Origin of the sequence: Mesoflavibacter zeaxanthinifaciens subsp. sabulilitoris (assembly GCF_014191595.1) — a bacterium.
Classification (GTDB): domain Bacteria; phylum Bacteroidota; class Bacteroidia; order Flavobacteriales; family Flavobacteriaceae; genus Mesoflavibacter; species Mesoflavibacter zeaxanthinifaciens.
Genome location: NZ_JACHWV010000005.1, coordinates 57,672 through 173,014, shown reverse-complemented (window position 1 = coordinate 173,014; position 115,343 = coordinate 57,672). Strand labels below are relative to the sequence as shown.

The 115,343-nt window shown below is 31.9% G+C and carries 99 protein-coding genes and 3 tRNA genes (2 of these 102 cut by a window edge); 38 read left to right on the top strand and 64 right to left on the bottom strand.

Annotated features, from left to right (window positions below; translation table 11 throughout):
* From mgtE to FHS04_RS08945, 8 genes are all read right to left on the bottom strand, one after another.
* Window positions 1-194 carry the beginning of a magnesium transporter gene (mgtE, locus tag FHS04_RS08980; protein WP_221184974.1) on the bottom strand. The gene continues 1,177 nt to the left of window position 1, outside the view, so only the first 194 of its 1,371 coding nucleotides appear in the window; its start codon is at window positions 192-194; its stop codon lies beyond the left edge, outside the window.
* 9 nt (window positions 195-203) lie between these two features.
* Window positions 204-1,001: a 16S rRNA (adenine(1518)-N(6)/adenine(1519)-N(6))-dimethyltransferase RsmA gene (gene rsmA, locus FHS04_RS08975; RefSeq protein ID WP_106677302.1), complete on the bottom strand. Its 798-nt coding sequence runs from the start codon at window positions 999-1,001 to the stop codon at window positions 204-206.
* 40 nt (window positions 1,002-1,041) lie between these two features.
* Window positions 1,042-1,365: a DUF4286 family protein gene (locus tag FHS04_RS08970; protein ID WP_106677507.1), complete on the bottom strand. Its 324-nt coding sequence runs from the start codon at window positions 1,363-1,365 to the stop codon at window positions 1,042-1,044.
* A gap of 10 nt (window positions 1,366-1,375) precedes the next feature.
* Complete coding sequence (locus FHS04_RS08965) at window positions 1,376-3,160, bottom strand: tetratricopeptide repeat protein (RefSeq protein ID WP_106677304.1); 1,785 nt, start codon at window positions 3,158-3,160, stop codon at window positions 1,376-1,378.
* Between the two features lie 443 nt (window positions 3,161-3,603).
* The gene (gene serS, locus FHS04_RS08960; protein ID WP_106677305.1) at window positions 3,604-4,875 is read right to left on the bottom strand and encodes a serine--tRNA ligase; all 1,272 of its coding nucleotides are present in this window, start codon (window positions 4,873-4,875) and stop codon (window positions 3,604-3,606) included.
* A gap of 165 nt (window positions 4,876-5,040) precedes the next feature.
* Window positions 5,041-6,360, bottom strand: coding sequence for an HTTM domain-containing protein (locus tag FHS04_RS08955; protein WP_106677306.1), 1,320 nt, complete (start codon window positions 6,358-6,360; stop codon window positions 5,041-5,043).
* Window positions 6,353-7,264 carry a bifunctional riboflavin kinase/FAD synthetase gene (locus FHS04_RS08950; protein ID WP_106677307.1) on the bottom strand — a complete coding sequence of 304 codons (912 nt, stop codon included), beginning with the start codon at window positions 7,262-7,264 and terminating at the stop codon, window positions 6,353-6,355. The genes FHS04_RS08955 and FHS04_RS08950 overlap by 8 nt, the downstream gene beginning before the upstream one ends.
* An 81-nt stretch (window positions 7,265-7,345) precedes the next feature.
* Window positions 7,346-10,174: a M43 family zinc metalloprotease gene (locus FHS04_RS08945; protein WP_106677308.1), complete on the bottom strand. Its 2,829-nt coding sequence runs from the start codon at window positions 10,172-10,174 to the stop codon at window positions 7,346-7,348.
* 117 nt (window positions 10,175-10,291) lie between these two features.
* On the opposite strand from FHS04_RS08945, the gene FHS04_RS08940 reads away from it, so the two are divergent.
* Window positions 10,292-14,260 carry a reprolysin-like metallopeptidase gene (locus tag FHS04_RS08940; protein WP_106677309.1) on the top strand — a complete coding sequence of 1,323 codons (3,969 nt, stop codon included), beginning with the start codon at window positions 10,292-10,294 and terminating at the stop codon, window positions 14,258-14,260.
* Between the two features lie 49 nt (window positions 14,261-14,309).
* On the opposite strand, the gene pth is transcribed toward FHS04_RS08940, so the two are convergent.
* The 3 genes from pth to FHS04_RS08925 form a co-directional block, all read right to left on the bottom strand.
* On the bottom strand, window positions 14,310-14,942 hold the full coding sequence (pth, locus tag FHS04_RS08935) for an aminoacyl-tRNA hydrolase (RefSeq protein WP_106677310.1): 633 nt from the start codon (window positions 14,940-14,942) through the stop codon (window positions 14,310-14,312).
* 79 nt (window positions 14,943-15,021) lie between these two features.
* Entirely contained in the window at window positions 15,022-15,654 is a 633-nt protein-coding gene (locus FHS04_RS08930; protein ID WP_106677311.1) for a 50S ribosomal protein L25/general stress protein Ctc, read from the bottom strand.
* A gap of 29 nt (window positions 15,655-15,683) precedes the next feature.
* Entirely contained in the window at window positions 15,684-16,625 is a 942-nt protein-coding gene (locus tag FHS04_RS08925) for a ribose-phosphate pyrophosphokinase (protein WP_027879550.1), read from the bottom strand.
* Between the two features lie 144 nt (window positions 16,626-16,769).
* Between FHS04_RS08925 and FHS04_RS08920 the strand changes: the two genes are divergently transcribed.
* Window positions 16,770-16,851: transfer RNA gene (locus tag FHS04_RS08920), tRNA-Leu, on the top strand.
* Window positions 16,852-16,886: 35 nt separating this feature from the next.
* Here the strand turns inward: FHS04_RS08920 and FHS04_RS08915 are convergent.
* Both FHS04_RS08915 and FHS04_RS08910 read right to left on the bottom strand, forming a co-directional pair.
* Window positions 16,887-17,891 carry a LacI family DNA-binding transcriptional regulator gene (locus tag FHS04_RS08915; protein ID WP_106677313.1) on the bottom strand — a complete coding sequence of 335 codons (1,005 nt, stop codon included), beginning with the start codon at window positions 17,889-17,891 and terminating at the stop codon, window positions 16,887-16,889.
* 73 nt (window positions 17,892-17,964) lie between these two features.
* A complete protein-coding gene (locus FHS04_RS08910; RefSeq protein WP_106677315.1) occupies window positions 17,965-18,954 on the bottom strand; it encodes an SMP-30/gluconolactonase/LRE family protein in 990 nt (329 codons plus the stop codon).
* Between the two features lie 143 nt (window positions 18,955-19,097).
* On the opposite strand from FHS04_RS08910, the gene FHS04_RS08905 reads away from it, so the two are divergent.
* The 3 genes from FHS04_RS08905 to FHS04_RS08895 all read left to right on the top strand — a co-directional run bounded on the left by FHS04_RS08905 (window position 19,098) and on the right by FHS04_RS08895 (window position 21,864).
* Window positions 19,098-19,685, top strand: coding sequence for a HupE/UreJ family protein (locus FHS04_RS08905; RefSeq protein ID WP_027879547.1), 588 nt, complete (start codon window positions 19,098-19,100; stop codon window positions 19,683-19,685).
* A 152-nt stretch (window positions 19,686-19,837) separates the two neighbouring features.
* On the top strand, window positions 19,838-20,269 hold the full coding sequence (locus FHS04_RS08900; protein WP_027879546.1) for a deoxycytidylate deaminase: 432 nt from the start codon (window positions 19,838-19,840) through the stop codon (window positions 20,267-20,269).
* Window positions 20,269-21,864, top strand: coding sequence for a S41 family peptidase (locus FHS04_RS08895; protein ID WP_106677317.1), 1,596 nt, complete (start codon window positions 20,269-20,271; stop codon window positions 21,862-21,864). The genes FHS04_RS08900 and FHS04_RS08895 overlap by 1 nt, the downstream gene beginning before the upstream one ends.
* 24 nt (window positions 21,865-21,888) lie before the next feature.
* Here the strand turns inward: FHS04_RS08895 and FHS04_RS08890 are convergent, their stop codons facing one another.
* Genes FHS04_RS08890 through FHS04_RS08880 form a run of 3 tightly spaced genes read right to left on the bottom strand, consistent with a single transcriptional unit; the run spans window position 21,889 to window position 23,327 of the window.
* Window positions 21,889-22,491 carry an FAD-dependent oxidoreductase gene (locus FHS04_RS08890; protein ID WP_106677319.1) on the bottom strand — a complete coding sequence of 201 codons (603 nt, stop codon included), beginning with the start codon at window positions 22,489-22,491 and terminating at the stop codon, window positions 21,889-21,891.
* 1 nt (window position 22,492) lies between these two features.
* Complete coding sequence (locus FHS04_RS08885) at window positions 22,493-22,693, bottom strand: hypothetical protein (protein WP_106677321.1); 201 nt, start codon at window positions 22,691-22,693, stop codon at window positions 22,493-22,495.
* A 52-nt stretch (window positions 22,694-22,745) separates the two neighbouring features.
* Window positions 22,746-23,327, bottom strand: coding sequence for a MarC family protein (locus FHS04_RS08880; protein ID WP_027879542.1), 582 nt, complete (start codon window positions 23,325-23,327; stop codon window positions 22,746-22,748).
* 129 nt (window positions 23,328-23,456) lie between these two features.
* On the opposite strand from FHS04_RS08880, the gene FHS04_RS08875 reads away from it, so the two are divergent.
* On the top strand, window positions 23,457-24,023 hold the full coding sequence (locus FHS04_RS08875; RefSeq protein ID WP_106677323.1) for a DUF3109 family protein: 567 nt from the start codon (window positions 23,457-23,459) through the stop codon (window positions 24,021-24,023).
* Between the two features lie 78 nt (window positions 24,024-24,101).
* Here FHS04_RS08875 and FHS04_RS08870 read toward each other — a convergent pair whose 3' ends face one another.
* The 3 genes from FHS04_RS08870 to FHS04_RS08860 form a co-directional block, all read right to left on the bottom strand.
* Complete coding sequence (locus tag FHS04_RS08870) at window positions 24,102-24,977, bottom strand: OmpA family protein (RefSeq protein WP_106677509.1); 876 nt, start codon at window positions 24,975-24,977, stop codon at window positions 24,102-24,104.
* A gap of 142 nt (window positions 24,978-25,119) precedes the next feature.
* A complete protein-coding gene (locus FHS04_RS08865) occupies window positions 25,120-27,423 on the bottom strand; it encodes an inorganic phosphate transporter (protein ID WP_106677325.1) in 2,304 nt (767 codons plus the stop codon).
* Between the two features lie 74 nt (window positions 27,424-27,497).
* On the bottom strand, window positions 27,498-28,700 hold the full coding sequence (locus FHS04_RS08860) for a porin (protein WP_106677327.1): 1,203 nt from the start codon (window positions 28,698-28,700) through the stop codon (window positions 27,498-27,500).
* Window positions 28,701-29,070: 370 nt separating this feature from the next.
* Between FHS04_RS08860 and FHS04_RS08855 the strand changes: the two genes are divergently transcribed.
* Window positions 29,071-29,430, top strand: a complete 360-nt coding sequence (locus FHS04_RS08855) for a toxin-antitoxin system YwqK family antitoxin (protein WP_106677329.1) — start codon at window positions 29,071-29,073, stop codon at window positions 29,428-29,430.
* A gap of 73 nt (window positions 29,431-29,503) precedes the next feature.
* Here the strand turns inward: FHS04_RS08855 and FHS04_RS08850 are convergent, their stop codons facing one another.
* Together FHS04_RS08850 and FHS04_RS08845 are read right to left on the bottom strand one after the other, a co-directional pair.
* The gene (locus tag FHS04_RS08850) at window positions 29,504-30,676 is read right to left on the bottom strand and encodes a multidrug transporter (protein ID WP_106677331.1); all 1,173 of its coding nucleotides are present in this window, start codon (window positions 30,674-30,676) and stop codon (window positions 29,504-29,506) included.
* 43 nt (window positions 30,677-30,719) lie between these two features.
* Complete coding sequence (locus FHS04_RS08845; RefSeq protein WP_106677333.1) at window positions 30,720-33,524, bottom strand: TonB-dependent receptor; 2,805 nt, start codon at window positions 33,522-33,524, stop codon at window positions 30,720-30,722.
* Window positions 33,525-33,726: 202 nt separating this feature from the next.
* On the opposite strand from FHS04_RS08845, the gene FHS04_RS08840 reads away from it, so the two are divergent.
* The 3 genes from FHS04_RS08840 to FHS04_RS08830 are packed head-to-tail and all read left to right on the top strand — an operon-like array spanning window position 33,727 to window position 39,813.
* Window positions 33,727-35,067, top strand: a complete 1,341-nt coding sequence (locus FHS04_RS08840) for a deoxyguanosinetriphosphate triphosphohydrolase (protein WP_106677335.1) — start codon at window positions 33,727-33,729, stop codon at window positions 35,065-35,067.
* A 44-nt stretch (window positions 35,068-35,111) separates the two neighbouring features.
* Window positions 35,112-39,083, top strand: coding sequence for a thrombospondin type 3 repeat-containing protein (locus FHS04_RS14410; protein ID WP_106677337.1), 3,972 nt, complete (start codon window positions 35,112-35,114; stop codon window positions 39,081-39,083).
* Window positions 39,084-39,087: 4 nt separating this feature from the next.
* Window positions 39,088-39,813 carry a fibronectin type III domain-containing protein gene (locus tag FHS04_RS08830; protein WP_106677339.1) on the top strand — a complete coding sequence of 242 codons (726 nt, stop codon included), beginning with the start codon at window positions 39,088-39,090 and terminating at the stop codon, window positions 39,811-39,813.
* 32 nt (window positions 39,814-39,845) lie between these two features.
* On the opposite strand, the gene dxs is transcribed toward FHS04_RS08830, so the two are convergent.
* Entirely contained in the window at window positions 39,846-41,624 is a 1,779-nt protein-coding gene (gene dxs, locus FHS04_RS08825; protein WP_106677341.1) for a 1-deoxy-D-xylulose-5-phosphate synthase, read from the bottom strand.
* A gap of 41 nt (window positions 41,625-41,665) precedes the next feature.
* Here dxs and FHS04_RS08820 point away from each other — a divergent pair, with 41 nt between their 5' ends.
* Complete coding sequence (locus tag FHS04_RS08820) at window positions 41,666-42,115, top strand: nucleoside deaminase (protein ID WP_106677343.1); 450 nt, start codon at window positions 41,666-41,668, stop codon at window positions 42,113-42,115.
* 111 nt (window positions 42,116-42,226) lie between these two features.
* On the opposite strand, the gene FHS04_RS08815 is transcribed toward FHS04_RS08820, so the two are convergent.
* The 7 genes from FHS04_RS08815 to FHS04_RS08785 all read right to left on the bottom strand — a co-directional run bounded on the left by FHS04_RS08815 (window position 42,227) and on the right by FHS04_RS08785 (window position 52,796).
* On the bottom strand, window positions 42,227-42,466 hold the full coding sequence (locus tag FHS04_RS08815; RefSeq protein ID WP_027879531.1) for a hypothetical protein: 240 nt from the start codon (window positions 42,464-42,466) through the stop codon (window positions 42,227-42,229).
* A 10-nt stretch (window positions 42,467-42,476) separates the two neighbouring features.
* Window positions 42,477-44,258 carry a chloride channel protein gene (locus tag FHS04_RS08810; RefSeq protein WP_106677345.1) on the bottom strand — a complete coding sequence of 594 codons (1,782 nt, stop codon included), beginning with the start codon at window positions 44,256-44,258 and terminating at the stop codon, window positions 42,477-42,479.
* A gap of 50 nt (window positions 44,259-44,308) precedes the next feature.
* Entirely contained in the window at window positions 44,309-46,063 is a 1,755-nt protein-coding gene (gene aspS / locus FHS04_RS08805; protein WP_106677347.1) for an aspartate--tRNA ligase, read from the bottom strand.
* Between the two features lie 87 nt (window positions 46,064-46,150).
* On the bottom strand, window positions 46,151-49,654 hold the full coding sequence (locus tag FHS04_RS08800) for an efflux RND transporter permease subunit (RefSeq protein WP_106677350.1): 3,504 nt from the start codon (window positions 49,652-49,654) through the stop codon (window positions 46,151-46,153).
* A gap of 11 nt (window positions 49,655-49,665) precedes the next feature.
* Window positions 49,666-50,838: an efflux RND transporter periplasmic adaptor subunit gene (locus FHS04_RS08795; RefSeq protein ID WP_106677352.1), complete on the bottom strand. Its 1,173-nt coding sequence runs from the start codon at window positions 50,836-50,838 to the stop codon at window positions 49,666-49,668.
* 12 nt (window positions 50,839-50,850) lie between these two features.
* Window positions 50,851-52,170, bottom strand: a complete 1,320-nt coding sequence (locus tag FHS04_RS08790; RefSeq protein WP_106677354.1) for a TolC family protein — start codon at window positions 52,168-52,170, stop codon at window positions 50,851-50,853.
* Between the two features lie 20 nt (window positions 52,171-52,190).
* Window positions 52,191-52,796 carry a TetR/AcrR family transcriptional regulator gene (locus tag FHS04_RS08785; RefSeq protein WP_106677356.1) on the bottom strand — a complete coding sequence of 202 codons (606 nt, stop codon included), beginning with the start codon at window positions 52,794-52,796 and terminating at the stop codon, window positions 52,191-52,193.
* Window positions 52,797-52,914: 118 nt separating this feature from the next.
* Between FHS04_RS08785 and FHS04_RS08780 the strand changes: the two genes are divergently transcribed.
* The 6 genes from FHS04_RS08780 to FHS04_RS08755 all read left to right on the top strand — a co-directional run bounded on the left by FHS04_RS08780 (window position 52,915) and on the right by FHS04_RS08755 (window position 57,339).
* Window positions 52,915-53,889: a polyprenyl synthetase family protein gene (locus tag FHS04_RS08780; RefSeq protein ID WP_106677358.1), complete on the top strand. Its 975-nt coding sequence runs from the start codon at window positions 52,915-52,917 to the stop codon at window positions 53,887-53,889.
* Window positions 53,889-54,239 (top strand): hypothetical protein, encoded by a 351-nt coding sequence (locus tag FHS04_RS08775; protein WP_106677360.1) that lies wholly within the window; start codon window positions 53,889-53,891, stop codon window positions 54,237-54,239. The genes FHS04_RS08780 and FHS04_RS08775 overlap by 1 nt, the downstream gene beginning before the upstream one ends.
* 55 nt (window positions 54,240-54,294) lie before the next feature.
* Entirely contained in the window at window positions 54,295-54,729 is a 435-nt protein-coding gene (locus tag FHS04_RS08770) for an RrF2 family transcriptional regulator (protein WP_106677362.1), read from the top strand.
* Window positions 54,730-54,845: 116 nt separating this feature from the next.
* Window positions 54,846-55,577, top strand: coding sequence for an iron-sulfur cluster repair di-iron protein (gene ric, locus FHS04_RS08765; RefSeq protein ID WP_027879521.1), 732 nt, complete (start codon window positions 54,846-54,848; stop codon window positions 55,575-55,577).
* 114 nt (window positions 55,578-55,691) lie between these two features.
* Window positions 55,692-56,903, top strand: coding sequence for a hypothetical protein (locus FHS04_RS08760; RefSeq protein ID WP_106677365.1), 1,212 nt, complete (start codon window positions 55,692-55,694; stop codon window positions 56,901-56,903).
* Window positions 56,875-57,339: a hemerythrin domain-containing protein gene (locus FHS04_RS08755; RefSeq protein ID WP_027879519.1), complete on the top strand. Its 465-nt coding sequence runs from the start codon at window positions 56,875-56,877 to the stop codon at window positions 57,337-57,339. Before FHS04_RS08760 ends, FHS04_RS08755 begins: the two co-directional genes overlap by 29 nt.
* A 303-nt stretch (window positions 57,340-57,642) precedes the next feature.
* Here the strand turns inward: FHS04_RS08755 and FHS04_RS08750 are convergent, their stop codons facing one another.
* The 13 genes from FHS04_RS08750 to FHS04_RS08690 form a co-directional block, all read right to left on the bottom strand.
* Window positions 57,643-59,643 (bottom strand): TonB-copper family protein, encoded by a 2,001-nt coding sequence (locus FHS04_RS08750; protein WP_106677367.1) that lies wholly within the window; start codon window positions 59,641-59,643, stop codon window positions 57,643-57,645.
* A gap of 122 nt (window positions 59,644-59,765) precedes the next feature.
* Window positions 59,766-60,611 carry a hypothetical protein gene (locus FHS04_RS08745; protein WP_027879517.1) on the bottom strand — a complete coding sequence of 282 codons (846 nt, stop codon included), beginning with the start codon at window positions 60,609-60,611 and terminating at the stop codon, window positions 59,766-59,768.
* A gap of 102 nt (window positions 60,612-60,713) precedes the next feature.
* Complete coding sequence (locus FHS04_RS08740; RefSeq protein ID WP_146131292.1) at window positions 60,714-61,079, bottom strand: hypothetical protein; 366 nt, start codon at window positions 61,077-61,079, stop codon at window positions 60,714-60,716.
* A gap of 88 nt (window positions 61,080-61,167) precedes the next feature.
* Window positions 61,168-61,590, bottom strand: a complete 423-nt coding sequence (locus tag FHS04_RS08735; RefSeq protein WP_027879515.1) for a hypothetical protein — start codon at window positions 61,588-61,590, stop codon at window positions 61,168-61,170.
* A gap of 30 nt (window positions 61,591-61,620) precedes the next feature.
* On the bottom strand, window positions 61,621-62,403 hold the full coding sequence (locus FHS04_RS08730) for an ABC transporter permease (protein WP_106677371.1): 783 nt from the start codon (window positions 62,401-62,403) through the stop codon (window positions 61,621-61,623).
* On the bottom strand, window positions 62,396-63,103 hold the full coding sequence (locus FHS04_RS08725; protein WP_106677373.1) for an ABC transporter ATP-binding protein: 708 nt from the start codon (window positions 63,101-63,103) through the stop codon (window positions 62,396-62,398). The genes FHS04_RS08730 and FHS04_RS08725 overlap by 8 nt, the downstream gene beginning before the upstream one ends.
* Window positions 63,097-64,332, bottom strand: a complete 1,236-nt coding sequence (locus FHS04_RS08720) for a nitrous oxide reductase family maturation protein NosD (protein WP_027879512.1) — start codon at window positions 64,330-64,332, stop codon at window positions 63,097-63,099. Before FHS04_RS08720 ends, FHS04_RS08725 begins: the two co-directional genes overlap by 7 nt.
* Before the next feature lie 4 nt (window positions 64,333-64,336).
* A complete protein-coding gene (locus FHS04_RS08715; RefSeq protein ID WP_106677377.1) occupies window positions 64,337-64,774 on the bottom strand; it encodes a nitrous oxide reductase accessory protein NosL in 438 nt (145 codons plus the stop codon).
* A 50-nt stretch (window positions 64,775-64,824) separates the two neighbouring features.
* Window positions 64,825-65,421 (bottom strand): hypothetical protein, encoded by a 597-nt coding sequence (locus tag FHS04_RS08710; protein WP_027879510.1) that lies wholly within the window; start codon window positions 65,419-65,421, stop codon window positions 64,825-64,827.
* 131 nt (window positions 65,422-65,552) lie between these two features.
* Window positions 65,553-67,523, bottom strand: coding sequence for a Sec-dependent nitrous-oxide reductase (nosZ, locus tag FHS04_RS08705; RefSeq protein WP_106677379.1), 1,971 nt, complete (start codon window positions 67,521-67,523; stop codon window positions 65,553-65,555).
* Between the two features lie 29 nt (window positions 67,524-67,552).
* Window positions 67,553-68,128 (bottom strand): fasciclin domain-containing protein, encoded by a 576-nt coding sequence (locus FHS04_RS08700; protein WP_027879508.1) that lies wholly within the window; start codon window positions 68,126-68,128, stop codon window positions 67,553-67,555.
* 6 nt (window positions 68,129-68,134) lie between these two features.
* Window positions 68,135-68,638 carry a c-type cytochrome gene (locus FHS04_RS08695; RefSeq protein ID WP_027879507.1) on the bottom strand — a complete coding sequence of 168 codons (504 nt, stop codon included), beginning with the start codon at window positions 68,636-68,638 and terminating at the stop codon, window positions 68,135-68,137.
* Between the two features lie 204 nt (window positions 68,639-68,842).
* Window positions 68,843-69,388, bottom strand: a complete 546-nt coding sequence (locus FHS04_RS08690) for an alpha-ketoglutarate decarboxylase (RefSeq protein ID WP_221184973.1) — start codon at window positions 69,386-69,388, stop codon at window positions 68,843-68,845.
* Window positions 69,389-69,504: 116 nt separating this feature from the next.
* On the opposite strand from FHS04_RS08690, the gene FHS04_RS08685 reads away from it, so the two are divergent.
* Genes FHS04_RS08685 through odhB form a run of 3 tightly spaced genes read left to right on the top strand, consistent with a single transcriptional unit; the run spans window position 69,505 to window position 73,932 of the window.
* The gene (locus tag FHS04_RS08685; protein ID WP_106677381.1) at window positions 69,505-72,261 is read left to right on the top strand and encodes a 2-oxoglutarate dehydrogenase E1 component; all 2,757 of its coding nucleotides are present in this window, start codon (window positions 69,505-69,507) and stop codon (window positions 72,259-72,261) included.
* 18 nt (window positions 72,262-72,279) lie between these two features.
* On the top strand, window positions 72,280-72,651 hold the full coding sequence (locus FHS04_RS08680; RefSeq protein WP_106677383.1) for a DUF3887 domain-containing protein: 372 nt from the start codon (window positions 72,280-72,282) through the stop codon (window positions 72,649-72,651).
* A gap of 33 nt (window positions 72,652-72,684) precedes the next feature.
* Window positions 72,685-73,932 (top strand): 2-oxoglutarate dehydrogenase complex dihydrolipoyllysine-residue succinyltransferase, encoded by a 1,248-nt coding sequence (gene odhB / locus FHS04_RS08675; protein ID WP_106677385.1) that lies wholly within the window; start codon window positions 72,685-72,687, stop codon window positions 73,930-73,932.
* A gap of 707 nt (window positions 73,933-74,639) precedes the next feature.
* Here the strand turns inward: odhB and FHS04_RS08670 are convergent.
* The 6 genes from FHS04_RS08670 to FHS04_RS08645 form a co-directional block, all read right to left on the bottom strand.
* Window positions 74,640-75,281 (bottom strand): response regulator transcription factor, encoded by a 642-nt coding sequence (locus FHS04_RS08670; RefSeq protein WP_027879502.1) that lies wholly within the window; start codon window positions 75,279-75,281, stop codon window positions 74,640-74,642.
* A 39-nt stretch (window positions 75,282-75,320) separates the two neighbouring features.
* Window positions 75,321-75,773: a retropepsin-like aspartic protease gene (locus FHS04_RS08665; protein ID WP_106677388.1), complete on the bottom strand. Its 453-nt coding sequence runs from the start codon at window positions 75,771-75,773 to the stop codon at window positions 75,321-75,323.
* Window positions 75,757-78,312, bottom strand: a complete 2,556-nt coding sequence (locus FHS04_RS08660) for a CHAT domain-containing protein (RefSeq protein WP_106677390.1) — start codon at window positions 78,310-78,312, stop codon at window positions 75,757-75,759. The genes FHS04_RS08665 and FHS04_RS08660 overlap by 17 nt, the downstream gene beginning before the upstream one ends.
* Before the next feature lie 22 nt (window positions 78,313-78,334).
* Window positions 78,335-80,293, bottom strand: coding sequence for a PKD domain-containing protein (locus tag FHS04_RS08655; RefSeq protein WP_106677392.1), 1,959 nt, complete (start codon window positions 80,291-80,293; stop codon window positions 78,335-78,337).
* 105 nt (window positions 80,294-80,398) lie between these two features.
* Window positions 80,399-81,439, bottom strand: a complete 1,041-nt coding sequence (locus FHS04_RS08650; RefSeq protein ID WP_221184972.1) for a hypothetical protein — start codon at window positions 81,437-81,439, stop codon at window positions 80,399-80,401.
* A 74-nt stretch (window positions 81,440-81,513) separates the two neighbouring features.
* On the bottom strand, window positions 81,514-81,954 hold the full coding sequence (locus tag FHS04_RS08645; protein ID WP_106677394.1) for a hypothetical protein: 441 nt from the start codon (window positions 81,952-81,954) through the stop codon (window positions 81,514-81,516).
* 137 nt (window positions 81,955-82,091) lie between these two features.
* On the opposite strand from FHS04_RS08645, the gene FHS04_RS08640 reads away from it, so the two are divergent.
* The 10 genes from FHS04_RS08640 (at window position 82,092) to FHS04_RS08595 (ending at window position 88,671) form a co-directional block, all read left to right on the top strand.
* A complete protein-coding gene (locus FHS04_RS08640) occupies window positions 82,092-82,673 on the top strand; it encodes an RNA polymerase sigma factor (protein WP_106677396.1) in 582 nt (193 codons plus the stop codon).
* A gap of 4 nt (window positions 82,674-82,677) precedes the next feature.
* Window positions 82,678-83,427 (top strand): tetratricopeptide repeat protein, encoded by a 750-nt coding sequence (locus FHS04_RS08635; protein ID WP_106677398.1) that lies wholly within the window; start codon window positions 82,678-82,680, stop codon window positions 83,425-83,427.
* 64 nt (window positions 83,428-83,491) lie between these two features.
* Window positions 83,492-84,259 (top strand): TatD family hydrolase, encoded by a 768-nt coding sequence (locus tag FHS04_RS08630; protein ID WP_106677400.1) that lies wholly within the window; start codon window positions 83,492-83,494, stop codon window positions 84,257-84,259.
* Between the two features lie 20 nt (window positions 84,260-84,279).
* Complete coding sequence (locus FHS04_RS08625) at window positions 84,280-85,311, top strand: asparaginase (protein WP_106677402.1); 1,032 nt, start codon at window positions 84,280-84,282, stop codon at window positions 85,309-85,311.
* A gap of 75 nt (window positions 85,312-85,386) precedes the next feature.
* Window positions 85,387-85,474: transfer RNA gene (locus FHS04_RS08620), tRNA-Ser, on the top strand.
* A 74-nt stretch (window positions 85,475-85,548) separates the two neighbouring features.
* The gene (locus tag FHS04_RS08615; protein ID WP_027879492.1) at window positions 85,549-86,328 is read left to right on the top strand and encodes a MotA/TolQ/ExbB proton channel family protein; all 780 of its coding nucleotides are present in this window, start codon (window positions 85,549-85,551) and stop codon (window positions 86,326-86,328) included.
* Between the two features lie 34 nt (window positions 86,329-86,362).
* A complete protein-coding gene (locus tag FHS04_RS08610) occupies window positions 86,363-86,794 on the top strand; it encodes a hypothetical protein (protein WP_027879491.1) in 432 nt (143 codons plus the stop codon).
* Window positions 86,795-86,797: 3 nt separating this feature from the next.
* Window positions 86,798-87,409, top strand: coding sequence for an ExbD/TolR family protein (locus tag FHS04_RS08605; protein WP_106677404.1), 612 nt, complete (start codon window positions 86,798-86,800; stop codon window positions 87,407-87,409).
* Between the two features lie 9 nt (window positions 87,410-87,418).
* A complete protein-coding gene (locus FHS04_RS08600) occupies window positions 87,419-87,892 on the top strand; it encodes an ExbD/TolR family protein (protein WP_027879489.1) in 474 nt (157 codons plus the stop codon).
* Between the two features lie 86 nt (window positions 87,893-87,978).
* The gene (locus FHS04_RS08595) at window positions 87,979-88,671 is read left to right on the top strand and encodes a porin family protein (protein ID WP_106677406.1); all 693 of its coding nucleotides are present in this window, start codon (window positions 87,979-87,981) and stop codon (window positions 88,669-88,671) included.
* A 2-nt stretch (window positions 88,672-88,673) separates the two neighbouring features.
* Here the strand turns inward: FHS04_RS08595 and FHS04_RS08590 are convergent, their stop codons facing one another.
* From FHS04_RS08590 to rplM, 11 genes are all read right to left on the bottom strand, one after another.
* On the bottom strand, window positions 88,674-89,279 hold the full coding sequence (locus tag FHS04_RS08590) for a hypothetical protein (protein WP_027879487.1): 606 nt from the start codon (window positions 89,277-89,279) through the stop codon (window positions 88,674-88,676).
* Window positions 89,279-90,739: an RNA polymerase factor sigma-54 gene (gene rpoN, locus FHS04_RS08585; RefSeq protein ID WP_106677408.1), complete on the bottom strand. Its 1,461-nt coding sequence runs from the start codon at window positions 90,737-90,739 to the stop codon at window positions 89,279-89,281. Before rpoN ends, FHS04_RS08590 begins: the two co-directional genes overlap by 1 nt.
* Before the next feature lie 74 nt (window positions 90,740-90,813).
* Window positions 90,814-92,244 carry an asparagine--tRNA ligase gene (asnS, locus tag FHS04_RS08580; RefSeq protein WP_106677410.1) on the bottom strand — a complete coding sequence of 477 codons (1,431 nt, stop codon included), beginning with the start codon at window positions 92,242-92,244 and terminating at the stop codon, window positions 90,814-90,816.
* A 36-nt stretch (window positions 92,245-92,280) separates the two neighbouring features.
* Window positions 92,281-94,689, bottom strand: coding sequence for an efflux RND transporter permease subunit (locus FHS04_RS08575; protein WP_106677412.1), 2,409 nt, complete (start codon window positions 94,687-94,689; stop codon window positions 92,281-92,283).
* A 142-nt stretch (window positions 94,690-94,831) separates the two neighbouring features.
* On the bottom strand, window positions 94,832-96,121 hold the full coding sequence (locus tag FHS04_RS08570; RefSeq protein ID WP_219885239.1) for a DUF5686 family protein: 1,290 nt from the start codon (window positions 96,119-96,121) through the stop codon (window positions 94,832-94,834).
* Window positions 96,122-96,200: 79 nt separating this feature from the next.
* Window positions 96,201-96,755, bottom strand: coding sequence for a ribosome recycling factor (frr, locus tag FHS04_RS08565; protein WP_106677414.1), 555 nt, complete (start codon window positions 96,753-96,755; stop codon window positions 96,201-96,203).
* Window positions 96,756-96,822: 67 nt separating this feature from the next.
* On the bottom strand, window positions 96,823-97,530 hold the full coding sequence (pyrH, locus tag FHS04_RS08560; protein WP_106677416.1) for a UMP kinase: 708 nt from the start codon (window positions 97,528-97,530) through the stop codon (window positions 96,823-96,825).
* 156 nt (window positions 97,531-97,686) lie between these two features.
* Window positions 97,687-98,658 carry a translation elongation factor Ts gene (gene tsf / locus FHS04_RS08555; protein ID WP_036227106.1) on the bottom strand — a complete coding sequence of 324 codons (972 nt, stop codon included), beginning with the start codon at window positions 98,656-98,658 and terminating at the stop codon, window positions 97,687-97,689.
* 89 nt (window positions 98,659-98,747) lie between these two features.
* Window positions 98,748-99,518 carry a 30S ribosomal protein S2 gene (gene rpsB, locus FHS04_RS08550; protein WP_106677418.1) on the bottom strand — a complete coding sequence of 257 codons (771 nt, stop codon included), beginning with the start codon at window positions 99,516-99,518 and terminating at the stop codon, window positions 98,748-98,750.
* A gap of 161 nt (window positions 99,519-99,679) precedes the next feature.
* Window positions 99,680-100,066, bottom strand: coding sequence for a 30S ribosomal protein S9 (rpsI, locus tag FHS04_RS08545; protein ID WP_027879478.1), 387 nt, complete (start codon window positions 100,064-100,066; stop codon window positions 99,680-99,682).
* The gene (rplM, locus tag FHS04_RS08540) at window positions 100,066-100,521 is read right to left on the bottom strand and encodes a 50S ribosomal protein L13 (RefSeq protein ID WP_027879477.1); all 456 of its coding nucleotides are present in this window, start codon (window positions 100,519-100,521) and stop codon (window positions 100,066-100,068) included. The genes rpsI and rplM overlap by 1 nt, the downstream gene beginning before the upstream one ends.
* A gap of 266 nt (window positions 100,522-100,787) precedes the next feature.
* Here rplM and msrB point away from each other — a divergent pair, with 266 nt between their 5' ends.
* The 3 genes from msrB to FHS04_RS08525 all read left to right on the top strand — a co-directional run bounded on the left by msrB (window position 100,788) and on the right by FHS04_RS08525 (window position 103,850).
* Entirely contained in the window at window positions 100,788-101,237 is a 450-nt protein-coding gene (gene msrB / locus FHS04_RS08535; protein ID WP_106677420.1) for a peptide-methionine (R)-S-oxide reductase MsrB, read from the top strand.
* 4 nt (window positions 101,238-101,241) lie between these two features.
* Entirely contained in the window at window positions 101,242-101,781 is a 540-nt protein-coding gene (gene msrA, locus FHS04_RS08530; RefSeq protein WP_106677422.1) for a peptide-methionine (S)-S-oxide reductase MsrA, read from the top strand.
* A gap of 119 nt (window positions 101,782-101,900) precedes the next feature.
* Window positions 101,901-103,850 carry a YgiQ family radical SAM protein gene (locus FHS04_RS08525; RefSeq protein WP_106677424.1) on the top strand — a complete coding sequence of 650 codons (1,950 nt, stop codon included), beginning with the start codon at window positions 101,901-101,903 and terminating at the stop codon, window positions 103,848-103,850.
* Between the two features lie 12 nt (window positions 103,851-103,862).
* On the opposite strand, the gene FHS04_RS08520 is transcribed toward FHS04_RS08525, so the two are convergent.
* Both FHS04_RS08520 and polA read right to left on the bottom strand, forming a co-directional pair.
* Window positions 103,863-104,819, bottom strand: a complete 957-nt coding sequence (locus tag FHS04_RS08520; RefSeq protein ID WP_106677426.1) for a bile acid:sodium symporter family protein — start codon at window positions 104,817-104,819, stop codon at window positions 103,863-103,865.
* Between the two features lie 21 nt (window positions 104,820-104,840).
* Complete coding sequence (gene polA, locus FHS04_RS08515) at window positions 104,841-107,690, bottom strand: DNA polymerase I (protein WP_106677428.1); 2,850 nt, start codon at window positions 107,688-107,690, stop codon at window positions 104,841-104,843.
* 208 nt (window positions 107,691-107,898) lie between these two features.
* Here polA and FHS04_RS08510 point away from each other — a divergent pair, with 208 nt between their 5' ends.
* A complete protein-coding gene (locus FHS04_RS08510) occupies window positions 107,899-109,125 on the top strand; it encodes a metallophosphoesterase (RefSeq protein ID WP_106677430.1) in 1,227 nt (408 codons plus the stop codon).
* 54 nt (window positions 109,126-109,179) lie between these two features.
* Window positions 109,180-109,476: a thioredoxin family protein gene (locus tag FHS04_RS08505; RefSeq protein WP_106677433.1), complete on the top strand. Its 297-nt coding sequence runs from the start codon at window positions 109,180-109,182 to the stop codon at window positions 109,474-109,476.
* On the opposite strand, the gene FHS04_RS08500 is transcribed toward FHS04_RS08505, so the two are convergent.
* Both FHS04_RS08500 and FHS04_RS08495 read right to left on the bottom strand, forming a co-directional pair.
* Window positions 109,473-110,120, bottom strand: coding sequence for a polysaccharide deacetylase family protein (locus tag FHS04_RS08500; RefSeq protein WP_106677435.1), 648 nt, complete (start codon window positions 110,118-110,120; stop codon window positions 109,473-109,475). The genes FHS04_RS08505 and FHS04_RS08500 overlap by 4 nt on opposite strands.
* Window positions 110,121-113,417, bottom strand: a complete 3,297-nt coding sequence (locus FHS04_RS08495; RefSeq protein WP_106677437.1) for a DUF2723 domain-containing protein — start codon at window positions 113,415-113,417, stop codon at window positions 110,121-110,123. It abuts the gene before it with no gap.
* A 151-nt stretch (window positions 113,418-113,568) separates the two neighbouring features.
* Here FHS04_RS08495 and FHS04_RS08490 point away from each other — a divergent pair.
* A tRNA-Gln gene (locus tag FHS04_RS08490) sits at window positions 113,569-113,641 on the top strand.
* 54 nt (window positions 113,642-113,695) lie between these two features.
* On the opposite strand, the gene FHS04_RS08485 is transcribed toward FHS04_RS08490, so the two are convergent.
* A complete protein-coding gene (locus FHS04_RS08485) occupies window positions 113,696-114,520 on the bottom strand; it encodes a universal stress protein (protein ID WP_106677439.1) in 825 nt (274 codons plus the stop codon).
* Window positions 114,521-114,679: 159 nt separating this feature from the next.
* Between FHS04_RS08485 and rimP the strand changes: the two genes are divergently transcribed.
* Window positions 114,680-115,141 carry a ribosome assembly cofactor RimP gene (gene rimP / locus FHS04_RS08480; protein WP_106677441.1) on the top strand — a complete coding sequence of 154 codons (462 nt, stop codon included), beginning with the start codon at window positions 114,680-114,682 and terminating at the stop codon, window positions 115,139-115,141.
* A 15-nt stretch (window positions 115,142-115,156) separates the two neighbouring features.
* Window positions 115,157-115,343 carry the beginning of a transcription termination factor NusA gene (nusA, locus tag FHS04_RS08475; protein WP_106677443.1) on the top strand. The gene runs 1,046 nt beyond the window's last position, so only the first 187 of its 1,233 coding nucleotides appear in the window; it begins with the start codon at window positions 115,157-115,159; the stop codon falls past the right edge of the window.

Below are 115,343 nucleotides of genomic sequence, written 5' to 3'. Positions count from 1 at the left end.
TCAGAATCTAAAAGCTTAATCACATACATTGCTTCTTCTAGATCGACTTCATCTAGTATTTCAGCAATATCAGCATAATGGTATTCGTCAAGTAGTTTTTTTAATTCTTTATCATTTTTTTGTTCGATAAGAATTTCTACTTGTTCTATAAGCTGATCTGTTAACTGAAATTGTATGTTTTCTTTTTCTTCCAAACGCAGATATTATTTGTCGTTTTCAATTAATTGGGTAAGCGTTATAAATTGATCAACGCTTAATTGTTCTGGACGCTGGTCAAAGATACTATTTGCTTTTAAATTATCAGACAAATTGAAGGTTTTTAAACTGTTACGAAGTGTTTTGCGACGTTGTTGAAAAGCTTGTTTTACAACCTTGAAAAATAAAGCTTCATCACACGGTAAACTATAATTGTCTTTTCTTATTAAGCGCAACACACCAGAATCTACTTTTGGTGGCGGATTAAAAACGTTTGGTGGCACAGTAAATAAATACTCTGCATCATAAAATGCTTGGGTTAATACAGAAAGAATGCCGTATACTTTAGAGCCTTCTTTAGAGCATATACGCTTGGCAACTTCCTTTTGGAACATTCCAGAAAATTCTGGAATTTGGTCGCGCATTTCTAAAGTTTTAAACACAATTTGTGTAGAAATATTATAAGGGAAATTACCCGATATTGCAAAAGGTTGGTCCCCAAAAGTTTCTTTTAAATTGTATTTTAAAAAGTCTTTTTCTAAAATACGTGGCGCTAAATGCAAATAGTTATTTTTTAAATAATCTACACTTTCTGTATCTATTTCAATAACATAAGTTGTTATTGGTTTTTCTAGTAAATATTTGGTTAGTACGCCCATTCCTGGACCAATTTCTAATACTTTATCGTAACCGTTTAAGGTTAAGGCATCTGCTATTTTTTGAGCTATACTTTCGTCTTCCAAAAAATGTTGACCTAAAAACTTTTTGGCTTTGACTTCGGTTTTATTTTTATGGTTTTTAGACATAATTTTTTTTGAAAGTTTTAAAATTATAATGAAATTTAGATTATTTAAAATCTACAGAATACTCGTCTATAACTTCAAGTTCTGTCCTAAAAGCAAGCATTTTATCTGCAAACTTTTGTAATCCATCTTGTCTTAGTTGTTCTGCATGATTAGCATAATAATCTTGTAATGCTTCTTTGGAATGTGCACGATATTGAATAGAGTAGGTTTGTCCGCCCATTTCTTCTTCTACTAAAACCTTGGTTAGTTTTGCTTCTGTAAATTTTCCTGTGGCTAATACTTGCGGTATATGCTCTTTTATCCAAGTTAGCCACTCGTTATGCACAGAGTCGTCTATGTTTACGGTTACGTTATATATAATCATTTTGTTTTTTTTAGTTAATATCATCACCACGAAGTTTTCTAAACTTTTTACGCGCCTCTACATAAAAAATACTATCTGGATGATCAAAAAGAATCGTTTCGTAATAGGGTTTTGCTTCTTCGGGTTGGTTATAAGTGTTGTTTAATAATTCAGCTAAATTATAAAGTGCATTGTCTAACAGAATACTGTCTTTAAAGTCTTTAATTATGCGCAGGTAATTAGCTTTGGCGCTGTCGTAATCGTGTTCTTTTTCAAATAATTCAGCTTGTTTAAGTAAAGCTTGAGGAACAATAACCTCGGTTTTATGCGCTTTTAAAATATCGTTTAAAATAGCTATTGCTGGCTTATTTTTATTTTGGAATGCTAACAAATCTGCCTTAGCGTATTTTTTTAATGCAGTTTGTGTACTGTCTTCAGCACGGTTATCACTAATTAACAGTTTTAAATCTAACGCATCATTAGCGGTTAGTTGTGATGTAGATGCTTTTAAAATTTTTAGCTGAGATTCTGCCCATTTAAAATCGCCTTTATAATAACTAGCTTTTGCAACTCTAAATCTAGCTTCTTGAGAAATTGGACTGTTTTTTAAGTTACGTTGAATTTGAGTGTAATAAATTAAAGCTTGATTAAACTTCTCTTGAAATACTAGAATATCACCAAGTTCAAGTTTGACTTCGGCTAAATAAATCTCAGGAATATTATATTTTAACGTGTTTTTTAATATTGAAATAGCTTCTTCAGGCTGCTCTAAATAAAAGGCTAAAAAATGAGCATAAGACTTTTGAATGTTTAAAGTTTGAGGTGTTTTACCGTATTGCTCTAAAATTGAAGTGTACGATTTTTCGATATCATTATAGTCTTTTGGTAAAGCTATTTCGGTCTTTAATTCTATAATTTTTAGTTGTGCTTCTAACTTAGTTGAAATCTCTTGAGATGTTTCTACAACATATTCAAAAATAGAAATAGCCATCTCGTAATCTTTATTATTTTTAGCAATAAATCCAAGTTCTATAACACGATCTAAACTTTCTTGTTGTCTTTTATAAATGGCTTTTTCTTGGGCAAATGCTTTGTTGTAGTCTTTTTGCTGAATAAATAACCAGCTTAGCATTTCGTTCCACATCAAATCTGGATTTTGCTGTATTTTTTTCAGCAAGGTTTTTCTTAAGATAATATTGCCTTCGTTGTCACTATCTTCTGTGATAAATTCGCTTATATATCGCTTTATTGTGTCTAGATACGTTGGATTTGCAGAGATAAAACTTAAATAGCTATCAAACATTTTTTCTATGTTAGATTGCTCTCCATAGATACGTGCTAATTGCAAATTAAAGTTTAAGCTAGGTTGTAATTGCATAGCTTTTGTGTATGCTTGAATTGCTTCTTCTAACAATGAATGATTTTGAAATACACGACCTATGCTGTAGGCATTTGTAGGTCTTTGCTCTAGTGTAGCTATGGCTTTTTGATAGTTTTTATTAGCGTTAATTGTATCTTTTTGTAATTGATAGTTGTAACCAAGTTCTACTAATAAATTTGGAGATTTATTTGTTTCTAAAGCTTTAATAAGTCTTTGTTCTGCTTCTTTATACAGCTCTAATTCTTGCTCAATTTCAACTATTTTAAGTAAGTAGTTAGTGTTGTTAGGCTTGTCTTTAAAAAGCCTTTTGTAGCTAGAAAGTGCTTTTTCAAATTCGCCGTTTTTAAAATATTCATTTGCAACAATTTCGTCTTGAGCGTAAGAACACAAGTAAAAAAAGAAGATTAATATTGTTAAAACGCGCTTTAAAAACATAGGGTAAATATAACAAATCCGATAGGGACATTATGTAAATATAATGCAAAAAAAATGCCTGAATTTAATCAGGCATTTGCCAATCTAATAAAAGTGCTATTAATCATATATTCACTATAAGATTCAATTACTAAGATTGGGGTATATCTTGTAATAAATTTTTAGTTTTTGGCTAAAACAATCCTATGTTTAGACTCTGAAGAGATGCTAAAATCTGTATTAAAAATTTTAGTCATTATTACAATAAAGAGAATACATAGTAAAATTCTAGCTATAGTCTTCATAATAAAGGTAGGTTTTAATTAAGAAAACAATCAAATAAAAGGTTTTTTAAAATCTTAGCAAAACGGATAGCTCAAAAATCGTTAAAAAACGTCATTTTTTAACACTTTAACGATTTTAAAGGATGTTTTGTAAGGAAATATTGACTTTTATCGATGATTTTAGTCAATCCACTCAAAACCAGTATAAGGCACTAAAACATCTGGTATTTTAATTCCTTTTTCGGTTTGGTAATTTTCTAATATACCTGCTAAAACACGAGGTAAAGCTAATGAGCTACCATTTAATGTATGAGCAAGCTCGTTTTTACCTTCTTTATTTTTAAATCTAAGTTTTAAACGATTAGCTTGATAGGTTTCAAAATTAGATACACTAGATATTTCTAACCAACGGTCTTGAGCAGTAGAAAACACTTCAAAATCAAAAGTTAAAGCAGATGTAAACCCAATATCACCACCGCATAATCGTAAAATACGATAAGGTAATTTTAACTCTTTTAAAATCTCTTTTATATGATTAACCATGCTGTCTAAAGCATTATAAGAATTATCAGGATGTTCAACTCTAATAATTTCTACTTTATCAAATTGGTGTAAGCGGTTTAAACCACGTACGTGTGCACCGTAACTTCCAGCTTCACGTCTAAAACAAGGTGTGTAACCTGTAATACCAATTGGTAAATCACTTTCGTTTAATAATACATCTCTAAAAATATTAGTACCTGGTACTTCTGCAGTAGGAATAAGGTATAAGTTGTCTCCTGTAACGTGATACATTTGTCCTTCTTTATCTGGTAATTGACCTGTGCCAAAACCAGATGTTTCGTTTACTAAATGAGGAAACTGAAACTCTGTGTATCCTGCTTCTGTATTTTTATCTAAAAAATAAGCAATTAAAGCACGTTGTAATCTTGCACCTTTACCTTTATATACAGGAAAACCTGCTCCAGTAATTTTATTACCAAGCTCAAAATCGATTATATCGTATTTTTTAGCTAATTCCCAATGTGGTAAAGCTTCGCTATGTAATTGAGGTATATCTCCTTCTTTATAAATCTCTTCGTTATCTTCATCGGTATTTCCCGAAGGGACACTGTCGTGTGGTACGTTAGGGATTTGATAAAGCAGTTGATTTAAAGCGTCTGCCTTTTGGTTTAACTGTTCTGATAAAGTTTTAGAGCTTTCTTTTAAATCGCCAGTTTTAGCTTTAAGTGCATTAGCTTCTTCAGCTTTACCAGATTTAAACAACATACCAATTTCTTTGGAGATACTGTTAGATTCAGCCAATACATTATCTAATTGTGTTTGTAGTGCACGGCGTTCTTCATCTAAAATAATTACTTGGTCAATTAAAGGTTTAGCATCAATATTTCTTACAGCTAAACGTTTTATAACCGCTTCTTTGTTCTCTCTAATAAAAGGTAGTTGTAACATTGTTTTTTTATTATTTGGGCGTTACCTAAAGGTCAGGCTTTCAGTTATATCTTTTTTTGCCATATGTGGCAGCAAAAAAAGGATGCCACTTCAATCCTTAACGCAAATAAGTAACGCTAAAATTAAGTGGTAAAAGTAGTAAGATTTTGGGTTTATAAAAACAAATTATTTATCTAATTGAGAAGGTAATAACCAATCACTGTGTTTGTACCAATACCAAGGGACAGCAGCTAAATCTACATTTTTGTCAATAAGACGTCTATAAGGTCTACCATTAACGCTAACTTTTGCCTCTACAAAGACCATAATGTCTTTACCTTTTTTAGCATATTCTTTCTTTAAATGCTGTGCAAATTGCCATATCACATCTGGTTTACAGCTAGCAGATCTAATTTGTTTTTTGGTTAGATAGTTAGACATTACAATAAACTCTGACTTATTAGTTGCTTTATCTATAATTTTATAACTAGTTCTTCCTGATTTAGATCTTAACATCATTCGCCAAGATAATCTGTGACCTTCTTCTGTCCATAACACATTGTCTGTAAAAACATGTTGTCTTAAAGGAAGTGCTATTTGAATGACAAAGTATATAACACCAATACTAACTAAAATAGGTTTGTAGCCTTTTACAATAATTTCAGCTTTTGTGTAAAGTGGTTTATTTTTTAAAAATATGTTTTTGACTTTTTCAGGTTCAAAGAAGAAAAGCGAAAATGCTAAAGCTAAATAAGGAAATATACCTACTTGAAAAACAATAGAGTTAAATAAATGAAAGAAAATAGAGGCAACAAACATATATTTTCTTGTTGGTTTATAAAGTAGTAGAGGTATTACTAATCCATCATAGAGTATTCCTCCATAAGCAATTAATTGAGCTATAAATTTATATTGAAGTAAATTTCCAATTATCATATAATTAGCCTTACTAGCCATTAATTGTTTAGGTACCGATAGGTCTAACCAATCAGGATATATTTTTGCAATAGAAGCGTAAGTGTATAGTATAAATAATTGTATAACAAACACCCATTTTACCCAACTAGGCATGCTAATTTGCTTGATATTTGGATTTATTTTTGCATCTAAAGAAGCGTATCTATTTGCAGGCAAAAACACCATTATGGCGCTTAACAGCATTAATAAATAATAATGGTTGTTATATGAAGATTTTTGCATTAAGTATGTACATGACCACATAAAAGTAAATGCTAACATACTTAATCTATATTTGTAGCCAAGCATTATTAATAAGCCAAAAACACCCATTACAGTGTAATATACATACATCCAATTACCAGGTAAAGGTTGTAAAAATTCAAAACCAATAAAATTGAAAGTAAACTTAGGTTCTACTAAAGTACGTGTAACCCATCCAGTAAAAATAGCGCCAACAGATTCTAAAAAACAAAGAGCTCCAAAAATGATACGAAACACTATTAGAGAACTATTGTCAATATGTTTAAATAAGAATTTGTTAAGCATGAGATTTTATAAATTCTAAAGCATTGTTTTTATCAATATGAAGCTGACTTTGTAATTCTTCAACAGAACTAAACTTTTGTTCATTACGAAGTCTTTGTAATAATTCTATTTTTAAATTTTGTCCGTAAAGGTCTTTATTAAAATCAAAAAAATGAGTTTCTATAGTTTGATGTTTGCCATTTACTGTTGGGTTGTGACCAATATTCATCATACCATAGACTGTAATATTATCAATTATTGACTTTACGATATAAACACCATGTTTTGGGATAAGTTTATATGTTTCTTCTATGTGTAAATTAGCTGTTGGATAATTAATAGTTTGACCTAATTTTTTCCCATCAATAACTTTACCAGTTAGCATAAAGTTGTAACCCAAATAAGTATTAGCAGTTTTTATGTTGCCTTCTTGTAAAGCGGCTCTAATTTTTGTAGAGCTTACCGCAACATCGTTGATGTCTTGTTTAGAAATTTCTTCGACTTCAAAATCAAAATCATTTCCAAATTGTTTTAAATCTTCAATGTTAGCATTTCTATTTCTACCAAAATGATGATCGTATCCAATAATGATGTGTTTTGCTTTAAGATGATCTACAAGAATGTTTTTTACAAAATCTTCGGCAGTTAGTCTAGAAAATTCTTTTGTGAATTCTTTTATGACTAGGTTAGAAATACCGAATTGATTAAGAATGTCTTTTTTCTCATCAATTGTATTGATAAGTTTAATATTGGCATCTTTTTGTAAAACCATCCTAGGATGTGGGAAGAAGGTTAATAGTGAAGGTGTAAGATTTTTAATTTCTGAAATTTCAACCAAACGTTTGATGATTTTTTGATGTCCAATGTGTACACCATCAAAGGTGCCAATGGTTAAGACTGTATGGTTTGAGCTTTTGTTTTTCACTATTTAATTTCTAGATATACAAAAATAAAAAAGCCAATTGATTTTACTCAATTGGCTTTAGTTATTTATTTCCTAAACTATTTATTTTTTGATAAATGGTAAAGTTAAGTTTCTATTTGATTTAGAAATTTTTATAAAATACATTCCGTCACTAAAAGGTGTTGTATCAATTGTTAAATCACTTGTATTATTAATTTTATTATCAATTAATAATTGACCTAACATATTGTAAACCTTATAAGAATCTGGCATGTCATTTTGGTTATCTACTTTAATGTTTAGAACAGAAACTGTTGGGTTTGGATAGATAGAGATGCTATTAGCTAATTCAAAATCGTTATTTGATAAAAATGCTAATTGACTACCAAAGTAATAAGTACCAGCAATACCCATACTAAGGTTTGCAGTAAGCTTATAATCTGATCCAAAAGTAGAGTTTGTTACAGCAACAACTTCTCCTGTAGTTTCATTTAAAACAAATAAATCATTTATAGTATTACCAGTTGCAGTTTCCCATGCTGAAATTTCTGCTTGGGTAAAGTAGAAATTAATTGTAGCAGCATCTGAAGTACTAGCATTTGCTGTAGTAATGTCAAATGTTTTAGCAGTAACATAACCAGCAGGATCAGTACCACCATTATATGCTACAGCATCTGCTCCTGCAGTTGCAACGTCTCTTGATACAGCAACAGTAGCACATCCATAATTAAATCCAGAAGTATTATCTATATCTGTCATAATATCTCCTGTTGTTACGTCTGTAGAGTAAACTAATCCAGAAGTTAATAAGTTAAATTGATCTGGAGTAGATGTATTAACGTCTGTTTGAACACTAGTATCAAAAGTAGCGCTAACTCTTACGTCATCAAGCTCTATAGAGAATTGATCTGATACGTTATGATGTCTAAATCCTACATAAATAGTTTGTCCTATAAAGCTAGATATATCTAATGTTCTTGTGGTTAACGTGTTTATTCCATCAAGAGTGCTTTCGTTAAAACTTGTTGGAGACGCTTGTAAAGCAGTTATAGTGTTAGAAGTAGCAACGTAAACTGTATAGTTTTCTACATCCCAGTCTGGATCAACAGCTGCAATTTTCCATTGTAATTGTAAAGATCCTGTAACAGAAGTTAAATCTATAGCTGGTGTAATTGCCCAGTTATCTGGTGTTAAAGCTCCAGTTGTACTTACCCAAGAAAAAGATCTTAAAACAGAAATGTCTCCCGCACCTAAACCAGAATCTGTTAAAGTAACAGGAATCCAATTGTTAGTATCTCCATCAGAGTCTATAAATGACCAATCAGAAACATCACCATCGTTAAAATCGTCAAAGAATATATCTGTAGTTGTTGTTGTTGTTACTGCTTCATCATCATTAATAATCATTGTTTCGTAAACATTTGAAGATGCAGTTACGTTTCCTGTAGTAGAAACATTTACAGATAATGAAATTGTTTCATCAGCTTCTACAAAGTTATCATTAAAGATTCTTAGTGTAACTGAGTTACTTGGAGTTGTTGAACCAGAAGCAAAAGTTACAGAGTTGTTAATAAGTTCGAAGTCTTCATTTTCTGTAGCAGTTCCTGTGTTAACTAAACTAGCAGTTGCAGAAGCGTTACCTGCTATAGACATTGTTAAGTCAATTGTTATGTCTTGGAAGTTACAATCACTTCCTTCTGTAACATTTTCAGGTAAAGCTGTAGTTACATAAACTGTTGGTGATATAGAACAAGCAGTTGAAGAGTTTAGCTCAGCGCGTCTTGGTGCACTTGCCATAATGGCTTGTATACGGTCTTTTTGATCTTGAGTAAACGTATCCATACAAGCATCGTTAGTATAATCCATGTAGTTTTGTACTTGATCAAAATCAGGATCATCGGTACAAGAGTTATTAAAAAGATTACAAGTATAGTTAGGTGCTGCAGCATTAGGTGTGTCAGCACAATAGTCATCTACACTACAATTTCCATCTCCCCAAATATGACGTAAACCTAACCAGTGACCAACTTCATGAGTCATTGTTCTTCCTAGGTTGTAAGTACCATCAAGCATAAAAGTGCCATCGTCTTCAGCAATGGTTCCCATAACATAATAACCAGCTACTACACCATCAGTACTAGCCATTCCTCCAGTAGGATTTAAACCTTGTAAATTAGGTGTGTTATCAGGGAATTGAGCGTAACCTAATAATCCTCCTAATCCAGGATTAAATAAGTCATTTAAAGGATTTCCACCTGGATTTATTGTCCACATGTTTAAATATTTGGTAGGGTCCCATTGTGTAACAGACTTCATAGACTCAACATTAGGTCTAGTTTCCCAATCAGTTGGATCTGCAGGTGTTTGACTATTACTATAAGGTGTTATGTTATGTCTAACAATACCTGTAGTAGGTGCACCATTAGGATCTACTTGAGCAATACAGAAGTTAATTTCAACATCAACAGCAAGACCTGTAGTGTTTGCTCCACCAGGTGTACCAGCAAGACGTCTGTAATCTTCATTTAAAACTTGAATTTGAGATAATGCTTGAGCATCAGTAATGTTTGGTCCTGTACCAACTGCTTCACCTGTATGTACAACATGTATTACAACAGGAATATTATAAATTACTTGCTGCGATTCAGATCTTTGACTTGCTCTGTTTGCTTTTATTTCAGCAATTTTAGGAGCTAACCAATTTTCAAAATCAGTTCTGTCAGCTCTGTTGCGATATTGTTGCTGTAAAGCCTGTTCGTTTTCGTCTGTCAAACATCTTGCAAATCCAGTTTGGTTTATAGATTCTTTAGTTTGATCTGTAAGTTGGAAGTTCTGACCGTTAGTTGCTTTTTTATTTTGATTATTTTGAGCTTTTAAGGAGAAGCTTACAAATAAAATAAATAATAAAGCACTTAGAGTAGAGTTTTTCATTTATAGAATTTTTAAAATTATAGCCCAAATTTACTTAAAAATTAATTATTAGTAAGTTAATTTAATGGGTTTGTTTTAAATATTAACTATTTTTATAAGCAATTGAAATTTTAAATTATGAAACAACAACTACTTTTAACTGTTTTCATTTTATCTTTTTTCTCTGGTTTAGCGCAAAATTCATGGAAAAAAATATCAAGTAATAGTATTGAAAATGTTAACTTAAAGAAGTTTGATTCTAATCATTCAGCTTTATTTAGTCTTGATATTGAAGCTTTTAAAGCAAAACTACAAAGCGCTCCATTAAGGTCAAGTTCTAATGGTCAGTCCAGTACAATTGTGTCGATACCTGATGAAACTGGTAAAATACTTCAATTTAGAGTTGTGGAAGCTCCTGTTTTATCTAAAGAATTATCGATACAATATCCTAATATAAAAACCTATTTAGGTTCTCTTGTAAACGATGTTACTACTAGAGTTAGGTTTAGCGTAACTCCGTTAGGTGTTAATGTTATGATTACACGAGCAAATCAAGAATTAACATTAATACAACCAGTGTCTAGATTTTCTAATGTAGAACATATAGCTTACAAAAGAAAATCTATAAATGAAGATGTTAAGAGGTTTGAATGTCTAACTGATGAAACTAAGATTAGAGATCAAAACATAGGTCAGTCTAGAATGATGGATGCAAATGACCAGTTATTAAGAGATTATAGAATTGCAGTTTCTACAAACGGAGAATATACCCAATTTTGGGATGATGGTAACGCAGCTAATGGAGACGCTCAACAAGATGCTTTAGCGCAAGTTGTATCTACATTAAACAGAGTAAATGAGGTTTATGAAGTGGATATGGCAATAACATTTACATTAGTTACAGGAACAGAAATTATTTTTCCTGATCCAGCAACAGATCCTTATACAGGTAGTTTTAATAGTCAATTACAAAACGAATTAACAAGTACCGTAGGAGAAGCAAATTATGATATTGGACATTTATTTGCTTATGGAGGTAATAATGGTAATGCAGGTTGCATTGGCTGTGTTTGTGAAGATAATCAAAAAGGAAGCGGGTTTTCTTCTCATTCTTTCTTAGATAATGATGGAGGAGCTTATATGTCAGATTTTTTTGATATTGATTACGTGCCTCATGAGATTGGTCATCAAATGGGAGCTAATCATACCTTTGCTTTTAATACAGAAGGAACTGGTGTAAATTCAGAACCAGGAAGTGGAACAACTATCATGGGCTATGCTGGTATTACTGGTGCAAATGATGTGCAAGATCATAGTGATGCTTATTTTCATTATCATAGCATTAATCAGATTTTAACAAATGTAGCATCAGCACCTAACAATTGTGCAACAACAACAGTTATTACAAATAATCCTCCAGTAGCTAATGCTGGTTTAGATTATACAATACCTAATGGTACGGCTTTTGTGCTAAAAGGAGCTGCTAATGATGCAGATTCTGGAGATGTATTAACTTATACTTGGGAACAAATAGATAGCGGATCTACAACTAGTACGTCTTTTGGGCCAGCGCATACAGGTCCTGTATGGAGATCTAGACCACCAAGTACCAATCCAGATAGATATATGCCAATAATTGAAAGAGTTATTGCAGGTGAATTAACAGAAACTAACCCTGTAGAAACTTTTGATAATAGTTCTTGGGAAACCGTATCTACCATAGGTAGAACGTTAAATTTTGCTTTAACAGTAAGAGATAGATCAGATGCTGGCGGAGTTGGTCAAACACCTCAAAGCGATTTTGATACCATGACTGTAACAGTAGATGGTAGTTCTGGACCATTTGCTGTCACTTCTCAAACTTCTGCAGTTACTTGGGACGCTGGTTCTACAGAAACAATTACATGGGATGTAGCTGGTACAAATACTGGTGCAGTTAACACACCAACAGTTAATATTAAACTGTCTACAGATGGTGGTTTTACTTACCCTTATGTATTAGCTACTGATGTGCCAAATGATGGTTCGCATGACATTACAGTTCCTGTCACAGGCGGAGATACTGCTACAGCAAGAGTAATGGTAGAAGGTAATAACAATATTTTTTATGCAATTAATTCTACTAATTTTAACATACAAGAATCAGAATTTGTTATAACAGCAAATAATACTCCTGTTGATGTTTGTAGTCCTAATGACGCAGTGTTTAATTTTACTTACAATACTTTTTTAGGTTTTTCAGGAACAACCACTTTCTCTACTTCTGGTTTACCTGCAGGTACAACTGCAACTATAACTCCTACAACAGCTACAGCAGACGGAACAGCAGTAACAGTTACAGTAACAGGTATCGGAGGTTTGTCAATAGGTAATTATCCGTTTACGCTAACAGGTACATCAGGTTCAATTACTAGTTCTGCAAATGTAGAATTCAATGTAAATGACACAAATTTTTCAACCATTAACACTTTAACACCTGCTTTAGGCGTGACAGATGTAGCGCCATCTAATGCTGTGTTTACATGGGATTTAGACCCAAATGCGACTTCTTATGAGTTAGATATTGCTACAGATTCTGGTTTTACTTCTATAATAGCTAGCCAAACATTAACAGCAAATAATTACACATCAACAAGTTTAGCAACTCAAACAATGTATTGGTGGAGAGTTAGAGCTGTAAACGATTGTGGTAGTGGCGCTTATGCTACTTCAAATTTTGAAACAGCAAACATAGCGTGTAATACATATACTTCTAATGATACACCAATTGCAATACCAGATAGTAATACAACAGGAATATCTTCTATAATTACAGTTACAGATGTTAGCTCTATAATAGATGTAAATGTTACAATTAATATTACTCACTCTTATGTTTCAGACTTAACGGTTTCATTAGTTAGTCCTGCAGGTACAGAGATAGATTTAAGTTTTGAAAATGGTGGTTCGGGTATGAATTATACAGACACGGTATTTGATGATGATGCTGCTAACCCAATTGCAAGTGGTACAGCGCCATTTACTGGTGTTTATCAACCTACCGAAGCGCTTTCTATATTAAACTCTGAGTTTTCTTCTGGAGATTGGACATTAAAAGTTATAGATAGCTACGGTTTTGATACTGGAGATTTAGTAAATTGGTCAATCGAGATTTGTGGCTCTCCGCAGAATGATACAGATGGAGATGGTATACCAGATGGATCTGATAATTGTGTAAATACTCCAAATTTTGATCAAGCAGATGTAGACGGAGATGGAATAGGAGACGTGTGTGACGATGATATTGATAATGACGGTATTTTAAATACTTCAGATAATTGCATCTATACTCCTAACGCAGACCAAGCAGATGCAGATGGAGATGGTATTGGAGATGTATGTGATGTAGAATGTACTGTTTATAGTGCAACAGATTTACCAATTACAATCGCTTCAACTGGAGCAGATGCTAATTATACTTCCGTAATTAATATTTTAGAAGATGCACCTATTGCAGATGTTAATGTTACAATAAGTATTAATCATACTTGGAATAGTGATTTAGATATTTCTTTGATAAGTCCTGCAGGAACAATTATAGAGTTAACTACAGGAAATGGAGGTAGTTCTGATAATTATACTAATACAGTTTTTGATCAAGATGCGACAGCTTCTATTACAACAGGAAGTGCTCCTTTTACAGGAGTATTTATGCCAGAAGGTGATTTGTCCTTATTAAACGGAGAAATGTCTGCAGGAAATTGGACCTTATCTGTAGATGATACTTATGGTCCTGAAGATGGAGGAACAATTTTATCTTTTGATTTAGAGTTGTGCTTGTTTAGTGCTTTATCAATTGGAAATGATGTTTTAAATAACACTGAGTTTAGTGTTTATCCTAATCCTAATAATGGAGAATTTACCATTAAAATGAAAAATACAGTTTTTAAAGAAGATGTAGAAATTTATGTTTATGATATAAGAGGCAGAAAAGTATTTTATCAAAGTTTTAAAAACTCAAATAATTTTATTCAACAAATTAGATTAAATGATGTTGAGTCAGGTATGTATATACTTAATGTAACAGATGGAGAAAATACTAAAACTAAAAAACTTATTATAGATTGATTTTTAGCATAGTAGTAAAAAAAAGGGAAGCTAATTTAGCTTCCTTTTTTTATTTACCGTTAAAGGTATTCATTGTGTTATTAACTCCAGCTGTACCAAAAGATTTAATTAGTTCTATACTTTTGTCTAAGCGTTCGGGTAGTTTTTGGTTTTCTTCTTCATCCCATTCTCCTAAAACGTAGTCTACTTGTCTACCTTTACTAAACGCGTCGCTTATGCCAAATCTAAACCTATTGTATTTAGTTGTGTTTAATTTTTCTTGAATATCTTTTAAGCCATTATGTCCTCCGTCACTACCTTTAGTTTTTAAACGTAAAGTTCCAAATGGTAAGTTTAAGTCGTCAGTGATAACTAATAAGTTTTCTAAGGGTATTTTTTCTTTAGTCAGCCAATATTGTACAGCTTTTCCGCTAAGATTCATATAGGTGCTGGGCTTTAAAAGTATAAATGTTCTTCCTTTAAATTTATAAGTTGTAATATCTCCTAGTTTAACTGTTTCAAAAGTTAATTCTTCTTTAGACGCTAATTGGTCTAAAATTTTAAAACCGATATTGTGTCTTGTATTTGTGTACTTTTCGCCAATATTTCCTAAGCCAACAATTAAAAATTTTTTCATAGGGTTTTGTTCTTTAACTAATACAGTTGGATTTTTTTTAAATAATTTTTTGAAAAAATCACACATCTTATAAAGTTTTATTTTTTCAAAAATAAAAAAGCATCCTGAATTAACAGAATGCTTTATTTATGAGTTTAAAAAGAGTTTATTCTTTTACAGCTGCAACATCGTCTGTTTCAGTTGCTGGTACATCTTCATCTTCATCCTCATCATCATCAGCAACAGCCATAGATGCTCTAGAACGTCTTACTTGACAAACTACAGTGTTGTCTGGATGCATAAATTTGAAGTCTTCACTATCTAAAGCAGTAATATAAAGTTTATTACCAATCTTTAAATCTGTAATATCTGCTTCGATGTAATCAGGTAAATTACCTGGTAACGCTTTTACACGTAAGCTACGTTTGTTTTTACGTAAAACACCACCGTTTCTTACACCTCTAGAGTTACCTGTGAATTGTACAGGAATTTCCATTGTTACTTCTTTGTTATCAAATAATTGGTAGAAGTCAATGTGTAAAATATTATCTGTTACTGGGTGAAACTGAATGTCTTGTAAAATAGCATTGTAAGTGTCTCCATTTTCCAGCTCAATCACAACTGTATGCGCATTTGGCGTGTATACTAGTTTTGAGAAGGCTAATTCTGGTGCAGAGAAATGCACTGGGTTGTCTCCTCCGTATAATACGCAAGGAACCTGACCAGCATTACGTAAGGCTTTTGTTGCTTTTTTGCCCACGCTTTCTCTTTGAGATCCGTTGATTGTAATTGATTTCATAATTGTTATTTATATTTATTTAATTATTTCTACATTATAAATTTTGAGCTTATTGATGCATTATGATGTACATTATGCATTACTTCTGCAAATAAATTTGCGCAGCTTAAAACTTTTACTTTTTTGCTTTCTTGCTTAAGAGGTATAGAATCTGTTACAATTAACTCTTCTAATCTAGAATTTTCTAATCTCTCATAAGCGGTGCCAGATAGTATTGGATGAGTACAAATCGCTCTTACGCTTTTTGCTCCTCTTTCCATCATTAAATCTGCTGCTTTGGTTAATGTTCCAGCAGTATCAACCATATCATCAACTAATACAACATTTTTACCAGTTACGTCACCAATAAGTTCCATATGAGAAATTACATTGGCTTTAGCACGTTGCTTATAGCATATTACTACATCGCTTTGCAATGCTTTAGAGTATGCGTAGGCACGTTTTGATCCTCCCATATCTGGAGAAGCTATAGTTAAATTGTCTAAATTTAACTCCTTTAAATAAGGTAAAAATATAGTAGATGCAAATAAGTGATCTACTGGTTTTTCAAAGAACCCTTGTATTTGGTCTGCATGCAAATCCATTGTTATAATGCGAGTTGCTCCTGCAGTTTCCAACATTTTTGCAACTAATTTTGCTGCAATTGGTACTCTTGGTTTGTCTTTTCTGTCTTGTCTAGCCCAACCAAAATAAGGTAGTACTGCTGTTATGTGTCTTGCAGATGCACGTTTTGCGGCATCTATCATTAATAACATTTCCATTAAATTTTCAGAACTAGGATTTGTAGATCCAATTATGAAAATTCTTGTTCCTCTTATAGATTCTTCATAAGAAGGTTGGAACTCTCCATCGCTATACGTTGAGGTAATTATTTTACCTAGATTAGTACCGTAAGCAGCCGCAATTTTTTCTGCTAAAGCTTTACTTTGCGTTATAGAAAATATTTTGGCTTCTGTTGTTGTACTAGACATAGTAATGTGTTGTTAAGCAGCACTTAAGACTACAGATTTTTATTTGAGGTGCAAATTTAGTATAATTTTTCAGCTTTAAAAGACATTAGTAGCTATTTTTAGTATAAAAGATTAAAATTATATTTAATTTTGCACTTCCTAATTGCTCAAGTGGCGGAATTGGTAGACGCGCCGGATTCAAAATCCGGTTTCTTCGGAAGTATGGGTTCGATTCCCATCTTGAGTACAAGGTCTTCTAAATGTGATGTTTAGAAGACTTTTTTATGAGGATTGTCTGTTTTGGATTTTTGAAGCAACTACAATATTTTCAAATGGTTTCTCAGGGAATTTTAATCGATCTATCAATAATTTTGTGGCTTTTCTTCCTATTTCTATACCATTTTGGCTTATAGTAGATAATTCTGGAGTTAGATGAGATGCTGTTCTTTCACTAGAATAGCCAATAATAGCAACATCTTTAGGTATTTCTAATCCTTTTTCTTTAACAGATTTTAGACCAGATAATGATGATTGAATATCTAATGCTATTATAGCATCTGTTTGATTATTACTTAAAAATAAATCTGTTTCTTTTTTTATACCTTCTTCGGATGATGATACTACATAAGACTCTAAAAACTCTATTCCGTTTTCATTAAGCGCTTGTTTGTAACCTGCTATTCTTGATTTACCAACTGTTAAGTTGCTAATAGTTGATACTAAAGCTATCTTTTTTCTTCCAGATTTTATTAAATGTGATGTAGCTTTGTAAACTGCTTCTTTATCATCTACCAAAACTTTATCACAATTAATATCTTTAACTACTCTGTCAAACATAACAATAGCTTTTTTATTATCTAGAGCAGATGTAAAATGAGTATATTCTTTTTTAATTTGAGTTTCTTCAGAAGCGGTTACTATAAAACCGTCTACAATTCCGTTTGAGAAATGGTTTAAGTTATTAGATTCTTTTTCTAAAGATTCATTTGTAAGACTAACAACTAAGTTGTAGTCTGTTTTTGCAATTTCTTGTTCAATACCATATAGAACTTGTGCAAAAAAGAAGTTTTGTACACTTGGGATAACTACAGCTATGGTTTTGGTAGTTCCAGATTTTAAATTTCTGGCTAATACATTAGGTTGATATTTATGAAGTGCAGCAAGTTCTTTTACTTTAGTTTTGGTATCATGACTAATTTCTGGGCTATCATTTAATGCTTTAGATATTGTTGATATTGAAACACCTAATATTTTTGATAACTCTTTTAATGTGATGCTTTTCTTCATTTTTTCTGAATTTCCCAAGTATTAAATTTACAAATTCCTACTATAATAGCAAGAATTAATATTGTTTTTTGTTTTATCTAATTGCTTCTTTAAAAAAGAAAGCTGGTCTGCCTTTAGCTTCTGGTTTATATTTAAAAATAGATCCTGCTAGAGGATATTTTTCTCTTTCTTCATTTGTCATATCTTTGGTAGACGTTGTGATATATAAAACATCCAAGTTTTTGCCTCCAAAAGCACAAGATGTTACATTATGTGCAGGTACTTCTATTTTTGAAATTAGCTGTCCTGTTTTTGGATTAAATTGCGCTACAGCATTACCATTCCATAAAGCAACCCATAACATATCATTTTGATCAATAGTCATTCCGTCTGGATAGCCTAAAGATTCTGGGACATTAACTGCTACTTTTTCGTTAGAAATTGTACTGGTCTTTATGTCGTAATTATAACTTTTAATGGTTTTGGTTGGTGTGTCTATATAATACATGGTTTTTGCATCTTTAGACCAAACAATTCCGTTAGAGATTGTAACGCTATCAATCATTTTTGTTGTAGTTCCGTTAGGTGCTACTTTATATAAGCTTGCTTTAGGTGAAGATTCTTTTAAATGCATAGAACCAACCCAAAAATTTCCTTGTGGGTCACACTTTCCGTCATTAAAACGGTTCTCGGTCATCGAAGCTTCAATATTAGAAATTTGATTTAATTTACCGTTGTCTAAATTTACCTGATATATACCATCTTCAAGAGCTATAACCGCTTGCTGTTTTGTATAAGGGACAACGGTCCCTATTTTTGATGGTGTTTTAATTACGTTATTATTTTTTGTTTTAGGGTTATATATATTTAGTGTTTGTCCTTCAATATCTACCCAGTATAATTCTTCAGTTTTATAATTCCATATAGCGCCTTCACCTAATTTAGAGTTAATTTTATATTCTAGGGTAGCAATATTAGTAATCTCATTTTTTTCTACTGGTGTTTTATTTTCCTTACAACTAGTTAACGTTAATATTGAAAATAGAAGTGTAAGTGCTATAAATTTAAAAATTGTTTTTACCATTAGTATTAGATGCGAATTGAGTAATTTTTTTGGCGAAGATACAACCAAAAATAAGTTTTAAGTTTTGACATAAGTAAATATTGAAATTACTTTTGCGTTTTTTTACTTTTTGTATATTTACCCAACCCTAAAAATAACACCTAATGTTTAACGACTTTTGGCAAACTGTACAATATGGAATGAATCATGTGCTAGATATTAATGCATATGACCATGTATTATTTTTAATCGTATTAGCTGTACCTTATTTATTTAGAGATTGGAAACGCGTTTTATTACTGGTTACCATGTTTACAGTAGGACATACTTTATCTTTAATTTTGTCTGTTTATGGTCATGTACGTGTACAAGCAAGTTTGATTGAGTTTTTAATACCAATTACCATTTTAATTATGGCAGTTTACAATGTGTTTACTGCTGGTAAGCAAAAAAATAGCCAGAAAATTGGTATTCTATTTGTGTCGACATTGTTTTTTGGTTTAATACACGGTTTTGGTTTTGGAAGAGAATTTAGAATGAACTTAGACTCTGGCGATAATAAATTTATAGCTTTATTAGAGTTTGCTTTAGGTATAGAAATAGCGCAAATAATAATAGTCTTTATTGTTCTATTTTTAGGATATATATTTCAAACAATATTTAGGTTTTCTAAAAGAGATTGGATGATGGTAGTCTCTTCAATAGTAATAGGACTAGTAATTCCGATGTTAATAGATAATTGGATTTTATAGTAATTAAATATTAAAAAGAGCCAATTTTATCTAAATTTTTCATAAAACTTATCCTTTTAAATTGTAATTAAAATACTAACCTTATATCTTCGTTATAGGTTTGGGTTAGGTTTTTTGTTTGTCTACCTAAACATCTGACAAAAACTAACTACATGTCCAAAAAAAAACAATTAAAATACGATAAGGCGTATTTGCGTATAGCTAAAGAATGGGGGAAATTATCTTACTGTAAACGTAAACAAGTTGGCGCAGTTATTGTAAAAGATAGAATGATAATCTCTGATGGTTATAACGGAACACCAACAGGCTTTGAAAATTTTTGCGAAGATGAAGAAGGTTACACCAAATGGTATGTTTTACATGCCGAAGCTAATGCAATATTAAAAGTAGCCTCATCAACACAATCCTGTAAAGGAGCAACATTATATATAACACTATCACCGTGTAAAGAGTGTAGCAAGCTAATACACCAAGCAGGTATAATACGCGTAGTATATAATCAAGGATATAAAGATGATTCTGGTATAAAATTTTTAACCAAAGCAGGTATACAAGTAGAACATATAGAACAATTAGAAGAATAATGTCAAAATTTAAAGTTTACATACCATTTATAATAGGACTAGCAGTAGCAGCAGGCATATTTATTGGTGGTAATTTAGACTTTGGAGACACATCAGATAAACTATTTACATCAAACAGTAAAAAAGACAAGTTAAATAGACTAATTGATTATATAGATTACGAATACGTAGAAGATGTCAATACAGATAGTATAGTAGACGTTACCGTAAACGGAATATTAGATAACTTAGATCCACATTCGGTTTATATTCCTAAAGAAAAAATGAAACGTTCTGCCGAAAACATGAAAGGAAATTTTGTGGGTATTGGTATTAATTTTTACACATTTAAAGACACAATAACAGTAATAAAAACTGTTGAAAACGGTCCAAGTGCTAAAGCAGGAATAAAAGGTGGCGACCGTATACTAGAAGCAAACGGAAAATCTCTTTTAGGCGAAACAAATGATAGTTTAGTAGAAACTTTACGAGGTAAGCGCTATTCTGAAGTCAAGTTAAAAGTCTACAGAAAAGGAGAACCCAAACTTTTAACCTTTAACGTAACAAGAGATGTTGTACCAATAAAAAGTGTAGATGCAGCATACATGTTAACCGAAGATTTAGGTTACATAAAAATTAATCGTTTTGCAGAAAGCACATACAAAGAATTTAAAAAAGCATTAAAACATTTAAAAAAAGAAGGTGCAAATAGTCTAGTTTTAGACTTAAGAGAAAATCCTGGAGGATTTTTAGAAATAGCTGTGAATATTGTTGACGAATTTTTAGAGGATAATAAACTTATTGTTTATACAAAAAACAAAAAAGGAGATATAGAAAAAAGCTACTCAACATCTAAAGGAGATTTTGAAACTGGTGAACTTTTTGTAATGATAGACGAAAATTCAGCATCAGCTTCAGAGATTATTGCAGGCGCTTTACAAGATAACGATAAAGGTACAATTGTAGGAAGACGATCTTATGGAAAAGGTTTAGTCCAACGCGAAATGCAATTAGGAGATGGTAGCGCAGTACGCTTAACAGTATCTAAATATTATACACCAACAGGACGATCTATACAAAGGTCTTACGCTAATGGTAATACAGATTACTATGATGATTATTCGTACAGAATGAAAAGTGGTGAGCTAATTGACGAATCTAAAATTGAAGTAGCAGACTCATTAAAATATACAACACCAAAAGGAAAAGTAGTGTATGGTGGTGGCGGAATTATACCAGATGTTTTTGTGCCTTTAAACAGAAAAATGGAAAACGAAACACTTAGCTTTTTAGAAAGAAAAGGTTTTTTTAATAATTTCATTTTTGAAGAAATAGAAAAAGACCGCAATTATTACTCTTCTATATCAAGACAAGATTTTTTTGATAATTATTTAGTAGAAGATAATATGATTAAAGATTTTGAAGAGTATTTGAAAATTAAAACAAGATCTAACATTGTTTTTGTAGCCTATAGAGAAGAAGTTAAACATTACCTAAAAGCTACAATAGCAGAACAGCTATATGGTTTTGGTGCTTACCATAAAATACTTAATAAACACGATGATATGATTGATAAGGTCATCCAATTACATCAGAAAGTAGAAGTTGAAGAGTAATCTTTTCTGTAAGACTAAAATCACCTACGCCTTATCATGCACTTTAGTGTGCTTGCCATTATTCCAAATTGTTAAAATATCTGTAGCAACATGTGCACCGCTTCCAGAAGCAATTGCAAATTGACTACGCCAACCAGCTAATGTACCTGCTACATATAGGTTTTTTTTAACTAAATGATCTTTATTTTCTAACCAGATTCTATCTTTTTCAATAACAGCTCTAGGATGAGGTTTTATGTAACTTTCAAGACCTTCAATGTCTAATAAATTAGTATATCCAACAGCAACTACTACACGTTTAGTGTCGTAGCTTTGTTTATTAGTGGTTACAGTAAAGCCAAAGTTAGTTTCTTCAATTTTTTTTACTTTTTCTTTTTCTATTTGCTCTACTTCTGGATATAAGTTAGCTAATTGCTCTTTTCCATCTTTAAGAATATCATCACCTAATGTGCCAGGTTGCAATCCTAATACGTTATTAAATAATGCAGTTTGTAAATGCGAAGCTTTTTGATGCATAATAATAGCAACATTTTTTCCTTCTGCAAAAGGTTTTTTTAACCCAGAACCTAATACCAATGCACAAGAAAGTCCAGCTGCGCCACCACCAATAATAATTGTATCTTTCATCTTAAAGTCCTTTACTTTTAGCTTCAATTTTTTTAGAAATACGTAAAATTTGAAGTAACATTATAGCACACAAAGAGGCAATAATTGTAATTAGAGCAATTAAACTTTGTCCTTCTAATAAAGCGTCAAGATTTAATTGTGTAGCGTTAAAAATAATTAATGCTACAGCTAATAATGTAAGAATATGTATAAAGATTTTCATTAGTTTAAAGATGTATAAATGCTTTGTAAAAGTTTATACAAAAATACAATATTTAAGCTAATAAGATTTTAATGTTATCGGTAAATAATTTTACAGCAATAGCTAATAATACTACACCAAAAACTTTTCTAATAATTTGTATACCGTTTTGACCTATAAGTCGCTCTATACGTCTTGATGTTTTTAAAACAATGTATATAACTATAACATTTAAAACTACTGCTACAATTATGTTTTGGATACTATATTCTGCACGTAACGATAATAATGTTGTTAAACTTCCTGGTCCAGCAATAAGCGGAAACGCTAACGGAAAAACAGAAGCTGTCATTGGATTAGTTTCTTCATCTTTATAAAGGGTGATGCCTAAAATCATTTCTAAAGCAATAAAAAACAAAATAAACGCACCTGCAACAGCAAAAGAGTTAACATTAATACCAATTAGATTTAATATACTTTTACCTAAAAACAAAAATGCAATCAAAATAATACCAGCAATAATAGCTGCTTTTTCACTTTGAATATGACCAGCTTTTTTACGTAAATCTATAATAATAGGAATATTACCTACAATATCAATTACAGCAAAAAGGACCATAAATACGGTAAAGATTTCTTTAAAACTTAACGACATAGTATTAGGGTTTAAATTTGGCGCAAAATTAGTTTTAATTCATTGAAATTCAAGCGAAATATTGATTTCTTTTTAAGGTCTTTTTTTTGAAACAAATAGCTCTATATTTGCAAAAAATATTAAATCAAAATGTTTCAGTTAGGAAAAACTATTGTTTCTGAAGATATTATTGAAAAGGACTTTGTGTGTAATCTATCGGCTTGTAAAGGTGCATGTTGTATAGATGGAGATGCTGGTGCACCGTTGTCTAAAGAAGAGGCAGATATTCTTGAAGAAATCTACCCGAAGGTTAAACCTTTTTTACGTAAAGAAGGTATAGAAGCTATAGAAGCACAAGGAACATCTACAACAAACGACTGGGACGAAATTGAAACACCGTTAATTGACAATGCCGATTGTGCCTATGTTATTTTTGATGACAAAAAAACTGCGCTATGTGGTATTGAAGAGGCTTTTAATAAAGGCAAAATAGATTGGAAAAAACCAATATCTTGTCATTTATATCCAATACGTGTTAAAGATTATACAGAGTTTTCTGCAGTAAACTATGAACGATGGGATATTTGTGATGACGCTTGCTCACTAGGTAAAGAGCTACAAGTGCCAATTTATAAGTTTGTAAAAGACGCTTTAATAAGAAAGTTTGGAGAAGATTGGTATAGCGAGTTAGAAAAAATAGCTAATAAAATGAAGTAATTTGTTGTAAACACTATAAAACAAAAAAGAGTAGACTTATGTCTACTCTTTTTTGTTTTCAAATTATAGTTTTATAATTTACATATCGTTAGCTTCTAACGTTTCACTAGAGGCCATTAGTGCAAAAAACTTATCAATATTTGGTAATATTACAATGCGTGTTCTACGGTTTCTTGCGCGGTTTTCTTTACTGTCGTTATCTGTTAGTGGTTGGTAACTGCTTCTTCCAGCTGCAATTAATTGCTCTGGCGGTACACCATAGTCTTTTTGTAATGCTCTAACAACAGAAGTTGCACGTAGTACACTTAAGTCCCAATTATCTTGTATTTTGTCTGTATTAATGGTTCTTGAGTCTGTATGACCTTCAATCATAACATTTAAGCTTGGCTCTGACTTAATTACATCTGCTACTTTTTTTAATACTTTATTGGCTTTGTTATTAATTCTATAGCTAGCTGTATTAAATAGCATTTTATCTGAAATTGAAATCATTACTACAGTTTCGTCAATATTTATTGAAATATCATCGCTTTCATCAATTTCACTTTCATCAACAAATTTTTTAAGATTTAAAGATAAAGCTAAGTTCATAGAATCTTCAAGAGTAGTAACATACTTCATTACTTCTGGATCTACCTTACTTAAGGTTTTACGCATGCCAATTTTTGATTGTTCTGAAATAACAGCTTTGTTACCAACTGCATCAAATTTTGTTTTGTTTTCTTCTGTAAGCTCTCCAACTTCTTCGGTAAGGTTATTAATTTTAGAGTTATAATTTTGAACTCTAGCTTCTATAATGGCAAACTTTTTTTCAAGTTCTTCTTTTTCTACTCTAGTTTTAGTTAGTTCACTTTTAATTTCGCCTTTTTCTTGTTCTAAGGCTAAATATTTCTTTTTTGAAACGCAAGCAGTTAAAAATATTGCGCTTAGTGCTACTAATGTTAGTTTTTTCATAAATAGTTTAAATTTTTGAGTTACTTTATTTACGCTCACTAACATGGTATAGATGTTTAAATTTTGTTAAAGTCAAAATTTAAACATTAAAAAAGCCTCAATATTTTGAGGCTTTTAGAAGTTATTATTTTAATAGAAGTATTTATTCTTCTTCCTTTTCTAAGACTTTAGCTGGAGGAATTTTACTATCAAAAGATGTATTATATTCTTCTAATAAATTCATCGTAGCATTTAATAGATCTTTAGTTTCTAATAATAGACTAAAGTATAAGGTTGTATTTTTAGGAGAAGATTCTTCAGTGCGAGTACGTTCTACTTGTGCAGATATTTTTTCTTTTACTAAAGCATATAACTCCGTTTTTTCATTTAAAATTTCTCCAATCTGATCAAAAGAACCAGAATCAAAAGCTTGTCTAGTGTCATTAAATAAAGCTTCTAGTTTTTCGTCAACTTGCTTTAATTCTTTTATTTGATTGAATTTAAGTTTTTTATGGTTGTTGTGTATGTGTTTATGACTGGCTTTAGAAATGTATTCTAAAGACTGTGTCATATCTTGTAAGTAGCTTAAAATATGTATGTAAAAATTACTTGCTCCTACACTAGACTCATCTAAATTCTTTATAAAATAAAAGATGTTGTCTCTTAAATCGTCAACTTCATCAGATAGTTTTTTGACTTGTTTTTTATTTTTCTTAAGCATCGATAAATCTTGTGTAGCCAGACCATTTATAGCATTGGTGTAAATTCTGTTACCACGTTTTACTACATTAGCAATATTTTTAGCGCTTTCGTGAATAACACCTTGTATTGAGCTACTTTCTGCTTTTGTTAAACTATCTTCTGCTTTAGTTACTTTTAATTTTTTGTTATGAGCCATAGAACTTCTAATTAATAAAGCAAAAGCTGTTAAAAGTAAAATTGGGAACATTACATTAACATTTAAGTTAAGTAAATATGCTACTAAAGCAGCTGCTAAAAAAGCACTAATAGCTGTGAAAAACCAACCGCCAATCACATTAATTACTCCAGCAACTCTATATACTGCACTTTCTGCGCCCCATGCACGATCAGCTAAAGATGAACCCATAGCTACCATAAACGTTACGTAAGTTGTAGATAAAGGTAGTTTATATGAAGTTGCTATAGAAATTAATACCGCAGCTACCATTAGGTTTACTGCTGCACGAACTAAATCAAATGCAGGTAATTCTACCTCTTTGTTTTTAGGTATATTAAGTTTTGGTGCTTCAAATTGCTTATCTATTTTTTGTTGCCAAGACTCTGGTAAAATATATGATGACATTTGAGACATTAGCATTGCAGATCTTACAAAGCTACGCGATAAAAAGTTAGGCTGAAAGCGCTCTTTAGTATTACTTTGACTAGATAAATCTAGTGATGTTTTAACAACGTTTTTAGCTTTTGTAGAAAACCACAAAGTTACTACCATAATCATTCCTGCAGCTAGTAATAACCAATTGTTAGTAGGTACTTTTTCTGCTAATATTTCCATAGAAAAACTAGAAGCAACATCACCAGAAGCCATCCAAGCATCGTATGCATTGTAAGCCGCCATAGGTACACCAATAAAATTAACTAAATCGTTACCGGCAAATGCAAGTGCTAAAGCAAAAGTCCCTACAATAATTATTAGCTTGTAAATGTTAGTTTTTAATGCTGAAATAAATAAGAAAGATAAAATAGACCAAAATACTAAACTAGCAGCAACAATAGATAAGACTTGCTTCTCAAGGAAATCTTTCATGGTTGCGCCACCTAAAATCTCAAAAGATTCTTTAGCATATGAAGTACCTTTTAATCCTTTCATGAAAATGAAGTAGGTAATTGCAGTTAATGCAATACCACCAAACAAAGCACCAACCCAGTTTGCTTTCTTTTCAAAATTATAAGAAAGAAGTAATCTTGAAATCCATTGTACAAATGCGCCGACCGAAAAAGCTACTACTACCGAGAGCAAAATACCAAATATGATTTGAGATGCTTTAGAAGTATTAATATATCTAATAACTTCACCAAAATCACCACTATTATGTCCAATCTTAATTAAAGCAACTGCTACAGCAGCACCAAGTAATTCAAATACAATAGAAACAGTAGTAGAGGTAGGCATACCAACAGAATTGAAAAAGTCTAGTAGTAAGATATCTGTAATCATTACCGCCATAAAGATGATCATGATTTCATCAAACATAAATTGGCTAGGGTTAAAAATTCCTTTTCTAGCTACCTCCATCATTCCGCTAGAAAAAACAGCACCAACAGCAACACCAAGACTGGCTACTATCATTATAGTTTTAAAAGAAATGGCTTTAGAACCTATAGCTGAATTTAAAAAGTTTACAGCATCATTACTAACACCAACGACAAGATCTGCAATAGCAAGAATGGCTAAAGCAATAATCATGTATAAATATATGTTTTCCATAGTTTGTTAAAATAAGTGTGCAAATATCTGAAGTGATATTGAGTATTATGTTATCTGAATGTTATATTTTTTTATTAAAAATGGATGTCAAAACCAAGTCTAAAGGTAATATTATCTTGTTTATTATCTAATGTAGAATAACTAAAATCACTTTGTACTTTTAATTTATGACCAACAATAAATTTATTAACACCTAAGGTGTATTGATTTCTAGGAAGCTTTTCAGTCACAGCTTCATAATCTAAAGTTGTATACCTTCCTACAATTTCATAATTATTTTTAAATAAATAACCTGCTTGAAGGTTTATAGCATTACCTGTAAGCACAATATCTCCTGTTGGTGTTATTCCATCTGTGTCAATTGCAATGGGTTGGTCTGCAGTTCTTTTTGCGTATTCGCCCATAAAAGAAAGTCCTTTATATTTAAACATAGCATCAGCAAAAATAGTCGTAATATCTGTTTCATAAAGAGAGCCATTACTTTTAAACATATACGATCCTAAAACGCTTCTGTCTTTTACTGCGTCTTGATTTAAATCATATGTAAAACCAACCATTAATTTAGGTTTTTGTTCTCTTTTTAAATCAGATTGAAAATAATCACCTTTTGAACTAAAAGTTCCGAAAGGTAAAAATTCTAGTCTTGCTGTATATTGTAAGCCACCTTCGTTTCCTTCTGTTACATTACGACCTTCTCCTTGCGATAATGCAAATTTTTCACGCATTAAAAAATTTCCACCTAAATTAGTTTTGTGTCGTAATTGAATACCCATATCACGATCTATATTAAATCTACTATTTAATAAAGAACGATCTATAAGCTGTAGGTTTGCAGAAGATACTACACGCTCTACATTACCTGGTAATTTTGTTTGTCCTGCCCAAAGCTCCCAATTTTTTGCAAAATTCCACATAATTACCGCATCTAGAATGTATCTAGGAGTATTTCGGTTAAATTGATTAGCGCCAGAAATATCTCTGTTAGATAATCCTAATTCGATTTTGTATTTAAGTTTTGGGCTGTAAGCAAATCCGTCAAATTTAAGTCTGGCTCTACGAACTATAAAGTTATATTCTGTATTTTCGTATTTATCACCATTATAGTCCCAAGAAGAGTTATATCTAACCTGAAAACGAGGCGCGAATTTTATACTAAATGAGCTATCTTTTGCAGTAAAATTGATTAAGCCTTTACCAAAAGATGTATCACTAATTTCTTGTGCATATATAAAAGAAAAAACACCTAAAATTAATGCTAGGGTAAGTTTTAGTTTCAAAATTATTAGTTTTTGTCGCTGCAAATAACTAACTCTAATGTTAACTAAATGTTTACAAATGATTAATTTTTAAGAAAAAAGACTGCTTTGGCCAAAAGCAGTCTCATTAGAAATCATGATAATGTAGTCGACAAAAACTAATAGATTATATGAAATACTAATTGATTTGTCTTAAGACATTACAAATGTCAGTGTTGTAGGTAATGTTATTGTAATGTGTATATTAACTTATTATTAATTTGCTGGTTATTTAATAGTTACTTGTTTTTTAGGTTGTTATAAATTTAATGTTAAATTAATGTTATGTAAATGTTGCATAAATGTTATGTCTTTATTATATTTGATGTAATAATGTAAAAATCCCATAATTATGAAGAAATCAATTTTAATGTTAATTGTCTTATTAATTACAGCGGTTTCTTTTGGACAACAAAAGAGAGATTTAAAACTTAACAAAAAAATCAATTTAATCGAGGTTACTTATTATCATGACAATGGAGTTGTTAGCCAAAAAGGTTATTATACTTTAGATGGTAAGCTTGAGGGTAAATGGTTAAGTTATGACGCTAAAGGCAATAAACAAGTTTCTGCAAATTATGATAATGGTAGAAAAGTCGGCAAGTGGTTTTTTTGGAATGAAACTACTCTAAAAGAAGTAGATTATGACAATAACGTTATTGCTAATGTTAGCTTATGGAAAGAAAAAACTTCTTTAGCAACTAGCAATTAGTTATCAAAAACAAGAGAATAAAAAAAAGCCTAGTCGTTATAGACTAGGCTTTTTTATTTTAACATGTTTTTAATTATTCAACAGTCCAACCTGCTCCCCAAGTAGCATAATCATTAGTTGCTCCGTTTCCTTCACCTACGTAGAAGTCTGCATCTGTAAAAGATACTGTTGTGTCATTTTTTACTTTAGTAGTAACATCTACAAATGTTACATTAGTAACTTGTAAATCGTCACTAATAACACCATTACCTGTGTCTTGATCATCAAGATCAAAACCTTCGATGTATCCTGTAATATGTACGTTGTTAAAGATACCTTGTGTTCCTGCTCTTAGTCTTATAGCTTCTGCATGTCCTGCAGCTGTACCTTGACCAACAATTGTTAAGTTGTTAACGGTTGGTTTAGAGAATGTACCTGTAGCGTTGCTAAAATCTGTGTTGTATCCATCAGCTTCAATAGCTTTATCGTCAGTAATTCTGTTAGATATATATACGTTTGTTAACGTACCAGAGTAACCTTCTGTCCAGTCTACAGAGTCGTCTTCTGCATTGATAACAGAAACATAATTAGCATTTACTGTACCACCAAAAAACTCGATACCATCATCTTTACCTGCGTAAGCTTGGATGTAATTAACATCTGTACCGTTACCTACACCGTAAAAAGAAATACCATTGTTTTCAGATTGTCCATCTGCAGCTCCACCAGAATACTCTACACGCACATAGTTTAAAGATCCAGAATCATCATCAGAAATATTTCCTCCGTATGGTAGACTAGCAATTTCTGAAGTTGCTGTGTTTGTTCCTGTTACAGAGTTTATTGGTGCTCTTCCTAATAAAATTAATCCTCCCCAATCTCCTGCAGCTGGGTTAGCAGCATCAGAAGTAAATACTATAGGGCAATCTTGAGTACCATTAGCTACAATTTTAGCACCTTGAGAGATTGCTACATAAACGTCTGCTCCAGAAGCTAAAGCTTCAATAGTCATACAAGCAGGAATAGTTAATGTAGTACCACTTGCCATGATTAAAGAACCATTAATTTTGTAAGTGTTATTTGCGTCTAAAGTTAAATCTTCTGTGTAAGTACCAGATAAGAAAATTGTTTGAGGATCTGTTGTACCACCGCCAGAGTTGTTATTTGTAACACTATTGTCATTAATTACAATATCTGAAGTGTCGTCTGTAGAGCATGAAAATATCATAGATACTAATGCTAAACCAAGAATTATTTGTTTTTTCATTTTTTTAGTTTTTAATTTTTATTCTTAATTGTGTTATTGATATTTAAAATTTGTATTTAAGTTGAAGTCCTAAGTTGATACCTCTTTTATAATCTGTTACACCTTTACCATTAGCAGATGTAACTAAAATGTCACCTTGATTTTGGTCTTGTCTAACGTATTGTATTGAAGGGTTTAGTAAATTTTTTGCACTAAGATTAACTTCAAAATTGTCCTTAATAGTGTTTTTCCAAACAAAATCTAAAGTAGGAACACTTTTTTCTATAATATTACCAAGATCTCCAGATCCTAATGCATCTATTCTGTCTGAAAAGTAAGAGAATACTACGTTAGCTACCGGTTTGTAGTTGTTAAAAGTAGGAGAGTAGCTTATATCTGCATTTAAGATTAAAGGAGAAGCGCCTTGTAACTCATCTTCACTTTTATTAAAAGCTAAGTCAAAAGTTCCGTCTATATTTTCGTATAAATCTTGTTTAGTGTCCATGTAAGTTGCGTTTACACCAAAAGCTAACACTGCGTCTTCGTTTTCGTCTTCGATTATGTTCTTTCTCAACTCTACTTCAACACCGTAAACTTCAGCTTTATCACCAGTTCTTACGTAACGTTGTGTTCCTGTAGCATCACCAACAACAACTAAATTAATTGGATCGTTAATTTGTTTTGCAAATACACCAACTGAGAATATTTCACCTCTTCCAAAGAAAGATTCAAATTTTAAATCGGCATTATAAATATCAGAGTATCCTAAAGCATCAGGGTTACCTCCATATCGTACAGATACATCTTCATAAACAAACGGAGCTACTTCTTTAAACTCTGGTGTAGATACTGTTTTACTTGCAGAGAAACGTAGATTTTGGTCTTCGTTTATAGCGTATTTAATGTTTAAACTAGGTAGGATAAAAGTCTCTTTAGATGTCTTAGAGTCGTTACCATTGTTACCTAAGTTAATTACATCGTAAGCTATGTTTTGTTCAAAGCTTTCTACTCTAATCCCAGGAACAAATAACCATTTTTCTCCTGCTTTTATTTCTGCATCTAAATATCCAGCATAGATGTCCAGTTTACCTGTGTACGTATTTTCAAAAAGTCCTGGTCTATTTGTGTTAGATAAAGTTGGGTAAGGTTTAATTACTTTAATTTCGTAAATACCACCACTACTTGCATTTAGATTTAAATTATCTAGGTTAAAGACAGAATTTAAGTTGTTTATATCTGTAATTTCGTAGCTACCATCAACTATATCGTAACCATATCTTATGTTATTAAATAATCTTTTCTTGTTACGACCATTATAACCGATATTGAATTTTAATTTTTCATTAGCTTCATAAGACAGATTTAAACGTCCGTTGTACTCATCATCCTCAATTTTTTGAAAATAACGTTGATTATCAAAAACAACATTACTGTAGAATGTTGGGTTAGTAGAAGGATCATTATCTAAAGCATATTGATAATTTTCTACGCTAAAACGCTTTCTGTCTGGTTGATCAGAAAATACTTTGTTGTAACCAAATCCCCAATCTAACTCAAATTTTCCTGATTTGTGATTTCCTAATAATTGATTAACAAACATTTTAGTTTGATCAAACTGAACATTTTGTTGGTAAAACCCTTGGTCTGTATTTAAAATTGCATCTCTATTTCTACCTGTTCCATCAATACCAAAATAACCGACAACATCTGAAGAACTATTAATAAATACTGAATTAAAACTTATGTTATTATCACTGTTTATTTTGTAGTTTAAGTTTGCCATAGCTGTAGTAGTTGTAGAATATTCATATTCTTCTGCAGCTTCAAATGCTTTTTTCTCAACAGTAGAAAAATCTACAGCTTTACCGTTTCTGTATTCGTAGTTATTTTCAAATCCTCCTGTAACAAAGAAACTTAATCTTGAACCGTTTTCAAATGAATGAGAGCTTCCTCCAGATGCTCCATAAGCCACATTGATAGGTGAGTTTACGCTTACAGGATCAACACCGTGAGATAATATAACGGCAAAAGGGTTGTGGTCATATCTTCCGTAGTATCCAAAATAACCAGTCCCTTCACTTCTTACAAAGTTTTTGTCTATAGCATTTGTGTTAAAACCAGAACCAGTAAATACATCTACAAAACTTCCACCTTTATGTTCTTTAGAAGTTACATCTACATTACCAGCAGAGAAATCTCCGTAAAATTGAGCTGCATATGCTTTGCTAATTGATACATTTTGAATTACATCTGAAGAGAATAAATTTAAGTCAATGTTCTTTTTATTAACATTATTTGATGGTAAAGACAAACCGTTCATAGTTGTATTAAGGTAACGATCACCTAAACCTCGAACATATACATTACTAGACCCTTCTTGTTTAGAAACACCAGATATTTTAGCGACTGCACCAGCCGCATCACTTACTCCTTTTCTAGATAACTCATCAGCACCTATTATTTGCTTGATTTCAACAGCTTTTTTCTGTTCTAATAAAACCGCTACTTCGCTTTCTCTTTTAGTGGTTGTTTGAATAACAACTTCTTCTAAAGAAGCAGCATTAGCGCCCATTGGGACATTTATTTCGGTGACTTTACCAGCTTCAACAGTTGCTTCTATTGTTTGAGTTTCGTATCCAACAAAGCTATACTCAATTACATAATCACCTGGCTTTAGATTATCTAACATGTAAAGACCAGCATCATCTGTAGTAGTACCTTTTGAAGTGCCTTTAATTAGAATATTAGCAAAAGGAAGTGGTTCGTTGTCAAATTCTTTATCTGTAAGTTTACCAGCTATAGAACCAGTGTCTTGGGCGTTTGCGTATACACTAAATAATGTAAATAATAATAGAAATATTTTTTTCATTGCGTTGTTTAAATTCTTGGTGCAAAGAAACTGGCAAACTGTAAAGTCTAAGTTAACTAGGTATTAATAGTTAATCACTAAAAAGTTAGCTTAACGTTATGAGATATGTTGTTTGTTTATTGCTAGAAAACGTTTAGTTAACATTGAAAAGGAGAACATTTTACGTGTCAAATACTTATATTGCAGCTTAAAAACTTATATAATGAATTGGGAACAATTATTATCCTTAAAGCGCTTTGGTGATACTAATAAACGACTAAGAAAAGAACAAGATGAAACTCGCTTAGGTTTTGAAGTGGATTATGATAGGGTTATATTTTCTTCAGAATTTAGAAGTCTGCAAGATAAAACTCAAGTTATCCCATTGTCTCAGACAGATTTTATACACACACGTTTAACACATAGTTTAGAAGTAAGTGTTGTAGGACGCTCTTTAGGAAGAAAGGTTGGTCAAAAGATTTTAGAAAAACATCCACATTTACAAACCACTTTAGGATATCAAGCAAATGATTTTGGTGCAATAGTTGCTGCTGCTGCTTTGGCTCATGATATAGGTAATCCGCCATTTGGACATAGCGGAGAAAAAGCTATAGGAGAGTTTTTTATAAATGGTGAAGGGAAAAAATATCAATCAAAACTATCTGATAAAGAATACCAAGATTTATGTGATTTTGAAGGCAATGCTAACGGTTTTAAAATCGCGACACAAAGTAGGTCAGGCAGAGAAGGAGGATTAAGACTTAGTTACGCTACTTTAGGTGCTTTTACAAAATACCCTAAAGAATCATTACCGAAAAAACCAACTAATCAGATATCAGATAAAAAGTATGGTTTTTTTCAAAGTGAAAAAAAAGCGTTTGTTGATGTAGCTGAAGAATTAGGTTTAATAAAAAAATCTGACGACCATTTAAGATACAATAGGCATCCCTTAGCATTTTTGGTAGAAGCAGCAGATGATATTTGTTATACAATCATAGATTTTGAAGACGGCATAAATCTAGGTTTAATCGAAGAAGAGTTTGCTTTAGAGTATTTAATTAATCTAGTTAGAGACTCTATAAATACTAAAAAGTATGCTTTATTAACTAATACCCAAGATAGAGTAAGTTACTTAAGAGCTTTAGCTATTAATAGTCTTATAAACGAAGCTGTGCAAATATTTATGACTAATGAAGAAGATATTTTAAAAGGAGATTTCAATATTAGTTTATTAGATAAGAGTAAATATGAAGCTCAAATTAATGATATTATAAAGCTGAGTGTTGAGAAAATTTATCAATCAAAAGAAGTGTTAGAAAAAGAAATAGCAGGCTATCAAATAATAAATACGCTTCTAACAACTTACACTAAATCTATTCAGAGTAATTTTGAAGAAGGACCAACATCTAATTATGATAAATTAATTTTAAAGAGTTTGCCAGAAACACTTAGTAAAGAAGGAAGTATATATCAAAGACTTTTAAATATTTGTCATTATGTAGCTTCATTATCTGATAGTCAAGCCATTCTTCAATATAAAAAGATAAAAGGATTTACATTATAGAATATTTTATATTATTTTAGCAAAAAGATTAATTATTTATTATTATGAAAAAGAAATTACTAATAATTTTATTATTAGCCTTAGGGATATTTGCATTATATCAAAATTTCTCTGAAGATAATTCTGCTTTAAAACAAAACAATCAAGTTAGAAATATCCATTCAGAAAACTTAGAAAAAAGCCCATTTAAAAACACTTTAAAACTAAGTAAGTCACAAAGAAAAGCTCAAGGTTTAACGCCAAATAAATTTTACGAGCAAGAATGGGAACTTACAATGAATCCTCTATTAGGACGACCAACACCAGAAAAATTACAACCATTAAGAGATAGCATAAATGCCGCTAGACTAAATACATTAGCTGCAGGAAGAGTGCCAGGTGATGCTATGAATAATGGATGGGTAGAAAGAGGACCAAACAATGTAGGAGGAAGAACAAGAGCTATAATGTTTGATCCAAACGATGCATCAAATGAAACTGTTTTTGCAGGAGGAGTTAGTGGTGGTTTATGGAAAAACACAAACATATCAAATCCAGAATCTTCGTGGCAAAGAGTTAATGTGCCAGAAAACTTAGCTGTATCTTGTATAACATACGATCCAAACAATAGTAATGTCTTTTACTTAGGAACGGGAGAATCTTATGTAGGAGGAGATGTTAACGGAAGTGGTGTTTGGAAATCTGATGATGCAGGAGCAACATGGACAAATGTTTTTGGAGGTATTACAGGTGATACATCATTTCAATCTGCATCTAATATTTCTGTTAATTCACCTTCAGATGTAGCAGGAGACTATTTGTCATACCCAACAACTGCTTTTGGACCAGAAATTACATCTGTAATATCAGCAAATATAGTTTTAGTAGATGATGGAACAGGATTACCAACAGAAGGATGTAGCGCATTAGTTAATGGTGCTCAAATATCGGGCAATATAGCTTTAATAAGAAGAGGTAACTGTAACTTTACTCAAAAAGTAAAAAATGCTCAAAATGCAGGAGCAGTAGGAGTTATTATGATGAATAATGTAGTAGGTCAACCTATCCCTATGGGAGGAGATGATAATACAATTACAATACCATCAGTAATGATTTCTAAAGCAGATGGAGATATACTAGAAGCTTCAATTCTTGCAGGTAGTACAATGACAGGTTCTTTAAATCCTGTGTCTAGTTCGTTTACAGGTAATTTGGTTCCTGGTATTCAGCATATTAATGATATTAAAGTAAGAGATAATAATGGTGTTTCTGAAGTTTATGTAGCTGCAGGTGACGGTTTTTACGGATCTGCTAACGCAACAACCTATCTTGGTGGACCAGAATTTGGACTATACAAATCAACAGATAACGGAAACTCGTGGTCACTAGTTTCTTTACAATCACTAGCAGGAGGCGTTCAGTATTGTCCAAATGATATAGAAATTGGAGCTGATAATAAAATTTGGGTTTCTACAATTGATAGTTATGTTTTTGGTGAAGGAGGCGGAACAATCTTATCATCTACAGACGGAAACTCTTTTAGTGTAGAAGAAGTCGTAGCAGATGCAGATAGAACTCAAATAGCAGTATCTTCATCAGACCCTAATAAAATCTATGTCCTAGCAGAAGGAACAACTGCTCCTGTTATAATGATTAAAACAGAAGATGGTTTCTCTTCAACTACTAATATGACTTTACCAAATGATGCAGATACTGGTATATCCGCAAATGATTTTACTAGAGGTCAAGCTTTTTATGACTTACTTTTAGAAGTAGATCCAGCAAATGACGATATAGTTTATGCAGGAGGTATAGATTTGTTTAAGTCGTTTAATAGTGGTACTTCTTGGTCTCAATTATCTCATTGGTATGGTGGTTTTGGCTATCAAGAAGTTCATGCAGATCAACATGCCTTAGTTTTTGGAAACAATAGTTCCAGTGTCATGTTAGTAGGAAATGATGGTGGAATTTACTATTCATCAAATGCTGGTGTAGTCTTAAGTCCAAGAGATAAGGATTTTAATACAAGTCAATTTTACACTGTTGGTGTGGCTCCAACAACAGCTTTTAACGGAGATTATTTTGCAGGAGGTTTACAAGATAATGGTACGCAATTGTTTCAAAATGCAAATTCAAATGGAGCGGATAGCTCTGTTGAAGCATATGGAGGTGATGGTGCTTACACATTTTTTGATCAAGGAGACGATAAGTATTTTATAAGAAATTACGTGTACAACTCAGGTATTAATTTATTTAATTTAGAAACTAATACTAACGTAACAATTAATAATGAAAATGCTTCTAACGGAGCTTTTATTAACCCACAAGCATTAGACTCTAATCTGGATATTTTATATTCAAATTATTCTAACAACCTTAGTACTGTAATAAGAAGATACTCAGGCATAAAATCTAGCTCAACTTTAACATCTTCAGATTTAACAAATTCTGAATTTGATAGTACACCAACTGCTTTAACAGTTTCTCCTTTTACAACAACATCTTCAACCTTATTTGTAGGAACAGTTTTAGGAGATATTTTTAAAGTAGAAAATGCAGATGGTAGTAGTCCTACTTGGACAGAATTAGAACTTAATAATTTTATAGTAGGAAGTGTGTCTGATATTGAGTTGGGTAATAACGAAGACGAAATTTTTGTTACCATTCATAACTACGGAGTAGAAAATATCTGGTACACAAATGACGGAGGAGCTAACTGGCAGACTAAAGAAGGTAATCTTCCAGATTTACCAGTAAAGTCAATATTAAGAAATCCTTTAAATAATGAAGAAGTAATTATAGGTACAGAGTTAGGTGTTTGGTATACAACCAACTTTTCTGATGCTAATCCAACTTGGAATCCTGCATTTAACGGAATGTCAAATGTTAAAGTTTTAGATTTAGATTTAAGAGACGATAATATGGTTTTTGCTGCTACTTATGGTAGAGGTATATTTTCAGGACAGTTCTCTTTTGATCCAAATGGCGATGATGACAATGATGGAGTTGTTAATGGTGTAGATAACTGCCCAAGTGTTGCAAACGCAGATCAATCTGATGTTGATAACAACGGAATTGGAGATGTTTGTCAAGATACAGATCAAGACGGAATATTAGATATAAATGATAATTGTCCAACAATAGCTAATCCAGACCAATTAGATAGTAATAATGATGGAGTAGGAGATGTTTGTCAGGATTCAGATGGAGATGGTGTCGTAGATTCTATAGATAATTGTGTTGATACACCTAATCCAAATCAAGAAGACGTTAACAATAACGGGGTAGGAGATATTTGTGATACTAGTTATGCAGCTCAAGATAACATTTCAATAGAAGTAGTTTCAGAAACATGCGAAGGACAAGATAACGGTAAGATAAATATTAATGTAAATGAAACATATGTAACTTATACGGTTACCGTTAATGGTCCAGGAACAAATATTTCAGAACAGTTAACAACAAACAACTTAACTATAGAAAACTTATCTGTAGGAGGACCATATACTGTATGTGTGTCTGTTAACGAATATGACCATGTTCAATGTTCAGAAGTAAGTGTTGAAGCTGCAGAAACAATAGAACTAGAGCTTATAGAACAAAATAATGGAGAAGATATTGAGGTTAACATGTACAGAGGTACAGCGCCTTACACAGTGACTTTAAATGGTGAAGTTATTTTAATAACTAGTCAAGACAATATAATATTAGAAAATTTAAAGTCTGGATTGTTAGAAATTAAGACAGCTCAAGCTTGTGAAGGTACTTTTACTAAACAGATTAACATTATAGAATTTAAGGCTACACCAAACCCAGTGGTAGATAATTTAAAAGTTATACTGCCAAATGGTCTAGATGTAAACGCTCTTCCTGTAAATGTTTATGATATAAATGGAAGATTAGTTTATAGTAACTCTTTTGATGTTGCGAATAATAAAGAAATTTATATTCCTTTCCAATCACTAAGAAGCGGAGTTTATTTTGTAAATATTCAGTCAGAAAAAGCACCAAAAACTATAAAAATCATAAAAAAATAATAAGATGAAAAAGAAATTATATAACATAATAACTGTATTATTTTTTAGTGTTGTAATTACTTCTTGTGGAGGAAGTGATGGAGATGGTGGTGATGGAGGAGTAGCTCCTACTCCAGATACACCAAATACAGCGCCAAGTGCAGTTAGTCAATTAATCTACCCAACATCAGATTTATTATGTATAGATAGTACTGTTAATTTTGAATGGGCAGCAGCTACAGATCCTGATGGAGATACAGTAAGTTACGAATTGAGAGTAGCGTTAGATAATAATATGACTAATTTAGTTGAACAAGTTACATCTACAACAACTACAAGAACGTTAACTTTACAGCCTGGTACAGCTTATTACTGGACAGTAACAGCAAAAGATGCAGAAGATTCAGCTAGTCCATCTCAGGTTTTTGCATTTTATACAGAAGGAGAAGGTGTTTCTAACTATGCACCGTTCTTAGCGGATTTAGTAAGTCCTAATGAAGAAGATGCAGTTGTGTCTGGAACAACTTCTTTAAATTGGTCTGGAGCAGATGTAGATATAAACGATACATTAACTTATGATGTATATTTTGGTACATCTAACCCTCCAACTACAGCAGTTAGCACAGACTTAACAGTAGAAAACTTTGATGTAAGTACAGATCCAGGAACAACATATTACTGGCAAATAGATACTAAAGACAATTCTGGCACCAAAACGATAGGTGCTGTTTGGACATTTACAACAAATTAATTGTCCGTTAACTTAAAAAAAAAGCAGACTAACTAGTCTGCTTTTTTTATGTTTTTAAATAAAATTTTTAGACTTTCAGAATCAATACCGTTGATTTTTTGTAGTTCTTCTGTAGTGCCATGTTCTATAAATTCATCCTTTATTCCTTTTGTGATAAAGTTGCTTTTATAGTTGTACTTTGCGGCAAACTCTAAAATAGCACTGCCAAATCCACCAGAAACAGTTCCGTCTTCAACAGTGATAATTGTGTGGTGTTTTTTTAATATTGAATGAAGTAAAGCCGCATCCAATGGTTTTACGAAGCGCATGTCGTAATGAGAAAAAGTTTCAGGGTTTTCAATGCTGTTAAGTGCTTCAGTAACATTTTTTGAAATCGTTCCAATAGATAGCACAGCAACTTCTTTACCTTCTTTTAATTGCTCGCCTTTACCAATTTCAATTTTAGAAAATGGTTGTTTCCAATCTATTGTAATTCCTCTACCTCTTGGATATCTTATCGCAATTGGGTGATTTAGTCCTAATTGAGCAGTGTAAAGCATATTACGTAATTCAACCTCATTTCTTGGTGCATAAATGATCAAGTTTGGGATGCAACGTAAATAGGCCAAATCAAAAACACCATGATGTGTCGCGCCATCTTGTCCCACTAATCCTGCACGATCCAAACAAAAAATAACAGGTAAGTTTTGTGTAGCAACATCATGTATAACTTGATCATATGCACGTTGCATAAATGTCGAATAAATATTACAATACGGAATTAACCCTTGTGTAGCCATTCCTGCAGCCAAAGTAACTGCATGCTGCTCGGCAATACCAACATCAAAAGCACGGTCAGGAAACGCTTCCATCATATATTTTAAAGAGCTTCCGGTTGGCATAGCTGGTGTGATGCCAACAATGTTTGGGTTCGTTTTAGCTAATTCTACTATAGTATGACCAAAAACATCTTGATATTTAAGTGGTTGAGGTTTAGTTTCGGTTTTTGCAATAAGCTCGCCAGATTTTGCATCAAATTGTCCTGGAGCGTGGTATTTTACTTGATCGGCTTCAGCTTGTTTAAGACCTTTTCCTTTGGTGGTAATAACATGAAGAAACTTTGGTCCTTTAACAGATTTTAATCGCTCAAGTTCGTTAATTAAAGCTGGTAAATCATGACCGTCAATTGGTCCAGAATAGTCAAAATTTAAAGCTTCAAAAATATTATCTTGTTTTTGAGTGCCTTTTTTAACGTTGGTTAAATACTGTTTTAAAGCGCCAACACTTGGGTCAATTCCAATTGCATTATCGTTTAAAATCACTAGTAAATTAGCTTTGCTTACTCCAGCATGATTTAAACCTTCAAACGCCATACCACTAGCTATAGAAGCATCTCCAATTACAGCAATATGTTGTGTGTTTAAATCGCCTTTTATTCTTGAAGCAATTGCCATGCCTAATGCTGCCGAAATTGATGTAGAAGAATGTCCAACACCAAACGCATCATACTCACTTTCTTTACGCTTAGGAAATCCAGAAATACCATTTAGTTGTCTGTTAGTTTCAAAAATATCACGTCTTCCGGTTAAAATTTTGTGTCCGTAAGCTTGATGACCAACATCCCAAATTAATTGGTCTTTTGGTGTGTTAAATACATAATGTAGAGCAATAGTAAGTTCTATTACGCCTAAGCTAGCACCAAGATGACCTTCTTTAGTGGCAACAATATTTATGATAAATTCACGCAATTCTTTAGCTAAAAGTAATAGCTGTTCTTGATTTAAGGTTTTTAAATCGTTTGGCGAATTTATATGTTGAAGTATTTTGCTCATTATACTACAAATGTAGTATCTTAAATTGTATTTTTACGCTTATGATACAACCTTTTGATGATACTTATTTTATGAAAAAAGCCTTGCAAGAAGCGCAAGAGGCTTTTGATAAAGATGAAATTCCTGTTGGAGCTGTAATTGTAATTAAAGACCGCATTATCGCAAGAGCACATAATCTTACCGAGCGATTAAATGATGTAACGGCACACGCCGAAATGCAAGCCATTACTGCTGCTGCTAATTTTTTAGGCGGAAAATATTTAAAAGATTGTACGTTGTATGTCACTTTAGAGCCTTGCCAAATGTGTGCTGGTGCATTGTATTGGAGTCAGATTAGTAGGATTGTTTATGCAGCTAGGGATGAACAACGCGGATGTATTAATTTAAACACCAAATTGCATCCTAAAACTAAAATGGAAGGTGGAATTTTAGCTGAAGAAGCTTCTGCTTTAATGAAACGGTTTTTTATTGAAAAACGAAATCTAAACTAATGGTCTTTATGTTGGCTGAAATGTGCGTTAGCGATAGTAGTGACATCCTTTTTGTTTATTGAAAACAAAAAGATATAACGGATAGCGCGACCCGATAGGGTAACGCCCAAATTATAATTTACGTTTGTCACCTTCTTTGTCTCTCATCTCTTGGAGTTTTTCTTTGGTAAGCATGTAGTCTTCAACTTTTTTGTTTTTCCAACGGTGATAGGAAAACAACGGAATAACCACAAAAAATAAGCCTAAAACGCCAAAGCCAATTAACTTTTGGTTGTCTACATTGTCTAATGCATAACCGCAAATTATTGATGCTAAACTGGCTATAAAAGCTAATAAAATTAAGTATTTCATTAAGGTGATTTTAAGATTTTGTAAAGTTAATTAATTGGCGTCGATATGCTGTTAATAATTTAGATTTTGAGACAAAACCAATGTATTTATGGTCTTTAACGACAGGTAAATTCCACGCATTAGAGTTTTGAAATTTAGTCATTACATCTTTCATAGAATCGTTTTTATAATCAATAATATCTGGCGCGTTGTGCATTAAATCTTCTACAAAAGTGGTGTCGTATAGGGTTTGGTTAAACATGATTTCTCTAACATCATCCAATAAAATTATTCCGACCAAAGTCTTATCTTTTTTAATAACAGGAAATAAATTTCGGGTAGATTTTGCAACGCCTTTATGAAGCATTTCGCCTAAAGTCATTTTAGGATTTAGCGCAATAAAATTAGTTTCTATTACACTATCTAAAGTCATTAAAGTTAATACGCTTTGGTCTTTATCGTGTGTTAGAAGTTCGCCTTTTAAAGCAAGTTCGCGAGTATAAATGGTGTAATCAAATGCATTTTTTTTGATTATAAACGACATGGATACAGCAATCATTAAAGGAATAAATAATTCGTAACCGCCAGTAATTTCGGCAATTAAGAAAATAGCAGTTAAAGGCGCATGTAATACACCAGCAATTAGTCCTGCCATACCAATTAAGGTAAAGTTGGTTTCTGACACGTAAAATCCTAAACCAAGATTGTTAATGACTTTTGCAACCACATTACCTAAAGCGCTTCCCATAACCATAGTTGGAATAAAAATTCCTCCTGCTCCGCCAGCCGCAAAAGTTGTTGTCATTGCAATAGCTTTAAAAATAGTAATACCAAAAAGTAAGGCAATTACAACCCAAATATTATCCTTAAAAGCATCAAAAGGCGTTGTGCCAAGCGCGCTTAAATGATCGCCAGCAAGTAGATTGTTTATAAATCCAAAACCTTCACCATAAAGTGGCGGAATTAAAAATAACATACCACCAATAGCTAATCCTCCAACTATTAATTTTAACAGTTTGGTTTTAAAACGCTCAAAAAACTGAAGGATAAAAAAATACATTTTAGTAAAGTAAATAGAAGCAAATCCAGTACCTATACCTAAAACCACATAAAATAAAGTATCTTTTATTTGAAACTTATCCGAAAAATTAAAGTTGAACAATAAATCGTCTCCTAAAAAGAAGTAAGACGTTAATACGGAAGAAACCGAAGCAATTAATAACGGTAATAATGAAGCAAAAGTTAAATCTAAACTAAACACTTCTACCGCAAAAATAATTGCTGCAATTGGTGATTTAAATATTGAAGAAATTGCTCCTGCAGCAGCACAACCAATTAATAACGTTCTTGTTTGTTGATTAACATGGAATAGTCGTCCTAAATTAGAACTTATTGCAGATCCAGAAGCTATTGCTGGTCCAAGTAATCCAACAGATCCACCAAAACCAACCGTTAAAGGTGCAGTTATTAATGGAATATAAATTTTAGACCGATCTATTAATCCGCTTCTTTTTGATAGTTTAAATAGAATTGAAGGAATAGCATGTTCTATATTTTTCTTTGAAATGTATTTGACAAACAGATACACTAAAAACAATCCTATAACCGGTAAAATAAAGTAAACTTGGTTTTTAGAAAAGACTGCAAGATTGTCTAAAGCACCTTCTATAGTAAATGTGATGTTTCTTAACGTTACTGCAGCAAGTCCTGCTAATAATCCAACCAAACCACTTAAAATATAAGTAAAAGTTTTTTCGGAGATGTGCTTTAACCTCCATATAAAAAAACGTTTTAAAAGCGATTGTTTAGGCATACTTAAAGTTAATCAAAAAATCCTGCAAAGGTTGCAGGATTTTTTTTGATTTATGAATTAAGTTTTAAACTTAAATTAAGTTCGTCTAATTGTTCATCATCAATTGGTGCAGGCGCATCTATCATGACATCTCTACCACCATTGTTTTTAGGGAATGCAATAAAATCTCTAATCGTTTCTTGTCCACCTAAAATTGCTACTAATCTATCTAATCCAAATGCAAGTCCGCCATGTGGTGGCGCACCATATTCAAAAGCATCCATCAAGAATCCAAATTGTGCTTTAGCTTCTTCTTCGCTAAAACCTAAATGTTTAAGCATAATGGCTTGAGTTTCTTTATCATGAATTCTTATTGATCCACCACCAATTTCGTTTCCGTTTAATACTAAGTCGTAAGCATTAGCTTTAACGTCTCCTGGTTTAGTATCTAATAATTCTATTTGACCAGGTTTTGGAGATGTAAATGGATGGTGCATTGCGTGGTAATGACCAGTTTCTTCATCAAGCTCTAATAATGGGAAGTCGATTACCCAAAGTGGTGCAAATTCGTTTGGTTTACGTAAACCTAAACGTTCTGCCATTTCCATACGTAAAGCACTAAGTTGTGCGCGTACTTTGTTAGTGTCTCCTGAAAGTATACAAATTAAATCGCCAGCTTTAGCGCCAGTTTTTTCTGCCCATTTTGCAAGATCGTCCTGATCGTAAAATTTATCTACCGAAGATTTGTAAGTACCGTCTTCGTTACATTTTACATAAACCATACCTAAAGCACCAACTTGGGGACGTTTTACCCAGTCTATAAGTTTGTCTATCTCTTTACGAGTATATGATGCAGCATCAGGTACTGCGATACCAACAACTAATTCGGCATTATTAAATACACCAAAATCTTTGTGTTGTGCAACATCGTTAAGCTCTCCAAACTGCATACCAAATCTAATGTCTGGTTTGTCGTTTCCGTAAAGGCGCATAGCATCGTCATAAAGCATACGTGGGAATTTTTCAACTTCAACACCATTGACTTCTTTTAACAAATGACGTGTTAAATCTTCAAAAACATTTAATATGTCTTCTTGCTCTACAAACGCCATTTCGCAATCTATTTGCGTAAATTCTGGTTGTCTATCTGCACGTAAATCTTCGTCTCTAAAACATTTTACTATCTGAAAATATTTATCCATGCCTCCAACCATAAGTAATTGCTTGAAGGTTTGTGGTGATTGTGGAAGCGCGTAAAACTGACCTTCGTTCATTCTACTTGGTACCACAAAATCACGCGCGCCTTCTGGTGTAGATTTGATTAAATAAGGTGTTTCTACCTCTATAAATCCTTGGTTTGATAAAAAGTTTCTTACCTCTTGTGTGACTTTAGATCTAAAGATTAAGTTGTTTTTTACGGGATTACGTCTAATATCAATGTAACGATATTTCATACGTAATTCTTCACCACCATCAGTTTCATCTTCTATTGTAAAAGGTGGTAATTTAGATTCGTTAAGAATGGTTAATTCTTTTACTAAAACTTCGATATCACCTGTTGGTATATTTTTGTTTTTAGATTCGCGTTCGATTACGGTTCCTTTAACTTGAATTACAAACTCACGACCTAACTTTTGTGCTTGTTCCATGATGGATTTAGGCGTACGTTCTTCATCAAAAATAAGTTGAGTAATTCCGTAACGATCACGTAGATCTACCCAAATCATAAATCCTTTATCTCTAGATTTTTGTACCCAACCAGAAAGGGTAACGTCTGTATTTATATGTGATGCTCTTAACTCACCACAGCTATGACTTCTATACATAATTATGTTTTAGTAGGTGCAAATTTAAGCAATAAAAAAACCGAAGCAAGTGCTTCGGCTTTTTTATTTAGAAGTGATTAAGGGATATTAAATGTCTTCTGCGATTACTTCTGTTTTATTAGAAGAGAATTTATTTCTAATCCACATTTTTAATTTCATTGTTAAGAAGAATAATACCGGAACAACAATTAATGTTAAGAATGTTGCAACAAATAATCCATAAATTACTGTCCAAGCTAATGGTCCCCAAAATACAACGTTGTCTCCTCCCATATAGATGTTTGGATCAAACTCGCTAAACAATGTAAAGAAGTTAATGTTTAATCCTATAGCTAGTGGTATTAATCCTAAGATTGTAGTAATAGCAGTTAATAATACAGGTCTTAAACGTGCTTTACCAGCTTTTACGATGCTTTCAAAAAGATCGTCGTTGCTTAAAAATTCGTTGTCGTCTAAGTCTAATTCGTTTTTCTTTCTATCTATTAAAAGCTGTGCGTAATCTAATAGTACAACACCATTGTTTACCACAATTCCGGCAAGCGAAATGATACCAACCATTGTCATCATAATAACGAATGCTTTACCAGTTATAACTAATCCACCAAATACACCAATAAAACTTAGGAAAATAGCTAACATTATAATAGCTGGTTTTGAAACCGAATTAAATTGGAAAATTAAGATGAAAAAGATTAATCCAAGTCCTGTAAAAAATGCACCCATTAAAAATGCCATTTGCTTGTTTTGCTCTTCAATTTGACCCGTATAATCTATTTTGATGTTTTCTGGTAAACCTTCAAAGCTTTTCATTTCATTCTGAATTTTTGTTACAATTGCGCCAGCATCTGTATAACCTGGTGCTAATGCAGAATATACCGTTACAACACGTTTAGTGTCTTTATGTTTAATGGCACTAAACCCTGAATTGTTTTCGTAAGATGCAACTGCAGAAACAGGAACGCTTACTATTTGTCCAGTAGTGTTTCTAAATGTGATATTTTGATTAAATAACGCACTTGTATTGTATCTGTTTTCTTCGTTAAAACGAACGTAAATATCATAATCATCACCACCTTCTTTATAAATCCCAGCTTTAGAACCAAAGATTGAATTACGTAATTGTTGCCCTACTTGCGCAGAGCTTATTCCTAATTCTCCAGCTTTTTCACGATCTACTATAACTTGCATTGATGGTTTATCTTTATTTACATCAATTTTAAGCTCGTCAATACCAGCAATATTTCTTGAGTTGATAAACTCACGCATTTTTTCGGCAGTAGCAATTAACTCGTTATAGTCTTCACCTTCAATTTCAATATTAATTGGCGCTCCAGCAGGCGGACCATTTTGGTCTTTTTCAACAGATATTAATACACCAGGATAAATACCAACAAGCGCTTCTTGTACTTTTTGTCTTAAAAGCTCACTATCTTCACCACGACGGTATTTATACTCGCGCATTGATGCAGTAATCTTGGCTTTATGAGGCATTTCGGCAGCAGATCCACCATCGGTTTGTGGGTTACCAGCACCTTCACCAACTTGAGAAACTGCACTTTCTACCATAAAGTTATAGTCGCCATCTTTATATTGATTGTTGTCTAAAACTTTGTAGACGCGTTGCTCAATTTCTTTAGTAATAGCGTTTGTTTTTTCTATTGCAGTTCCTTGTGGATATTCTATATAGACAATAATTTGATTAGGTTTATTGTCTGGGAAAAATTCAACTTTAGTACGTTGTGATCCTAATGAAATACCGAAAGCCACAAATGATAAAATAAGTAATGCAAATGTGCCTAAACTTAATATGTATGGTTTTTTACCTGATAAAGCCCAACGTAATTGTTTTTCGTACCAGCGCTCTAACTTAACTAATGTTTTATTTTGGAAGTTGTTTGCCCAACCACGTAACACAAGTCTGTAAACCCATAACATTATAGCAGTAAATACCATAAGTGTACCTAAACCACGATAGCTACCGCCAACTATTAAGACTAAAATTCCTATAACAGCCATGATTACTGTTGTACGAATAATTTTATTTAATGGCATGTCTTTATCTTCTGTACTCATAAATTGAGATACTAATACTGAGTTGAAAAAGATAGCTACAAATAGCGATGATCCTAATACTACTGAAAGTGTGATAGGTAAAATCATCATAAATTCTCCCATAATACCTGGCCATAAACCAAGTGGTACGAATGCTGCAACCGTAGTTAATGTAGATATAATAATAGGGAAAGCAATTTCTCCGATTCCTTTTTTTGCAGCTTGCATACGCGTCATACCTTCTTCATCCATTAAACGATAGACGTTTTCTACTACAACAATACCGTTATCTACTAGCATACCAAGTCCCATAATTAGTCCAAAAAGTACCATGGTATTAAGACTTTGTCCTAATAATTCTAAAATCATTAAAGACATAAACATAGACATTGGTATGGCAAAACCTACGAATATTGCATTTTTAAATCCTAAGAAGAACATTAAAACTGTAACCACTAAAAGTACACCAAAAATAATGTTGTTTACAAGATCGTCTACCTGACCAATAGTTACAGAAGATTGGTCGTTTGCTATGGTAACAGTTAAATCTTGAGGAAATACATTGTCTTTTGCATTTTTTACAATGACTTGAATTTGCTCTGCAGCAGCAACCATGTTTTTACCAGCACGTTTTTTAACGTCTAACATCACTACTGGATGACCAAATTCTCTAGCAAAGGTTGTTTTGTCTTCTTCTTTAAAAGATACTTCAGCGATATCTTTTAGGTAGATAGCGTTTCCGTTTTCAGATTTTACAACAAAATTTTCTAATTGAGCAGGATCTTCGATTTCTCCTAAAATACGAATGGTACGTCTTTGTCCGCTTGCTTTTAAATTACCAGCAGACATAGTAACATTACCATTATTTATAGCGCCTATAATATCGTTAAAAGTAACTTGAGCAGCCATCATTTTATAGATGTCTACAGCGACTTCAACTTCTTTTTCTTGTGCACCACGAATGTCTACTTTTTTGATTTCTAAAAGGTCTTCAATTTCATCTTGAAGATATTCGCCGTAATCTTTAAGTTTTTCAATTGGATAATCACCGGAAATGTTAATGTTAAGAATTGGCATTTCTTCAGAAAGACTTAACTCGAATACATCAGGTTCTACTTTTGCACCATTAAAGGTTGGCCAATCTTCGCCAGATGTTTTGGTGTCAACTTCATCTTTAACTTTTTGTTTGGCTTGTTCTACAGTTATGTTTTCGTCAAATTCTACCATTAACATCCCATAATCTTCTTGAGAAGTAGATGTAATTTCGACCACGTTGCTAACTGTTTTAAGCTCGTCTTCTAATGGATCTACGATAAGTTTTTCTATGTCTTCTGCTGTGTTACCAGGGAAAACAGCGCTTACGTATATTTTAGTCTCGTTAACTTCTGGAAAGTTTTCTCTTGGCATACTGAAAAACGCAGATACACCTAAGTAAAATATGACCAAAATAAGTACATACATTGTGGTTTTATTGTTAATTGCCCACGATGATAGTGCAAACTCTTTGTCTACTTTTTTATTTTTTTTCTTTTTAGTCATTGGTTGATTTTTTAGTATTTAATGACTTTAACTGTTTGTCCGTCTTTTACGCTACGAGCACCTTCTTTAATAATTTCGGTACCGTTTTTAATGCCTTCAAGCACTTCTATAACATCACCTTGTGTTTTACCAGTTTTGATGATTACTTTAGTAGCAATACCTTCTCCGTTTTTCTTTTTATCTTTAATAGTATAAAGGTATTGCTCGCCTTCTGCATTTTCAGATATAATGCTTAGTGGTACTAGTAGCGCTTCTTTGTTAGTATAATCGTTAATTTTTAATTTGGCAGTTAAGTTTGGTTTAATGTCTTTGTCTTTATTAGGAACAGGAACTTCAATTTTAAATGTTCTGTTAGCTGGGTTTATATAATCTCCGGCTTGTCTAATTTTGGTATCAACAGTTTTGTTAATTACAGGAATTGAGACTGTAACATCTTTACCTTTGGTTACATCTGTTATGTAACTTTCTGGTACATCTGTTTCTATGTACATATCATTTAGATTAACAATGCGCATAAGCGGTGTTTGTCCTGCAGCAACAACGCTTCCTTGTTCTGTAATTACATCATCTATAGTTCCAGAAAAAGGAGCTTTTACACTAGTTTTTGAGACTTGTTGTTGTAGTTGATTAACAGCTTCTTGTTGCGCTTCGTAATTTGATTTTGATTGTAAGTATTGTATCTCGCTACCAATATTTTGGTCCCAAAGACGTTTTTGACGCTCAAAAGTTGTACGCGCTAAATCTGCTTGAATTTTTAATTGTGCCAATTGTTGGCTTAATCCGCCATCATCAATTTTTGCTAATAATTGTCCTTTGCTAACTTTTTGGCCTTCTTTAACGTATACATTTGTTAGTATGCCATTAAATTCTGGTGTAATAACTAATAGGTTTTTTGTGGTTACGTTACCTTGAATTTCTAATTGGTGATTAAAAACTTCAGTTTTGGCTGTAATTGTAGTAATTAATGGTACTTTTTTTACAGTGTCTATTTTTGCAATAGCTTCATCTAACTGTTTGATTTTTGCATGTATTTCTTCTTGATTTTCTACAAGCTCTGCGCGTTTAGCTCTAATGGTTTCTAGATTATTAGTTTCTAAAACACTTTCTACGGTATTTTTCTTTTTATCACCGCCACAAGCTACTAATAATAGTGATGTAAGGATTATTAATTGTATATGTTTCATTGTTTTAAGAGTTTAGTATTTGGTTGTTGTGTTGGTTAATGTTTCTAATTCTGCTTTGGTGTTAATTACGTCTAACATAGCTTGTAAAAATTCTTGTTGTGCTGTGTATAGTTGTGTTTGTGCTTGTCTTAGTTCAAAACTAGATCCAACACCTTCAAAAAATTTAGTTTGATTTTTATTTTCGATTCTCTCGGCAAGATTAAGATTTTGCTTTTTGTTTTCGTATTCTTCTGTTGCTAGAATAAAATCGCTTTTAGCAGCTTCAATTTGTAATTTTAATTGTTGCTCGGTTTCATCTAGATTTATTTGAGCTTTTTCTAAGTTAATTTGTGCACGTTGTGTTGCTGCACTACGCATGCCAGAACTAAAAATTGGGATGTTTAATGAAGCGCCAAATGTAGCTGTGCCAATCCATTTTTGTTGATCTGATAAGAATTTAAACTCGTTATTATTCCCAATATAAGCACCGCTTAAAAAGGCGCTTAAAGTTGGTAGTGCTTTACTTTTTTCAAGTTTTAACAGTAATTCTTTAGAGGTTTTATCGTTGGCAGCTATCTTATAATCAATTGTGTTTTTTACATCTGCATCTTCTATACCGTCTTGAAGTATGTTTTTTACAGTTAAACTTTCTAAGTCGTCGGTTAAAATTATTGGAGCATTATAGTCTAGACCTATAGTTATACTTAACATTTGATAGGCTAGATTTTTTAATCTTTTAGTATTGTTCAAGTTACTTTGCACACTAGATAATGTGATTTGTAATTGTTCTACACTTTCTTCTTCTTCTAATCCATTTTCATAGATTTTAGTGGTTTCATCTAAGTTTTTCTGAAGAATTTTAATGTTATTCTCTAAAATTGAAACACTTTCTTCTGCCATTAATACGTTTCCGTAGGCATTAATTACTGCTTTTCTAACTTCTAAATCTGTTTTTTCTTTAGAGTTTTTAGAAATTTCTAAATAGACTTTTGCAGATTGTAATCCAACTAAATAAGAACCATCAAATAGTAACTGACTTAATGTAGCCGAAGCGTTTACAGAGTTTTTTGCTCCAAAATCTGGGATACCATCTTGGTTAAAATCTACAGATTCAAACTGTTGTTTGATTAGGTTTTGATAGTCAACAGCAGCGTTAATTTGAGGTAATCCTGTTGCGGTAGTTTCCCATTTTTGTTTTTTTGCTGCTTCGATATCTAAAGTAGCATTTTTAGCTTGCCTGTTATTTTCTAAAGCAAAATCTATAGCTTCTTGTAAGCTAAAATTTTGTGGTGTCTCTTGGGCAAACCCAAAGTAAGACAATGTGATTATTAGTAATTTGAATAACGATTTCATTTATATTCTTTTGGTAGTTTTTATGATTGATTTATTTCTGTTAGTTCTTTTAAAATATCTAAACCTTTTGTTGTACAAATTCCACGAACATGATATTCTAGATAATTATCCATTAACATGTTCATTGAGAAATTTTGTAAAGGAAATAATTCTCTATCCTTTAAAGACATCATGCAATTAAAGTATAGTCTAGATATAAATTGAATGTTGATGCTTTTTCTATATAATCCTAATTCTACACCGCGATTTAAATTATTTACAACACAATCTTGCATTAAGTAATATTGCTTTTGCTTTAATGATTCAAAAATTTTTGGATAATACTTTTGAAGTTGATGTTGAGGTGAAGATTTTTCGTCTTTCAAATGTTCCATTATAAAACGCTTAATTTCATAAATTTCTTCAATAGGGTTTTTCTCTAAAGAACAAATACAATTAATGCCTTTAGATATCATATCAAACATATGCAATGTTGTAGCTTCTACTAGCTTTGTTTTGTTATCAAAATGTTGATATATAGTTTTTTTTGAAATACCTAAAGCATTAGCTATATCATCCATTGTTACGCTTTTAAACCCGTAGTTTAAAAATAAATCTGCTGATTTGTTTAAAATATTCTCTCTCATAATCTGGGCAAATGTACGTCGGGAAACTTTAAAAACAAAAAAAGTTTCCTAAGTTTTAATGATTTTTTAACATGCGATTATTTTAGTTTAATATGTGTAATTGCTTTATTTTTGCAGGATGCAAAATATCTCTAATTATCAAAAAGCGTTTATAGCGTATTTACAGCAATACGCAAAGCCAAAACAGCCAGAAAACTTATATAATCCTATAAATTATATTCTAGAATTAGGCGGAAAAAGATTAAGGCCAGTACTAACTTTAATGACTGCCGAAATTTTTGATGCTAACCATAGAGATGCTTTTGATGCAGCATTAAGTGTAGAGATTTTTCATAATTTTTCATTAGTGCATGATGATATTATGGATGATGCACCATTACGTCGTGGACAACAAACTGTACATGAAAAATGGGATATTAATACAGGTATTTTGTCAGGAGATGCAATGCTAATTATGGCTTATCAACTATTTGAAAATTATGAGCCAAAAACGTTTCAAGCATTAGCCAAATTATTTAGTAAAACAGCTTTAGAGGTTTGTGAAGGACAACAATACGACGTTGATTTTGAAACAAGAGATGATGTTACTATCTCAGAATACTTAAAAATGATTGAGTATAAAACAGCTGTGCTAGTTGGTGCAGCTATGAAGATGGGAGCTATTGTTGCAAAAACGTCTGAAGAAAATAAAGAAAGCATCTATCACTTTGGAAGATTGTTAGGTATAGCTTTTCAGCTTCAAGATGATTATTTAGATGCATTTGGTGATCCAAAAACGTTTGGAAAGCAAATAGGAGGAGATATAATTGAAAATAAAAAAACATACCTGTATTTAAAAGCATTAGAGTATTTGGATGCAGATAAAAAAAGGCAATTAGAGCAATTATATTCGGTTCAATTAGAAGATAACAAAGATAAAATAGAAACTGTAAAACAGTTTTTTGTAGAAAGTGGATCTGCAAAAGCAACTCAAAATGCTATTGAAGAATATACAAATAAAGCATTTAAGATTTTAGATGACTTAACTATCTCTGAAGAAAAAAAGCAGCTACTAAAGGAGTTTGGAATGGGATTAATGACAAGAAAAGTCTAATGAAATTACCAGCAACATTTGAAAACTTAATTGAAGACGCCACAAAATTAAATTTGTATAAAAAATTAGTCTCTCAACTAAACAAAGATTTTTTATACGCTAATATAGATTTAGATTTTGATGAAGATATCTTACCGACTAGTTTGAAGTTGTTGTTACAAGACACGGTATATAGATTAATACAAGAAAAATTTACAGAATATCTTAATTTACTATATATAATTGATGTGCCAGAACATCAAATTAAAGCTCTAGATGGTAACGATGCTTTGCAGTTAAGTGAAAACGTTTCATTTTTAATCCTAAAAAGAGAATGGCAAAAAGTATGGTTTAGACATCAATATTCTTAAATTAAGATGTTTTTGTCTTGATTAATTTTTTATCTTTGTAATAAATTATAAATAAATGTTTTCAAAAGCTTGCGAATACGGTATAAGAGCCTCAATTTTTATTGCTAAAAACTCTTATGAAGGGCAACGTGTAAGTCCTAAGGAGATTTCTGAAGAAATTAATTCTCCTCAAGCATTTACTGCAAAAATACTTCAAGCTTTAGTTAGAAACCATATTATAAAGTCTGTAAGAGGCGCACATGGTGGTTTTGAAATTGATAAAGATCAAATACCATTAATTAAATTATCTCAAATTGTTAAAGCTATCGATGGAGATGCTGTCTACAGTGGATGTGGCTTAGGTTTAAGTGCCTGCGACGAAAATCATCCTTGTCCTGTGCACGATAAATTTAAAGATATTAGAAATGGTTTGAAACAGATGTTAGAAACTACTAATTTAGAAGAATTAGCTATGGATATTAAGTTAGGTTCTTCGTTTCTAAAAACTTAAAATTACAATATAAAAAAGGATCGATTTCAACTTACAATTATTAGATTGAAATCGAGTTTCAATAAAAAAAATTTAAATATAAATAAGACAAATTTATCCGAAATAAATAATAAATCATGGAAGTATTACAAAAAAACATCGAAAAAGAAATAGGACAGTACGTTGCAGACGATTTTAGAACTGCAGCTATTTTTTCTAAATACAAAATAGATTTTTGTTGCAATGGTAATAGAACAGTTGCCGAAGCTTGCAAGAAAAAAGGTATTGATGAAGCTGCAATTATAGCAGAACTTAATAACGTTTTAAATGCCAAAACAGGCGAAAGTATAGACTATAACTCTTGGCCATTAGACTTGTTGGCAGAATATATAGAGAAAAAACACCACAGATATGTAGAAGAAAAAATACCTGTGTTACTTCAGTTTTTAAACAAATTATGTCGTGTGCATGGCGAACGTCATCCAGAATTATTTAAAATAAACGAGTTGTTTACAGCATCTGCAGGCGAGTTAGCCTCACACATGAAGAAGGAAGAACTAATCCTTTTCCCTTTTGTAAAGAGAATGGTTAATGCTAAATTAAAAAATGAAGCAATCCAATCACCACAATTTGGCACTGTAGAAAACCCAATTGCTATGATGAAGGAAGAACACGATAATGAAGGACAACGTTTTAGAGACATTGCAGAATTAACGGACAATTACAATCCGCCAGCTGATGCTTGCAACACGTATAAAGTTACCTTTGCTATGTTAGAGGAATTTGAAAAAGACTTGCATTTACATATTCATTTAGAAAATAACATTCTGTTTCCTAAAGCTATAGCGTTAGAAACACAATTTGATTGATAGCGATCCCTTATCTACTTTTTTTAACCTATAGTAAAATCCTGAAATGTTTTCCTCAGACATTTCGGGATTTTTATCTTATTTCATTACTTTTCTAACCCAACTAATTGATACATGCCAAAAAAATTAGTCATAGTCTGTTTAATTAATTTCTTTATTGCTGCAGTAATGGGATTGACTTTGCGTTTTTCTTTTATAGACTCTATTGATATTAATTATCGGTTTTTAACGCATGCGCACTCGCACGTAGCCATGTTAGGTTGGGTATATTTAATGTTATATGTACTTTTTGTACATTATTTTGTTCCAGAAAAACTTAAGGTCTTCAATCGGTTGTTTTGGCTAACAGAAGTTGCTGTAATTGGCATGATGCTTACTTTTCCGTTTCAAGGATATGCTGCTATTTCTATTACGTTTTCAACCTTACACATTTTTTGTAGTTACTACTTTGTGTATCTAATTTGGAAACACTGCAAAACCTCATCAAACGTAAGTCAAAAGTTGTTAAAAACAGCATTGTTATTTATGGTTGTTTCTACCTTTGGTGTTTGGTGTTTAGGTCCAGCAGTAGCAACACTTGGTCAGTCGTCTGCGTTTTATCAAATAGCAATACAATTCTTCTTACATTATCAGTTTAATGGATGGTTTTTAATAGCAGTTTTAGTGGTCTTTTTTCATCTTTTACAGGTTGAAAATTCTAAAATATTTAAACAGTTTTTCTGGTTATTAATTGCATCAACTTTATTAACCTTTGCATTGCCAACTCAATGGTTTGCACCTCATGATAGTTTATTGTGGATTAATGGTTTTGGTGTTGTTATCCAAATTTTAGCGCTGTATAAATGTTTTCAACTTATAAAACCGAAAATAAATACGCTGACAAATCAGAAAAACAAGCTAATATTTTATATGTATTGTTTTGCGCTGATTTGTTTTGTTTTAAAAGTAGTTTTTCAGTCACTTTCTATTTTACCTGAGTTTTCTCAAGTAGTTTATGAGCATCGTAATTTTGTTATTGGTTTTATCCATTTGTTAATGCTTGGTGTTATTAGTGGATTTTTATTTGCTTTTATCTTGAAAACTGATTTGGTTACGGTTTCAAAATCACTAACTTTTGGTGTTTATAGTTTTGTGTTAGGCTTTGTATTAACCGAATTATTACTGCTCATTCAAGGCATCAAGTACTATTTTAAAGGCGGAATCCTAACAGAATATTACCTGCTATTATTTTTATTTAGCATTTTATTGCCTTTAGGCATTAGTTTTATTTTATTAAATATTATTAAATCCAAAAAGTATGCAACATCAGCCACAAAAAAGACATAAAGCCTTGCAACCCTTAAGCAGAGAACATCATTTTGGCTTGTTATTGTGTTATAAAATTAAAATGGGTTTTCGATATCAGATAGCGACAAAACGTATTAAGACGTATGCTGACTGGTTTTACAAAACCCATTTAATTCCGCATTTTGAAATGGAAGAAAATCACATTTTTCCCATTTTAGGCAATGATCACGAATTGGTAAAACGTGCTTTGACAGAACACAAAAATTTAATACACTTGTTTGAAGAGAGTAATGATGAGACTATAACGTTGCAGCATATTAAAGACCAATTAGAACAGCATATAAGATTTGAAGAACGTGTGTTGTTTCCTGAAATACAAAAGATAGCTACGGAAGCAGAATTAATTGATATTGAAAAAATTCATCAACCAGAAGTTTTTGAAGATAATACTGATGATGAATTTTGGACAAAATAGGTCCAAAGATTATGTCGTCTTTTGATTATCAAATTAAAGGTTTTATCCTGTTTTCAAAACTTTGGGATTTTACTTCCGATGATTATCAGAATTAGTTTTTATAAACCTTTAATGGTTTCTTGTCATTTCGACAAAACGAGTGACGAGAAATCTCTTTATTATAAGATTCCTCTTCGTGCCTCATTCTTAATGACAGAAATACTTTTAAAAAAAGACCTCACAGATTTTAAAACCTGTGAGGTCTAATAGGTTTATGATTTATATATTTTTTAGTTCACACATTTAACCATGTTTATATCATTTTCAAGGAAATACATAAGATAAATTCACATAAAAATTGCGTCCTTGTCTTGGTATATTATTCCAGTCTGCATAGGTAGAATAATTGGCGTCTAAAATATTTTCGATACCATATTTTAGAATTGTTTTTCCGTTTTTACCATAAAATGCATGACCTAAATTAAGGTTTAAGGAAGCATATGAAGCGGTTTCATTTTCGCCATATAAACTACTAAAATTACTTTGATTGCCATTACCTTCTAGCTGTAAAGCTGCATTAAATTTTGATGTATTGTAATTAAATTCAGCAAAATAAGAGAACGGTTTTATAAGTGGTAAATTTTTGTTATTGCTTCCTTTACCATAGTTATAACCAATAGTTCCGTTTACTGATAATCGCTCAGAAATTTTATAGCTACTGTTTAAATAGATATCAAAAATAGAAGCATGGTCTAAAGCATTATAAACGCGTACTCCATTAGCACCAATAGTCATAGAACTTACGTTTGGCGCTAAATCTCCGATTATATAATCCATAATATAAAAGTAAGATGATTGTAAGCCAATTTCAAAATCATTGAATTTTTGGTTGAAACTAAAGTTGGCTTCTAGCGCTTTTTCATCTTTTAAATTTGGATTGCCTATGTAGTCATAATTATCAAAACTATTAAATATAAAAAAACCATAACCTTCACTTACCGATGGTGCACGTTCGCCATAACCTAAACCAAAAGAAAGCTTATAATTGTTCTTATTATACTTGTAAGCAGACGCAACACTTAATAGCGTTCTGTCTTTGGTGTCTTCTACATTATCATGAAAAATACCTAAACTTTCTACGCCTTCTTCTTTGGCTATCCTGTTGTTGTGTAAACCAAAGCGCACAGAAGATTCAAGGCTAGAATTATCGTTTAAATAATATGCGTCTTTGGCAAAAATACCTGTGTAACGTGTTCTAATATCTGGCCAAGTGTACATAAACATATCTGGTTCATTTGGGTTGTTAGAAAACATGGTCATTTCAGCTAAAGATTTATTATAAAACCCATTTAAGTTAAGAGATACATGGTGTTTGTCTTTAATAACATCTGCTTTGCTGTAAAATCCATAGGTATCACTCCATCCAGGCATATCCATTCTTATAGGAACAATTGGTCGCTTGGTGTCGTCCATTATATGAGTAATAGTGTTAAAATACAATTTGGTTTCTAATGTTTTTAAGGCTTTGTTTTCTGGTGTGTAATGATGGGTTAATGAGCTAATTAAAGCTTCTGCCAAAGATACATCCATTGGTAAAGCAGGATAGCCAACATCTGTGGCTTTGTCGTAAATAATATTGGCGTCTAGGCTTTGGGTTTCAGAGAATTTATAACCTGTTTGTAAGGATAGATTATATTTTTCGAACTGAGAATATAATACTTCTTTATTGTTACCAGCATCATAATTATCAGATGTTCTAAAAATCCCATCTGCACTTATAAAAAACTTGTTGCCTGCATATTCCAGATCTAATCCTGTAGCTTTGTAATTTCCGTTAGTTTCGTAACCTAAATCGATATTTGATTTTAGACCAGAACCATTAAATTTAGAAGTAGGTAATTGCAAATCGATGCCTCCACCAACACAATGTCCGTTTTCGGTACCTTCTTGACCAGAACCAATAGTTACTTTGTCAAGATTTGATACATCTACGTAGGATGTAATGGGATCCATTTTGTCAGTACAAGCACCAAAAATCTGCATGCCATCAATGGTTACTACCAAACGCTGGCTAACCATGTTGTTAACCGTTGGTTCCCAAGCATAATTACCTCGTTTTATCATCGTAACATTATTGGATTTTTCTAAGTAATCATCAATACTAGATAATGTTTTTTCTTGTCTGTGATTACTAAATTTACGTCGCGATACGATAAGGACTTCTTCTAATTTTGTCGTGTCTTTTTTGGCTTCTTCTTGCTGGTCTTGTGTAAAACCAGTTGCAGATACTAGAAGACATAAAAAGACTAATAGTTGCATTTTCATAGCAAAAAATTTTAGTGTTTAAATAAGTGTGAAATGCTGTCAATTTGAGAACAGCCGAAAAAACGGCTATTATTATTTTTCTATAGCATTTCGACTGCGCTCAATATGGCATATAATATAAATTAGAATTCTAGGTCTAAATATAAACTGCTAGATTCATTGTTTTCAGTAACATCTTCACCTTTTAAAACAGTTCCGGACGCGTCTAAAAGCTTCAGATTAAGCTTCCAATAGCCAGTCATTGTTAAGGATAAATTTCCGTAGTAAAAATGATCTGCACTGTTATACGTTAAATCTGTATTATTTGGTGAGCTATGATTACCCATTCCTGGCATACGCGGATCTAAAGCAATGGTGTAATCTTCCACAACTGGAAACGTCATCATATTTTCCATTTTAAAAAGACCTACTTTCATGTTATTTATTGCTATACTTGGGGCTTTAGGCGCTATCAAAGCTACAATATATCTACTATCGTCGCTACCCATAAAACTTGCAGTATTCTGGTTTTCGTATTGCATAACGTTTATAGTTTCTGTTACAGAATAGTCCACATCGTTAATAGTATAATCTAAAGTTAAAGACCAACCAGAACCATCTTCAAAAGTCATCTGATAGATTATAAAACCTTGGTAAACCGTATCTTTTCCTATTGCTTTTGTGATTTCGGATTTAGGACATGAATGTTGCATCGTTGGCATTTGCATTACTGGCATCCAAGAGATTGTAGCATCTTCTACGTATGTATTTGTGTTATTGTCTTTAATTCTTAAGCTAATCATGTTGTAACCAGTTTCAAACATTCCTTTTTCGTTATAAAGTTCTATAGATTGGTCACCATTTTCTATGGTTTTAATAAGTTGTAAATTTTCAACTTCATTAATTAGCATTGTGTCGTCATTATCGTCTGTTGAACATGAAAAGAATAGCGTAAAACATACGATTGGTAATAAATATTTAAGTTTCATTATTATAGTGTTTGAGTTAATTTTTTGACATAATTATCTTGTTTTGAAACCATTTTGGCATCAAAAAAGAAAGAAATATGCTCTAAGAGCATCACGAAAAAATTAACACAAATTTGGTGGTGGTGTATCTATAGTATAAAAGCCAGTAGTTGGTGCTTTTATTTTATAATATAGATTACTGTGTAGTTGAGATATTTGAGAAAATTCCTCAACGTTTAGATGTCTAAAAGTATTAATAACAAAAAAGTCTAAGTGCGTTCTTTCATTGTCTGGCAATGGTGCATTTTGATTAGAATTGGTGTTATTTTCTGCCAGTTCTATTGTTAATTGACACTTACCGTTACATCCTTTTTGATTTTCTTTTTGGATACAAAGTGTTTTAGCTATAATCTCTTGGTTAATCACAAAATCGGTTACAATAACGACATTGTTAATGTTGTTCGCTAATAAAACGAATGTTAAAAACAAAGCAGTTAATTTATATGTAACCTTTAATATCATGTTGCTAAATTAGGATAAATTTGTCCTAAATAATATGATTTATGTCAGTTAATAATTAGTTTTTAAAATAGTTAAAATAGGTTGCTGTTAAGCGTTGCAAATGTCTTACTTTTTTGTCTATTTCTGAAGTGTTATCTAGTTCTTTTATCTCTGAAATTTCTTCTATAATAGGAACCAGTACTACATGAAGTTGGTCATGCGCTTCGCCAGTCATATCACAACTTTTAATGATATAACTGGTTTGCTTTGAAAGCGATTTGCCTAGTTTTTTAGCACTCTTAAAATCATTATGTTTTAAAATCGAATCAATGCGCTGCATTCCAATATGCGTTTCTTTATTAGCAACCCATTTTTGGTTGTTATTAAGTGTCAAACCTTCTAATTGTATAGAAGAAGTTGTCTGAGGATTAGACTGGTCGTTTTTGCAACCAAAAACGAAAGCTAAAATAAGTAATGCTATGGCAAATTTAATTTTCATAATGGTGTGGTTTTAATGTCGATTAGTAGCTTAAAAATCTTTTTTCTTAGACTTAAATATAATTCTTAAAACAGGTAAAATAACCCAAACGGTAAGCATAATAAAAGATATAATTAACCCAAAGCTAGTTCCAAAAAATTGCTTAAACACTGCTCCTGTATAGCCTAGTAAGGCTGAAATATCTAGTTTTAATAAAATTAATGTTCTTGATAAATCTATAGGATTTAGCATCGTACCGATTAAAGATACTTTGTCTAGAGGATAATCTTCAAACATAATTAGTGTCATCAAAAACAGACCATCATAAATGACTGCCAGGAATAACCAAAGCAAAATTGCATATCCAAAACCTTTAATTTTATTCTCGTTAGATAAGGCAATATTAAAAGCTAAAGCAGTAAAAATTAGGGTTAAAAATGTACCTGTAATAAGTAGTAATGAAAAGTCCCAAATGGCACTACTTTCAAACAAACCATAAAACACAAAAGGCAATCCTAAGCCTAAAATTAAACTCATAGAAAGTGATAAGGCTACACCTAAATATTGGCCTAAAAAAATAGACGAACGCTTTAAGGGTTGTGCTAATAAAAGCTCTGTAAATTCTTTGGAATTGTAATAATACATAACGCCAAAAATAGTTCCTATTAAAGGTACTAAAACAATAATAACGTTCATTAACGTTATGACTGCTTTTGATAGGTCGTTGTTTAAAAACAACAGGACAATACCAAGCAGTAAATAGAATGCAAAATAGACGTAACTCCAACGACTACGCATTAAATCGAAAAAACTATATTTTAATATTTTAAGCATGATTGTCTGTTAATATAGACGCAATCGCGTGTTCAAAATCAGGTTGATCGGTCTTGTTTTTTAATTTTTGAATAGTGCCTTTAAAATAGATTTTACCTTCGAGGATAAACACAATTTCATCCGAAATTTCTTCAACAAAACTCATAATATGAGAAGTGATTAAGATGGTTTTTCCTTTTTCTTTTTCTGCACTGATTAAATCTTTTAATCTAATAAGAGAAATTGGGTCTAAACCTGTAGTAGGTTCGTCCAAAATAATTAATGGACTATCAAACATAAAGGTTAAAACCAGGTTGACTTTTTGTTTGGTTCCACCAGAAAGATTGCCTAATTTTTTATCTAAAAAGGGTTCTAATTTGAAGAGTTCTATTAATCGTTGATCTTCATTGGTGGGTTTGCGCAAATCCTTAATCATCTTGATTAATTCTTTAACACGAAGATTACTTGGGAAATTGGCTATTTGCGGTAAATAATCAATTTTATGTCTGTAATCAGAATTCTTTTTAATGTTCTCATTTAAAACGGTAATGTTTCCCTTATCAGGAATTACCATGCCTAAAACCGATTTTATCAATGTTGTTTTACCAGACCCATTTGGTCCAAGAACGGCAAAAATACCATCTTCTGTTATAGATAAATCAACACCGCTTAATACTTGATTTTTGCCAAATTTTTTATGTAGATTTTTTATAGTTACCATGTTATTTTTTTCATTTGAGGGTTGTTGTCCATTAAATCATCTGGAGTAAATACGGGAGATACTTTTTCAGAAAAATCAATAATATCTATAAACATACTACGCAGTAAAATAATGGTTTCTGGTGTGCGATTTACAATGTAAGAGAATAGTTTTACTGGTCTGTAAGGCACATCTCCAATACCATCTTTGTTAAGATCGTAACCTGTGTAATTGCTCCAATAGTTTTTATCAAATTCGTTGTCATTAACCTTGCTATTATAGGCAATATCAAAAGAGTTATATAAAAAGTTATTTTGGGTAAATTTATTAGTGTAGCATGCTCCTTTTACTTTAATGGCCCAACCATTGTTAGAAAACGTGTTTTGCTTGTAATTAATACGATTAGAACCTTCAATATTAATGCCAATGGTATTGTTTTCAAAGGTATTGCCTTCAATTTCTGCATCGTTTATTTCTTTTAACAGCAAACCATAAGAAGCCGTTCCCCAATTTTCCTTAAAAATATTGTTGTACATCTCTATGTGTTTAGAAAACATTACGGCAACGCCTGCACCATTATTTTCGAAAATATTGTCTTGATAAATATCGTCATTAGAAAACATAAAGTGAAGTCCATAACGCACATTTAATGCGCTTACATTGTTTTTTATGACACAATCATCAGAAAATTCTAAATAAATACCATCACGTACATGTTGTACAAAATTATGTTCTATTTTTACGTTATTGCTATACCAAAGTTGGATGCCGTTACCAGAATTATATTCTTCTACAGCATCACCAATAATTTTGTTATGAAACACTTTGCCGTCTCTGGATTTTTCGATGTAGATACCAAAAAAAAGTTTTTCTAGTACTAAATTCTGAATCAAAAAATTTTTACTGTTTTTAACGCGTATTGCAGCATAATCTTCAGTGTAACTAGTCCCAACGTTTATGATAAACAATCCATCAACAGTTACGTTGTCTGAGGTGATAGTAATGATTTCGCCTTTTAATTCGCCATCAATTACAGGATAGTTTTCACCTATAATAGTTAAAGGCTTATTGACGTTAACATCAAACTCTTTATAAGTACCAGATTTAACAACTATTGTATCAAAATCTTTTGCATGTGCAATTGCTTTTTTTAAAGTTGAAATGGGACAGGTCTTGCATACGGTTATATTTTGAGCAATACTTAGCTTTGTCATAAAAATGACAGACATAACAATGAAAAATGTTTTCATGATACTAGTCTTTAAATTTGGCTAGTAATTCTTCCCAGGTATATAAATCGCCACCTTTTTCAGCTTGAAATTCTTTAGCATTTGTTTCATTTTTAAAAGCAGATAGAAATGCGCCCATTGGACTTGGAATATTTTTACTGATTAAAAATGTAGCTTCGGTAGCGTCTATTAAAGCTTCTGGTTCTGTGTAGTTGTTTGATAGATAAAGTTCAATCTCAGATGTGTCAAAATCTTTTCTGAAATTAATCATACATTCTGTTGCATCAAACATGTAAACTTTTCCTTTTTTAGTAACAATCTCTGCAGCATGTACTTTATCTACAATAGTCATTTTACAAAAATGACAGCCATCGCTTCCGTAGTCTATTGGTTTTGGTGAAACATTACAGCTAAAAACTAATAGCAGTAATGAAATAAATATATAGTGTTTTAGTGTTTTCATTTTTAGTGTTTTTTTCCGATCTTAAATCCTTCCTAAAGGGAAGGGTTTATTTAAGAAGGGAGTTTTTTATGTCTTTTTTTACCTATAAAATAAGCAACAAATCCTGCAGCAATACCTAAACCTAAAAATAATGCTCCAAATTGAGGATACGAATGTGCTCTAAAATTTAAGATGTCTTTACTTCCAAAAAGTGGTGGCTGAAATCCCATTTGGGTCCCATCCGGATTGGTAAACTTCATGATGGCTTTTGGGTCTAAATTGTGACCATAATCGTGTTCCCAGAGGTAAAAGTCATACATTCCGGCAGCACTTAAAATAATCATTAATATAAACCAGCCTAAAAACCATTTGTAATTTCCTTTCCAAGCAATTAGCAATCCTAAAATTGTTGTTATAATAATACCAGCTGGAAAAATTTTAAACTCCGGAATTGCTTCTGGAATATATTGCATCCCAACATAATGATTCATTAAGTTTATGTTTTTAATATCATGCGGATTGGCATCTACAAAGTCATTAATATGTATATACATACCTAAAGGTGTAGGATATTGTGGTGCTTCCAGCGTAATTTTCCAAAGCGGAAATAAAAATAATCCTAATGGTAAAATAGCTGCCAAGAACATTATGAGGTTAGACTTTTTCATAATACAATAATTAACTTTTATATTTTTATTTGTTGTAGTGTATTTAATAGAAAGGCGAGAGCGAAAAACAACTCTCGCCTTAGTTAGAGAAATAAACACTAAAACAAAATCTCTCTAATTTTATAGATTTGTTATTCTATGTCTTCTCCCATTGACCATTTTAATGGTACATCAGAATTTTTAGGTGATACTCTTATATAACCTTGCATTTCTTGGTGTAGTGCAGAACAGAAATCTGTACAATAAAATGGCCATACACCAACTTTAGTAGGTTCCCAAACAGATGTTTTTGTTTGTCCAGGCATAACTAACAACTCAGATGTGTTTTGTCCTAGTACCGCAAATCCATGAGGTACATCAAAATCTTGCTCTAAATTAGTGACATGGAAAAATACTTTGTCACCTAATTTGATACCTTCAATATTATCTGGTGTAAAGTGACTTCTAATAGTAGTCATATAAATATGAACTTCATTACCTTTTCTTACCACTTTAGCATCTGAATCTGAAAAAGCAGCGTAAGGATGTTTATTTTCTTCTAAGTTGTAGATTTTTTGAGAACGTTCTTTTACTAAGTCTGCTTCCATTGCAGCAGCATAATGAGGCTCTCCGTGTGTAGGGAAATCTAACAATAGTTCCATTTTCTCTCCAGAAATATCGTACAATTGAGCCGAATGTTCCATTTCTGGACCAGTTGGTAAGTATCTGTCTTTTGTGATTTTATTCATCGCAAACATGTATTTACCTTGTGGTTTTCTTGAGTTTCCTCCAGGAATTGTTAAGTGACCAACTGAGTAATATGTAGGTTTTCTGTCAATGACTTCCCAAGTTCCTAATTTCCATTTTACAACTTCAGATGAAATAAAGAAAGTCGTATATGCATTTCCTTCACCATCAAACTCAGTATGTAATGGGCCAAGTCCAGGCTGTTCAACAGATCCTGCTAAAACATCTTCAAAATTTAAGATCGGAATTCCGTATGCTTCACCAGCAAACTTTTCATCTTCAATAGCTTTTAACATTTTAGAGAATGAATGCACTGTTAAGTTGGCAGATAGCTTACCATTACCAACAATATATTCTCCAGAAGGATCTACATCACAACCATGAGGAGATTTTGGTGTTGGTAAGAAATATACAGCTCCTGGTACTTCAGTTGGATTAATCACACGTACTTCTTTTTTCATTGTAGAAGTTGCAGTGTGTGTATGCTCGTCATAGACATTGTGTGCATACTCTGCAGGCATCATTTTTCCGCCTCCGTTATTTACGTATTCTTCAATTTTTTTCCAGTTAATAGCTGCAATAAAATCTTTATCGTTTTGTGAAGCGTTAACCTCTAGTAGTGTATTTGCTTCTTCAGTATTATAAGTAGTGAAGAAAAACCAACCATGAGATTTTCCGCGTCCAGGATGTGATAAGTCGTAGTTAAAACCAGGCATTAAAACTTGGAATTTGATATCCATATTACCTGTTTCTGGTGCTACGCTAATAAATGATAGTGCACCTTGAAAATTACCTTTATACTCTTTAATTGGCATATCACGTTGTGGTACAGGTACAGAAAAACGTGTTCCTGCTACTACATACTCTGTATTTTCTGTGACAAACGAAGAACTATGATTACCAGCACTATTTGGTACTTCAATAATTTCGGTAGTTTCAAAAGTTTTTAAGTCAATTTTTGCTATTCTTGGTGTGTTATTTTCATTTATAAAAATAAAACGACCATCAATTTCTCCATTGGTTTGAGAAATATCTGGATGGTGAGAATCTCCCCAAGGAATAAATCCATGAGAGGTATTTAGCATTGGTTTTGTTTCTTCAGAATATCCATAACCTGAAGTAGGAAACTGTGAAAACACAGGTATTTCTTTAAACATTCTACCAGATGGTAAGCCGTAAACGGTTAAATTTCCACTGTAACCACCAGAAATAAAGGCGTAATGCGAGTCGTGCTCACCAGGAGCTACATAGACTTTTTCGGCTATGTTACTTGATAAGGCTCCAGATTTTCCGCCAGACTTACCAGAGTTATTACAGCTTGTAAATGCGGCAAATACCGCTACAATTGCAAGTGTTGATTTTAATATTTTTTTCATTTTTGTTTATTTTTAAATAGTGTTTGTAGTTATTCTGAAGGTGGTAATAAAACTTTATCAATGACGTGGACTATGCCGTTACCAGCATTAATACTAGCTAGTATTTTAGCACCACCAATCATGGGTTCGTTATCAATTACTTCTACTTTTACATAGGCGTTGTTAGCTTGACCTAATTTTTTAAATTTCTTTAAAAAGTCTTTGGAGTAGTTTCCTGGAGTTACATGATACTTCAAGATATTAGCTAAAGCATCTTTGTTTTCAGGTTTTAATAAATTGTCTACTATTCCTTCTGGTAAAGCTTCAAAAGCTTCATTAGTAGGAGCAAAAACCATTAATGGTCCTGCGTTTACTAAAGCGTTTTCTAAAGACGCAGCTTGTACAGCTGCTACAAGTGTTGTATGGTCTTTAGAGCCCATTGCAATACTTAAAACAGTTGAACTCTTATCATCCTCAATAAAGGCTTGTCCAGACTTTTTTGAAGGTTTTGAGGCTTCGTTAGTAACTTCTGTTGTGGTTGTTGAGTCTTTGTTTGCATCCTTACAAGAGTAGAATAAAACTGCAATTGTAAAGGTTAAAAACAAGATTTTAATTGGTTTTTTCATGGTTTGTTATTTTAAGGTTCTAAAATATTCTAATACAGCTCTGGCATCTTCTTCTGATAGTCCTTGATTTGCCATTGGTGCTCCATTAAATTCTATTAAAAGTTCTTTAGCTAATGGGTCTTCTTTAACCATAACTTCAGGATTCAAAATCATATTCATTACCCATTCTGGCGCACGACGATCTAAGATGCCAGCAGGAGCTGGACCAATAAATTTCTTGTCAGGTCTGTGGCAAGCAGTACACATTTTTTTAAATATCTCAGAGCCTTGTGTTGCCATTTTTTTATCTATTTCAGCACCTAAATCAATGTTTTTTATAGGTCCTACACCTTTGTTATCTAAAACTACTTTGTCAGAAGCTTTTACTTTTTCAGGTGTTTTTGTTGTTGTTTTTTCAGTTGTTGTTTTCTTTTTATAAGAAAATGTTTCTTTTTTCTTTTCTTCTTTTCCGCCACAGCTAATTAGTAGTGTTGCAAAAAAAATAATCATAAGTTTTAGTGTTGTTTTCATAATGTTTAGTTTAATGTGTGTACTTAATAAGATAACAAATCTTTGATAAAATTACAAATAGAAGCTAGTTCAAAACATGACAAAAATCATATTTAGGATTAATTTATCCTAATTAAATATATATTTTTTTTTTTGCTAAAGAAAAAACCTCTTCATTTAAATACAAAGAGGTTAGATTATATGTCTAAAGATTTTTTTATTTTTTTAAAATAATACCCTAACAAAAGGCATCCAAGCATCTGCATAAATACTTTTGTCTTTGTCATAAAGTACATCGTATCTAATACCAAAAGTAATGTTGTTTGTACGGTAACCAGCACCTATAAAAAGAGCAGGATACCAATAATTATCATCTAGATTATTAGAAAAGTTACCTTCAAACTTTCTATTAACATTTAAAGCTTCAAATTCAGTAGAAAGTTGTATTTCATTTATAGGATTATAAATTCCAATAACGCTACCTCCAAAAATTGTAGATTTATAAACATTTTTTTGTCTATTATACGTCCCATTTAAGCCAACACCTAATCCGTATTTACTATTAAATTGATAGATAGCATTAGGTGCTAAGGTGGCACTAAAAAAACCATCGCCTGTACTTAAACCAAAACCGCCACCAAATCTTACGTTTTCCCAGAAATCACTTTTGTTTTTTGTTAAATTACCTTGACAAAATGATAAACTCGTAAAAAACACACTAAATATTAGCAATAATTTAAAATCAAGTTGTTTTAAGGGGATATTTTTCATAATCATCAATTTAGTTAAATGTAAACGTTATAAATATAATAAAACCATCGCTATATTTGGTAAAAGTTGTATTTTTGATAAAATTTTGTTGAAGCGAACACGACTTACAAATAATAATGGATAAATATTCCTTTTTAAACGCAGCACATACAGCATACTTTGCTGAATTATACGATCAATATTTAAAAAACCCTGACTCTGTAGAGCCAAGTTGGAGAGCATTTTTTCAAGGTTATGACTTTGGAAGTGAAAACTATGGAATGGAAGGAGAAATTGTAGAAGGTGTCTCGGCACAAATACCAGAGCATCTTCAAAAAGAATTTCAGGTAGTAAATTTAATAGATGGTTACCGTAGTAGAGGTCATCTTTTTACTAAAACCAATCCAGTTAGAGAGCGTAGAAAATACGCGCCAACATTAGAACTAGCAAATTTTGGTTTGTCTGAAGCAGACCTAGATACCCAGTTTAATGCAGGTGAAATTTTAGGTATAGGTACACAATCTTTAAGAGAAATTTTAAAACACTTAGATAGTATTTATTGTGATTCTATTGGTATTGAATATATGTATATACGTCAGCCAGAAGAAATTAAATGGATACAAAATAAGTTAAACATAAACGATAATCAACCAAGTTTTACTGCCGATCAAAAAAAGCATATTCTAAAAAAGTTAAACGAAGCTGTATCTTTCGAAACCTTTCTGCACACTAAATACGTTGGGCAAAAACGTTTCTCTTTAGAAGGAGGAGAATCGTTAATCCCTGCATTAGATGCAGTAATAGAAAAAGCAGCAGAGCTAGGCGTAGAAGAATTTGTAATGGGTATGGCACACAGAGGTCGTTTAAGTACCTTAACAAATATCTTTGGTAAATCTGCAAAAGATATTTTTAGCGAGTTTGATGGTAAAGATTATGAAGAAGAAGTCTTTGACGGAGATGTTAAATATCATTTGGGTTGGACAAGTCAACGTAGTACAGATACAGGAAAAAAAATAAATTTAAGTATAGCGCCTAACCCTTCGCATCTAGAAACAGTAGGAGCAGTGGTAGAAGGTATATCTAGAGCAAAACAAGATCAAAAACATAAAGATAACTTTAGTAAAGTATTGCCGATTGTAGTACATGGTGATGCAGCAATTGCAGGTCAAGGTTTAGTTTACGAGATTGTTCAAATGGCTCAACTTGACGGTTACAAAACAAACGGAACTATACATGTTGTTGTAAATAACCAAGTAGGATTTACAACAAATTATTTAGATGCACGTTCTAGTACCTATTGTACAGATGTTGGTAAGGTAACCTTGTCGCCAGTATTACACGTTAATGCAGACGATGCAGAAGCTGTAGTACACGCAATGCTATTTGCTTTAGATTTTAGAATGAACTTTAGTAGAGATGTATTTATAGATCTATTAGGTTATAGAAAATATGGGCATAACGAAGGAGACGAACCTAGATTTACCCAGCCAAAACTTTATAAAGCAATTGCAAAGCATGCAAATCCTAGAGATATCTATGCAGAGAAGCTAATTAATAGCGGAGTTATAGATAAAGATTACGTAAAGCAATTAGAGACAGATTATAAAGACCAACTAGAAGAAAAATTAGAAGATTCTAGAAAAGAAGATAAGACAATCATTACTCCATTTATGGAAGACACGTGGAAAGATTTTGTACGTGTAGACGAAAAAGTAATGATGCAAACTGTAGATACAACAACAAGTAAAGAGAAGCTTGCAGATATTACCAAAGTAATATCAAACTTGCCAGAAGATAAAAAGTTTATCAGAAAAATAGAAAGATTAATCCAATCTAGACAAACCATGTTTGACGAGGACAGGTTGGATTGGGCTATGGCAGAGCATTTAGCTTACGGTACTTTACTAACCGAAGGTTACGATGTACGTATAACAGGTCAAGATGTAGAACGTGGTACTTTCTCTCACAGACATGCAGTTGTAAAAGTAGAAGATAGCGAAGAAGAAATAGTATTACTAAATAATTTAGATAACAATCAAGGTCATTTTTATATTTATAACTCATTATTGTCAGAATATGGTGTTGTAGGTTTTGACTATGGTTATGCTATGGCTAGCCCAAAAACATTAACCATATGGGAAGCTCAGTTTGGAGACTTTAGTAACGGAGCGCAAATCATGTTAGACCAATATATATCTTCAGGAGAAGATAAATGGAAAACACAAAACGGACTAGTAATGCTTTTACCTCATGGTTACGAAGGTCAAGGAGCAGAGCACTCCTCAGCTCGTATGGAGCGTTACTTACAATTATGTGCAAAAGACAATATGTTTGTTGCCGATTGTACTACACCTGCAAATATGTTCCATTTGTTAAGACGTCAAATGTTATCTAATTACCGTAAACCATTAATAGTGTTTACACCAAAAAGTTTGTTACGTCATCCAAAATGTGTTAGTACAGTAGAAGAGTTTGCTAACGGAAGTTTCCAGACGGTAATCGAAGATACTTCAGTAAAAACCGAAGATGTAAAAACATTAGTATTTGTAACAGGAAAGTTCTATTACGATTTAGATGAAGAAAGAGAAAATCTAAACCGTAACGATGTAGCTATAGTAAGGATAGAACAGTTGTTCCCGTTACCTGTAGAAAAAATAAGAGAAATTTTAGATAAATATAAGCATGTAGAAGATGTGGTTTGGGCACAAGAAGAGCCAAGAAACATGGGCGCATACATGCATATGATGATGCACTTAGAAGAAGCTAAAAGCTTTAGAGCAGCATCTAGAAGGCCTTACGGTGCACCAGCAGCAGGAAGTTCTGTAAGATCTAAAAAACGTCATAAAGAAGTCATAGATTTCGTTTTTGACAAAACAAAAAATAACCAGCGATAAGCTTTTAATTCAATAAAGATGAAAAAAGGAATAGTATTAATTGTAGCTATGTTAAGTTTTGCAATAGGATTTTCTCAAAATACAGAAAAGACCAATTATAAAACAACGGTAGATATCTTTACAAAACATTATAATAATGATAACTACAGAGCTATTTATAACATGTTAGATGATAATTTTAAAAAAACGTTTACTTTAGAAAAAGTAAATACTTTTTTTAAAAATGAAATTAATGCTGGAGCTTTAGGTAAAATAAAGAGTAGAGAGTTAAAAGATATAGTACGAACAGGACATACTTATATAGTAACATTTGAAAACGGAACTGGCGAAGCTTTTTTTCTTCTAGATGAAGAAAACAAAATCAAAGGATTCCAACTTAGTAAAAAATAATAAAACAAAACACAAGCATAAAATTATATCACAATGATTTTAGAAATGAAAGTGCCTTCTCCAGGCGAATCAATCACAGAAGTTGAAATAGCAGAATGGTTAGTTCAAGATGGTGATTATGTAGAAAAAGACCAAGCAATTGCAGAGGTAGATAGCGATAAAGCTACCTTAGAACTACCAGCAGAAGCAAGTGGTATTATTACCTTAAAAGCTGAAGAAGGAGACGCTGTAGAGGTAGGACAAGTTGTTTGTTTAATCGATACTAGTGCAGAAGCGCCAGAAAGTACAACCTTTAAAGGTGGTGACGAAGGTGGAAATAGTAATGCAGAAAAAGATGTAGCACAAGATCAAAAATCTACACCTAATACAGAAGAAAAAGCACCAAACCCAGCAAAAGAAACTTATGCATCTGGTACCGCAAGTCCTGCTGCAAAGAAAATTTTAGCAGAAAAAGGTATAGAAGCAAGTGCTGTGCAAGGTACAGGTAAAGATGGTCGTGTTACAAAAGATGACGCAGTAAAAGCAGTTCCATCTATGGGTACTCCAACAGGAGGAAATAGAGGACAATCTCGTAGCAAAATGTCTATGTTACGTCGTAAAGTAGCAGAACGTTTGGTAGAAGCTAAAAACACGACAGCGATGTTAACTACTTTTAATGAAGTTAACATGACACCAATTTTTGAATTACGTAAACAATACAAAGAAGAATTTAAATCTAAACACGGAGTTAGTTTAGGGTTTATGTCTTTCTTTACATTAGCAGTTGTAAGAGCATTAAAAATGTATCCTGCTGTTAACTCTATGATAGATGGTAAAGAAATGATCTCTTATGACTTTGTAGATGTTAGTATAGCAGTATCTGGTCCTAAAGGACTAATGGTGCCTGTAATTAGAAATGCAGAAAACCTATCTTTTAGAGGAGTAGAAGCAGAAGTAAAACGTTTAGCATTACGCGCTAGAGATGGACAAATTACTGTAGACGAAATGACTGGTGGTACATTTACAATTTCTAATGGAGGTGTATTTGGAAGTATGTTATCGACACCAATTATTAACCCGCCTCAAAGTGGTATTTTAGGTATGCACAACATTATAGAGCGTCCAATTGCTGTAGATGGAAAAGTAGAAATTCATCCAATGATGTATGTTGCCTTATCTTATGATCATAGAATCATTGATGGTAAAGAAAGTGTTGGTTTCTTAGTAGCTGTAAAAGAAGCTTTAGAAAATCCTTCTGAGTTATTAATGGATAACGATATTAAGAAAGCATTAGAACTTTAAAAAAGTAAATAAGGTTATAAAAAAAAGAGCTACTATTTAGTAGCTCTTTTTTTATGCTTTAAAGGCAGTATAAGTTAAATGCAACCACTGCAACTGCTAGTAATATGATACATAATATAAACATACTACTGTATTTTGATCTGCTTGTGTCCATTTTGTTGTTTTTTTAATTTAAAATTAAAACCCTGCACCATTATATGATGCAGAGTTAAAAATATAATTCTCCCTAAGAACTAATTAATAGCATTGTAAAGGTAATTGTAATGTTTATTAAATAAAATACGTACTACTACGTATATTTACGAAAAAATAACGAAACTTCTAGTTGTAATAAGTAGAAAAGCCCTAAACAAAGAGGCATGAATAGGGCTTTTAATCAATTCTCCCAAAATTGATTTTAATAGCGACGCTAAATTATATGATATAAAATTCTTACAAAATACGTAGGTCTACGTATATTTACGAAAACATTACGAAAACCTTTTTTAATAAAAAAGCCCCAAACCTTGGTTAAGTGGTTTAGAGCCTTTTTCAGTTTTCCCAAAATTGATTAATAGCAATGCTAAAGTAATGCATAAATACATTCTGTGAAATACGTAGGTCTACGTATATTTACGAAAATGTTACGAAAACTCTTAAAAAATAAACCCAAAATAATTGTATTACTTTGGGTTTGCTTAGTTTCTTTTAAATATTTAGACATTGTATTAAGTGTTTTTTATAAACTCTTTGTTTAACTGTGCCCAAATGGCTAGTGCGTTTTGAGAAGCTTTTAAATCTAGTTTTTTTACAATATTGCTTCTGTGCTTTTCAACTGTCCTAATAGAAGAGTTAAGTGTTTCAGAGATTTCTAAGCTTGACATTTCATTAGAAACCAATTTTAAAATTTTTAATTCTGTCGGCGTTAAAAGTTTATTTAAGTTTTTGCTAGAATAATTAATTTTTGAATTTAAATATGAAGCAATTTCTTGGCTAAAATAAGGTTCACCTTTTATAGCGCTATTTATGCATTGTTCAATTTCTTCTATAGCAAATTCTTTTAGTATATAACCATAGACATTGTATTCTTTAGCTTGATCAAAAAGGTGTTCTTCATTATCAAAAGTTATAAGTATTACCTTTGTAGGTAAATTGTTTTTATAACATGCTTTTGCAACTTCTAGTCCAGTCATACCTGGCATTCTTATATCTAAAAGCGCTAAATCTGGCTTAAGTTTTACAATATGGTTGTAGGCTGTTTTTCCGTCTTCTGCACTACCTATTATATTAAATCCTTTTGAAGAAATATAATCGGATAAACCTCTTAACATTAAAGGATGGTCATCTGCTATGACAATAGAAACACTCATTTATTGTAGATTTAGTTAATTTAAAGTTATAAAAAATGTTTACTTAAACTTCTTCAGGTAAAGATATTTTTTATTGTAGTCTATAATGGCTTTTATTTTTTTTAAAATATCTGCACCGATAATTCCATCAACAGGTTTAGAGTTATGATTTGTTAAAGCTATATTTACATGACTTAAATCAAATAGAACAAGAGATACTTTGTCTATCTTAAGTCGTCCAATTTTTATTTTATTTTTTTTTGAAATTTGAGTAGCCATATCTATTGCTCCCGCACCTGCAGCTAATATTTTGGAATCCTTAACTTTTTTTAAGTCAAATTTTTCTGCAGCTTCAAATCCTACACAGCTATTAGAAGCACCTGTATCAAGAATAAACAGTCCTTTAACTCCGTTTATGGTAGCTTTAATTTCAAAGTGATTAGTTTTAGTAAGTTTTAACTTTACACGAACATAATCTTGTCCTAATAAAAAATCTTTAAGCTTGTCTTCCATGTTTTTGTTTTCTAATAACAGACCATAAAAGTAATGTAATAGCTAAACCAATAAAAGTAAAAAGTAAGTAAATTAATATAGAGGATTTTCCTTTAATTGTTGTTGTTCCATAATAGACAAAAGCACTCCAATAATAAGGCGATTTTTTTGCGTTAGTTATTGACTTATCATCTAAATATTGCTGTTTAGATTTTTGATTTGCTATAGCTACAGATTCAAATTTGTTATAGTTTTTGTAAAAGTTATGCATAATTTGGGATGTAGATTTGTCATTAACTTTCCAAAGAGAAAAGACTAATTGGTCAATGCCTGCATATTGAAATCCTCTAGCTAAACTCATACTACCTTCACCCTTGTTTAGTTTACCAATGCCAGTCTCGCATGCACTTAAAACAACTAAATTATTATCTAATTGTTTTGTGTATAATTCATTTAAGTACAGATTGTCGTCTGCAAACTCGATATTTGCGGGTATACTAAAACTACCTGCATCTGCATGTGTAGAAAAATGTAAAATCCCATAATTATCCGCTTGTATAAAAGCGTCTTTTTTAGTCGCATTAGTATACATTAAAAACTTTGCATCTGTAAATTGATCTATACTTTTGGCTTCGTCTTCAGAAAAAGTTAAAGCCTTTTTAGTGTTTTTAAACACAGGAAATATTCCTAATACATGATCATCAAATTCTGGTTGCTTTCCTTTTAAGAATATTTCTGCGCTTGTGTTATAAACAATGCATTGTTTTTTTATTAAAAAAGGCATTTTACTATATTTGGTTGTCTTTGTTTTTTTTGAAATCAAACTTTCAAAAGGAATAAAATTTAAAAAACCATCGGGTATCACTATAAGGTTATTAGAAGCTTTTACACGATTTAATTTTAATTGTTGATACAGTTTAAATGCATCTGTTGTAAACTTAGATACATCATTGTTTATAGCGTTTGGCGAATTAAAATAACCTATATAATTAGAAATTGAAGCATCAAAAGATTTATCTCTTTTTAATTTAAAAAACTGTAAAGATTTATCTGAAATGATGAAGGTGTAAATATCATTTTCACCATAAAAGTATTCGACTAAAGACGCTTTTTCTTTTTTTAGTTTTTGTTTTAAATTATCAATAAAGTTTTCATTTTTATCGTTGGGATAACTTAAATCAATTTTGTTTTTTAGGACTTTTAAGTCGTTGCTTATTTTGGATAATTTATAGCTTAGATCATTAACTGTTTCAGATTTTTTTTCAAATTCAGCTTTTATAAGTTGATTGGTTAAATCTGCTTGTTTCGTTAATAAAACTTGTTCTCTTAATAGCAAAGTATCTTTTGGGTGAAGTTGTAAAAGACTTTTTTTAGCAATAGTTTCTTTTAAAATTGATGCTTTATTTTTTTCGGCATAAGCCAAAGCTTTTACAATAATATTTGGCGTTTTTAAGGTTTTAAAATCTTGGTAAAGTATAGCTATACAAGCCTCACTTCGTTTTCTGTTTTTATCTGCATGACGCAATTTTGCTTCTTGAGAAGTAATATTTTCTGTTAATAAATTGGAGACATAAAAACTACGGTCGTAACAATCTAAAGCATTTATACTGCTAATTTGAATATTGCCAAGTAAATCAAAAATATCAATAAACGTATTTTCTGCATATAAATCTTCATATTTAGGTAAGATATTAGCATCGTGATTTGGCAACAAAACCTTTAAAGCATTTTTAAGCTCTAAAGCACAAGCGTTTTTATGGTCTAATTTTAAATGAAGTTGGGCATTAAGCACGTGTAATTTTGCAATTGCTCTGGCTGAGAATTCTTGTTTGTTATACTGTTCTGTAATCATTTCTCGCAAGTGCAATAAAGCCTGTTTATAATCTTTACTTTTAAGAGCTAAATTATATTTAACTTCTGGGTTTTTGGTTTTTATTGTAGTGGCTTCAGAGTTGTTTAAAGCTATCTGATTGTTATTTTTTATGGCTAATAATTTTTCTTTTTTGGAAGAAGTTAAGCCAGCAATTTGAAGTCCATTTTCTGAAACTTTTATGGCTTCATCAAATTTTCCTGCTGTAAAATATAATTGAGCTAAATTGATGGCGCCTGCAATACGTTGTGAGTTGTTTTTGTTTTTTTCTGCAATAAAAATGTATTGCTTTATGGTGTTTTCTGCATTGGTGTAATCGCCAACTTTATTATATAAAATACCTAATGGTTTTAGACAATAGTCTATAATATCATAGTCTGTAATAGTGCTTAATTGGTGATTGTTGTAAATATTCCAGGCAGTTTGATAAGCCAAAATAGCTTGTGGTTGTTTGTTTATATTGTCTAAATAATGTCCTTTATTAATCAATAAAAAGAAATACGCTAACTGCTCATCAATAGTTTTGATTTTTGGTCTAAAATCTGTTTCTTTTTTTAGTAAAGTTGAAAAACTTTCAGCAGTTCTATTAGCATTAAATTTTTCTGTAGCCACATAAATAGCTTCTTCTAAATCTTGCGAAAAAGCAGTAGAAAAGGAAAGTAGAAGAAGGAAAATGAGGCTGTATTTCATTTATAAATTAATTCGTTTTTTATCAAAATTTCCAAATCGCATAAAACTGCATATAGTTGTAATTGTCTTTAAAGTTGAAAACGTATCTAGCACCAATGCTTGGTCCAATTCTAGCAAAACCAGCTGTAGCTTCAACTAAAAAACCACTTCTAAAATTGGTAAAAGATGCTTTGTTTTCAGTAGATATAGTTTCGCTACTAATTAATGCGCCAGGAACCGTATTTATGTTTTCGTAATCTTCTATGGTTGTTGTTGTGCTTTCTTTTTGACTAACCGAAATCATTCCTTGTAAACCAGCACCCAAACCAATGTAATTATTGACGTTATACCTTAATAAAACGGGAACTTCCCAATCTATATTGTTATAGCTTGTAGATGTTGTTGTACGTCTAAAAAATAATTCGCCAGTAGCACCGTTATCTGTAAATTGCTCTGAAATTTGAGTGCTACCATCAAACTCATGCAAACTATTTAATAACTCGACTTGCCAATAAAATCGATACGATTTGTAAGGTGAAAGTGTTGCGCCAACAAAATAACTTTTAGAATTGTCTAAATCAAAAAAGTAATTATAACCCGCTTTTGCACCAATAGAAATACCAGGCATAAAACGAGTAGTAGAGTAGTTGGTAATTATAGGTTCGTTTTTGTCAAATATGATTGCTGTTCTTGATTTGGTTTTAATTTTATGAAAGTTTTTACCAAACTTAATTCTGTATTTTACAAAACCTTTTGTCGAGTCGTATTCTTTGACATTTTTTTGCTCGCTACCAGGTAAGTAAATGTTTTTAAAGGTGAAAATGGCTTGTTTTTGCGTATACGTAGTATCTAAACAACTGTATTCTACATCGTATTTTGGGCAAATTTTAACCTTAGGATACATGTCTAAAACCTCAATAGTTGATTTGTCAAAAATCTCTGGAATATCAGTTTCTAAACGAATTGTTCTTGCTGGTCCTTCGCCATTATTTTGAAATTTGATTTTAAATTTTGGCTTTTTAAAACGCACCAATCTATAATTCATTAAAAAAGCGCTGGTAGACATTTTGTTTGGATCATGAGATGTGACTATTTCCATTTCCATGTCTTTGACGTTGTGATTATCGTAGTTTTCATCTGGTACATATATGCCTCTAACGCTAACAATAGCGCTAGTATCTTTAATCATTTCTGGCGTAGTTTTTATGGTGTAGAATACGTTGCGCTCTTCGTTTGGTTGCATGTTTTTAAAGGTAAACGCAGTGCTGTTGTTGTATTTAGCTTTAGATTCTTCTAAGGTTAATGGTAGGTTTTGCTTTTCGGTAGAGTCTTGAAGTTTTAATTGTAGTTTAAGTATTTTGTTTTCCGCGGAAGCGTAATAATTATCGGTATCTAATTTGGAAGTGAATACTAAATCTTCGGTGTTAATTTCATTTTCATTATGATACATTCTGCTTTCTGAAATTTCAAAATTGTCTGCTTTAAATTGTTTTTCATTATAAAACAGAAAAACTTTACCATTGGTGACATAATCCTTTGTGTTTTTGTATTTAACAATAACGACAAATTCTTCTTCTGGAACAGGCTCGCGATTGCGTTGTAAATCAAAATTTGTGGTCATACTTGCTTCCTCATTATAGCTTTCATCTACATTTGTAACCTTAATTTTTTTAGGTCTTGAGGTTGGAGTTTTACCAGTATCGTAATTGTTGGTTGCCCATAAGCGGACTTCGTATTCACCAGGCTTTTTATAGGTTTTTGTAGGGTTGTTTTCTTTGCTGTAGGTGCCATCACCAAATTCCCAATAATTAGTATAAAACGCTTTAGGTGCTCCAGCAATTTGGTTTAATTCTGGCGCGTTTGGTCTAAACTTTACTTGGTTTCCTTCAAATTTATGCTCTATTGTGGCTATGCGTTGCATGGTGTCTTTTGCAATATTTTCTTGAGAATAGCACAAAACAACAGCAAAGACAGTAAGGATTATAGCGATAAAATGTTTCATGACTCTGTGAATTAAGTAATTAAATGTAACGATAATTATTTTGATTTGGTAAAACACAAAAACCAGAAACGTAAATTTCTGGTTTTTGCTAAGTAGGTAAATTGATTATGGTAGCGCATTTATTATTGAAATTAAACTAGCTTCTGAGGTTACTGAAGTATCTTCAAATGTAAATGTGATTATATCATTTTCTGCAATCGTAACTGCTTTAATAGCATACCTCCATTGACCATTATCTTCGGTTACAAAAATAACATGACACTCTAAACCAATTGGGATTTGCCCGTAATGCTCACTAAATAAATTTAGTTCACCATCATAAGTGTCTAAGGCTGCAAGACCAGTATCTTCTCCGTCATACGATAAATATATAGCACTGTTTGTAAAGTTATATCCTACTGGTGCTTGTGCTTGTATTTGAGTTTTTGGTCTAGGATCACTATAAAAACGATCTACGTTAGACCATCCAAAGTTGTTTAAAAAGGCATAATATTGTCCACCTTCTACAAAAACACCACCTTGTCCAGTTGCGTCTTCAACTTCATCCCAAGTTAAATTATCATCTTCATCAATTGTACCTTCCCAAAGTACCATTTCTGGGTCTGCTCCACCAGTTAAGCTTGTTGGTATTGATAAGTTAAATGCGCAGTTTGTATCTAAAATTTGACCGTTTTGAGTCGCTTCGATAAAAAATTCGCCACCAGTTAAAAGCATAGCTTTATCGCCATTAGGCATTGTACCCATTGTAGGTTTGTTAGTGGTAAGCATGTTACCTTTTTCAAAAATTTCAACATACTCAATATCTACGTTACCTGTAATTTCGTTTCCGTTAAGGGTTAAACAGTCACCGTTTATTCCTAATTGCACACCGTTTTCTGAAGTTAATGTAATATATCCGTCGTCAGAATTAAAACTGAAGTTTTGAGTAATGTCTGCTAACGCTTCATCTTTAATGTTTTTAAACTCTTGTGCAGTTGCTGGATTTGGTTCAAACGGTGGTAAATCGTTGTCGTCTGTTGTTTTACAACTACTAAATAATAATGTAGTTAATAATAAAGATCCTAAAATTTGTTTTGTGTTAATTAAAGTTTTACTCACGTACTTATTATTGTTTAAGTGTTCGTGAAATTTTGTTGTAATTTTCATGATTTCTAATTTTTATGTGTTACACTTTTATATAAACAGGGTAAGGATTTTGTTACCCTGTTTTTTTATTAATTTTATTTTAATCGTTTACTAGCTATGATTTTATATGAGATTACGTCTCCTTTGGCAACTAATTGAATCATCTTTTTTGCTGAAACTTCTGAAGTTGAAAATCCTTTAGCTTCACCTTTTTCGCTTTTTACTTCCCAGAAGTAAAGTCTGTTTTCTTTCTTATTTAATTCACTTTTTAAAATGAAATAGTTGCTGATTTTTTGTTCTAATACTACTTCGTTTTGTCCAACTAAATTGGCGCGTCTTTTAGCGTCAAATAATGTTTTTGCTGTTCCTCTAAATTTACCAGTAGTTGTTTTTACATACCAATCATAGACTTTTACTAAATCGTCTTTGGTCATTGTTGCAGTTGTTACACTGTTAGGCTCTGTTGTTATTGTTGTAGCGTTAAGGTTTAATAATCCAAATACTACTGCTGCGATAATTAAAATTGTACGTTTCATAATTTCTAATTTTTAAATTGTTGTTTCGTTTTAAGTTGTGTTGCCTTTTGGCTTATTCACCCTTATATCAAATCCATTTAAAAATTGTTACCCTATTTTGTTCAACTTTTTTTAAATTCGTTTAAAACAAAGGGCTTATGAGTAATAAAAAAGTACACGAAGACCAGAAGTATATAGATGGATTGGTCAATAATAATTCCTTTATCATACAGACTATATATGACAAGTTTGTGCCTAAAGTAATTAACTATGTGAAGCAAAATAGTGGTGACGAAGAGTATGCGCAAGATGTAGTACAAGACACCATTATTACAATTTATAACCAAGCAATACAGAAAAACTTACAGTTAACCTGTCCTTTTGATGCGTACTTTTTTTTATTGTGTAAGCGTAAATGGTTAAATACTTTAAAAAAAATTAATAATAAGGAGGTAACAATTAACGAAGAGGTGTTATCTAAAGATGACGATGCAGCTCAATTTGTGTTTGAAACGTCCATTTTTGAAAACAAGCAAAACTTATTTAATCAAATGTTTGACCAATTAGGAAAAGCTTGTAAAGACTTACTAAATGCAACTTTTAAAATAAAATCTATGGAAGAAGTCGCAGCAAGTCTTAATGTAAGTTACGCTTATGCGCGAAAGAAAAAATCTTTATGCATAGGACAGCTAACAAAAATGGTACAAGAGTCGCCAACGTTTAATCAGCTAAATTATTAATGTTATGGAAGAACAAGAGTACATCCTTTTTGAAGATTATTTGTCAGGCAATTTAGATGAAAATGCTACAAATGCTTTTGAAACTAGATTAGAAACTGACAAAGCTTTTAAGCAATCTTTTAGTATATATAAAGATATTTCTGCGCACTTAGATCACGAAATTGGAAACGAAGAAAAAACAATGGATTTTAGAGCCAATTTAGACAATATATCTCATAATTATTTTTCAAAACTAAATGCACAACAAGAAGAAGTAAACGTGAAAAAATCATCTGGTTTTTACAAGTTTGCAATAGCTGCAAGTGTTGTGTTGTTACTTGGATTTTTTGTGTTTAATCAATTTTCAAGTGATCCAAGTTATTCAGATTTTGCTAATTACGATCAAATTAGTTTAACGGTAAGAGGCGATAATGATGCGCTATTAAAAGAAGCTGAAACGGCATTTAATACTAAAAACTATGAAGAGGCAGAGTTGCTTTTTAATCAAATTTTAGAAGAAGATTCTAATAATACTGAAGTTCAACTTTATAAAAGCATCACGTTGATTGAAACCAATCAATTTAGTGAAGCAGATGAATTATTAAAAGCAATATCAGAAGGTAATTCAATCTATAAAAATAAAGCGATGTGGTATTTAGCCTTAAGCAAATTAAAACAAGATAATTTAGAAGCTTGTAAAAACGTGTTAAAGAACATCTCAGAAGACGCCGAAGATTATAAGCAAGCACAAAAATTACTCAATAAGCTATATTAAAAATCAATTTTAAATAAGCCTTAAAAAGTCATCTTAAACAAGATGACTTTTTTACTTTTGCAACATGATAATTACAGATACCCATACACATTTATATAGTGAAGCTTTTGACGAAGATAGAGACCAAATGATGCAACGTGCATTAGACGCAGGTGTAACACGTTTTTTTGTGCCAGCAATAGATAGCACTTATACAGAAGGCATGTTAGCTCTAGAAAAAGATTATCCTAACAATGTGTTTTTAATGACAGGTTTACATCCAACACATGTAAAAGATAATTATAATCAAGAGTTAGAGCATGTAGTAGACATGTTGGATAAGCACAAGTTTTATGCAATTGGCGAAATAGGAATAGATTTATATTGGGATAAATCCACATTATCAATTCAGCAAGATGCCTTTAGACAACAAATACAATTGGCAAAACAGCACGAGTTACCAATAGTAATACATTGTCGTGATGCATTTGATGAGGTGTTTGAAATTTTAGAAGAAGAAAAAGGAGATAATTTATACGGTATTTTTCATTGCTTTACAGGAAGTTTAGAACAAGCAAAACAAGCCATAAGCTATAATATGAAATTAGGAATTGGTGGCGTAGCAACGTTTAAAAACGGAAAAATAGATCAGTTTTTAAATCAAATCGATTTAAAACATATTGTTTTAGAAACCGATGCGCCTTATTTAGCGCCAACGCCATATAGAGGTAAACGTAATGAAAGTAGTTACATTACTAAAGTATTAGAAAAATTATCGGATATTTATCAAGTTTCAGAAGAAAAAATAGCTGAGATCACTACAGAAAATTCAAAAGACGTTTTTGGTATTTAATCTAAAAATCATAAATCGAAATGACTAAAACCATACCTAACATACTTTTAATCTACACCGGTGGAACCATTGGTATGATAAAAGACCCAGAAACTGGAGCGTTACGAGCTTTCGATTTTAACAATCTTCTTAAACGTATACCAGAGTTAAAGCTATTAGACTGTAATATAGAAACCATATCGTTTAAAGATCCAATAGATTCTAGTAACATGCAACCAAAATATTGGACGCAAATTGCTGAAATTATTGAAAACAAATACGAAGCTTTTGATGGTTTTGTAGTGCTTCATGGAAGTGATACCATGAGCTATACAGCATCAGCTTTAAGTTTTATGTTAGAACATTTAGCAAAACCAGTTATTTTTACTGGTTCACAATTGCCAATAGGAGATTTACGTACAGATGCTAAAGAAAATTTAATTACGTCAATTCAAATAGCATCGCTTCAATATTATAACAAACCTATAATCAAAGAAGTCTGTTTGTATTTTGAATATAAATTGTATCGTGCCAACCGAACTACAAAAATCAACGCAGAACATTTTGAAGCTTTTGCAAGCCTAAATTATCCAGATTTAGCAGAAAGCGGTGTGCATCTTAAAATTAATAATGAATACTTGTGGAAGCCAAACCCAAGAAAAGACTTAATTGTACATAAAAATTTAGATGAAAATATAGCGCTTGTAAAACTATTCCCTGGCATCACAAAACAAGTTTTAGAATCAATTTTTAAAAGTGAAGGATTAAAAGGTGTCGTTTTAGAAACTTATGGGGCAGGAAACTGCTCTACAGAACCATGGTTTTTAGATTTATTAAGAGAAACCACAAAAAAAGGTATACATATAGTTAATGTCACCCAATGTTCTGGAGGAAGTGTAATTATGGGAAGATACGAAACTAGCGAAAACCTTAAAAGAATAGGTTTAATCTCTGGAAAAGACATTACTACAGAAGCTGCTTTAGTAAAAATGATGTATTTATTGGGGCAAAATATTTCTCCTAACTTATTCAAAACCATATTTGAAACGTCCTTAAGAGGTGAAATGACCTAAAATTAACGTCTAAAATTTCAGCTTTAGAATATTTTTTTGTTATTTGCCGTGCTGTAAGAACAAATAAGTAATTACAGAGAGGTGGCCGAGTGGTTTAAGGCGCACGCCTGGAAAGTGTGTATATGTTAATAGCGTATCGAGGGTTCGAATCCCTTCCTCTCTGCGTAGTTTTTTATTTCAGATTACATAATTTTTTATATCTTTAACACTTTAACTAATAAAATTAAGAAGAACAAAATGAAAAGATTATTTTCTATCCTAGCTATAGCATGTATTATGGCTTTCGGAACAGCTAACGCAACTGCAAATGCTGCAATGACAACTGCAACAACTGTAGTCTTAACTCAAGAAGATTCTAATGAAGCTGCAGATGCGCCAGCTGAAGAATTAGGATTCCACCAAGAACTTAAAAAGCGTTTTATAGAAGGTGGACCAGGATTTATGGGGATTGTATTATTATGTTTAATTCTTGGTTTAGCAATTGCTATTGAAAGAATTATCTTTTTAAACTTATCTACTACAAATTCTAAAAAATTAACTCAAGATGTAGAAGACGCTTTACAATCTGGAGGAATTGAAGCTGCAAAAGAAGTTTGTCGTAATACAAAAGGACCTGTTGCTTCTATCTTTTACCAAGGTTTAGATAGAGCAGATGGAGACTTAGAAGCTGCAGAAAAAGCAGTAGTAGCTTACGGTGGAGTACAAATGGGACAATTAGAGAAAAACGTTTCTTGGATTTCTTTATTTATCGCATTAGCACCAATGTTAGGATTCATGGGTACGGTAATTGGTATGATCCAAGCTTTTGATAAAATTGAAGCAGCTGGAGATATGCAACCATCATTAGTAGCAGGAGGTATTAAAGTAGCCTTATTAACTACAGTATTTGGTCTTATCGTAGCAATTATCTTACAAATTTTTTATAACTATATTATTGCAAAAATTGATAGCATCGTTAATGACATGGAAGATTCTTCTATCACTTTAATCGATATGTTATCTAAGTACAAGAAATAATTCACTCAATTACTAACTTTAAAAATTAAAGATTATGCACAAGATTTTAAAAATAGTTGCTTTAGTATTGAGTTTAGCTGGTATAGGTTTATTAATTGGTATTTTAGCAACAGGAGACGAAGCTATTAAAGCAGGAGACAATGCTGTTGTAGACTACATGTCTTATGTAGCATACATAGTACTTTTTATTATCCTTTTATCAGTAATCATTTTTGTATTTAAAAATTTATTTTCAAATACTGGATCTCTAAAAAATACGTTAATAGGTGTAGGAGCATTCTTAGCAGTGCTAATTGTATCTTATGCTGTATCAGGAGGAGATACGATGGTTTACAAGTACGGAGGTAACCCAGCTACAGAAGGAGAATCTCATATGGTTGGAGCAGGATTAATCGCATTTTATGTGTTAATACTAACTGCAGCAGGAGCAATGTTATTCTCAGGTATCAAAAAATTAATAAAATAAATTATGGCAAAAAGATCAGCACCAGAAGTTAATGCAGGCTCTATGGCTGACATTGCCTTCTTATTATTAATATTCTTCTTAGTAACAACTACTATAGAAGTGGATTCTGGTATTAACTCTAAGTTACCACCAGATATTCCGCCACCAGAAGTTAAAATTAAGCAGAAGAATATCTTTACAGTTGAGCTTAACAAGAGCAACCAAATGTTGGTTGAAGGAGATTTAATGGAAATTAAAGATCTTAAAGCTGCTGCATTAAAGTTTATTGATAACGGAGGCGGGCAAAGCGCAGAAGGAGAGAGATGTGATTATTGTAGTGGAGAACGTAATCCAGAATCATCAGATCATCCTACAAAAGCGATTATTTCGATAACTCACTCTAGAGCTACCGATTATGAGACGTTTATTACAGTTTATGATCAACTAGTAAGCGCTTATTCTGAGTTAAGAGAAAAATTATCTCAAAAGCTTTACAACCGTTCTTTTAAAGAAATGGAAGCAACTTATGATGACTCTAAGTCTTCAGAGTTTAAAAGCGAGAAACTAAAAGATAAGATAGAGAATATTAAGAAAAAATATCCTAGAATCATATCTAAAGCAGAACCACAATTTTAATTAAAAACTATGTCAAAATTTAAAAAGAAAGGTAGTAATGAGCTACCAGCAATTTCTACAGCATCTTTACCGGATATTGTATTCATGCTATTATTCTTTTTCATGGTAGCAACCGTAATGAGAGACAGTAGTTTGAAGATAAAAAACAATTTGCCGTCTGCTGCAGATACTGAAAAATTAGGTCAGAAAAACTTAATCATGTTTATTTATGCAGGTCCACCTAGTGACAGTTATAAAGACAGATATGGTACTGAAGCAAGAATTCAGTTAAATGACAAACTTGCCGATATAAACGATATAGGTGTTTTTGTTGCTGCAGAACGTGCTAGTAAACGTGAAGAAGAAATTCCTAAGTTAATTACTGCTTTAAAAGTAGATAAATCAACAAATATGGGATTAGTTTCTGATATAGAACAAGCTTTACGTAAAGCTGGACAACTTAAAATTAATTACACTACTAAAAAAGGTAGTGCACTTAAATAAGAATACTCTTAATTTTATAACAAAAGGTGTTTTGATTTTCAAAACACCTTTTGTTTTTTATACCTTTATACTTATTAGTTTTAAAAATGAAGTTTAGGTTAATATTATTTTTTATACTTAGTTATACGTCTCTTTTGGCCCAAGAAGAAGAGTCTCCATTTCCTAACGTAACAGATTCGCTTTATAGAGAAGATCAGTTTTATTTAGGTGTTACTTATAACCTACTAAACAATAAACCCAATGGAGTTAATCAAAATAAGTTTTCAAGCGGGTTTCACTTCGGTTTTATAAGGGATATGCCAATTAATAAAAAACGAAACAAAGCTATAGGAGTTGGTTTAGGTTTATCTTTTAATAGTTATAACCAAAATCTTTTAATCTCTGAAAATAATAAGGAGATAAATTTTTCTGTAATTAATGATGATGTTAATTACTCTAAAAATAAGTTTTACACTTCAATAGTTGAATTACCGATCGAGTTTAGATGGAGAACATCTAAAGCAAAAGAATATAATTTCTGGAGAATTTATACTGGAGTTAAATTTGGTTATGTTTTTTCTAACTCTTCTAAGTACGAAGGAGAACCTGAAAACATAAGAATAAAGCAAATAGACAGCTTTAATACGCTTCAATATGGGTTAACCTTAAGTGCAGGTTATAGTACTTGGAATTTTCATTTATACTACGGACTAAACCCAATTTTTGACAATAGTAATGTTAATAACAATCCTATTGATATGACTGATATCAAAATAGGTTTGATGTTTTATATTCTTTAAATTTATAGCCAATAATTTTCTACTATAATTTGTGGTATAGCGCCTATCATTAAGCCTATTATAAGTTCTTTAAGAGTATGAGCTTTTAAATATAGCCTAGAAGTAGCAATAGCGCCTGTAATAATAGCCATTAGTGCTAATGTGCCATTTATATTTTTGCTAAAGTGAATAGCAAATCCAATAAAAAACATAAAAACACCACCAACAGCAGTCATGTGTAAACTAACTTTAAATTTAGTTATGTTTAAAACTAAAGCGGTAATATTAGAGATTAATACACCAATAAAGAAGTAATATAATTCTATTATTTGATACGATGGAAATACACGGTATATAATTAAACCTATTATAAAGATATTAATTAGTAAAGGAAAAATTCTTTCTTCTGTACTTTTAAGGTAAATACTTTCAGCTTTTCCTAAGGTTTTTAATAAATAATAAATTAATATAGGTAAAAATACAGAAAGAATAGTAAGGGAAATAATTTTAGCATCAACCCATTGTTCTGGTATAAACCTTGGTGTTTTATGAAAGTAAAACACTACCGCAATTAAAGGCATTACAATAGGATGAAATATAAATGATATGCTTTTTATTAACCACTTCATTAAATGGTCTTTCTTAACCTTGCTACAGGTATATCAAGCTGTTCTCTATATTTTGCTACAGTACGTCTTGCTATAGGGTATCCTTTTTCTTTTAAAATTTTAGATAAAGCTGCATCTGTTAAAGGTTTTTTCTTGTCTTCTTCTTCAATAACAGTTTCTAATATTTTTTTAATTTCTCTAGTAGATACTTCTTCACCTTGATCATTAGTCATAGATTCTGAGAAAAATTCTTTAATCAATTTGGTACCATAAGGTGTATCTACATATTTACTATTTGCAACGCGTGAGACTGTAGAAACATCCATATCAATCTCGTCAGCAATGTCTTTTAAAATCATTGGTTTTAGCTTACGCTCGTCACCAGTTAAAAAGTATTCTTTTTGATAATGCATTATTGCACTCATCGTAACAAAAAGTGTTTGTTGACGCTGTTTTATAGCTTCTATAAACCATTTTGCAGCATCTAATTTTTGTTTTATAAATAACACTGCATCTTTTTGCTGTTTGCTTTTATCTTTAGACTCTTTGTAGCCTTTAAGCATGTTATTGTATTCTCTAGATACATGAAGCTCTGGAGCATTACGCCCGTTTAAAGTAAGCTCTAACTCTCCATCAACTATTTTGATAGCAAAATCTGGTACAACATGCTCTACAATACGATTATTTCCTGAGTAAGAACCGCCAGGTTTAGGGTTAAGACGTTCAATTTCATGTATAGCTTCTTTTAATTGCTCTTCACTGACATCAAACTTTTGCATTAATTTTTTGTAATGCTTTTTTGTGAATTTTTCAAAAGCTTGATCTATAATTTCAATTGCAAGCTCAACATCTGGATGTTTTTCTTTACGATGTAATTGAATACTTAAACATTCTTGAAGACTTCTTGCTGCAACACCAGCAGGATCTAATTGTTGTACTTTTTTAAGTATATTTTCTACTTTTTCTTCATCCGTATAAACGCTTTGTGTAAAGGCTAAGTCGTCTACAATATCTGATAAGCTTCTTCTTATGTAACCGCTTTCATCAACACTTCCAACTAAAAATTCTGCAATATCTCGTTCTTCGTCAGATAGTCTAAACGTGTTTAATTGATTTATTAAATGTTGGGTAAATGTTGTTCCTGATGCATAAGGGACACTTTTTTCGTCATCATCTGCACTGTAATTATTTGCGCTTGTACGATAATCTGGTATCTCGTCATCACTTAAATAATCATCAACATTAATATCTTCTGCTTCAATCTTATCGTTATCTTCATAATCATCTTGACTGTTGTCAAAATTATCATCAAAATCGTCTTTTCTTTCTTCTTTACCAGTTTCTAGTGCTGGATTTTCTTCTAATTCTTGCTTTAAACGTTGTTCAAAAGCTTGTGTAGGCAACTGGATCAATTTCATTAATTGAATTTGTTGCGGAGACAATTTTTGCGATAATTTGAACTGTAAATATTGTTTAAGCATAAAGATTATGATGAATTATAAAAATAATAAAAAAATCCTACAAGAATTTAAATAGTTGTAGGATTATGATTTATTTAAAACTCTGCGTTTTGAGGTGTTCTTGGATAAGGAATAACGTCTCTAATGTTTGTCATACCTGTTGCAAACATAACTAAACGCTCAAACCCTAAACCAAATCCAGAGTGTACTGCAGTACCATATTTACGTAAGTCTAAGTACCACCATAATTCTTCTTCTGGAATATCTAACGCAGACATTTTTTCTTTTAAAACGTCTAAACGCTCTTCACGTTGTGATCCTCCAACAATCTCTCCAATACCAGGGAATAAAATATCCATTGCTCTTACCGTTTTTCCGTCTTCGTTTAAACGCATGTAAAATGCTTTGATATTTGCTGGATAATCAAATAAAATTACAGGACATTTAAAGTGTTTTTCAACTAAAAAACGTTCGTGCTCAGATTGTAAATCTGCGCCCCATTCTTCTATAATATATTTAAATTTTTTCTTCTTGTTTGGTTTACTGTTACGTAAAATATCTATTGCTTCTGTATAGCTTACGCGCTTAAAGTTGTTTTCTGTTACAAACTTTAATTTTTCTATTAGGCGCATATCGCTACGTTCTGCTTGTGGTTTTGTTTTTTCTTCGTTAAATAAACGGTCGTCTAAAAACTGTAAATCGTCTTGGCAATTTTCTAAAACGTAAGTGATAACGCTTTTCATAAAATCTTCTGCCAAATCCATGTTACCAGCAAGATCCATAAAAGCTACTTCAGGCTCAATCATCCAAAACTCTGCTAAGTGACGTGATGTGTTAGAGTTTTCTGCTCTAAATGTTGGTCCAAACGTGTAGACTTTACCTAAAGACATTGCGTAAGTTTCGGCTTCTAATTGACCAGAAACTGTAAGGTTAGTTTCTTTACCAAAAAAGTCTTCTTTATAGTTTACGTCTCCGTCTTCTGTTAATGGTGGATTTTTAGGGTCTAATGCGCTTACGCGGAACATTTCTCCTGCACCTTCTGCATCACTTCCTGTAATTATTGGCGTGTGCATGTAGTAAAATCCATTATCATTAAAATATTTATGAATAGCAAAAGACAATGCAGATCTTAAACGCATCACTGCACTAAATGTGTTTGTTCTTGTACGTAAATGTGCATTTTCTCTTAAAAACTCAAACGTGTGTTTTTTAGGTTGAATAGGGTAAGTTTCTGCGTCAGAATCTCCTAAAATTTCAATATTAGTTACTGCAATCTCTACTTTTTGGCCTTTACCTTGACTTTCTACTAAATCACCAGTAATGGCAACAGCAGCACCAGTTGTAATGCGTTTTAAGATGTTTTCATCTGTATTTTCAAAATCAACTACACATTGTATATTATTAATTGTAGAACCGTCGTTTAAAGCTATAAAACGATTTGCTCTAAAGGTACGTACCCAACCTTTTATATGTACTTCTTGAAATTTAGTTTCTTCTAATAATGTAGCGACTGTATATTGATTCATTTTAAAAAATTTTAATTCAAAAATAGAGTTTTTTATTTATTCCTTATCAGAAATAGATACCTCTTCATTATCTTCTTCAGGAATAATATTTATTGCAGGTTTTTTTAATACTTCTTTATTGGCAATATTTCTTTCTAAAGAAAGTAGTAATGATGGTAACAATAGTAAGTTAGATAGCATGGCAAATAATAGCGTTACGGATACTAAAGCACCAAGTGCAACGGTACCACCAAAACTAGAAATGATAAATACTGAAAATCCAAAAAATAGTACTATAGATGTATAAAACATACTAACGCCAGTTTCGCGTAAAGCGCCATAAACCGATTTTTTAATTTTCCAGTTATTGGCTTGTAACTCTTGTCTATATTTTGCTAAAAAGTGAATGGTATCGTCCACAGATATACCAAAAGCAATACTAAATACTAAGATTGTAGATGGTTTTATAGGTACACCTAAATAACCCATTAATCCTGCTGTTACTACTAAAGGTAAAAGGTTAGGAATTAGCGACACTACTATCATTCTGAATGAACGAAACATATACGCCATAAATAGTGATATTAATAAAATGGCTAAGCTTAACGAAATAGCTAGATTTTTGACTAAGTATTTTGTCCCTTTTTGAAATACCAACGCTTTACCAGTCATAGTTACATTGTAACGTTCTTTAGGGAAAGTGTTATCTATTTTTTCTTGTAAATTTTCTTGAATACGCTCCATTCTATCAGTACCAATATCTTTCATAAAGGTGGTAATGCGTGCATATTGACCTGTACTATCTACAAAATTTGAAAGTAAATCTACGTCTGATGACGAATTTTTAGCATAGCTTAAAATAAAGCTGTTTTCTTGACTAGTTGGTAATTGATAGTATTTTGGATTTCCGTTGTAGTATGCTTGTTTTGAGTATTTAACTAAATCTACAACTGAAATTGGTTTTGATAATTCTGGAGTTTCTACAATAAACTCTTCAATTTTATCCATGCGTTTTAGAGTAGACAGCTTCATAACGCCTTTTTTACGTTTGGTGTCTACCATAATTTCTAATGGCATGATGCCATTAAATTCTTCTTCAAAAAAACGAATGTCTTTAAAGAATTGTGCCTTTTTTGGCATATCTTCTATTAAACTTCCAGATATACGTATTTGATAAATACCTATTATACAGACTACTAAAAGAACTAACGACGTAATGTAAATGGTAATACGTTTTTCTCTAACCATATGTTCCATCCAATTTACAAAACCACCAATCCAACGTTTGTTTAAATGTTCTAAATGTCTCTCTTTTGGATAAGGTAAAAAGGTGTAAATTATAGGAATTATAAGCAAGCATAGTATGAAAATGGCAAGTATACTTAACGATGCTACAACACCAAATTCTTTTAATAACGTACTTTCTGTTAAAATAAATGTTGCAAACCCAGATGCAGTGGTAACATTAGTCATTAACGTGGCGTTACCAACTTTGGTTATAACACGCTGTAAACTCTTTACTTTATTACCATGAGATTTTACCTCGTGTTGGTATTTATTGATTAAGAAAATACAGTTAGGTATACCAATAACGATAATTAATGGCGGTATTAATGCAGTAAGTACTGTAATTTCGTATTTAAGCATTCCTAGAAATCCAAGTGTCCACATAACACCAATACAAACGACTATTAATGAAATTAAAGTAGCTCTAAAAGATCTAAAGAATAAAAAGAAAATTAAGGATGTAACAACAAGAGCAGCTATTACAAAAAGATTTATCTCGTCAACAATATTTTGAGCATTTAATGTACGAATATATGGCATGCCAGAAACGCGAACCTGCATATTATTTGCAGTCTCAAATGCTTTAATGTTTTCTTCAAGATTATTTAAAACAAAATCTTTTCTTGCAGGTGTATTAACTATATCTTTTTTTAAATATATAGCAGTTCTAACAGTTTTACTTTTTTTATTAAATAAAAAGTTATCGTAAAACGGATATTTATTAAAAAGCTCGTCTTGTAAAGTTTCAATTTGAGCAATAGACTTTATAGAATCTTTTATAAAAGGTTCTAATTTAAATTGTTCTTTATCTGTATCTTTTACAAGTTTTTGAAGATCCTTTATAGAAATTACAGTCTCTACCTCTGGAGCAGATTTAAAACTTTCTGATAGGTTATTCCATGCATTAAGTTTTTCAACAGTAAAAAGTTTAGGGTCTTTTATACCTAAAACAATCAAATTACCTTCTTCTCCAAAGACCTTTAAAAACTCGTTGTACTTAATGTTTACTTCGTGGTCGTCTGGTAAAAGGTTTGCTTCTGTGTATGTAAAACGCATGTATTTCCATTGCGTACTTAATAAAATGGTAATGACAATGATGCCTAATAGAATACCAATTTTGTTACGCAAAATTTTACGAGCTATAAAATCCCAGAAGTTATTTGAAAAAAGTTTTAACATATTGCTTCAAAAAATCATGCAAAGGTATGTAAAACCAATGTATTTACTAGGCAATCAAGGTTAAAAATGTTTTTAATATTGTTTGCTTTATAATTTTTAAAAGCTTTACATTGTTTAAAAGCAGATTTGTATTTAAATAAGTTTACAGAGTAATATTGAAAGTGAATTTGACAGCAATATTATCTTCTTCTTTTGGTAGGTGATAGGCACCATATCTGTAAGTAGCACTTAAGCCAAAACCAAAAAGCAATTTGTTAATTTCAAATCCGGTTTCTGTGTAACCTTTGTCAAGCGTATTAAAATCAAGATTTTGATGCCTGTCAATATTACTCATATTACCTAATGCATATCTAGAAATTAAAACTAATTGTGGTTGGTAACGTTCTGTAATTTTAAAAGGAGCAAAATAATGTTTTACAATAAATGTGGTAAACTTATCTGAGAAAAACTCGTTAAAAAACATAGTTTCAAAACTATTTATGCCGGCTACAGAAAAACGTTGCAAAATGGTTTCTTTTCTGATATTATTTGGGTAAGCATGGTATAAATGAGTTAAAGGCGTATCACCATGAGCAAAACCAGCAGTAAATGTTAGTAATGTATTAGCATTATTCTTATGGTTAAACTTTTGAATTGTTCTAAAATCTACTTTAGAAAAGTTAAAGTCTGCACCAAAGACGTCTTTAAAACTTTTAGTGTACTGTAAAGTAAATTTAGGAAAACCACTTTTAACCAATGTTTGTTTGTTACCTTTTACATCAAATTTATCAAACGGATTATATTGAAAAGCTATCTTAGCAAGTGATACTTCAAACGCATGGTAGATAGAATTATTAGCAATAAAATTATAACTGTAAGTTGGGCTAATATTACTTGTTGAAAATTGAGTCTCGGTTAATAATTTAGGTGAAATTTCATGCTCAACAGATAGTTTTGTAGTGATGTGCTTATGAAATAAGTCTATGTTTAATAATCGAGGCTCAAAAAACTGAAAAAAGCGTTTGTCTAAAATAAATTGCGTGCTTCCTGTTTCTTGTAAATCATCAGTATATGAAAGGTTAATCCATGTATTGGTTTTTGGAGCAACTCTAACACCGCCACCAATACTATATTTAGATTTTTTATCTACAAAACCATAAACTAAGTAAGCATTAATTCGGTATTTATCCGAAAATTCATTGCTTGTCTGTCCACCAAGTCCAGATCTTAATCCTTCGTATTGGTTAAACTTGACTAAGTATCTTAGATCAATATCTAAAAATTTGGTAGGGAAAAAACCATTTCCTAAACGGTTTAAAAAGTTGGCTTTTTTAATTGAATCATTAACCGCAGCAGTACTATCTTTTGGTGTTTGAGAAAACGCAAAACTTACACTAAACAAAAATATTGTAGTGCATAAAAATAAGGTAGAAGTGTATTTGTGTTTTAACATTCAAACTAAAAACGATCCAAAATAAAATATATTAAAAAAGAAGAAATAAAAAAAGCGACTTTAACAGTCGCTTAAATCATTAAACGGTCATAATTTCTTTTTCCTTAATCGCTAAAATTTCGTCAATTTTTTTAACGTATTTATCGGTAAGATCTTGTACGTCTGCCTCAGCATTTTTTTGTACATCTTCAGAAGCATCATCTGTTTTTTTAATGTCGTTATTAGCTTCTTTTCTTGCGTTTCTTACACCAATTTTAGCATCTTCTGCTTCAGCTTTTGCTTGTTTTGCTAAATCACGTCTGCGTTCTTCAGTTAATGGCGGTACATTAATAATTATAAAATCACCATTATTCATTGGGTTAAAACCAAGGTTAGCATTCATAATTGCTTTTTCAATTTCTTGAAGCATATTTTTCTCCCAAGGTTGAACACTAATGGTTCTTCCGTCTGGTGTATTTACGTTTGCAACTTGACTTAATGGTGTTTGAGAGCCATAATAATCAACCATCACACTGCCTAACATTGCAGGGCTAGCTTTACCTGCGCGAATGTTCAAAAATTGTTTTTCTAAGTGTTTTACTGCTTTATCCATTGCTTCTTTAGCAGTATCTATAATAAATGTAATTTCTTCCATAGTATGTATTTATTATCGAAGCTCTTTCAATAATTGAGCCAATTTTTAAAATTGAAATATATAAAAATTATAAATTAACTTCTGTTCCAATGTTTTCTCCTGAAACTACTTTTAGCAAATTACCTCTTTTGTTCATATCAAAAACTATGATTGGTAATTTGTTTTCTTGGCTTAAAGTAAATGCTGTAGTATCCATTACTTTTAAGCCTTGTCTAATGACATCATCAAAAGTGATGTGGTCAAATTTTATTGCAGATTTATCTTTTTCTGGGTCTGCATTATAAATTCCGTCTACTCTTGTTCCTTTTAAAATGACATCTGCTTCAATTTCGATTGCTCTTAAAACTGCAGCAGAGTCTGTTGTAAAGTATGGGTTACCAGTTCCTCCACCAAAAATAACAACTCGTCCTTTTCTTAAGTGGCTTAAAGCTTTTCTTCTAATAAAAGGCTCGGCAACTTCATTAATTTTGATGGCTGTTTGAAGTCTAGTTTTTACATTGGCGTCTTCTAAAGCGCTTTGTAAAGCTAAACCGTTTATTACTGTGGCAAGCATACCCATATGGTCACCTTGTACACGATCCATACCATTACTTGCTCCTGCAACACCTCTAAAGATATTACCGCCACCAATAACTATGGCAACTTCAACACCTTTGTCGGTTAGTTGTTTGATATCTTCTGCATATTCTGCTAATCGTTCTGGATCTATACCGTATTGGCGCTTACCCATAAGAGCTTCACCAGATAGTTTTAGTAAAATTCGGTTATATTTCATTTTAATTTTGAAAGTTTAGCAAAGCTACATAATTTTTTGAAATCAAATTATTAAAATTTTTGTTTTGTCTTTTTTGACTTCAAGGCATTAAAAAAAGCCATTACTAAGTTGTAATGGCTTTTTATATTTATGTTTTATTGCGTTTACAATAAAAGACTATCCTACGCTTACACGTTTAAATCCTGTGATTTCAACATCACCATAAGATTTTACGTATTCTGCAACAGTCATTTTTTCGTCTTTGATAAACTTTTGATCTAATAAGCATTGTTCTTGATCTAAAGTTGTGTTATCAGAGATAAAACGCTCCATTTTACCTGGTAAGATTTTATCCCAGATTTGTTCTGGCTTACCTTCAGCTTTTAATTGTGCTTTAGCATCTTCTTCAGCTTGAGCTAAAACTTCTGGAGTTAATTGTGACATTGAAATGTATTGTGGTACATTTTTTAATGTTTTTCCTAAACGTTCTAACTCTTCGTTTTCTTTTTCAATTGCAGCAATTCTTGCTTCAGTTTCGCTAGCTACGTATGCTGGATCAAAATCTTTGTAAGATAAGATTGATGCACCCATAGATGCAATTTGCATAGCAACGTCTTTTGCTAAAGTTTCTACGTTATCTACAGCAGCAGAAAAACCAACGATAGCAGCAATTTTGTTAATATGTACGTAAGAACCAACGTAAGGTGCGTTTACTTTTTCAAAAGCATTGATGTCTAATTTTTCACCAATAACACCAGTTTGTTCTACTAATTTTTCTGATACTGAAATACCATTAAAGTCAGAAGCTAAAAATTCTTCTTTGTTATCAAAGTTGATAGCATTATCAGCCATTTCGTTAGCTAAAGCAACAAAAGATTCGTTTTTACCAACAAAGTCAGTTTCGCAACCTAATACGATAGCAACACCAGTTGTGTTATCATCGTTTACTTTAGCGATTGCAGCACCTTCTGAAGAATCACGATCTGCTCTTTTTTCAGCAACTTTTTGACCTTTTTTACGTAAAACGTCAATTGCTTGATCAAAGTCTCCACCAGCTTCTACTAATGCTTTTTTACAGTCCATCATACCTGCACCAGTAGCTTTTCTTAGCTTGTTTACTTCTGCTGCAGAAATTTTTACTTCACTCATAATAAGTTATAATTTAAAAAAAAGTCGTTCAATTAATTTTCAGTAAAGAAAAGAACTAAACGACTTATTCATGTTTGAAAATTGTTAATTTATTCTTCTTCCTCTTTTGAAGCTTTTGCTTTTTTAGGAGCCGATTTTTTGTCTGCTTTTGCAGCGTCTTTCTCAGCTTTTTCTGCTTTACGCTCGTTAAGACCTGCTGTAATAGCTTCTGTAACGTGCGTTAAGATTTTATCAATAGATTTAGAAGCATCATCGTTTGCTGGTATTACGTAGTCTACCTCACGTGGATCAGAGTTAGTATCTACCATAGCAAAGATAGGAATGTTTAATTTTTGTGCTTCTTTAATTGCAATGTGCTCACGCTTAATATCTACAACAAATAAAGCTCCTGGTAAACGTGTCATATCAACGATAGATCCTAAGTTTTTCTCTAACTTAGCTCTTAAACGGTCAACTTGTAAACGTTCTTTTTTAGATAACGTATTAAATGTTCCGTCTTTCTTCATTCTATCAATAGTAGCCATTTTTTTAATCGCTTTTCTGATAGTAACAAAGTTTGTTAACATACCACCAGGCCATCTCTCAGTAATGTAAGGCATGTTTATACTTGCCGCTTTTTCTGATACGATGTCTTTAGCTTGTTTTTTTGTAGCAACAAATAAAATTTTACGACCAGATGCTGCGATTTTTGCTAACGCTGCACCAGCTTCGTCTATTTTAGCTGCTGTTTTATATAAGTTTATGATATGGATGCCATTACGCTCCATGTATACGTAAGGAGCCATGTTTGGGTCCCACTTACGTGTAAGGTGTCCAAAGTGTACACCTGCTTCAAGTAATTCTTTTACTTCTACTGCCATTTTGTAATAGTTTACGTTCTGTTGAATTAGCAATAATTAAGTGGTCATTAAAATAAATTCGCCTTAATTATTTAGATGCTAAACTATACTTGCCTTTTGGGCTAAGTACAACAATAACTAGTTTAATTTTTTGTTTTGTGCTAAAAATTTTAGCAATAATATTAACGTTTAGAGAACTGGAATTTCTTACGAGCTTTCTTCTGACCGAATTTTTTACGCTCTACCATTCTTGGGTCTCTTGTTAATAATCCTTCAGGTTTAAGAATACCTCTGTTTTCAGCATCTAATTCGCACATTGCACGAGAGATTGCTAAACGTACAGCTTCTGCTTGTCCTGTAATACCACCTCCAAATACATTTACTCTAATATCAAAGTCACCTTCATTTTCTGTTAACATTAAAGGTTGTTTTACTTTGTACTGTAATGTACCTGTAGTGAAGTAGTCATTTAAATCTTTTTTGTTAATCGTGATGTTTCCTTCTCCTTTAGATAAGTATACACGAGCAACTGCGGTCTTACGACGACCAATTTTGTGAATTACTTCCATTACTTGAATTCGTTTAAGTTAATTGTTTTTGGTTTTTGAGCTTCGTGAGCGTGCTCTGTACCAACAACAACAGTTAAATTACGGAATAAGTCTGCTCCTAATTTGTTTTTAGGTAACATCCCTTTTACTGATTTCTCTACTAATCTTGCTGGATCTTTTCCAAACATTTCAGTAGCAGTTAAACTTCTTTGACCACCTGGGTAACCTGTGTGACGTAAGTAAGTCTTATCGTTCCACTTGTTTCCTGTTAAGTTGATTTTTTCTGCATTAACAACAATTACATTGTCTCCGCAATCAACATGTGGTGTAAAGCTAGGCTTGTGTTTTCCTCTTAAAAGTTTTGCAACTTTAGAAGCTAAACGACCTAATGTCTGACCTTCAGCATCTACTAAAACCCACTGCTTATCTACAGTAGCTTTGTTTGCTGAAATCGTTTTGTAGCTTAATGTGTCCACGTTATTAATTATTTTTTATTAAACATTCCTCTCTCAAAAAGAGTTTGCAAATTTACGATTATATATTTGATTACCAAATAGTGGGCTTACTTTTATTTGATAACTCTGTTGATATCTTTTTTTTAGCTCTTTTTTCAAGTAAAAAAACAGCTAACATTTTAACTATAAGAAGTTAAGAATATATTATTTTAGTGTTTTATTTAAGTTGAAAGGATAGCTTTATTAACACGACTTAATGTATAACATTTAATAGAAAAAAGAAAACAATGCTAACTTGGAAAGATATTATAAGTTTTACTGTAAACGGAAATCCAACTCCAGATACACGTGTTGAGAAAACAGACGAGCAATGGAAAGCTCAATTAACACCAGATCAATATAGGATTACAAGATTAAAAGGAACCGAAGCGCCACATAGTGGTGCGTTATGTAGTGCTTTTGAGGCAGGACAATATAATTGTGTGTGCTGTGATTCGCCTTTATTTGATTCTACAATTAAATTTAGCTCAGGTTCAGGTTGGCCTAGTTTTACGCAGCCAATCCAAACTAATGCTGTCAAATATGAAAAAGATTCGTCTTTTGGGATGATCCGTGTAGAAATTATGTGTAATACTTGCGATGCACATTTAGGACATGTTTTTCCAGATGGTCCAGAACCAAGTGGTTTGCGTTATTGTGTAAATTCAGAATCTTTAATTCTTAATAGAGAAAGTTAATTTAATGACTACAAAAAAGTTAGAAGTTGCTACCGTTGGTGGTGGATGTTTTTGGTGTACAGAAGCAGTTTTTAATCATGTAAAAGGTGTAGAAGAAGTAATTTCTGGGTATACAGGTGGTAATGCGCCAGGCAAACCAACTTATCGCGAGATTTGTTCTGGGTTAACAGGTCATGCCGAAGTGGTTAAAGTAACTTTTGATGCTAATATTATTAGTTATAAAGAAATTCTTGAAATCTTTATGACAACACATGATCCTACAACTTTAAATAGACAAGGTGCAGATGTCGGGACGCAATATCGATCTGTAATTTATTATTATAATGACGTACAAAAGGAAATTGCTAATTGTGTTTTAGAAGAATTAAATCCTTTATATAACAATCAAATAGTTACAGAAGTAAGTCCAATGGGTATTTTTTATGAAGCTGAAAAAGAACACCAAGAATTTTATCAAAATAATCCAGATTATGGGTATTGCACCTATGTCATAGATCCAAAACTGAATAAACTAAGGCAATTACATACAGACAAATTAAGATAAAAACTGGTAACTATCTCATAATGAGTTGTTATGTTGTTTAGTGAGTATGGGTAATCATAACTAATAATTCCTTTTAAAAAATCTATTATAGTTTAATTTTTGATTAATTTTGCAGCGTTATGCAAGAAGAATTAAGACTTTCTAGTTGGTTGCCTACCACAAATAAAGAGGTGAAAATTCGCGGATGGGAATACCTAGATGTTATCCTGTTTAGCGGCGATGCCTATGTAGATCATCCAACGTTTGGTCCAGCAGTAATTGGACGTTTGTTAGAAAGTATGGGTTTACGAGTGGCTATCGTGCCACAACCTAATGTTAAGGATAATCTTCAGGATTTTGTTAAGTTAGGTAAACCACGTTTATTCTTCGGTGTTACAGGTGGTTGTATGGATCCTATGATTAGCAACTACAACGCCAACAAAAAGCGTCGTGATAAAGATGCCTACACGCCAAATGGCGAAATAGGTTTTAGACCAGATTATGCATCTACCGTTTACAGTAAAATTTTAAAAGAAAAATGGCCAGATACACCAGTTTTAATTGGTGGCATTGAAGGCTCATTACGTCGTGTCACACATTACGATTATTGGAGTGACCAATTAATGCCAACCATTTTAGAAACCTCTAAAGCTGACATGTTGGTATACGGAATGGGTGAACAACCACTTCGTGAAATTGTGCGTTTGCTAGAACGTGGTGTCCCTTTTAATAGTATTAATACAGTTAACCAAACAGCGATTCTTATTAATGATGAAAACGATATCCCAAAAAACAAGAATTGGGAAGATGTTGAAATAGCTTCACACGAAACCTGTTTAAAAGATAAAAAGGCTTACGCGTCTAACTTTAAGGTGATAGAGCAAGAGTCTAATAAATTAGCCGCAAGACGAATTTTCCAAAAAGTAGGTAAAAAGATACTGATGATAAATCCGCCTTATCCTACAATGACGGAAGCCGAAATTGATGCCTCTTTCGATTTACCATACACGCGTTTACCGCATCCAAAATACAATAAGCGTGGACCGATTCCTGCTTACGAGATGATAAAGACGTCTATAAATATTCATCGTGGATGTTTTGGTGGATGTAGTTTTTGTACTATTTCGGCACATCAAGGAAAATTTATAGCGAGTCGTAGTAAAGAGTCTATATTAAGAGAAGTTGATAAAGTGGCGAATATGCCAGACTTTAAAGGCTATTTATCTGATATTGGCGGACCAAGCGCGAATATGTATCAAATGAAAGGAAAAGTACAATCTATTTGCGATAAATGTGTCGCGCCAAGTTGTATTTCGCCAGTAATTTGTAGCAATTTAGATACGTCTCATAAACCTTTAACCGAATTGTACCAAGCGGTTGATAGTCATCCGAAGGTTAAAAAATCATTTATCGGTTCTGGAATTAGACACGATATGTTGGTGCCAGAATTCAATAAAAACGCAGATCCTAAAGAGTTAGACGATTATACCGAAGAAGTGATGACCAAGCACGTTTCTGGTCGACTAAAAGTAGCGCCAGAACATACTAGTGATCCGGTATTAAAATTAATGCGAAAACCATCGTTTAGTTACTTCCATAAGTTTAAAGAACGCTTTGATAAAATTAATATTAAGAATAAACTGAACTTACAGTTAATTCCGTATTTCATCTCAAATCATCCTGCCTGCGAAGTTGAAGATATGGCAAATCTTGCTGCTGAAACTAAAGATATGGGCTTTCAGCTAGAGCAAGTCCAAGGTTTTACGCCAACACCAATGACAGTTGCAACGGTGATTTATTACAGTGGTTACCATCCATACACGCTTAAAAAGGTAAATACACCAAAAACCAGAAAGGAAAAGGATGAACAACACCGTTTTTTCTTTTGGTATAAAGATGAAAACAAAGCTTGGATTAAAAACACGCTTAATAAATTAGGAAGACAAGATTTACTTGATGTTTTACTGCCTAAAAAAGATGAAAAATGGCGTAAAAATAAACCTGGTAAAACTAAAAACACCTTTAATGATGCTGTACCTTTTAACCAACGAAAAAATAAGGTGAAGTATAAGAAGAAAAAGCGAAAGTAATTTTTTTGCTTTTTATAAATTCCTTCTTCCATGCTTAGCGGCAATCACACTTATTGCTACAATTTGAAACGCATGAAACATCATAATTGGTAATAAAATAATGCCTAAAAATGAAGCGTTTTGAAATAGTATTTTAGAAAATACTGTACCGTGAACTAAAGACTTTTTGGTACCGCAAAACTGTGCTGTAATTCGGTCTTCGATAGAAAAATGAAACCGTTTTGCAATAAATCCTATAAAGAAATATACTATCCAAAAGATTAAGATGGCAACAGCTAAAACTGCTAGTAATTTTAATGGACTTAAATTTTCGAAAATGCGATCTAAAAAGGATTTAGAAAAGCTTTTGTAGATAATCAACAAAATCACACTTTTATCAAATAGCGTAATTTTTTTACTGTGTTTTAACGCAAAAGCACCTAAAAAGCGTCGTAACAATAAACCTAAAATAACTGGTGCTAAAATTTCTAACAATAACTTTTGATAGACTTCGATTAAGCTATAATCTGTTCCGGTAGACGTCATAAAAAGACCAATCCATAACGGTGTAAGTATCACGCCAATTAATCCCGAAATACTCGCATTAAATATAGCTGCAGGAATATTTCCTTTAGCAATAGATACCATAACTACAGACGAAGACACTGTTGAAGGCAATGCTGCTAAAAACATAAATGCTAGCCAAAGTGCTTTGTTATCTTCAGTAATTAAAGGGTATGCAGATAATACAATTAAAGGAAAAACAATAAATGTTGTCGCTTGTATTAAGACGTGTAGTTTCCAGTTTTTTAAGCCAATTTTAATTTGCTGCGGACTTAATTTTAGTCCGTAGAAAAAGAAAATAAGCGATATACCAATACTACTCAAAGTGTTTAAAACTTGAGCACTTTCATCTTTACCCAAATCAGGATAAATGTATGCCGCTATCACGGTAATTATAATAGCAATGACGAATTTGTCTATTTTCAAAATTCGATAGAAATTTTAAATTTAATGCGCTTCTAACCAGTTATCACCAAGACCAATTTCAACATCTAATGGTACCGATAATGTGAATGCATTTTCCATTTCAGTTTTTATCAGTTTTGAAATCTCATCTAGTTCTGGTTTGTACACATCAAATACTAATTCATCATGTACTTGTAAAAGCATTTTGGTTTTGTAATTACCAGCTTCTAATTTCTCGTAAATATTAATCATTGCTAGTTTAATGATATCTGCTGCACTACCTTGAATTGGCGCATTTACCGCATTTCGTTCTGCTGCGCCACGAACAACCGCATTTCTAGAATTAATATCTTTTAAATATCTGCGTCTGCCTAAAACCGTTTGCACATAACCATGATCGCGAGCAAAATCGACTTGTTTGCTGATGTAGTTTTTCAGTTTTGGATAGGTTTCATAATAGGTATCGATTAGCTCTTTTGCTTCGCTACGTGATAAATCGGTTTGGTTACTTAAACCGAATGCCGACACACCATAAATAATTCCGAAGTTAACTGTTTTCGCATTGCTACGTTGTTCTCTAGTCACGTCTTCAATAGCAACATTAAATACTTTTGAAGCAGTTGAGGCGTGAATATCTTCACCGTGTTTAAAGGCTTCAATCATCGTTTCTTCTTCACTTAACGCTGCGATGATACGTAATTCAATTTGAGAATAATCGGCAGCTAATAAGGTGTAGTCTTCGCTACGAGGCACAAATGCTTTTCGTACTTGTCTTCCACGTTCAGTACGAATAGGAATGTTCTGTAAATTAGGATTATTACTACTTAAACGACCAGTTGCAGCAACGGTTTGCATATAATCGGTATGTACGCGACCTGTAGCTTCTTCAACTTGAAGCGGTAAGGCATCTACATAGGTGCTTTTTAGCTTTGATAAACCTCTAAAATCAAGAATATTTTGGATGATTTCATGGTCTTTTGCTAAGTAACTCAACACGTCTTCTGCGGTAGAATATTGACCAGTTTTGGTCTTTTTTGGCTTGTCTACCAGTTTCATTTTTTCAAATAAAATAACACCTAATTGCTTTGGTGATGCAATGTTGAATTCTTCGCCAGCAGCTTCGTAAATGCTCTTTTCTAAGTTGGCAATATCACTATTTAATTGCTCTGATAAACTGTTTAAAAAGTCTTTGTCAAGGTTGATACCTTCTAATTCCATCGCAGCTAACACGCGTAGTAACGGGATTTCAATCTCATCAAACAATTTTTGTGTATTGGCTTCGCCTAACTCTTTTTCAAAATGTTCTTTAAGTTGAAGAGTGATATCGGCATCTTCTACAGCATACTCGGTTTGTTTATCTAATGGTACATCGCGCATTGATAATTGGTTTTTACCTTTTTTACCAATCAAGGTTTCAATGGAAATAGGCGAGTAGTTTAAATAGGTTTCTGATAGCACATCCATGTTGTGACGCATGTCTGGATTAATCAAATAGTGCGCTAACATGGTGTCGAATAAAGGTCCTTTAACTTCGATATTATATTTAGCTAAAACCTTGATGTCGTATTTTAAATTCTGACCGATTTTCTGAATGTTTTCAGCTTCAAAAAACGGACGTAATTCTTCAATTAATTCTTGTGCTTCATCTTTATTTTCAGGAAAAGGTAAATAGAAACCTTTGCCAGTTTCCCAAGAAAACGCAATACCAACCAATTCTGCAGTTAACGGATTTAAGCCTGTAGTTTCGGTATCAAAACACACTGAAGTTTGATTAAGTAGGTTTTTTACAAACAGTTTTGTTGCCATTCCGCTGGCAACACTTTGGTAAAAGTGACTTGTGTTTTCGGCAGTATTTCTTGTGAAAGATGTATTTGTTTCAGAATTTGAACTATCATCGCTGCCACCAAATAACGAGAATTGTCCTGCACCAGCATTACTAGAATTTGAGCTAGATGTCGCTTTAGGTTTTTCTTCTGTTTTCGTTGTTGTAGCTGAATTATCGCTTTCTGAAGTAAACGTTTTAATGAAATTGTCTGTAAGACGTCTAAACTCTAACTCTTGAAAAATTTCTTTTACTTTTTCAATATCTGGATGATCTAACTCGAAATCTTTAGCGTTAAATTCCACCGGAACATCAAGCATAATTCGCGCTAATTCTTTTGAAAGTCTTCCTAATTCTGCATTAGCTTCAACCTTTTCTTTCATCTTACCTTTTAGCTGGTCTGTGTTGGCTAAAAGTCCTTCCATGCTACCAAATTGCTTGATGAATTTTTTAGCGGTTTTTTCGCCAACGCCAGGCAAACCAGGGATGTTATCGCTTGAGTCGCCCATCATTCCTAAAAAGTCAATGACTTGTTCTGGTCTTTCGACTTCAAATTTTTTCTGAACTTCCGGAATTCCCCAAGTTTCATATCCGCCACCAAACGATTTTGGGCGATACATAAAAATATTTTCGGTAACTAATTGTGCAAAATCCTTATCTGGCGTGACCATATAGGTTTTGTAACCTTCTTTTTCCGCTTGACGGGAAAGTGTCCCAATAACATCATCTGCCTCAAAACCTTCCTTTACCATAATTGGAATATGCATAGCTTCCAAAATGTTGCAAATATGAGGAATTGCAGTACGAATGCCTTCTGGTGTCTCATCACGGTTGGCTTTATAGTCTTCGTACATTTCTACACGATCTACACTTCCGCCTTTATCAAAACATACCGCTAAATGGTCTGGTCTTTCGCGTTTGATAACATCTAAAAGTGAGTTCATAAAACCCATAATTGCTGAAGTATCTTCACCTTTAGAGTTAATTCTTGGGTTTTTTATGAATGCATAATATCCACGGAAAATAAGCGCGTAAGCATCGACTAAAAAGAGGCGTTTTTGTTCTGACATGTTTTGAATTTTAATCTTATAAAAAGTTCTTGACTGCGCTTAAACAGACAAGAACATCAAAATTACGAAACTTAACTCAGCTTTACTTAGATTTTTTAAAACCTTATTAGCAATAATTTAATTTTTGACTAATGTAATTAATGTTAATCTTCCCTTAAATTAAAGTAGATATGATTTTTAAGACTGTAATTTTGTTAAAATTATAGATATGTTACGCTGGATTATAATAATAGTTTTATACGGAATTTTTAATTTTTATGCATTTCAATCGGTAAAGACTTTAACAAGTAAAAAATGGATTTATTTCTTGTTTTTTGCGCTTACAATAATGGTATTAGTAAACTTAGTTTACCAATTTATAATACCAACCCAAGGTCGTGTACTTACGCCAGCTAAGAGTTATGCTTTAGGTTTTTTTCTAACTGTTATTGCTTTAAAAGTAGTACTGATTTCTTTTTTATTTACAGAAGATGTAATCCGTATTTTATACGGAGCATATCAAAAAGTGTTTGGAGATAAAGAAACCTTTTATTTGCCTTCTAGAAGGAAATTTATAAGCCAAATAGCTTTAGGTATTGCAGCAATACCATTTGCATCCATGCTTTATGGAATTTATAAAGGAAGATATAATTACAAAGTGTTAACTTATACTTTAGAATATCCAGATTTACCAGAAGCTTTTGATGGTTATCAAATCACACAAATTAGTGACGTGCATTCTGGAAGCTTTGATAATAAAGAAAAAATAGAATACGCAATAGATTTAATTAATAAACAGCAATCTGATGTGATATTATTTACTGGAGACTTGGTTAATAATGAGGCTTCTGAGATGGAACAATGGAAAAGCACCTTTTCAAAATTATCAGCAAAAGATGGTGTATTTTCAGTTTTAGGAAATCATGATTATGGAGATTATATGAACTGGCCAAACGAAACTGCTAAGCAAGAAAACTTAGAGTATCTTTTTGAAATTCAAAAAGAAATGGGTTTTGATTTGTTGAAAAATGAAAATAGATTTTTAGAACGAAACGGAGAAAGAATAGCTTTGATAGGTGTTGAAAATTGGGGAGCAGGTTTTAAGCAAGTTGGAGATTTAGATAAAGCTTCTGAAGGCGTAAATCAAGATGATTTTAAAATTTTAATGTCTCATGACCCAACACACTGGGAAAAAGTTGCTGTCACCCATCCTTTACACTATCACTTAACATTAAGTGGTCATACACATGGTATGCAGTTTGGAATAGAAATACCAGGTTGGATAAAATGGAGCCCAGCAAAATGGCGTTATAAATATTGGGCTGGTTTATATGAACAAAACAAACAAATAATAAACGTAAATAGAGGATTTGGTTACTTGGCTTTTCCTGGTCGAGTAGGTATTTGGCCAGAAATAACGGTTATTAAGCTTAAAAAAGGACTTCAAGAGGCTTAAATTAAACTAAATGTTTTATTTTTAAAGATACGTTAATACAAAAGCTTTAATCAAATGTCAAAATTTGGAGAATTAATTGATGTAGAAATTCCTGTGCTTTTAGATTTTTTTACAGAATGGGATGAAACATCTAAAAACATGCATGCGGTCTTAAGGGATGTTGCAGCTGCATTGGGAGATAAAGCAAGAGTCATTAAGATAGATGTGGATAAAAATAAAGAGCTGTCTGAGGCTTTACGAGTTAAAGGTTTACCAACCTTAATTATTTATAAAAATGGAGAGATGAAATGGAGGCAAACAGGACAGCTTGATGCAAACTCTATAATTAATGTTGTAGAACAGTTTATTTAAAGACTTTTGAAACTGTAGCCTCTATCAGAGTAATAAGATAGTACTTTTGGTAACGTGTATTGTAATTTTTTTTTAGCCTTAATACTATCGTGAAACACGATTATATTACCATCTTTAGTATGTTTTAAAACATTGTTTAAGCAATCCTTGCCGCTTAAATTTATATTCCAGTCATAACTAATTACAGACCACATTACAATTTGGTAGCCTTTTTTAATTAGTTGTCTAGCTTGCTTATTTTTAATCTTTCCGTATGGCGGTCTAAATAATTTTTTAGTTGAAAAATATTCTAAACCTAACTCTTTTTCTAAAGTGTTTTGAGCTTTTTCTGTGTTGTTGACATAAGAGTTGGTTTTGTTAATCCAACCGTTTATATGATTAAAAGTATGATTGCCTATGCTGTGACCTTCTTGATTTATTTTATGAAGTATATCTGGGTATTTTTTTACATTGTCTCCTATACAAAAGAAGGTTGCTTTTGCATTAAATTGTTTTAATGTGTTTAATGTCCATTCTGTAATTTCAGGAGTTGGACCATCATCAAAGGTTAGGTATAATGTTTTATTAGAAAACGTCTTTTCCCATATGTATTTAGGAAAAAGACGTTTAATTATTATTGGAATTTTTACAGGAAAAGCTAACATTTATTCAGCTTTTAAAACAGTATCAAATTCTTTTAAGAACTCTTCTTCAGACATTGGTTTTGCTGTAGGTTCTTCTTCGTAAAAGTGCTTAAATAAATCAAGATAGTTATTAAAAGCTTTTGTTTCTTGCTCTGCAAACTCTTTGTCGTAACTTCTAAGAACATCTACTAAAGCCTTATAACGTTCGATGTTAGTTAGGATTTCTGTAAAGTTATACTCTTGGTTTTCTATCGTTAAATTACCATAGTATCTTAAATATTCTTGGTATTTTGTTGCAACCTCTTTAAACAATTGTCTTGCTTTTTCTTTATTATTTACCTCATAATATGTGCTAATGTATGGTTCTAAAAGCGTGTAGAATCCGTATTTATCAACAGGCATATTTTCCATAGCAATATCTGCAACTTCTTCTGCTTTGTCTAGTTTGTTTTCGTTTAATAAAGCTTCTATTAAACGAGCTAAGTTACCGCGATAAGTGATCGAGTTTTTTCGTGTTTCTGGGTCATGATAGATGTCTCCGCCACTATTTCCCCAATCCCAATTTACAACTTTATTGTACATAAAATCTGTGTCAATGCGTCCCATGTCGTATGGGTTTGCTCTAGATACAGGAGTTTTTATTGGTACTAATTTGTAAACCATTCCGTTTAATTGCAGGTAATCTTTAAGCCAAATGTAATCATCATCTCCAAATGCGCCACCTGTAAAGTAGATTGGACGTTGCCAATTATTGTTTGCTACAATATCTAACATTAGTAATCTGTTTTTATATATAGCACTATCGTCTATTGTTATGTAAAGATTATCTTCTATTAAGGCACTATCTTTAGCTTTAACAATTCCGTTTTTAATTACTTCTTTTTTGTCTACGGGAATACGGACATGTTCTGCAGGGAAATAATTTGAGTTAATTAATTGACTTGGATAAGAATATACATCATCTCCTTCTTGCTGCATTATGTGTTTTAACTTAGTTTTTGGATTGTCACTTGTTATAAAGGTCATAAACTCCTTTATAGCTAATGTATCTTTAGTACGTAAGCGCTTCATTATATAGTCTCTTGTCCCATGTTTGTATTTGTCATGTGTAAGAGCAGATGGTATTGGCTCGCTTTCGTAAGCTTGACGTTTCATTTGATCAATGTACCAATCTGTTTGGAATAAACTTGTATTGACAACACGCACATCGGTACGATATTTTTCAATTTCTTGAGCATACCAAAGTGCAAAGGTATCGTTATCACCAATTGAGAATAAAATACCATTTTCATCACAAGAATCTAGGTATTTTTTAGCCATAGCTAAAGCAGTGTACTTGTCAGAACGATCATGATCATCCCAATTTTGAGTAGCCATAATTAATGGGACTAAGACTAAACAAAGCACAGTTATAATTGGAGCTAAGATTTTACCAGAAAGATATTTTTTTAGCATATCAAAGATGGCATATACCCCAAACCCAATCCAAATAGCAAAGACGTAAAAGCTACCAACTACAGAATAGTCTCTTTCTCTAGGTTCAAAAGGTCTTACGTTTGTGTAGACTTGAATAGCAATTCCTGTAAACAAGAAAAACACTAGCATAACCCAAAATAATTTTTTGTCTTTATTAAAAAGAAAAAATAGTCCAATTAACCCTAATATAAATGGAAGGAAATAATACGTGTTTCTTGCTTTGTTATTTTTTACATCACTAGGTAGATTGTCTTGAGATTGACCTAAATGAAGTTCGTCAATAAATTGAATGCCACTAATCCAATTACCGTGTTGGTCTAGTTTACCTTGTATATCATCTTGTCTACCAACAAAATTCCACATAAAGTAACGCCAATACATGTAACCTAATTGGTACTCGAACATGAAAGCAAGGTTATCTCCAAAAGAAGGTTTTTCTACATCTAAAAATTGACCAAATTGCTTTAAAAAATTATGGTAATCTTCATAATCAATTCTCCCTTTAACAACATCATTTTTAAAGTCTAAAATGGATTGTTCTAAACGTGGTTCTCCTTGGTAAGCAGGTTTTATTCTAAAATCTAAAAAACCAGTAAAAAGCATATAGTTTTCTGCGTTTTCTGCGCTCCACATACGAGGTAATACCGCAGCGTGTTTAGAGTTGTAGTTTTGCTTAGCGTTTTTGTAATCGTTAACTATAATGTATTTGCCTGTAGTTTCATCTTTTTCATATTTAGGTTTGTCGTCAACATATGGTTCATTTTCATCTAAACCAGAATATTGGTCAGTAAATAAAGGTCCGTAAAATAGATGTGTTTCTGGATATTGCTCTAAGTTATAATAGGCTAAAAGTTCCCTAGCGCTTGAAGGGTTATTTTCGTTAATTACTACATTAGCATTAGCTCTAATAGGTAGCATTAACCAGGAAGAAGAACCTATTAAAATGAATAATAAGCAAAGAATACCAGTGTTAAAATCATAAAGTTTTTTAGCTCTAGTATATTTTAATCCATAATAAAAAGCCGCTATAAGTAAAATACCAGCAATGATAGAACCTGAATTAAAAGGTAGACCTATTTGATTTACAAAAAACAACTCTAAAGCACTGAAATACCTAAGTACATTAGGAAACATTAATTTGAATATAAAAAGTAGAACGGCTACAGAAGCCACATTAGCTATAATAAAATTCTTAACAGTTATTTTTTTATAATTTTTGAAATAATAAATTAGACCAATAGCAGGTATGGTTAATAATCCCATAAAGTGAATACCAAACGATAAACCTATAACAAATGCAATTAAGATTAGCCATCTATTGCCACGTGGTTTGTGCATGTCTTTTTCCCAACGTAAGCCCAAATAAAACATTATAGACATTATAAGTATAGCCATAGCATATACTTCTGTCTCTACTGCATTAAACCAGAATGAATCTGTAAATGAAAAAGTTAGAGATCCAACTAAAGCGCTACCTAAAACAGCTATTTGTTGACCACTTTTAAGAGTTTTGCCTTCTCCTAAAATTTTTTCTAAAATTAAAACAATAGTCCAAAACATGAATAAAATGGTAAAAGCACTAGATACGGCGCTCATCATATTCATTAAAAGTCCAATTTGATCTGGGTTTAAAGCAAAAACAGAAAATACAGCACCAAGCATTTGATATAAAGGTGCTCCTGGTGGATGACCAACTTGTAATTTAGAAGCAGTTAAAATATATTCTCCAGCATCCCAAAAACTAACTGTAGGTTCTACAGTTAAAGAATAAGTAATTAATGCAATTAAAAAAGCGAACCAACCTAAAATTAGATTCCATTTTTTAAAACTTAAGGACATCATATGTTTTGTTTTATTTACGTGGGCGAATTTAGTAATTATTATGTTATAAGTAAGGTTTTTAAGTTAACGTTAAGTTTTTATTGATAATTTCTTTAAAAAATATTTGTACAAATAAAAGAATGTTTTAAATTTGCACGCTCAATAAGGTTATTGGCCTATGGTGTAACTGGCAACACGTCTGGTTTTGGTCCAGAAGAGTCTAGGTTCGAGCCCTAGTAGGCCAACAAAAAAAGCTTCCTAATTTTAGGAAGCTTTTTTATTTTAAGGTATTTAGTAGATTAAATCTTAAATGTGATTACAGGTCTGTTTGCGTGATTAACTAAATCTTCACTAATACTTCCGTTAAAAAAGTGAGCTATACCTTGTCTACCGTGAGTGCTAATGCCAATTAAGTCTGCGTTTATAATTTTAGAAAAGTTTAAAATGCCTTTTTCTACAGTTTCGTCATTGTAAATATTAATAGTGTAGTTGTTATAGTTTTGTCCTTCAATAAAGTCAAAAATTCTAACTTTTGAAGTAGCAGTAGTGACAAAATTACTAGGTGTATTTACATATAGAAGGTGAATCTTAGCATCAAAAAGTTGGGCTAGCTTAACCGCTTGGCTATAAGTTTCTTTATTGTCATTTTTGAAATCTGAAGCAAACACAAACTCTTTAATGTCAAAATGTTCATGCCTGTTTTTAATAACTAAAACAGGTGTTTTAGAGTGTCTTACTACTTTTTCTGCATTAGATCCAATAAAGAGCTCTTTTAATCCTTCTGCGCCATGCGATCCCATTACAATAAGATCTATAGATTCTTTTTCGCAAGTTTCAAGAATACCCTTAGTGATGTCATGAAAATCTACAGTTTCAGTAACAGTAATATCTCTTAGGTAATCTTTTTTTAAAACATCTTCAAACTGCTTGTGTGCAAGTTTCATAAAGTACATAGCCTCAGGTAAATCTGCAGGAGCGCTTCCAGTATTAAGTTGTTGTATAGGTAAATCTAGCATATGTAATAATACAATTTCAAAATTATGCTTCTTAGCTAATTCTGCAGCCACTTTTACAGCATTTTCAGCTTCGTTAGAAAAATCTGTTGGTACTAATATTTTTTTCATAAAAAAGATGTTTTTTTAGGTGGATAGTCTTATAAATTTATGAATAAAAATTGATAATCAAAATATTATGTAAATCAATAAAAATGTGTATATTTGCAGCGTTGAAAGAAAAAAGATTAATTGAGGGGACGGAAATGTCCCCTCTTTTTATACTTACACATGTTTACAGATATAGTCAAGAATTTATTAAACAAAGCATTAGAAGAACGTCAAGATTTATTTTTGATAGATTTTAAAATGTCTAATGATAACGCTATTAAAATTATAATAGATGGAGATAAAGGCGTTACTGTAGAGGATTGTATTTATATTAGTCGTGCAATAGAGCATAACATAGATCGAGAAGAATATGACTTTTCTTTAGATGTAATGTCAGCAGGCGCAGCAGCACCGTTTAAATTACCAAGACAATTTGCTAAACATGAAGGAAGAACACTTGAAGTTAAGACCGAAAACGGTAAGTTTGAAGGAAAGTTAACATCTGTATCAGATGACGGAATAACTTTAGAGTGGAAAGCGAGAGAGCCTAAACCAGTTGGTAAAGGCAAAGTAACAGTTCAAAAAAAAGAAAATATTGCTTTTAAAGACGTTTTAGAGGCTAAAGTGATTATAAAATTTTAATTCAGTAATAGAGTTATGGAGAATATAGCATTAATTGAATCTTTCTCAGAATTCAAAGACGATAAGTTAATAGATCGTGTTACACTAATGGCTATTTTAGAAGATGTGTTTAGAAATGCATTAAAGAAGAAATTTGGAGATGACGATAATTTTGATATAATTATAAACCCAGATAAAGGAGATTTAGAAATTTGGAGAAATA

Bases quoted from the DNA above. Each gene is read 5' to 3' on its own strand.
- FHS04_RS08730 (WP_106677371.1), bottom strand. From the start codon at position 62,403: ATGCTTAAAATATTAAAATATAGTTTTTTCGATTTAATGCGTAGTCGT.
- FHS04_RS08610 (WP_027879491.1), top strand. From the start codon at position 86,363: ATGCACAAGATTTTAAAAATAGTTGCTTTAGTATTGAGTTTAGCTGGT.
- FHS04_RS08725 (WP_106677373.1), bottom strand. From the start codon at position 63,103: ATGGTAACTATAAAAAATCTACATAAAAAATTTGGCAAAAATCAAGTA.
- FHS04_RS08575 (WP_106677412.1), bottom strand. From the start codon at position 94,689: ATGTTAAAACTTTTTTCAAATAACTTCTGGGATTTTATAGCTCGTAAA.
- FHS04_RS08770 (WP_106677362.1), top strand. From the start codon at position 54,295: ATGTTTTCAAAAGCTTGCGAATACGGTATAAGAGCCTCAATTTTTATT.
- FHS04_RS08665 (WP_106677388.1), bottom strand. From the start codon at position 75,773: ATGGAAGACAAGCTTAAAGATTTTTTATTAGGACAAGATTATGTTCGT.
- rimP (WP_106677441.1), top strand. From the start codon at position 114,680: ATGTTTACAGATATAGTCAAGAATTTATTAAACAAAGCATTAGAAGAA.
- FHS04_RS08885 (WP_106677321.1), bottom strand. From the start codon at position 22,693: ATGAAAATCTTTATACATATTCTTACATTATTAGCTGTAGCATTAATT.
- pth (WP_106677310.1), bottom strand. From the start codon at position 14,942: ATGTGTGATTTTTTCAAAAAATTATTTAAAAAAAATCCAACTGTATTA.
- FHS04_RS08955 (WP_106677306.1), bottom strand. From the start codon at position 6,360: ATGCTTAACAAATTCTTATTTAAACATATTGACAATAGTTCTCTAATA.
- FHS04_RS08625 (WP_106677402.1), top strand. From the start codon at position 84,280: ATGACTAAAACCATACCTAACATACTTTTAATCTACACCGGTGGAACC.
- FHS04_RS08970 (WP_106677507.1), bottom strand. From the start codon at position 1,365: ATGATTATATATAACGTAACCGTAAACATAGACGACTCTGTGCATAAC.
- FHS04_RS08940 (WP_106677309.1), top strand. From the start codon at position 10,292: ATGAAACAACAACTACTTTTAACTGTTTTCATTTTATCTTTTTTCTCT.
- FHS04_RS08870 (WP_106677509.1), bottom strand. From the start codon at position 24,977: ATGAAAAAACTAACATTAGTAGCACTAAGCGCAATATTTTTAACTGCT.
- FHS04_RS08800 (WP_106677350.1), bottom strand. From the start codon at position 49,654: ATGACTAAAAAGAAAAAAAATAAAAAAGTAGACAAAGAGTTTGCACTA.
- FHS04_RS08650 (WP_221184972.1), bottom strand. From the start codon at position 81,439: ATGAAAATTACAACAAAATTTCACGAACACTTAAACAATAATAAGTAC.
- FHS04_RS08745 (WP_027879517.1), bottom strand. From the start codon at position 60,611: ATGAAACTTAAATATTTATTACCAATCGTATGTTTTACGCTATTCTTT.
- FHS04_RS08820 (WP_106677343.1), top strand. From the start codon at position 41,666: ATGATACAACCTTTTGATGATACTTATTTTATGAAAAAAGCCTTGCAA.
- FHS04_RS08735 (WP_027879515.1), bottom strand. From the start codon at position 61,590: ATGAAAATTAAATTTGCCATAGCATTACTTATTTTAGCTTTCGTTTTT.
- FHS04_RS08670 (WP_027879502.1), bottom strand. From the start codon at position 75,281: ATGAGTGTTTCTATTGTCATAGCAGATGACCATCCTTTAATGTTAAGA.
- tsf (WP_036227106.1), bottom strand. From the start codon at position 98,658: ATGAGTGAAGTAAAAATTTCTGCAGCAGAAGTAAACAAGCTAAGAAAA.
- FHS04_RS08905 (WP_027879547.1), top strand. From the start codon at position 19,098: ATGTTTAACGACTTTTGGCAAACTGTACAATATGGAATGAATCATGTG.
- FHS04_RS08655 (WP_106677392.1), bottom strand. From the start codon at position 80,293: ATGAAACATTTTATCGCTATAATCCTTACTGTCTTTGCTGTTGTTTTG.
- FHS04_RS08510 (WP_106677430.1), top strand. From the start codon at position 107,899: ATGTTACGCTGGATTATAATAATAGTTTTATACGGAATTTTTAATTTT.
- FHS04_RS08645 (WP_106677394.1), bottom strand. From the start codon at position 81,954: ATGAAACGTACAATTTTAATTATCGCAGCAGTAGTATTTGGATTATTA.
- FHS04_RS08915 (WP_106677313.1), bottom strand. From the start codon at position 17,891: ATGAAGAAAAGCATCACATTAAAAGAGTTATCAAAAATATTAGGTGTT.
- FHS04_RS08495 (WP_106677437.1), bottom strand. From the start codon at position 113,417: ATGATGTCCTTAAGTTTTAAAAAATGGAATCTAATTTTAGGTTGGTTC.
- FHS04_RS08615 (WP_027879492.1), top strand. From the start codon at position 85,549: ATGAAAAGATTATTTTCTATCCTAGCTATAGCATGTATTATGGCTTTC.
- FHS04_RS08890 (WP_106677319.1), bottom strand. From the start codon at position 22,491: ATGAAAGATACAATTATTATTGGTGGTGGCGCAGCTGGACTTTCTTGT.
- FHS04_RS08600 (WP_027879489.1), top strand. From the start codon at position 87,419: ATGTCAAAATTTAAAAAGAAAGGTAGTAATGAGCTACCAGCAATTTCT.
- FHS04_RS08485 (WP_106677439.1), bottom strand. From the start codon at position 114,520: ATGAAAAAAATATTAGTACCAACAGATTTTTCTAACGAAGCTGAAAAT.
- FHS04_RS08505 (WP_106677433.1), top strand. From the start codon at position 109,180: ATGTCAAAATTTGGAGAATTAATTGATGTAGAAATTCCTGTGCTTTTA.
- asnS (WP_106677410.1), bottom strand. From the start codon at position 92,244: ATGAATCAATATACAGTCGCTACATTATTAGAAGAAACTAAATTTCAA.
- FHS04_RS08525 (WP_106677424.1), top strand. From the start codon at position 101,901: ATGCAAGAAGAATTAAGACTTTCTAGTTGGTTGCCTACCACAAATAAA.
- FHS04_RS08710 (WP_027879510.1), bottom strand. From the start codon at position 65,421: ATGAAAAAGTCTAACCTCATAATGTTCTTGGCAGCTATTTTACCATTA.
- FHS04_RS08750 (WP_106677367.1), bottom strand. From the start codon at position 59,643: ATGAAAATGCAACTATTAGTCTTTTTATGTCTTCTAGTATCTGCAACT.
- FHS04_RS08755 (WP_027879519.1), top strand. From the start codon at position 56,875: ATGCAACATCAGCCACAAAAAAGACATAAAGCCTTGCAACCCTTAAGC.
- FHS04_RS08850 (WP_106677331.1), bottom strand. From the start codon at position 30,676: ATGAAAAAACAAATAATTCTTGGTTTAGCATTAGTATCTATGATATTT.
- dxs (WP_106677341.1), bottom strand. From the start codon at position 41,624: ATGAGCAAAATACTTCAACATATAAATTCGCCAAACGATTTAAAAACC.
- FHS04_RS08815 (WP_027879531.1), bottom strand. From the start codon at position 42,466: ATGAAATACTTAATTTTATTAGCTTTTATAGCCAGTTTAGCATCAATA.
- FHS04_RS08810 (WP_106677345.1), bottom strand. From the start codon at position 44,258: ATGCCTAAACAATCGCTTTTAAAACGTTTTTTTATATGGAGGTTAAAG.
- msrA (WP_106677422.1), top strand. From the start codon at position 101,242: ATGACTACAAAAAAGTTAGAAGTTGCTACCGTTGGTGGTGGATGTTTT.
- FHS04_RS08895 (WP_106677317.1), top strand. From the start codon at position 20,269: ATGTCAAAATTTAAAGTTTACATACCATTTATAATAGGACTAGCAGTA.
- FHS04_RS08785 (WP_106677356.1), bottom strand. From the start codon at position 52,796: ATGAGAGAGAATATTTTAAACAAATCAGCAGATTTATTTTTAAACTAC.
- FHS04_RS08605 (WP_106677404.1), top strand. From the start codon at position 86,798: ATGGCAAAAAGATCAGCACCAGAAGTTAATGCAGGCTCTATGGCTGAC.
- pyrH (WP_106677416.1), bottom strand. From the start codon at position 97,530: ATGAAATATAACCGAATTTTACTAAAACTATCTGGTGAAGCTCTTATG.
- FHS04_RS08760 (WP_106677365.1), top strand. From the start codon at position 55,692: ATGCCAAAAAAATTAGTCATAGTCTGTTTAATTAATTTCTTTATTGCT.
- FHS04_RS08875 (WP_106677323.1), top strand. From the start codon at position 23,457: ATGTTTCAGTTAGGAAAAACTATTGTTTCTGAAGATATTATTGAAAAG.
- FHS04_RS08660 (WP_106677390.1), bottom strand. From the start codon at position 78,312: ATGAAATACAGCCTCATTTTCCTTCTTCTACTTTCCTTTTCTACTGCT.
- rsmA (WP_106677302.1), bottom strand. From the start codon at position 1,001: ATGTCTAAAAACCATAAAAATAAAACCGAAGTCAAAGCCAAAAAGTTT.
- FHS04_RS08855 (WP_106677329.1), top strand. From the start codon at position 29,071: ATGAAGAAATCAATTTTAATGTTAATTGTCTTATTAATTACAGCGGTT.
- rpoN (WP_106677408.1), bottom strand. From the start codon at position 90,739: ATGCTTAAACAATATTTACAGTTCAAATTATCGCAAAAATTGTCTCCG.
- FHS04_RS08720 (WP_027879512.1), bottom strand. From the start codon at position 64,332: ATGAAAACATTTTTCATTGTTATGTCTGTCATTTTTATGACAAAGCTA.
- FHS04_RS08945 (WP_106677308.1), bottom strand. From the start codon at position 10,174: ATGAAAAACTCTACTCTAAGTGCTTTATTATTTATTTTATTTGTAAGC.
- serS (WP_106677305.1), bottom strand. From the start codon at position 4,875: ATGTTACAACTACCTTTTATTAGAGAGAACAAAGAAGCGGTTATAAAA.
- FHS04_RS08685 (WP_106677381.1), top strand. From the start codon at position 69,505: ATGGATAAATATTCCTTTTTAAACGCAGCACATACAGCATACTTTGCT.
- frr (WP_106677414.1), bottom strand. From the start codon at position 96,755: ATGGAAGAAATTACATTTATTATAGATACTGCTAAAGAAGCAATGGAT.
- FHS04_RS08595 (WP_106677406.1), top strand. From the start codon at position 87,979: ATGAAGTTTAGGTTAATATTATTTTTTATACTTAGTTATACGTCTCTT.
- FHS04_RS08570 (WP_219885239.1), bottom strand. From the start codon at position 96,121: ATGTTAAAACACAAATACACTTCTACCTTATTTTTATGCACTACAATA.
- msrB (WP_106677420.1), top strand. From the start codon at position 100,788: ATGCTAACTTGGAAAGATATTATAAGTTTTACTGTAAACGGAAATCCA.
- odhB (WP_106677385.1), top strand. From the start codon at position 72,685: ATGATTTTAGAAATGAAAGTGCCTTCTCCAGGCGAATCAATCACAGAA.
- FHS04_RS08910 (WP_106677315.1), bottom strand. From the start codon at position 18,954: ATGGTAAAAACAATTTTTAAATTTATAGCACTTACACTTCTATTTTCA.
- rpsI (WP_027879478.1), bottom strand. From the start codon at position 100,066: ATGGAAGTAATTCACAAAATTGGTCGTCGTAAGACCGCAGTTGCTCGT.
- FHS04_RS08695 (WP_027879507.1), bottom strand. From the start codon at position 68,638: ATGAAAACAACACTAAAACTTATGATTATTTTTTTTGCAACACTACTA.
- rpsB (WP_106677418.1), bottom strand. From the start codon at position 99,518: ATGGCAGTAGAAGTAAAAGAATTACTTGAAGCAGGTGTACACTTTGGA.
- FHS04_RS08795 (WP_106677352.1), bottom strand. From the start codon at position 50,838: ATGAAACATATACAATTAATAATCCTTACATCACTATTATTAGTAGCT.
- FHS04_RS08715 (WP_106677377.1), bottom strand. From the start codon at position 64,774: ATGAAAACACTAAAACACTATATATTTATTTCATTACTGCTATTAGTT.
- FHS04_RS08700 (WP_027879508.1), bottom strand. From the start codon at position 68,128: ATGAAAAAACCAATTAAAATCTTGTTTTTAACCTTTACAATTGCAGTT.
- FHS04_RS08930 (WP_106677311.1), bottom strand. From the start codon at position 15,654: ATGAAATCAATTACAATCAACGGATCTCAAAGAGAAAGCGTGGGCAAA.
- FHS04_RS08965 (WP_106677304.1), bottom strand. From the start codon at position 3,160: ATGTTTTTAAAGCGCGTTTTAACAATATTAATCTTCTTTTTTTACTTG.
- FHS04_RS08840 (WP_106677335.1), top strand. From the start codon at position 33,727: ATGAATTGGGAACAATTATTATCCTTAAAGCGCTTTGGTGATACTAAT.
- FHS04_RS08680 (WP_106677383.1), top strand. From the start codon at position 72,280: ATGAAAAAAGGAATAGTATTAATTGTAGCTATGTTAAGTTTTGCAATA.
- polA (WP_106677428.1), bottom strand. From the start codon at position 107,690: ATGTCAGAACAAAAACGCCTCTTTTTAGTCGATGCTTACGCGCTTATT.
- FHS04_RS08880 (WP_027879542.1), bottom strand. From the start codon at position 23,327: ATGTCGTTAAGTTTTAAAGAAATCTTTACCGTATTTATGGTCCTTTTT.
- FHS04_RS14410 (WP_106677337.1), top strand. From the start codon at position 35,112: ATGAAAAAGAAATTACTAATAATTTTATTATTAGCCTTAGGGATATTT.
- FHS04_RS08845 (WP_106677333.1), bottom strand. From the start codon at position 33,524: ATGAAAAAAATATTTCTATTATTATTTACATTATTTAGTGTATACGCA.
- nosZ (WP_106677379.1), bottom strand. From the start codon at position 67,523: ATGAAAAAAATATTAAAATCAACACTTGCAATTGTAGCGGTATTTGCC.
- FHS04_RS08640 (WP_106677396.1), top strand. From the start codon at position 82,092: ATGAGTAATAAAAAAGTACACGAAGACCAGAAGTATATAGATGGATTG.
- FHS04_RS08500 (WP_106677435.1), bottom strand. From the start codon at position 110,120: ATGTTAGCTTTTCCTGTAAAAATTCCAATAATAATTAAACGTCTTTTT.
- FHS04_RS08925 (WP_027879550.1), bottom strand. From the start codon at position 16,625: ATGTCTAGTACAACAACAGAAGCCAAAATATTTTCTATAACGCAAAGT.
- FHS04_RS08900 (WP_027879546.1), top strand. From the start codon at position 19,838: ATGTCCAAAAAAAAACAATTAAAATACGATAAGGCGTATTTGCGTATA.
- ric (WP_027879521.1), top strand. From the start codon at position 54,846: ATGGAAGTATTACAAAAAAACATCGAAAAAGAAATAGGACAGTACGTT.
- FHS04_RS08790 (WP_106677354.1), bottom strand. From the start codon at position 52,170: ATGAAATCGTTATTCAAATTACTAATAATCACATTGTCTTACTTTGGG.
- FHS04_RS08775 (WP_106677360.1), top strand. From the start codon at position 53,889: ATGAAATTACCAGCAACATTTGAAAACTTAATTGAAGACGCCACAAAA.
- aspS (WP_106677347.1), bottom strand. From the start codon at position 46,063: ATGTATAGAAGTCATAGCTGTGGTGAGTTAAGAGCATCACATATAAAT.
- FHS04_RS08780 (WP_106677358.1), top strand. From the start codon at position 52,915: ATGCAAAATATCTCTAATTATCAAAAAGCGTTTATAGCGTATTTACAG.
- FHS04_RS08865 (WP_106677325.1), bottom strand. From the start codon at position 27,423: ATGGAAAACATATATTTATACATGATTATTGCTTTAGCCATTCTTGCT.
- FHS04_RS08635 (WP_106677398.1), top strand. From the start codon at position 82,678: ATGGAAGAACAAGAGTACATCCTTTTTGAAGATTATTTGTCAGGCAAT.
- FHS04_RS08630 (WP_106677400.1), top strand. From the start codon at position 83,492: ATGATAATTACAGATACCCATACACATTTATATAGTGAAGCTTTTGAC.
- FHS04_RS08830 (WP_106677339.1), top strand. From the start codon at position 39,088: ATGAAAAAGAAATTATATAACATAATAACTGTATTATTTTTTAGTGTT.
- FHS04_RS08590 (WP_027879487.1), bottom strand. From the start codon at position 89,279: ATGAAGTGGTTAATAAAAAGCATATCATTTATATTTCATCCTATTGTA.
- FHS04_RS08690 (WP_221184973.1), bottom strand. From the start codon at position 69,388: ATGAAAAATATCCCCTTAAAACAACTTGATTTTAAATTATTGCTAATA.